78 protein-coding genes and 1 tRNA gene are annotated in these 85,318 nt (G+C 41.7%); 27 read left to right on the plus strand and 52 right to left on the minus strand.

Annotation, left to right across the window (positions count from 1 at the left end; all coding sequences use genetic code 11):
• Nucleotides 1-278 precede the first annotated feature (278 nt).
• Nucleotides 279-1,082: an inositol-1-monophosphatase gene (suhB, locus tag CWB80_RS02745; RefSeq protein WP_054552496.1), complete on the plus strand. Its 804-nt coding sequence runs from the start codon at nucleotides 279-281 to the stop codon at nucleotides 1,080-1,082.
• A gap of 33 nt (nucleotides 1,083-1,115) precedes the next feature.
• On the opposite strand, the gene CWB80_RS02750 is transcribed toward suhB, so the two are convergent.
• The 5 genes from CWB80_RS02750 to CWB80_RS02770 form a co-directional block, all read right to left on the minus strand.
• Nucleotides 1,116-1,946: a substrate-binding periplasmic protein gene (locus CWB80_RS02750; protein WP_054552495.1), complete on the minus strand. Its 831-nt coding sequence runs from the start codon at nucleotides 1,944-1,946 to the stop codon at nucleotides 1,116-1,118.
• An 83-nt stretch (nucleotides 1,947-2,029) separates the two neighbouring features.
• On the minus strand, nucleotides 2,030-3,820 hold the full coding sequence (locus CWB80_RS02755) for a GGDEF domain-containing protein (RefSeq protein WP_054552494.1): 1,791 nt from the start codon (nucleotides 3,818-3,820) through the stop codon (nucleotides 2,030-2,032).
• A gap of 87 nt (nucleotides 3,821-3,907) precedes the next feature.
• Nucleotides 3,908-4,456, minus strand: coding sequence for a hypothetical protein (locus tag CWB80_RS02760; protein WP_138600203.1), 549 nt, complete (start codon nucleotides 4,454-4,456; stop codon nucleotides 3,908-3,910).
• A 99-nt stretch (nucleotides 4,457-4,555) separates the two neighbouring features.
• Entirely contained in the window at nucleotides 4,556-5,512 is a 957-nt protein-coding gene (locus tag CWB80_RS02765) for a sugar-binding transcriptional regulator (protein WP_138600201.1), read from the minus strand.
• Nucleotides 5,513-5,768: 256 nt separating this feature from the next.
• The gene (locus CWB80_RS02770) at nucleotides 5,769-7,118 is read right to left on the minus strand and encodes a carbohydrate porin (RefSeq protein ID WP_171041482.1); all 1,350 of its coding nucleotides are present in this window, start codon (nucleotides 7,116-7,118) and stop codon (nucleotides 5,769-5,771) included.
• 596 nt (nucleotides 7,119-7,714) lie between these two features.
• Here CWB80_RS02770 and CWB80_RS02775 point away from each other — a divergent pair.
• Both CWB80_RS02775 and CWB80_RS02780 read left to right on the plus strand, forming a co-directional pair.
• Nucleotides 7,715-9,427 carry a purine-cytosine permease family protein gene (locus tag CWB80_RS02775; RefSeq protein ID WP_138600197.1) on the plus strand — a complete coding sequence of 571 codons (1,713 nt, stop codon included), beginning with the start codon at nucleotides 7,715-7,717 and terminating at the stop codon, nucleotides 9,425-9,427.
• Nucleotides 9,428-9,444: 17 nt separating this feature from the next.
• Nucleotides 9,445-10,941: a mannitol dehydrogenase family protein gene (locus CWB80_RS02780; protein ID WP_138600195.1), complete on the plus strand. Its 1,497-nt coding sequence runs from the start codon at nucleotides 9,445-9,447 to the stop codon at nucleotides 10,939-10,941.
• 65 nt (nucleotides 10,942-11,006) lie between these two features.
• Here CWB80_RS02780 and secF read toward each other — a convergent pair whose 3' ends face one another.
• The 5 genes from secF to queA form a co-directional block, all read right to left on the minus strand.
• Complete coding sequence (secF, locus tag CWB80_RS02785; RefSeq protein WP_063528501.1) at nucleotides 11,007-11,954, minus strand: protein translocase subunit SecF; 948 nt, start codon at nucleotides 11,952-11,954, stop codon at nucleotides 11,007-11,009.
• Nucleotides 11,955-11,962: 8 nt separating this feature from the next.
• Nucleotides 11,963-13,822 (minus strand): protein translocase subunit SecD, encoded by a 1,860-nt coding sequence (secD, locus tag CWB80_RS02790; RefSeq protein WP_138600193.1) that lies wholly within the window; start codon nucleotides 13,820-13,822, stop codon nucleotides 11,963-11,965.
• A 22-nt stretch (nucleotides 13,823-13,844) separates the two neighbouring features.
• On the minus strand, nucleotides 13,845-14,183 hold the full coding sequence (gene yajC / locus CWB80_RS02795) for a preprotein translocase subunit YajC (RefSeq protein WP_036973302.1): 339 nt from the start codon (nucleotides 14,181-14,183) through the stop codon (nucleotides 13,845-13,847).
• Between the two features lie 29 nt (nucleotides 14,184-14,212).
• Nucleotides 14,213-15,340 (minus strand): tRNA guanosine(34) transglycosylase Tgt, encoded by a 1,128-nt coding sequence (gene tgt / locus CWB80_RS02800; RefSeq protein WP_058583935.1) that lies wholly within the window; start codon nucleotides 15,338-15,340, stop codon nucleotides 14,213-14,215.
• Between the two features lie 138 nt (nucleotides 15,341-15,478).
• On the minus strand, nucleotides 15,479-16,510 hold the full coding sequence (queA, locus tag CWB80_RS02805) for a tRNA preQ1(34) S-adenosylmethionine ribosyltransferase-isomerase QueA (protein ID WP_054552485.1): 1,032 nt from the start codon (nucleotides 16,508-16,510) through the stop codon (nucleotides 15,479-15,481).
• A 214-nt stretch (nucleotides 16,511-16,724) separates the two neighbouring features.
• Here queA and CWB80_RS02810 point away from each other — a divergent pair, with 214 nt between their 5' ends.
• Both CWB80_RS02810 and CWB80_RS02815 read left to right on the plus strand, forming a co-directional pair.
• Nucleotides 16,725-19,235 (plus strand): two-component system response regulator, encoded by a 2,511-nt coding sequence (locus CWB80_RS02810; protein ID WP_054552484.1) that lies wholly within the window; start codon nucleotides 16,725-16,727, stop codon nucleotides 19,233-19,235.
• Nucleotides 19,236-19,468: 233 nt separating this feature from the next.
• A complete protein-coding gene (locus CWB80_RS02815; RefSeq protein WP_054552483.1) occupies nucleotides 19,469-19,672 on the plus strand; it encodes a hypothetical protein in 204 nt (67 codons plus the stop codon).
• Between the two features lie 23 nt (nucleotides 19,673-19,695).
• Here CWB80_RS02815 and CWB80_RS02820 read toward each other — a convergent pair whose 3' ends face one another.
• The 10 genes from CWB80_RS02820 to CWB80_RS02865 form a co-directional block, all read right to left on the minus strand.
• Entirely contained in the window at nucleotides 19,696-20,604 is a 909-nt protein-coding gene (locus tag CWB80_RS02820) for a hypothetical protein (protein ID WP_138600191.1), read from the minus strand.
• A gap of 1 nt (nucleotide 20,605) precedes the next feature.
• Nucleotides 20,606-21,205 carry a hypothetical protein gene (locus CWB80_RS02825; RefSeq protein ID WP_138600189.1) on the minus strand — a complete coding sequence of 200 codons (600 nt, stop codon included), beginning with the start codon at nucleotides 21,203-21,205 and terminating at the stop codon, nucleotides 20,606-20,608.
• The gene (locus CWB80_RS02830; protein ID WP_138600187.1) at nucleotides 21,198-21,740 is read right to left on the minus strand and encodes an RNA polymerase sigma factor; all 543 of its coding nucleotides are present in this window, start codon (nucleotides 21,738-21,740) and stop codon (nucleotides 21,198-21,200) included. The genes CWB80_RS02825 and CWB80_RS02830 overlap by 8 nt, the downstream gene beginning before the upstream one ends.
• Before the next feature lie 120 nt (nucleotides 21,741-21,860).
• The gene (locus CWB80_RS02835; protein ID WP_054552479.1) at nucleotides 21,861-22,778 is read right to left on the minus strand and encodes a hydrogen peroxide-inducible genes activator; all 918 of its coding nucleotides are present in this window, start codon (nucleotides 22,776-22,778) and stop codon (nucleotides 21,861-21,863) included.
• A gap of 76 nt (nucleotides 22,779-22,854) precedes the next feature.
• Entirely contained in the window at nucleotides 22,855-24,123 is a 1,269-nt protein-coding gene (locus tag CWB80_RS02840; RefSeq protein ID WP_054552478.1) for an inorganic phosphate transporter, read from the minus strand.
• A gap of 43 nt (nucleotides 24,124-24,166) precedes the next feature.
• A complete protein-coding gene (locus tag CWB80_RS02845) occupies nucleotides 24,167-24,844 on the minus strand; it encodes a TIGR00153 family protein (protein WP_054552477.1) in 678 nt (225 codons plus the stop codon).
• Between the two features lie 150 nt (nucleotides 24,845-24,994).
• Nucleotides 24,995-25,696 (minus strand): phosphate signaling complex protein PhoU, encoded by a 702-nt coding sequence (phoU, locus tag CWB80_RS02850; RefSeq protein WP_054552476.1) that lies wholly within the window; start codon nucleotides 25,694-25,696, stop codon nucleotides 24,995-24,997.
• A gap of 47 nt (nucleotides 25,697-25,743) precedes the next feature.
• The gene (pstB, locus tag CWB80_RS02855; protein WP_054552475.1) at nucleotides 25,744-26,571 is read right to left on the minus strand and encodes a phosphate ABC transporter ATP-binding protein PstB; all 828 of its coding nucleotides are present in this window, start codon (nucleotides 26,569-26,571) and stop codon (nucleotides 25,744-25,746) included.
• A gap of 26 nt (nucleotides 26,572-26,597) precedes the next feature.
• Nucleotides 26,598-28,247 carry a phosphate ABC transporter permease PstA gene (gene pstA, locus CWB80_RS02860; protein WP_054552474.1) on the minus strand — a complete coding sequence of 550 codons (1,650 nt, stop codon included), beginning with the start codon at nucleotides 28,245-28,247 and terminating at the stop codon, nucleotides 26,598-26,600.
• 15 nt (nucleotides 28,248-28,262) lie between these two features.
• On the minus strand, nucleotides 28,263-30,497 hold the full coding sequence (locus CWB80_RS02865; RefSeq protein WP_138600186.1) for an ABC transporter permease subunit: 2,235 nt from the start codon (nucleotides 30,495-30,497) through the stop codon (nucleotides 28,263-28,265).
• Between the two features lie 348 nt (nucleotides 30,498-30,845).
• On the opposite strand from CWB80_RS02865, the gene CWB80_RS02870 reads away from it, so the two are divergent.
• From CWB80_RS02870 to ppx, 3 genes are all read left to right on the plus strand, one after another.
• Nucleotides 30,846-31,352 (plus strand): glycine cleavage system transcriptional repressor, encoded by a 507-nt coding sequence (locus CWB80_RS02870; RefSeq protein ID WP_054552472.1) that lies wholly within the window; start codon nucleotides 30,846-30,848, stop codon nucleotides 31,350-31,352.
• A gap of 120 nt (nucleotides 31,353-31,472) precedes the next feature.
• Nucleotides 31,473-33,554: a polyphosphate kinase 1 gene (ppk1, locus tag CWB80_RS02875; RefSeq protein ID WP_138600185.1), complete on the plus strand. Its 2,082-nt coding sequence runs from the start codon at nucleotides 31,473-31,475 to the stop codon at nucleotides 33,552-33,554.
• Nucleotides 33,547-35,034: an exopolyphosphatase gene (gene ppx, locus CWB80_RS02880; RefSeq protein ID WP_138600184.1), complete on the plus strand. Its 1,488-nt coding sequence runs from the start codon at nucleotides 33,547-33,549 to the stop codon at nucleotides 35,032-35,034. Before ppk1 ends, ppx begins: the two co-directional genes overlap by 8 nt.
• Nucleotides 35,035-35,063: 29 nt before the next feature.
• On the opposite strand, the gene CWB80_RS02885 is transcribed toward ppx, so the two are convergent.
• The 7 genes from CWB80_RS02885 to CWB80_RS02915 all read right to left on the minus strand — a co-directional run bounded on the left by CWB80_RS02885 (nucleotide 35,064) and on the right by CWB80_RS02915 (nucleotide 43,982).
• Nucleotides 35,064-35,519: a hypothetical protein gene (locus tag CWB80_RS02885; protein ID WP_054563522.1), complete on the minus strand. Its 456-nt coding sequence runs from the start codon at nucleotides 35,517-35,519 to the stop codon at nucleotides 35,064-35,066.
• A gap of 142 nt (nucleotides 35,520-35,661) precedes the next feature.
• Complete coding sequence (locus tag CWB80_RS02890) at nucleotides 35,662-38,766, minus strand: efflux RND transporter permease subunit (protein WP_138600183.1); 3,105 nt, start codon at nucleotides 38,764-38,766, stop codon at nucleotides 35,662-35,664.
• A complete protein-coding gene (locus CWB80_RS02895; protein WP_138600182.1) occupies nucleotides 38,763-40,220 on the minus strand; it encodes an efflux RND transporter periplasmic adaptor subunit in 1,458 nt (485 codons plus the stop codon). Before CWB80_RS02895 ends, CWB80_RS02890 begins: the two co-directional genes overlap by 4 nt.
• Nucleotides 40,213-41,535 (minus strand): TolC family protein, encoded by a 1,323-nt coding sequence (locus tag CWB80_RS02900; RefSeq protein ID WP_138600181.1) that lies wholly within the window; start codon nucleotides 41,533-41,535, stop codon nucleotides 40,213-40,215. The genes CWB80_RS02895 and CWB80_RS02900 overlap by 8 nt, the downstream gene beginning before the upstream one ends.
• A gap of 103 nt (nucleotides 41,536-41,638) precedes the next feature.
• Nucleotides 41,639-41,992, minus strand: a complete 354-nt coding sequence (locus CWB80_RS02905; RefSeq protein WP_138600180.1) for a hypothetical protein — start codon at nucleotides 41,990-41,992, stop codon at nucleotides 41,639-41,641.
• A gap of 43 nt (nucleotides 41,993-42,035) precedes the next feature.
• Nucleotides 42,036-42,650 carry a paraquat-inducible protein A gene (locus tag CWB80_RS02910; RefSeq protein ID WP_138600179.1) on the minus strand — a complete coding sequence of 205 codons (615 nt, stop codon included), beginning with the start codon at nucleotides 42,648-42,650 and terminating at the stop codon, nucleotides 42,036-42,038.
• Between the two features lie 54 nt (nucleotides 42,651-42,704).
• A complete protein-coding gene (locus CWB80_RS02915; RefSeq protein WP_228290600.1) occupies nucleotides 42,705-43,982 on the minus strand; it encodes an EAL and HDOD domain-containing protein in 1,278 nt (425 codons plus the stop codon).
• 104 nt (nucleotides 43,983-44,086) lie between these two features.
• Between CWB80_RS02915 and CWB80_RS02920 the strand changes: the two genes are divergently transcribed.
• The 3 genes from CWB80_RS02920 to CWB80_RS02930 all read left to right on the plus strand — a co-directional run bounded on the left by CWB80_RS02920 (nucleotide 44,087) and on the right by CWB80_RS02930 (nucleotide 46,464).
• Nucleotides 44,087-44,848 (plus strand): substrate-binding periplasmic protein, encoded by a 762-nt coding sequence (locus CWB80_RS02920; RefSeq protein WP_138600178.1) that lies wholly within the window; start codon nucleotides 44,087-44,089, stop codon nucleotides 44,846-44,848.
• An 83-nt stretch (nucleotides 44,849-44,931) separates the two neighbouring features.
• Complete coding sequence (locus CWB80_RS02925; protein ID WP_054552461.1) at nucleotides 44,932-45,498, plus strand: PhnA domain-containing protein; 567 nt, start codon at nucleotides 44,932-44,934, stop codon at nucleotides 45,496-45,498.
• Nucleotides 45,499-45,654: 156 nt separating this feature from the next.
• Nucleotides 45,655-46,464 carry an META domain-containing protein gene (locus CWB80_RS02930; RefSeq protein ID WP_138600177.1) on the plus strand — a complete coding sequence of 270 codons (810 nt, stop codon included), beginning with the start codon at nucleotides 45,655-45,657 and terminating at the stop codon, nucleotides 46,462-46,464.
• Between the two features lie 55 nt (nucleotides 46,465-46,519).
• On the opposite strand, the gene CWB80_RS02935 is transcribed toward CWB80_RS02930, so the two are convergent.
• A complete protein-coding gene (locus CWB80_RS02935) occupies nucleotides 46,520-47,359 on the minus strand; it encodes a 23S rRNA (adenine(2030)-N(6))-methyltransferase RlmJ (protein ID WP_138600205.1) in 840 nt (279 codons plus the stop codon).
• A 240-nt stretch (nucleotides 47,360-47,599) separates the two neighbouring features.
• On the opposite strand from CWB80_RS02935, the gene CWB80_RS02940 reads away from it, so the two are divergent.
• The 10 genes from CWB80_RS02940 (at nucleotide 47,600) to CWB80_RS02990 (ending at nucleotide 55,869) form a co-directional block, all read left to right on the plus strand.
• Nucleotides 47,600-47,830, plus strand: a complete 231-nt coding sequence (locus CWB80_RS02940) for a hypothetical protein (protein ID WP_054552458.1) — start codon at nucleotides 47,600-47,602, stop codon at nucleotides 47,828-47,830.
• Nucleotides 47,830-48,117, plus strand: a complete 288-nt coding sequence (locus tag CWB80_RS02945) for a cell division protein ZapA (protein WP_054552457.1) — start codon at nucleotides 47,830-47,832, stop codon at nucleotides 48,115-48,117. The genes CWB80_RS02940 and CWB80_RS02945 overlap by 1 nt, the downstream gene beginning before the upstream one ends.
• Nucleotides 48,118-48,185: 68 nt before the next feature.
• Complete coding sequence (locus CWB80_RS02950) at nucleotides 48,186-49,172, plus strand: MBL fold metallo-hydrolase (protein WP_138600176.1); 987 nt, start codon at nucleotides 48,186-48,188, stop codon at nucleotides 49,170-49,172.
• 28 nt (nucleotides 49,173-49,200) lie between these two features.
• On the plus strand, nucleotides 49,201-50,697 hold the full coding sequence (locus CWB80_RS02955) for a LysM peptidoglycan-binding domain-containing protein (RefSeq protein ID WP_138600175.1): 1,497 nt from the start codon (nucleotides 49,201-49,203) through the stop codon (nucleotides 50,695-50,697).
• Nucleotides 50,698-50,760: 63 nt separating this feature from the next.
• Nucleotides 50,761-51,249, plus strand: a complete 489-nt coding sequence (locus CWB80_RS02960; protein WP_054552455.1) for an FKBP-type peptidyl-prolyl cis-trans isomerase — start codon at nucleotides 50,761-50,763, stop codon at nucleotides 51,247-51,249.
• A gap of 9 nt (nucleotides 51,250-51,258) precedes the next feature.
• Complete coding sequence (locus tag CWB80_RS02965) at nucleotides 51,259-51,984, plus strand: SDR family NAD(P)-dependent oxidoreductase (RefSeq protein WP_138600174.1); 726 nt, start codon at nucleotides 51,259-51,261, stop codon at nucleotides 51,982-51,984.
• Nucleotides 51,981-52,823, plus strand: a complete 843-nt coding sequence (locus tag CWB80_RS02970) for an amidohydrolase family protein (protein WP_138600173.1) — start codon at nucleotides 51,981-51,983, stop codon at nucleotides 52,821-52,823. The genes CWB80_RS02965 and CWB80_RS02970 overlap by 4 nt, the downstream gene beginning before the upstream one ends.
• Before the next feature lie 435 nt (nucleotides 52,824-53,258).
• Nucleotides 53,259-53,672: a hypothetical protein gene (locus CWB80_RS02980; protein WP_138600172.1), complete on the plus strand. Its 414-nt coding sequence runs from the start codon at nucleotides 53,259-53,261 to the stop codon at nucleotides 53,670-53,672.
• A 265-nt stretch (nucleotides 53,673-53,937) separates the two neighbouring features.
• Nucleotides 53,938-55,485 (plus strand): S41 family peptidase, encoded by a 1,548-nt coding sequence (locus CWB80_RS02985; RefSeq protein ID WP_138600171.1) that lies wholly within the window; start codon nucleotides 53,938-53,940, stop codon nucleotides 55,483-55,485.
• A gap of 9 nt (nucleotides 55,486-55,494) precedes the next feature.
• Nucleotides 55,495-55,869, plus strand: a complete 375-nt coding sequence (locus tag CWB80_RS02990; protein WP_054552451.1) for a hypothetical protein — start codon at nucleotides 55,495-55,497, stop codon at nucleotides 55,867-55,869.
• A 66-nt stretch (nucleotides 55,870-55,935) separates the two neighbouring features.
• Here the strand turns inward: CWB80_RS02990 and CWB80_RS02995 are convergent, their stop codons facing one another.
• The 5 genes from CWB80_RS02995 to CWB80_RS23075 form a co-directional block, all read right to left on the minus strand.
• Nucleotides 55,936-57,111: a mandelate racemase/muconate lactonizing enzyme family protein gene (locus CWB80_RS02995; protein ID WP_054552450.1), complete on the minus strand. Its 1,176-nt coding sequence runs from the start codon at nucleotides 57,109-57,111 to the stop codon at nucleotides 55,936-55,938.
• 9 nt (nucleotides 57,112-57,120) lie between these two features.
• Complete coding sequence (locus CWB80_RS03000) at nucleotides 57,121-57,888, minus strand: class II aldolase/adducin family protein (protein ID WP_054552449.1); 768 nt, start codon at nucleotides 57,886-57,888, stop codon at nucleotides 57,121-57,123.
• 129 nt (nucleotides 57,889-58,017) lie between these two features.
• A complete protein-coding gene (locus tag CWB80_RS03005; protein ID WP_054552448.1) occupies nucleotides 58,018-58,341 on the minus strand; it encodes a c-type cytochrome in 324 nt (107 codons plus the stop codon).
• A gap of 103 nt (nucleotides 58,342-58,444) precedes the next feature.
• Nucleotides 58,445-58,984 carry a DUF2058 domain-containing protein gene (locus tag CWB80_RS03010; RefSeq protein ID WP_063701878.1) on the minus strand — a complete coding sequence of 180 codons (540 nt, stop codon included), beginning with the start codon at nucleotides 58,982-58,984 and terminating at the stop codon, nucleotides 58,445-58,447.
• A gap of 38 nt (nucleotides 58,985-59,022) precedes the next feature.
• Nucleotides 59,023-59,145, minus strand: a complete 123-nt coding sequence (locus CWB80_RS23075) for a hypothetical protein (protein ID WP_267237900.1) — start codon at nucleotides 59,143-59,145, stop codon at nucleotides 59,023-59,025.
• 71 nt (nucleotides 59,146-59,216) lie between these two features.
• On the opposite strand from CWB80_RS23075, the gene CWB80_RS03015 reads away from it, so the two are divergent.
• Nucleotides 59,217-60,353: an MFS transporter gene (locus tag CWB80_RS03015; RefSeq protein ID WP_138600170.1), complete on the plus strand. Its 1,137-nt coding sequence runs from the start codon at nucleotides 59,217-59,219 to the stop codon at nucleotides 60,351-60,353.
• On the opposite strand, the gene CWB80_RS03020 is transcribed toward CWB80_RS03015, so the two are convergent.
• Both CWB80_RS03020 and CWB80_RS03025 read right to left on the minus strand, forming a co-directional pair.
• Entirely contained in the window at nucleotides 60,320-60,820 is a 501-nt protein-coding gene (locus tag CWB80_RS03020) for a prolyl-tRNA synthetase associated domain-containing protein (RefSeq protein ID WP_054563499.1), read from the minus strand. The two genes, CWB80_RS03015 and CWB80_RS03020, sit on opposite strands and share 34 nt — an antisense overlap.
• The gene (locus tag CWB80_RS03025; protein ID WP_138600169.1) at nucleotides 60,821-61,207 is read right to left on the minus strand and encodes a putative periplasmic lipoprotein; all 387 of its coding nucleotides are present in this window, start codon (nucleotides 61,205-61,207) and stop codon (nucleotides 60,821-60,823) included.
• A 165-nt stretch (nucleotides 61,208-61,372) separates the two neighbouring features.
• Between CWB80_RS03025 and CWB80_RS03030 the strand changes: the two genes are divergently transcribed.
• Nucleotides 61,373-61,448, plus strand: a tRNA-Ala gene (locus CWB80_RS03030).
• A 158-nt stretch (nucleotides 61,449-61,606) separates the two neighbouring features.
• On the opposite strand, the gene CWB80_RS03035 is transcribed toward CWB80_RS03030, so the two are convergent.
• Together CWB80_RS03035 and proB are read right to left on the minus strand one after the other, a co-directional pair.
• Nucleotides 61,607-62,854, minus strand: a complete 1,248-nt coding sequence (locus CWB80_RS03035) for a glutamate-5-semialdehyde dehydrogenase (protein ID WP_138600168.1) — start codon at nucleotides 62,852-62,854, stop codon at nucleotides 61,607-61,609.
• The gene (gene proB / locus CWB80_RS03040) at nucleotides 62,851-63,957 is read right to left on the minus strand and encodes a glutamate 5-kinase (RefSeq protein ID WP_138600167.1); all 1,107 of its coding nucleotides are present in this window, start codon (nucleotides 63,955-63,957) and stop codon (nucleotides 62,851-62,853) included. Before proB ends, CWB80_RS03035 begins: the two co-directional genes overlap by 4 nt.
• A 917-nt stretch (nucleotides 63,958-64,874) precedes the next feature.
• On the opposite strand from proB, the gene CWB80_RS03045 reads away from it, so the two are divergent.
• Nucleotides 64,875-66,734, plus strand: a complete 1,860-nt coding sequence (locus CWB80_RS03045; RefSeq protein ID WP_138600166.1) for a cation:proton antiporter — start codon at nucleotides 64,875-64,877, stop codon at nucleotides 66,732-66,734.
• 48 nt (nucleotides 66,735-66,782) lie between these two features.
• Here the strand turns inward: CWB80_RS03045 and CWB80_RS03050 are convergent, their stop codons facing one another.
• The 15 genes from CWB80_RS03050 to cutA form a co-directional block, all read right to left on the minus strand.
• A complete protein-coding gene (locus CWB80_RS03050) occupies nucleotides 66,783-67,391 on the minus strand; it encodes a tetratricopeptide repeat protein (RefSeq protein WP_138600165.1) in 609 nt (202 codons plus the stop codon).
• A 111-nt stretch (nucleotides 67,392-67,502) separates the two neighbouring features.
• Nucleotides 67,503-68,816: an adenylosuccinate synthase gene (locus CWB80_RS03055; protein WP_054552439.1), complete on the minus strand. Its 1,314-nt coding sequence runs from the start codon at nucleotides 68,814-68,816 to the stop codon at nucleotides 67,503-67,505.
• Between the two features lie 225 nt (nucleotides 68,817-69,041).
• Nucleotides 69,042-69,920, minus strand: coding sequence for a protease modulator HflC (gene hflC / locus CWB80_RS03060; protein WP_054552438.1), 879 nt, complete (start codon nucleotides 69,918-69,920; stop codon nucleotides 69,042-69,044).
• A 5-nt stretch (nucleotides 69,921-69,925) separates the two neighbouring features.
• On the minus strand, nucleotides 69,926-71,092 hold the full coding sequence (gene hflK / locus CWB80_RS03065; RefSeq protein WP_054552437.1) for an FtsH protease activity modulator HflK: 1,167 nt from the start codon (nucleotides 71,090-71,092) through the stop codon (nucleotides 69,926-69,928).
• Nucleotides 71,093-71,183: 91 nt separating this feature from the next.
• Nucleotides 71,184-72,473, minus strand: a complete 1,290-nt coding sequence (gene hflX, locus CWB80_RS03070) for a ribosome rescue GTPase HflX (protein ID WP_054552436.1) — start codon at nucleotides 72,471-72,473, stop codon at nucleotides 71,184-71,186.
• A gap of 17 nt (nucleotides 72,474-72,490) precedes the next feature.
• Complete coding sequence (gene hfq, locus CWB80_RS03075) at nucleotides 72,491-72,754, minus strand: RNA chaperone Hfq (RefSeq protein WP_054552435.1); 264 nt, start codon at nucleotides 72,752-72,754, stop codon at nucleotides 72,491-72,493.
• Between the two features lie 80 nt (nucleotides 72,755-72,834).
• On the minus strand, nucleotides 72,835-73,752 hold the full coding sequence (gene miaA, locus CWB80_RS03080; protein WP_138600164.1) for a tRNA (adenosine(37)-N6)-dimethylallyltransferase MiaA: 918 nt from the start codon (nucleotides 73,750-73,752) through the stop codon (nucleotides 72,835-72,837).
• Nucleotides 73,753-73,767: 15 nt separating this feature from the next.
• Nucleotides 73,768-75,612, minus strand: coding sequence for a DNA mismatch repair endonuclease MutL (gene mutL, locus CWB80_RS03085; RefSeq protein WP_138600163.1), 1,845 nt, complete (start codon nucleotides 75,610-75,612; stop codon nucleotides 73,768-73,770).
• Between the two features lie 23 nt (nucleotides 75,613-75,635).
• A complete protein-coding gene (locus CWB80_RS03090) occupies nucleotides 75,636-76,943 on the minus strand; it encodes an N-acetylmuramoyl-L-alanine amidase (protein WP_235374215.1) in 1,308 nt (435 codons plus the stop codon).
• 69 nt (nucleotides 76,944-77,012) lie between these two features.
• On the minus strand, nucleotides 77,013-77,483 hold the full coding sequence (gene tsaE / locus CWB80_RS03095) for a tRNA (adenosine(37)-N6)-threonylcarbamoyltransferase complex ATPase subunit type 1 TsaE (protein ID WP_138600161.1): 471 nt from the start codon (nucleotides 77,481-77,483) through the stop codon (nucleotides 77,013-77,015).
• Between the two features lie 142 nt (nucleotides 77,484-77,625).
• Nucleotides 77,626-78,966 (minus strand): acetyl-CoA carboxylase biotin carboxylase subunit, encoded by a 1,341-nt coding sequence (gene accC / locus CWB80_RS03100; protein ID WP_054552430.1) that lies wholly within the window; start codon nucleotides 78,964-78,966, stop codon nucleotides 77,626-77,628.
• Between the two features lie 23 nt (nucleotides 78,967-78,989).
• Nucleotides 78,990-79,460 carry an acetyl-CoA carboxylase biotin carboxyl carrier protein gene (gene accB / locus CWB80_RS03105; RefSeq protein WP_138600160.1) on the minus strand — a complete coding sequence of 157 codons (471 nt, stop codon included), beginning with the start codon at nucleotides 79,458-79,460 and terminating at the stop codon, nucleotides 78,990-78,992.
• A 31-nt stretch (nucleotides 79,461-79,491) separates the two neighbouring features.
• Nucleotides 79,492-79,944 carry a type II 3-dehydroquinate dehydratase gene (gene aroQ / locus CWB80_RS03110; protein WP_138600159.1) on the minus strand — a complete coding sequence of 151 codons (453 nt, stop codon included), beginning with the start codon at nucleotides 79,942-79,944 and terminating at the stop codon, nucleotides 79,492-79,494.
• Nucleotides 79,945-80,272: 328 nt separating this feature from the next.
• Nucleotides 80,273-82,099: a protein-disulfide reductase DsbD gene (locus CWB80_RS03115; RefSeq protein WP_138600158.1), complete on the minus strand. Its 1,827-nt coding sequence runs from the start codon at nucleotides 82,097-82,099 to the stop codon at nucleotides 80,273-80,275.
• Entirely contained in the window at nucleotides 82,099-82,419 is a 321-nt protein-coding gene (gene cutA / locus CWB80_RS03120) for a divalent-cation tolerance protein CutA (RefSeq protein ID WP_054552426.1), read from the minus strand. Before cutA ends, CWB80_RS03115 begins: the two co-directional genes overlap by 1 nt.
• A 162-nt stretch (nucleotides 82,420-82,581) precedes the next feature.
• Between cutA and CWB80_RS03125 the strand changes: the two genes are divergently transcribed.
• The 3 genes from CWB80_RS03125 to groL all read left to right on the plus strand — a co-directional run bounded on the left by CWB80_RS03125 (nucleotide 82,582) and on the right by groL (nucleotide 85,187).
• The gene (locus tag CWB80_RS03125; protein WP_138600157.1) at nucleotides 82,582-83,058 is read left to right on the plus strand and encodes an FxsA family protein; all 477 of its coding nucleotides are present in this window, start codon (nucleotides 82,582-82,584) and stop codon (nucleotides 83,056-83,058) included.
• Between the two features lie 143 nt (nucleotides 83,059-83,201).
• On the plus strand, nucleotides 83,202-83,489 hold the full coding sequence (locus tag CWB80_RS03130; RefSeq protein WP_036973362.1) for a co-chaperone GroES: 288 nt from the start codon (nucleotides 83,202-83,204) through the stop codon (nucleotides 83,487-83,489).
• 51 nt (nucleotides 83,490-83,540) lie between these two features.
• Nucleotides 83,541-85,187 carry a chaperonin GroEL gene (groL, locus tag CWB80_RS03135; protein WP_054552424.1) on the plus strand — a complete coding sequence of 549 codons (1,647 nt, stop codon included), beginning with the start codon at nucleotides 83,541-83,543 and terminating at the stop codon, nucleotides 85,185-85,187.
• Nucleotides 85,188-85,318 lie beyond the last annotated feature (131 nt).

Raw genomic sequence — 85,318 nt, forward strand, 5'->3', positions numbered from 1 at the left:
ATGATTCTTATTCGAACACGCCCCCTTAATATTTCTATATCGAAAACTATAGATATTTAAACCCCGACGCTACTTTATCGGGGTCAGATCTGACGGCTGACGGCTGACGGCTGACGGCTGACCACTAACCCCTTCTTCTGAAATTAAATCAATAACAAAATCAGAATCGTACAAAAAACAACCTAATTTATTCGAGTTTATTGTTTACTTTACGCTAGAAATCGCTAGAATACGCCGGCTTAAATATATTCGTTCTTTTACAACCCAAAGGTAATGCTATGCATCCAATGTTAAACATTGCGGTTCGCGCTGCGCGTAACGCAGGCAAAATTTTACTTCGCGCAAGTGAAGACTTATCAAAAGTTGATGTACAACAAAAAGGCACTAACGACTTAGTGACTAACATCGACAAAGAAGCTGAAGCCGCAATTCGTGACACTATTTTAAAATCTTACCCAGATCACACTATCGTAGGTGAAGAGCTAGGTGAGCATAAAGGTAAAGATGCAGATTACCAATGGATTGTAGACCCACTTGATGGCACTACTAACTTCATCAAGGGTATCCCTCATTTCGCAGTATCTATTGCACTTAAAGTTAAAGGTCGTTTAGACCAAGCTGTTATCTATGACCCTATCCGTGGTGAATTATTCACTGCTTCTCGTGGTCAAGGCGCACAGCTTAACAGCAAGCGTTTACGCGTAACTAAAACTAACGAATTAGCTGGTTCTGTACTCGCAACTGGTTTCCCATTCAAACAAAAGCACCACTTAGACGCATACTCTGAAGCGTTTAAAGCACTTTTCGTGCACACTGCTGATATCCGCCGTGCAGGTTCTGCTGCATTAGATATGGCTTATGTTGCAGCGGGTCGTGTTGATGGTTTCTTTGAAATTGGCCTTAAGCCATGGGACACAGCAGCAGGCGAGCTTTTAGTTAAAGAAGCGGGCGGTATGGTTGTTGATTTCGCAGGTGGTATTAACTACAACCAAAGCGGCAACATCATTTGTGGTGCACCTAAGTTAACTCAAGCGATCATTCGTGAAATTCGCCCAGTGTTAACTGAGTCACTACTTCGCTAATAGCGGTTGTAATGTAAAAATGCAAAAAAGGAGCTAAGGCTCCTTTTTTTGTGGCTGAAAATAATCGTTGTCGAGTTTTATCTCTATGACTTCACCTTCTTTAAATGGCAACTTAGCTAAGTCTTCAGCAAAGTAACTGGCAAATAATTGCTCAAATTCGCCCGAGCTTTTCATCGTGTTGAGCCCTTTTAATAATACCTCAGCTAGTTCAGGCTTGTGGTTACTGACAAAAAAGTAAAATGCTGTTGGATAACTAATATAAAGGTTAGGCACTATAACCAGCTCGTCACTTTTGATTTGTTCAATTTCAGACATGACTTCAATAAACGAACGTGGAAAATAATCTACTCGCCCTCTAATCACTAAGTTAAACATCGCTTGATAATTTGCCAGTGGCCTGACTGTTAAGCCGTTTTGCGCAAGGATTTTTGTATCAGGCCAATCATGGCCTTGAATGGCACTAAACTGCGCTAAATCTTGTTTCGTTTTTACATCTTTAAAACGCGGTAGAAACGCTCGTTTAGTGAGTAATGCGCGTTTACCAATGTAGCCTTTAAACAGAGATACTTTGACTGCTATTGCAAGGTGTTCTCGCTCGGGGCTTGTCATACTCCAAAACACATCGGCCTGCTTTTCATCGAGCATCAGCAAAGTGCGCTGTTGATGAGGGTGAACCAGAACTTCGTTGATTTCTGCTTGATAATTACTGGCGCGTAAAGCCGCTGCCAGCAATTCATGAAGGTAATAATCGCGTTTATAAAGTGGGCGTTGTTCAATCGCTAAATTGACCACATTTTTAGCTTCTGTGGTAAGGCTGTATCCTAGGCTTAGCAATACTAGGATTGCACTACATAGTCGCTTCATTGTTATTTTGTTTATTGTGTTTTTTTTAAGCTACACCCAGTTAAACAGGGACACAAGTAAAATTAAGCAAACTTAAAATTTCTTCATGAGCGGGCAGATATCGCTTCATCTTTATGGCTGCTTAAACGTACCACTGCGGGGGCTGGCCGGCTACGTTTACATACAAACAAGTGGCTACTCTGATAACGTTTGGCCTCTTTTTTCGCATCAGTTGCCAGCGCTGCGACTTGGTGGCTGTTAATACATAGCTCTAAATCAGGCTTAACTAAACCGATTGATAATGTAAGCAGTGGCACAAACTGCTTTTTACCTTCTCGATTGCTTGCCCAATAACCCCCTTGCTCAATATGTTCTGGTGTGAAAAAGGCCCGAGACTGCAGCTCAAACTTACTAATAATGTTATGGCAAACTTGCTCTGCATCATTTTTATCAAACACCACCATAAAGTCATCACCGCCAATGTGCCCGACAAACCCTTTGCTAGTACTACAGGCCTCGACGATGACTTCAGCAAGTAATTTTATAACGCTGTCACCACTGGCATAACCGTACAGGTCATTGAATTGTTTGAAGTGGTTTAAATCAACGTATGCGAGTGAGAACGGATAGTTATTACGAAGTCTCAGCTCAATTGCTTCGTTAATCGCGACATTACCCGGCAGCATAGTCAGCGGGTTGGCATGTTGTGCATGGCGGATTTTTTCTTCGGTAATGTGTTTTAAGATATTACGCAATGGCGCCAAACCTAAGTATTCACCATTTCGAGTGATCACAATATGGCGTCGAATATCAAACTCAAACTCGGTAATTTGCTGACTCACCGTATCGAGTAACTCGTTTTCGTCAACGATTAACGGCTGTTTATCCATTAAAGAAGTAACTGGCTGCTTATCATAAAGTGCATGGCCATAGGGAGCAGCAAACACTTCAGTGAGTTGATCTCGGTGTAATAAACCAACAGGAATATTGTGCTCTAATACGGCAAGACTAGTTAGCGTTTTATCTTGCTCAAAGATACTGTGGGCATCTTTACAGCGGGTTGTTGCTTCTATGCTGGCGTGCTCGACCGCCAACCAACCAATCGCCATAGACTGCTCAAAAGTATTGCTATTATCTGATGACTCTAAGTGCTTTAAGCAGTGAATATTTATTTCGTAACTTGGCTGTAAGCTCGGCCTTTCAAGTAAAAAGCCTTGTGCATGTTGCACACCTAAGCTTTCGAGTAAACGAAGCTCCTCTGCCCGTTCTATGCCTTCTGCGATAACTTGCGTATTGGTGGCTTTTGCAAGCTCTATAATTGACTTTAAAAACTCTTTTTTAACCACACTCTGATCGCAGTGGTCGATAAAGTAGCGGTCTATTTTTACAAACTCAGGACATAACTCAGACCATTGCTTTAAGCCAGAATAGCCAGCCCCTAAGTCATCAATAGCAATCGAAAAACCTAACTCACGATAATGAGCAATGGTTTTTAACAATAAAAAACCATCATCGACTTTTTCTTGTTCTGTAACCTCAATAACGACCCGGTTAGTTGCAAGGCCAAAGTGTTCAACTAGGTGTAATGTTTCACCTTTAGGATGGCAAGGGTCGAGTAAGGTTTTAGGGCTTACATTTAAGAATAACTTGCCTTGTAAATTGAGTTTCACAAAGTTCTCAATTGCTCTACTGCGGCAAAGTAGCTCCAATTCAGAGATCTTATGGCAAGCAATTGCTGCGCTGAATAATGCACTCGGCATTTCTAATTCAGACCCTTTTGGGCCGCGGCTTAATGCCTCATAGCCCAAAATATGTTGATTAGAAATATCAAAGATAGGTTGAAACAAGGTCTCAATTGCACTGTTATCTAAGATCTGCTGTAGTTGTGCGTTCACCTTACACCTAGCGTTAGTAATACAAATAGGTGGGTAAATTATCAACCTTGTATGACAATTTTATGGCAAGGCTATGACGAGTGCAGATTACTCAATAGCGGTGATGAGCTCAAGTTGCTTAATGCGGGCAAAACTATCTGTCATTTTCAATTTAGCTTTTTGGTAATCACTCTGTGCTAAATCAGCTTGTTGCGCTAATTTATAAACTGCAAGTGGATTAAGTAATAACTGCTGTGCGTGATAACAGCTTGGCGCCGCAAACTCAGGTAGTTCTGGCTCTACATTAATTGTCATTTCATTCTGCAATGCATCTGCGTCATCACTTTGTTGTTGAAACTCTGTTGCGTCTGCCAGCGCATGCAAACTTGCCTCACACTCTGGCAATTGTGCTTTTAGGTTTAAAAACAAACCTGTTGATGAAGTAATTAACTTGAACGTCAGGTCTTGTAATTGCTGAGCAGCTGATTGGTTCTGTAGTGCCTCTACAACTTGCCAAGCTAAACCTTGGTAGCTGTCGAACTGCTGCTGAAGTGTTACCTCAGGTGTTTGCTGTACTTCTGTCTGTTTTGGCTCTGGCTTATCTTCACAAGCACTGAGCATTAAAAGTATAAACACGCTAAACATCAGGTGTTTCATAATGTCTCCGAGAGTATAGTTAGACTCGTTTTTAAAAATCATAAACAGCTGTAAAACTGTCACTTGTTACCAATTTAGTCAGTTTAGTCATACCAAGACTTACCTCAGCAACAGTGCTTCTGCTGTTAGTTCATTTGTAATGAGACTATTGATCATTCCTGATTCGATCGCTCCTGCAATGGCTGGCACTTTACTGTCACCCGCAGCAATCCCAATAACACGTTTATCATTGGATGGAGAAAGTACCGCACTCGTCACGCGATTATTTATTTCTGATTCGACGAGATGACCTTCACTATCGAAAATCCAGCTAATTACTTCACCTGTTGCACCAATAGCGTCAAGCGCAGCTAGTTCATGTCGAGTAATAAAGCCGTCTAAATGAAGAGGAGAATTTATTCCTAAATCTCCAACACCAACAAATGAAACATCCGCTTGTGATGCCAGTTGATGTACATTTTTAACATGCGTTAATTGCTGCCAACCTGCTTTATCAGCTTCAGATTCTGCTATAACTGGAACTGGCATAGGGAAATGTTGCGCACCAACCCTTTCTGCAACATGAATAGCTACTTCATAGCGACTTGCTGAGCCATCCTGAGCAATATTTCCAACTAAAGATACAATACGATGGTGTGGGCATTGCATAGTAGGTAGCTCTTCTGCGCATGCGCGCAACACTCTTCCAGTACCAAACGCAATGATTTTTGCATGGCGCTGCTTTAGTTGTCTTTCAATTTCTGCGGCACCCGCTTGAGCCAAGCCAATGGTAGAATTAATATCGTTACTCTCGCTAGGCACCACTTCACAACTAAGCAAACCGTATCGATTTTGTAGCGCATCAGCAAGCTCCATACAGCGTCGAATTGGATGTTCTAATCGTACTTTTATTAACCCTTGAGATACTGCTAAAGCAACAAGCCTTTGCGCAGATTGGCGAGACGTATTAAGTTGCTTAGCTATTTCATCTTGTGTTTTACCAGCAACATAGTAGAGCCAGCCAGCCCTCGCTGCTTCCTCTAATTTTTGATTATCATTGCTAGGAATTGAAGCCATTTTATACGCCTGTTTGAACAATAAATGAGGTAAATGATTAGAAAAATCAGCTATTCAGCGGCTATTCTATACATAATCTGTCATGAATAACAATTTTAGGGTTCACACTCTAAACTAACAAGACACCTTACTTAATTTTGTTAAATATTAGTGAGGTGCCTATGTATTTCACAAAGAGACAATAACCGCAAGCCCTTCTCAGCGGCACAACAAAAGTCGTGCACTCGCTGCCAAATAACGTCGGTTTAAGCTTTAACTAAAAATTTAAATTTAGCTGCAAACCTGCAATCAATGCATTCTCAGCATCATTATCACCATTAGGGTCGATGATATACTGAATACTAGGCATTAACTGTATTGCTGGGGTAACAACATAGTTATAATTTAACTCAATCGGGTACTCATGGTCTCTTACGATTACTTCATCATCTGAAAAATTCGCGTTATAAAAGCGCTGAGCATCATTAAGCTCATTACTCACACTGTTTCGGCCCACTGCAAAACCAATACGGTCGTGTGGTCTACTAACTAAAGGTGCATCAATATATCCGCCAAAAGCCAAAACTTCGCCTATAGCGCTGACACTTTGATCTGCGTGAATCATACTCGCAAAGATACGTAAGCCACCTCCAGAACTATTTCGAGTTAACTGTTGTTCAATATTAAAATAAAATGCATTATCAGTATCTTCTATAGCGACCATATCACTTGTCGTGCCAGCAGGGTAACCCGCATTATTGACTAATTTAGTTTTATCTAAACTGCTGCGGACAACGCCAAATCGATAATCTCCATCTAACCCATTCTTGTATTGGCGTTTATATTCCAACTCACCTACCAAGGTCGTGCCGTTAACCTCCCCTGATGTTGTTAATTTTAACCCTTGATTTAATGACATGGTTGCAGGGTTTGCATCATAACTGCCTAGTTTAAGAAGCAAATTATCAGTGACTTTGTATGTTAGTTGCACGCCTAGTGCACTAAGGGGGTCACCATACCAACTACTACTCAAATAATTGGATGAGCCACCACTGCAAAATGTTAGGTGCTGAAAGGCACAACTCATGGCAAAAAAATCAGCACTTGGGTAAATTCGACCCACTTTAATGCTAAGTTGATCTTCAAATAAATGCTGAGTTAGAGAGAATTGAGTTAAACGCGTTACATTGCCACGACCATAAATTTGTTGCGACTGCAGCAAAACTGGCAGGTTTGCTTTTTCATTAATAAGCTCGCCATTACGGTTGGTAAGCTCCACCTTAAATTCGGCACCCGACCAATTAAGCAATTTTTCTAAATTAAAGTAGCCACCGGCAAAAAACTGATCGGCATAAGCCGTTTCTGTACTTTCTCCCCCTTTTAAGTTGTGAGCTGTTTGACTGAAGTAGCCTAAGCGAACATCCACACCTTGCTCTGCTAGCTTATCTCTTGCCCCTAACCAACCGCCACTTAGATGGCTGTGAACATCAAAACTTTCATCTGCATAACCTGACTGAGAATACAGCAACATAATGGCTGCGATAGATTTAAGCCGAGCGACGTTTAAATAGCGTTCACTTTCCCCTTTCCATGTACGACAAAACTTTGGTTGTTGATTTGTGTTCATATGCGTGTTCTCCATTTTAATTTGCCCTAGCTGATCAACATCTTAGTATTCAACGCCCAGGAAAGAGCAAATGACATAAACATGAGCATATTCCTAATACAGAATATATTTGTCAACATCAAAAAATAGAGCTCAAATTCTAATTAAAAGAAATTAGAATCTGTGAAAGAGAAATTAAAATGGATAAAACTAATCCTCTTTCATATGAACACCATTTCAGGAAAAATTAAACACCCGCATAACCAACTAAAAAATAACAACTTTATCAAGATTGATTTGATGAAGCTTTAATTCCAGAACAAGAGCAATTACTTCGACTTATTAATGACAATCAGCCGATTAAATAGACTGATTCATTAACATTGACAAACAGCAATCAAAATAGGATTATGCCCACGTGCAACCCATTTGCCCAAACAGGAAGATTTACTTTATGTAAATACTCAATGACAACAATCATGGGCGTGTTGATTTTTGAAATTTTCTATTTATCTAATAAAAAGTTTTAGTGTTAAACAATGAACACATAAATAAAGATGCAGTTAAGCTATTTGCTTACAAATCAGCATGCCTAAAAAGTACTGGGATCGTTACTTATGAATACTAATCATAAAGACCTAAACCATATAGAAGAAGAGCAATTACCTATTGCAAAACATAAGCTCAAAGGATGGAGACATTTTTTAGGTTTATACGCAGGAGAGCATGTTGCTGCTACTGAATTTGTATTTGGCGCAACCTTTGTCGCACTTGGCGCAACCATGACGGATATTTTGCTTGGCTTGCTAATTGGTAATATTCTCGCCGTGCTAAGCTGGACACTAATCACCACCCCAATTGCTGTTGAAACACGCCTGAGTCTATATACTTACCTTCAAAAAATAGCAGGAAACTCAATGACCCGGTTATATAACTGGGCGAACGTCATAATCTTTACGGTTATTTCTGCTGCTATGATCACCGTTTCTGCAACGGCTGTTCGCTTTGCACTTGATATTCCCGCGCAATTAAATTGGTATCCAACAAACGCATGGTTTGTCATGGTCGTTCTTGCCGTAGGCATTATCGTTGTATTGGTTGCTATGTATGGTTTTAACGCTGTATCGCAATTCTCAGGTATTTGTGCTCCGTGGTTATTTGTTATGTTCATCAGCGGTCCATTAGTACTCATGCCTGAACTTGCCAATTCGGTCATTGGTGAAACCTCTGTCTCGAGTTGGGGAGACTTCATGCACATTGGCAGTGTCTCTGTATGGACTGGGTTAGATGCCAATGGTGAGCCAGGCATAGGACTATTAGAAGTCATTGGTTTCTCTTGGGCAGCAAACACCATCACTCACTTTGGTTTAATAGACATGGCTCTGCTGCGTTACGCGAAGAAAAAAAGCTATGGCTTATGCACATCAGCCGGTATGTTATTTGGTCACTATATCGCTTGGATCTCTGCAGGTATTATGGGTGCGGGTACAGCAGTTTTGGTGAAAAAGTCGATTACTGAGCTAGATCCTGGCGATGTTGCGTTCCATGCACTTGGGTTATCTGGGTTAGTTATTGTTATTGTAGCAGGTTGGACTACAGCAAATGCAAACTTATACCGAGCTGGTCTTGCTGCACAAGCTATATTTAGTAACCTTTCGCGTACCAGAACGACATTTTTAGTGGGCATTGTTACTGTTTTAATTGCTTGCTTTCCATTTGTATTTACTAAGCTACTGCCACTTCTTACATACGCAGGACTTTTAGTCGTACCTGTTGGCGCTATCGTTTTTGCTGAACATTTTTTATTTCCAAAGATAGGTCTAACTCGTTATTGGGTCACCTACAAAAAGCTTGAGCATAGCTCTGCGGCTGTTATTGCGTGGGCACTTGGCCTAGTGTTCGGATTTACACTAAACGCGATCAATATAATCCCATTCTACTACCTTTTCTTACCAACTTGGGTATTCAGTATTGTCGTATATATTTTATTAGCAAAACGCAATGGCGCTGCGCAGAAGTATCCTGAAGAAGAAGCAGAGCTAGCTAATTTTGATAAAAAAGTAGAAAGATTTCACGCCGAACAAGCAGCCAATGAGCCAGCATTTATTCTTGATCAGCGCCTGTTAACCAAAGTACTCACTGCGGTTGCTTGGTTAAGTCTAGGTGTTACTGTGGTGCTAGCAGCAAATGCCATGTTCAACTCACCAGATGTTGCTTCCTATGAACACAATAGAACGTTATTTTTCAATAGTGGATTCGCTTGTACCATCATTTACTTCGCGAGTGCGTATTGGGCTATGCAGCGTAAAAAACAATTTTCAGCCGTTTAACTGCTCGGGGGCAAAACATGAGCGCACTTTCTTTAAATAACTCAACACTGAGCTCTTTTCCTACATCTATATCAGTGCCGCGTTATAACCGACAATCACTAAAAGCTGGGATTGTCCATGTTGGTGTGGGCGGGTTTCACCGCTCTCATCAAGCTTTCTATACTGATAACTACATCAACCATACTGGCGATCTAAGTTGGGGCATTTGCGGTATAGGCTTACGCGAGGCTGATCGGGCTATAAAACAATCTTTAGAAGCACAAGATTATCTGTACTCACTATTGGTAAAGCACCCAAATGGCAAAACTGATACGCAAATAATTGGCTGTTTAACCGATTTTCTCTTAGCGCCAGATGATCCAGAAGCTGTTATAAATAAAATGGCCGCTGAGGAAACCCAGATTGTTTCATTAACAATAACCGAAGGGGGTTATAACTATGATCCATCAACCGGCGAGTTCGATTTTTCAAACCCCGATATACAACATGACTTAGCAAACCCAAACAAGCCAAAGCTGATTTTTGGCTACCTTGCTGCTGCTTTAGATCGCCGCAGAAAGAGTGGTCAAAAACCGTTTACAGTTCAGTCTTGTGATAATGTTCAACACAACGGTGATGTCATACGAAAAATGTTAGTTACTTACATTAGTTCATATGACTCAGAGCTTGCTGATTGGGTCGCAAATCAAGTTAGCTTCCCTAATGCAATGGTCGACCGTATTACGCCTGCAACCACAGATAAAGATATTGCTCTAGCAGAACAGCTGGGAGTGATTGATTCATGGCCTGTCACGTGTGAGCCTTTTCACCAATGGGTCATCGAGGATAAATTTTGTCAACAACGCCCAGCTTGGGAGAAAGTAGGTGCGCAAATAGTCAATGATGTAACGCCTTATGAAACCATGAAAATTCGCTTATTAAATGCAAGCCATACTGTTATGGGAATACTCGGATCTTTGCGTGGCTATCAAACCATAGAGCAAACAATTTCAGATCCCTTATTTGCTACAGTGGTAAGTAACTTCATGGATAACGAAGTAACACCGATTTTAGATGACGTACCTGGTATTGATCTAAGTGATTATAAGCGAACACTGATAGCTCGATTTGCAAACCCTAACATCAAGGATAGCCTTGCACGAATTTGTTCTCAAAGCGCAAGTAAAGTCTCCACCTTTTTAGTACCTACGATAGTAGAGAACCTTAAAATTGGTGGAAATACTGCGATTGCTAATTTAGTGATTGCAGCTTGGTGCTTATACAGCGACACGCATTCGTCTCAACAAGGTCAGCCTTTAGAGGTTATCGATGATATGGCTGAAACATTACAGCAGGCAGCTCATGCATCACGAATATCATCACTCGCTTTTCTCGAGCAACCGAGCATTTTCGGCTCAATTATTGAGAACGAATCATTTTGTAATGAGTATAAATATTACATCAGCAAACTTTATGCGGGAGTAGCGATAGAGCAGATTATGGAAGCGGTGCTAAGTAGTTATAAGGCCAAGTAGTATCAGGCAGAGTAAGTTTAAAAATAAAAAAACCGCCCTAGGGCGGTTTCTTTTTGTATCACTTATTAAGGCATAGGATCGAGATCCGCACCTTCTTTTTCAATTACTTCTGGAATTAAGTCTTCTTTACTTACACCCATTGCAATTGCTACAGCTGAAGCAACATAAACAGATGAATAAGTACCGATGAACACACCAAACAGTAATGCCGTTGCGAAACCGTGGATCGTTTGACCACCCCAGCCAAATAACGCAATCAATACTAGAATAGTGGTGATTGATGTTACTAGGGTACGGTTTAACGTTTGCGTTAATGAGATATCAATAATTTCAATCGTGTCATCAATACGTACTTTACGGAAGTTTTCACGGATACGGTCAGATACAACGATAGTATCGTTCAGTGAGTAACCTATTACCGCCAAAATCGCCGCAAGAATCGTTAAGTCAAACTCTAGGCCAAGTACTGAGAATAAGCCTAATGTGATGATAACGTCATGTAATAGTGCTGAAACCGCACCTACCGCAAAACGCCATTCAAAACGAAACGCAACGTAAATTAAGATACAGATAAGTGCAGTTAACATGGCAAGGCCACCCTGCTCTTTTAGATCTTCACCAACACTTGGGCCAACAAATTCGATACGACGCATTTCTACTGTCGACTCAACTTTTTGTAATGCCGTAATGATTTGGTTACCAATTACTTCTGCTTTTACGCCAGGACCTTGCGGAGCAAGACGCACTAAAATTTCTTTACTTGAGCCAAACAGTTGCACCGAAAAATCTTCAAAGCCACTTTCAGTGATTGCATCACGTACTTCTTTAAGATCAGGTGCTTGTGTAAAGCCTACCTCAACAGCGGTACCGCCAGTGAAGTCGAGACCAAAATTTAAGCCTTTAGTAAAAAACGACACGAAAGAAGCCAAAATCAACAAAGTTGATAATGTCATGGCAAACTTTCTTAACTTCATAAACGGGAGTGTTTTACCACCGAGTTTTAAAATTTGCATGCTGACTCCTAAATCGACAACTTATCAATACGTTTACCGCCAATGAATAAGTTGATTACCGCTCGGGTACCAACAATAGCTGTAAACATAGAGGTGATAATACCAATCGCTAGCGTTACCGCGAAACCAGCTATAGGACCAGTACCCACTGCAAATAGGATCACTGCTGCGATAAGCGTTGTGATGTTAGCATCTAAAATTGTGCTAAACGCGCTGTCGTAACCAAAGTGAACGGCCTGTTGTGGACTACGGCCATCAGCAAGTTCTTCACGAATACGCTCGAAGATAAGTACGTTGGCATCAACGGCCATACCGACGGTTAATACGATACCTGCAATACCCGGTAGCGTTAACGCTGCACCTGGAATAAGCGACATCACACCCACAATTAATACTAAGTTTGCGCCCAGTGCCAAATTTGCCACCATGCCGAAACCTTTGTAATAGAAAAGCATAAATACAAGAACAAACACAAAACCAAGCACAACCGCTGTCATACCTGCTTCAATGTTTTCTTGACCTAAGCTTGGACCTACTGTGCGCTCTTCAACGATTTGAATTGGCGCCACAAGTGCACCGGCACGAAGTAATAGGCTTAGGTTATGTGCTTCAGCTGGGTTATCGATACCAGTAATACGGAATGAACGGTCAAGACGCGCTTGAATCGTCGCTACGTTAATCACTTCTTCAACTTTAATTGGTGGAAGTGCTTTACCGTTTTCATCTGTTTTACCTGATGGCTTGTATTCGATAAATACCGTTGCCATGCGTTTACCGATAGCACGCTTAGTGAACGCATTCATTTTTGCGCCACCTTTGCTGTCTAGCGTAATGCTAACTTGTGGACGTTGATACTCATCCATACCTGATTGCGCGCCAGTGATATGGCTACCTTCAAGAATGATGCGTTGCTTAAGTACCACAGGGTAACCTTCACGCGCCATGATCATTTCTGTACCTGGCGGTAAACGGCCTTGCAGGGCTGCACTTGCATCTGCGTTTTCGTCAACTTCGCGGAATTCTAGAGTTGCTGTTGCACCCAGAATCTCTTTAGCACGCGCTGTATCTTGTACACCCGGAAGTTGCACGATGATACGCTCAGCACCTTGACGCTGTACGTTAGGCTCTGCAACACCGATTTGGTTAATACGGTTACGGATAATCGTTTCGTTTTGTTTGATAGCGTAGTCACGAATTTCTTTTAGCTTTTGCTCGCTCATGCTCACGTAAAAAGCATTGTCGCTGCTGCTATCATCAACGTATACGTTTAATGGGTAACGTGTTGATAAGAAACGCTCTGCTGCGCTTTTATCTTCTTCGTTACGCATTTCAACACGTAATCGCTCACTGTTCGCTACACGGCGAATAGTGCGATAACGTAGTTTTTCTTCACGTAAGTCACTTTTGAAATCTTGTTCCATTTGCTCAAGCTGAGTATCAACCGCCGTCGCCATGTCGATTTCCATAGTAAAGTGAACACCACCGCTTAAATCTAGGCCTAGTTTCATTGGGTTACCACCCAGTGACTTTAACCACTCTGGTTGAGCAGGTGCCATATTGATTGCCGAGATATAATCTTCACTAAGGGAATCACGCAGTAGATCTTGCGCTTTTAGTTGGTCTTCAACATTCTTAAAACGAACGAGGATTTGTCCATCTTCAAGTTTGCTTGATTTAACAGTAACGTTATGTTCTTTGAGAGTCGCATTTACTTTATCGAGTACGCTGAGGTCAGCATCAGTACCTTTAGTGCCCGATACTTGTATGGCCGGGTCTCGGCCATACAAGTTAGGAGAGGCATATAAAATACCAACGACTAACACTACAAGAACAAGTAAATACTTCCATAATGGAAACTTGTTTAACACGTGTGAGTCCTTATTTTTATTGTTATAGCGACTTCATAGTGCCTTTTGGCAATACTGCAGAAACAGCTGATTTTTGTACTGTTACTTCTGCTTGGTCGTTTAATGAAATCACGATGAAGTCTTTGTCATCAGCGATTTTAGCAATCTTACCTACTAAACCACCTTGCGTTAGTACTTCGTCGCCTTTCGCCATTGCGCTCATTAGGGCTTTATGCTCTTTTACACGCTTAGCTTGTGGACGGTAGATTAAGAAATAAAATACCAGACCGAAAATACCCAACATGATTAGCATTTCCATGCCACCACCCGCTGGTGCTGCACCTGCCGCACTTGCGTGGGCGTTTGAGATGAATAAACTCATTTCACTTCCTCTTTAATTTTTCTAAAAATTTAATCTGATGTATCTGCAAGCTCTGGCACTTCTTGGCCGCGGCGTGCATAAAAATCTGCAACAAATTCGTCTAGTTTGCCATTACTGATGGCATTACGTAAGCCTTCCATCACGCGTTGATAATAACGTAAGTTGTGAATCGTGTTTAGACGTGCGCCTAAGATTTCATTACATTTATCAAGATGATGCAAGTATGCACGTGAATAGTTTTTACACGTATGACAATCACACTCAGGATCCAATGGACCGGTGTCTGTTTTATGTACTGCATTACGAATTTTAACAATGCCGCCAGTTACGAATAAATGACCATTACGTGCGTTACGCGTAGGCATCACACAGTCAAACATATCGATACCACGGCGAACCGCTTCAACTAAGTCTTCTGGTTTACCAACGCCCATTAAGTAACGAGGCTTGTCTTCAGGCATTTTGTAAGCACAGTGGTCAAGAATGTTGATCATCTCGTTTTTCGGCTCACCAACCGATAAACCACCTAATGCATAACCATCAAAGCCGATTTCTTCTAGGCCTTTTTGCGATTGTGCACGAAGCTCAGGGTACATACCACCTTGGATAATACCAAACAGCGCAGCTGGGTTATCACCATGACCTTCTTTTGAGCGTTTAGCCCAACGAAGTGACAACTCCATAGAATCTTTCGCTTCTTTTTCAGTCGCAGGGTATGGCGTACATTCGTCAAAGATCATCACGATGTCAGAGCCTAGATCACGCTGAACTTGCATCGCTTTTTCTGGCGAAAGCATGATTTTTTCACCATTAACGGGTGAGCTGAACATCACGCCTTCTTCTGTGATTTTACGCATTGCGCCTAAGCTGAATACTTGGAAACCGCCTGAATCAGTTAGGATTGGACGATCCCAATTCATAAAGTCGTGTAAGTCACCGTGCTGCTTAATGATTTCTGTACCAGGACGCAGCATTAAGTGGAAAGTGTTACCTAGGCAAATTTGTGCACCAGTATCTTTCACTTCGTCAGGCGTCATACCTTTTACAGTACCGTAAGTACCTACCGGCATAAATGCTGGCGTTTCTACAACACCACGTTCAAAAATCAAGCGGCCGCGGCGCGCTTTACCGTCAGTGCGGTCTAATTCAAATTTCATATTATCCTCAGTGTCGGAAAAACAGTCCAACAAGCTATAATTTAACCGCTCGATTCTACCCTGTTTGCAGGTTTATTACTATTAATTGAGCTAAATTCGAAAATAAAAAGCCCAGTTCAAAAACTGGGCTTTTTAACGTTATTTGCGCGTTAAGAACATCGCATCACCATAACTAAAGAAGCGATACTTCTGCTCAATAGCCGTATGGTAAGCACCCATTATGTTCTCTTGGCCTGCAAAGGCACTGACTAACATGATTAACGTTGATTCAGGTAAATGGAAGTTTGTCACCATGGCATCAACCACATTGAACTGATAACCCGGATAAATAAAGATATCGGTATCGCCAAAGTAAGTATCTAGTTTGCCGCCGTGCACTTTAGCTGCTGACTCTAATGAGCGGACTGATGTAGTCCCTACAGCGATTACACGACCACCTTTTGCTTTCGTTTCGGCTACCGCTTTAACCACTTCATCTGGTACTTCGATGTACTCTGAGTGCATAACATGCTCATCAACTGAGTCAACGCGCACAGGCTGGAATGTACCAGCGCCCACGTGCAAGGTCACAAAGGCCATGTTAATGCCCTTGTCTTTTAAGGCTGCCATTAATTTATCATCAAAATGCAGGCCAGCTGTTGGCGCGGCTACGGCACCTGGCTTTTCACCATAAACAGTTTGATAACGCTCACGATCTGACTCATTATCAGGGCGGTCAATATAAGGTGGTAATGGCATATGACCGATGTCGTTTAGGATATCGAGTACATTTTCGTCTTTGGCAAATTCAAGCTCAAAAAGCTCGCCATGACGCGCAACCATGGTTGCTTCTGCTTTACCTTCTAGAATGATTTTTGAGCCTGGTTTTGGCGATTTACTAGCTCGTACATGCGCAAGCACACGGTGTTCGTCAAGTACACGCTCTACTAACACCTCAAGCTTACCGCCTGATTCTTTTTGCCCAAACATGCGAGCAGGGATCACTTTGGTGTTATTAAAAACTAATAAGTCATTTTCATTAACGAGCGATAAAATATCACTAAATACTTTATGCTCAACTTGCCCTGATGGGCCATCAAGCGTCAGTAAACGACTGCTAGTTCGATCTGCTTTCGGAAAACGAGCAATTAATTCATCAGGAAGGTCAAAGCTAAAATCAGCTACGCGCATAGAGCATATCTCTCATTAATAAAAACGCGCCAAGTTTACTCTGATACGCCTACTACCTCAAGCAAAGCCCTAGACCAAGTGAATGGCCGTTTACAGGTTTACACACTTAAGTGCTTATTAACCGCTTTTAGGTAAAGTTTGCTTGTAGATTAGGCAAAATGTCATTATTCTAGCCTATTCAATAAACATGGGTTAGGTAAGAGGTAGTAGCGCCATGGCAAAGCAGTTGAAACTGCTAATTTTAAACGCAAGCGTTGCTGAGCGTGAAACAATTAAGACCACATTAAACAAACTTAATGTCTTCACGTTTATCGAAGCCAGTGACTCTCAAGATGCGCTAAAAATTCTTAAAAGCCACCCAGTGGATATTATCATTACCGGTCTTGAGGTTGGTAAGATTGATGGTTGGCGTTTTTCGCGCATGATCCGTTCAGGGTTATTAAAAACACCAAAAAACACACCTATTTTACTTACTCCACCAATTTATTGTGAACGTATAGCCGAAACCACGGCTCGCAGCTATGGCATTGATGCCGTATTGCCATTTGAACGCCAAGATATGCTGCCGCAAATGTTAGCCAACGTGTTATCAACCCATCTTGAAAAAAGTAGCCGCCTCAATTTATTGCTACTTGAAACCGATAGTCGCAAAGCAAAAGATATTAGCGAGCAGCTTAAACTCAGTTTTGCTATTACTCACACCACGTCTACAAAAGCGACGCTAGCTACTTTTTTACAACAAAAATTTGCCATTGTATTGATTGACGCCACCGAGTCTCATTCTGATACCGCAGCTGGGTTAATTAGCGAAATATTACAACACAACCCAAAACAAGCGATTGTAACCATCATTGATAACAATGATGCAGATTACGCGGAGCAGTTGTTACTTTCTGGCGTTACTGATTTTATTCGCGCCCCTTACGATCACTCGTTATTAAGCAAAGTGTGTGACCACGCTGCTCGTCGTGAAGATTTCATGGTGAGCTACGCAGAGTTTGCACAAAAAGTAGAACAACTAAGCCAAAGTCAAAGCCGTTATAAAGAGCTGTTTTCTGCCCACCAACGTATTTTATTACACCTAAATACGGTGGTACTTGAGTTTAACCAAGAGGGTAATATTCGCTTTATTAACCCAGCTTGGGAGCATTTAACGGGCTATGGCATTAAATCTAGTTTAGCAAAGTCACTAACAGACTTTTGCTTACCTGAGTGCAAAACAAAGCTACAAGATACCATTCAGCGTATTTTGCTTGGTGGTGAGCAACAGCAACAGGTAGAGATCCAGCTAAAACATAAAAATGGTAATGCCATTTGGGTTGAATGTCGCTTACAACTAATAAAAAATAGCCAAAACTCAGCGACTATTACCGCCACTATCGATAACATTCATGAGCGTAAACAGGCAGAGCTGCAACTTCGTCATTTAGCCTTGCACGATACGCTCACAGAGCTGCATAACCGTTATTACTTTGACCAACAATTACAACGTATTTGTAAGGCCAAGTACACCAGTAACGATACCGAGCATGCGCTGATTTATATCGACTTAGATCACTTTAAAATCATCAACGACAGTAAAGGTCACCAACAAGGCGACATCGTTCTAAAAGAAGTTGCTCAGTTATTTACAGCGAATATCAGTGATGAGCACTTAGTGTGTCGCATCGGTGGTGATGAATTCGCCGTGATCTTAAAAAATACGAACCTACTCGATGCACACTTGGTTGCAGAAAGCATTTGCATGGCGATTGAAAAACACCGTTTTCATTCAGAAGGCCAAGAGTACTCAATTAGCTGTTCAATTGGTTTAACACAAATCACTGAGCAAAATAACGATCCAAGTGAATGCTTAAAACAAGCTGATATCGCTCTTTATGTAGCAAAAAGCTTAGGACGTAACCTCGTTCATTGCTACTCTAAAGAAGACTCCAGCCACAATAGCTTACAAGCGGGTTTAGAGTGGGGGCACAGTATTCGTCAGGCATTACAGCACGATGCTATCGAGCTTCACTATCAGCCTATTTGGGACTTTAAGCGCGGCCATGTTGCCTATTTTGAAGCGCTATTACGCTTAAAATTAAACGATGAAATTGTTTACCCAAATCAATTTATCCCAGCTCTTGAACTTCTAAATGATACATTTTTAATGGATCAATGTGTTATTCGTAATGCAATTAAGAGTGTTGCCGAGTACCCGGAGCTCAATCAAATAGCAATTAACTTATCAGCACAGTCGTTTTTAGATGAACGCTTACTGCCTCATATAGAGTCGAGCTTAAAAGAATATGCTGTTGAACCAACACGTATCATTTTTGAGATCACAGAGTCTGCGAGTATTAATAACCTCGTTGCAACCCGTGCCATGATCGAGCGTTTGAACGGCTTAGGGTGTCACTTCTCAATTGATGACTTTGGTACAGGCTTTAGTACCTTCAACTACCTTAAACAATTACCGGCTCAACATGTAAAAATTGATGGTTCATTTGTTCGCGACATGCTGAACGACCCAATCGATTTAGCGCTGGTAAAAGCAATTAATGATATTAGCCGTTCCCTTGATAAACGCTCTGTTGCTGAATATGTTGAAAATCAAGAGATATTTTTAGCGCTAAAAGATATCGGCGTAGATTATGGGCAAGGTTACTTCATTGCTCGCCCGATGCCTGTTGAAAAAATAACGGCTGAACTTAAAAAAATATCTGAAAATAATCTGTTTAACTAACAATTATCTAGCCTATTTAGAGCAAAGCTTGATACATTTTTAAACATTTTTTCTAAGAAATTTTGCTTCCATACTGACAATACTCATCTATACTTAAATCCACAGCAAGGTTAAATGTCGTGTTTTTATGGTGATTATCTATAATAAACATGACATTACTTATTATATTAAACATACTAAGCATAACTTAACATCGTTAAGTCCATGTATTGGCGGTATAATGGAGAAAAGTGATGACACAACTAATCGTTTTGTTGCTGATTGTAAATCTAGGGATAGCGTATCAATGTTACCGTAATGCGAGCTTAAAAGGGTATCCGGTAAAAACCTTTACAGGGTTAGGTTTAGTACCTTACTTTAACTTAGTCGTGTGGGTTTACTTGTTGTTTTTACCCGACTTAAAACCATTTTCAATGAATGAAAAGCAGCCTCTTTAGGCTGCTTTTTTAGTTGGGAGAATTTAAAAACTATAAGTTGATGCTTTTTCGAGTAATTGCGCAGCTTTTATTTCGCCAACCACACACTTTTTAATGTCTGACTTTTTAAACACTTTTACTTGTTCAGTTTTACCTTCGCTAACACCACGGATGATAAAGCTCACATGTTCATCGTTAGGCAGGCTTCTTAAACCGCTACCATAATCACATAGAGTCAGAGATAAGCTTTTATCTACTTGCTGTGCTAGGGCTGCTAGCTGTTGCTTTTGCTCTTTTACGCGGGCTTGTTTTTTCTCAGCTAACTCTTTGCGCATTTGCTGCTGCTTTTGTGATAACTTTAGCTGTTGCTTTTCAAGCTCTTTAATCGATGCTTGTAATGCTTGTTTACGTTTTTCGAGCTCTTGCTCTTTGGCATCTTTATCGTGGCGACGATCAAATTCAAGGTCGCGCTTTTCACGTTCGAGATCACGAATTTCACGGCTTACATCGCGCTCTTGCTCAGCCACTTCACGTACTCGCTCTGCACTTTCGCGCATCACTTCCATAGCTTGTTGGTAGGCTTCTTGCGTTTTCACTACCACCGCATCGCTGATCACTTGCACATGCTCGCCTAGTACTTCTATTTCAGTGAGTTCTTCAAAATCAATATCAGGCATTGGTGGCAACGGCGCATCGGGCACAGAGGCAAACACTGTAGACCAGCGTGAACTGCCTCGTACATCAAAGCTAAACACCACGCCTTGATGCTGCAAATAACTCGAAGAGACATTCCTTACCTTGTTATCAGTATCTTGTTTTAACGCCGCTGAGAGAATCTTTTCCATAATCCCGACTTCACGCTGAATTTTATCCAATTCATCATTTGCTTGTGCTTGCACACTTACTGCTGCGCAAAGCAATAATGCAGCCGTAGTTGATTTGTATTTTGACATCTTAATACTCCAAATTGTTGGCAACGGTTGGCAATGGTCCGCCTTCCACTTGCTCTGCTAAATCATTTAACTGCATACGTAAGTACGCTTGGTCTTGGGCACGCTGTGTTTTGATATAAGCCAGCACGCTGGCAATATCTTCTTGGCGCTCTACTCGCCCGGTTTTAATCGCTTCTTTGGCCAGTTGGTACATCTGCTGTTGCTGCACTTCGTTTTGCGCAGTAATGATATTTTGTAACTGATCAATTTGCTTTTGTTGTGACTCTAATAAATTGGTTTGCTTGGCCACTTGCTCTAGTAACTGCTGATTTCCTTGCTGTGGATTACTAACAAAAACCCACGCGCAAAATACTATTGACGCAGCCACTGCCCACACCCCAGCACCAAAAAACAGACTTTGTTTTTGCACTTTGGGCATCGTAGATTCTCGATCCCAATTTGGTACGGGTACCGTTTCATAATGTTGACTTTGTTGTTGCCACTGCATTGCATTGTTCATCATTGATGCATACTCAGCATTGGCTTGTAGCAACGCAATTTGCTCTTCAGTGAGGCTTTCGCCCTCTAACCATGCGGTAAATAATGAATCTAAATTAGCCATCTACGGCCTCCAAATGCACTTTTAACTTACCAAGCGCACTGTATAGTCTTGATTTAGCTGTATTGGTCGAAATACCCAATTGCTCAGCGATTTCTTCAAATGTACAGTGCTGAAAAAACTTTAACTCCACCACCAAGCGTTGCTCCCAGGGTAAATTGTTCATCATTGCTTTGAGTTCATGATGCTGCTCAGATTGCAGTTGATTCGTTTCTAACTCACTATGCTCGCAGCTTTCTTCAGGTATACTATCTAAACCTTGATGCAACTTACGACGACGATAATATTCAACAGTGCGCCTATGCACAATTTGATAGAGCCAAGTATTGAAACTCGATTCACCACGAAAGCTCGGTAAGCTTTTATAAACAGAAATAAACACTTCTTGCATTAAATCCATTGCATCATCAGGGTGACTTAACATCCTTAGGCAATAGTTATATACCTGTGTTTCGTGCTGCTTGACTAATTTCAACCACGCCCGTTTATTACCCTGTTGCGCTTTAGCAATTAGTGTTTCAAGTGATTGAAAAAACAAACTAGCCTCGTCATCTGATCTGCCTTTAATGGTTTTGTTATTATGTTAGTCGAGGGAAAGAAAAAAATAGTTTGCTTAAATAATAAAAAACCCCAAATATTTTTATTTGGGGTTTTTTGTTCATTGACCGTCTAAGCTACATTGCTTATTGAGAAACAGCTCTAGCTGCTGGCTAAATAGCCTAAAGTCTCTGATCCGACCCGTGGTTTTACGCCACACGATACCAATATCTCGGTATGCATCATTTTGCGATGGTGTTGCGACCATCTCTTTTTTATCTAAAATGCCTGCATTGATAGCCATTTGTGGTAAAAAAGTAACACCAAGCTGGTGTTCAACCATACTTAATAGCGTATGTAAGCTTGCCGCTTCAAATGGGTTAATACAACTTGAGCGATTCAAATGGCAAGCACTTAGTGCATGGCCAGTCATGCAGTGCTCACGTTCTAGTAAGAACACACTCGCATCCGGTAAAAGATTAAAATCTTCCACACCATCTGCGGGAGTATAATCTTTATGATGCACTAGGCTGAAGTGGTCTTTAGCAAGTACTTGTGTATGAAACTTTTCAGTGTCATACGGTAAAGCCAGCAATGCCATATCAATTTGCCCATGTTCAAGTTTGTCGAGCAGTTTGTCACTGGTGTCTTCAACTAGCACTAGCTCTAACTCGGTAAAGGTCTGTTTGCAGAAATGATATAAAGGTGCAGCAATAAAGCTGGCAATCGTCGGGATCACACCAAGCGTGAGAGTGCCACTCAAAGGCGTTAAAAAACTCTTTGTCAGCTCTTTAAGGCTAAGGGTGTCGTCAATAATCTTACGTGCTTTTTCGACAACCTCTTCACCAATTGCGGTAAACATTAGGCTGCGGTTTTCACGCTCTATAAGTTGGCAACCTAAGGTTTCTTCTAAGTTTTGAATTGCACTACTTAAGGTTGATTGACCGATAAAACAGGCGCTTGCTGCGCGGCCAAAGTGTTGATGTTGGTGGACTGCTAATAAATACTGTAGTTGTTTAATACTTGGTAAGTTATTCATTCTCTACCTGCAAATAAAAAGACCCCAATACCTAAGGCATTGAGATCTTTTCAAGCTAAAAGTCTTTTAGTACTTTTTATACCCCGAAGGCAGTTCTCAGTACATAGAAAATAACAATAGCAAGGGCTGCGCCAACTGGCAATGTAATTACCCAAGAAACTACAATGTTTCTTACAACACCCATGTTAAGAGCCGCAATACCGCGTGCCATACCAACACCTAGTACCGCACCTACAAGTGTTTGCGTAGTAGAAATAGGTAAACCAGTACCTGATGCGATAACAACTGTTGAAGCAGCAGCAAGTTCAGCAGCAAAACCACGGCTTGGTGTTAAGTGTGTGATACCTTCACCGATTGTTTTAATTACTTTCTTACCTAAAATAGCAAGACCAGCAACGATACCTAAACCACCTAGTGGTAAAATCCACCATGCAATAGCCGCTTTCTTAGCGATTTCACCGTTGTGCTCAACAATGTTTACAACAGCAGCTAGTGGACCAATCGCGTTAGCAACGTCGTTTGAACCGTGTGCGAATGCCATACAACATGCTGTTAGTACCATAAGTACTGCGAACACTTTCTCAACGTTGTTGAACTGCATTTTCTTATCAGCTTTAGGATCGATTTTAAGGCGAGCAATCGCAATCTTACCGATGATAGCAACTACAACAGCAATCGCTATAGAAAGCGCATAACCTTCAACAGCACCTAAGTTAATACCGATATGCTTCAAGCCTTTCTTGATTGTTACAAGTGACATGATGAAGCCCGCTAGACCCATATAGATAGGCACGTAACGCTTAGCATTTTTAAGTGGTGCATCAGTGTCAAAAATTAGCTTTTGCGCACTCATGAAAATCAAATAAGCAATAAAACCAGAGATAGCAGGGGTAACAATCCAGCTACCTACGATACCCATTACCTTGTTCCATTGGATTGCTTCACTACCTACTGCAACCAATGCGAAACCAATGATGGCACCAATGATTGAGTGAGTCGTAGATACTGGCCAGCCTAAGAAAGAGGCAATTAATAACCAGCTACCTGCAGCGAATAATGCGGCAATCATACCGAGTATCATTAACTCAGGTATGTCCATAAATGGCGTGGCATCGATAATCCCTTTACGGATTGTAGATGTAACCTCACCACCGGCAAGGTATGCGCCAGCGAATTCAAACACCATCGCGATGATGATTGCTTGTTTAATTGTAAGTGCTTTTGAGCCTACTGATGTACCCATGGCATTGGCAACGTCATTTGCACCAATACCATAAGCCATAAAGAAACCGACTGCGGCGGCAGTTAAAACCAATAACGTGCCGTAATTTGCAATGATATCCATTGTGTGAACCTTTAATTTTTTTCGTGTTTGAACTGATTTTTAATTAACGAGCTAACATCAGCTCAAGACGAGAACCTACGCGCTCTGCAATATCTGCAAGCTCGCCCACCCACTCAATGATCTTGTATAAGAACATCACGTCGACTGGGTTAAGTTCATTTTCGATGGCGCGCAATTGACGGCGAATTTTGATCTGCATGTCATCCGTGTCTTGTTCAATAGCGTCCAATTCAACGAGCATTTTTTCAACTAAAGTCACTTCGCGACCTTTGAAGCCCGTTTCAAGCAGCTCATCTAGCTCATTGATTGCTTTTGACGCTTGTTTAGTCGCATCAACACAACGAGTTACATAAGCAAGGAAATCTGTTTGGATTTCGGTAGGTATGATCATCTCACGACCAACTACACGACCTGCGATATCTTTTGCTTTGTTAGCAATTTTGTCTTGTTGAGTAACAAGCTCTAGCAAATCGGTACGCTCAACTGGCATAAATAAGCCACGAGGTAGTTGAAGGCGGATGTTACGTTTCATTTCATCAGCTTCACGCTCTAAATTACGAATGTTTAAACGGATTTCTTCCGCTTCTTGCCATTCTTCTTTAAACACGTGATTAAAGAAAGGGATCAATGCTTTACTTGCTTGATGTACTTTCTTAATGTGATCTTCCATAGGCTTAATAGGTGATTTAGCAAAAACCCCTAAAAATGCATTTGTAGGCATAACTGACCCTTTATAAATTAGTATGCTTTGGCAGCTGCGAATTTTACAGCATTGTGTTCGATTGTGAACGCTTTTTCTGCCTTACATCAGCAATAAAACACAAAGCGGCCCTAGGGCCGCTCGATTTAATAATGAAAAGTAGCGGCTTAATTACAGCGACTTTTCTATATCTGCTTGAGATGTATGACGAATATCTTTACCGTTAACAAAATAGATGATGTATTCAGCAATATTCTGGCAACGGTCGCCAATACGCTCTAATGAACGTACTGACCACACTAAATCCATAATTTTCGGGATTGAGCGTGGATCTTCCATCATATATGTCATGATTTGACGAGTAATTGCTTCGTATTCACGGTCAACTTTGGCGTCTTCTTTATGTACTTCAAACGCACATTGCACATCCATACGTGCAAATGCATCGAGTACATCATGAAGCATTTTCGATACTTGGCGACCCATGTTTTCAATGTTTACCAGTAAGTCTTGCTGATCTTTAGTGAATGAGTCTAGTGCGACTTTAGCAATACGCTCAGCTTCATCGCCAATACGCTCTAAGTCGGCAATTGTTTTTGCAATGGCAATGACAAGACGTAAGTCACTCGCTGCCGGCTGACGACGAGCAATAATGCGTGTACATTCTTCGTCGATGTTCACTTCCATTGCATTTACTTTATAGTCGTTTTCACGAACTTTCTGTGCAAGATCGGCATCACCATTGCTAACAGCATCCAGTGCACTGTTTAGTTGTTGTTCAACTAAACCACCCATGTTTAATACATGGTTACGCACATTTTCAAGCTCTTCATTAAAGCGGCCCGAAATGTGTTTATTGATATTATGTTCCATTGTCTACCTCTATAAATTTCGTTTACGGTACCAAGTAACTTTATTAACTAACCGTAACGGCCTGTAATGTAGTCTTCTGTTTTCTTCTTGCTTGGTGTTGTAAATAACGTATTGGTATCTGAATACTCAATCAACTCACCCATGTACATAAACGCAGTTTGGTCTGATACACGAGCAGCCTGTTGCATGTTGTGAGTAACGATTACCACGGTAAACTTATTCTTTAAGTCGTTAATTAGCTCTTCGATAACTAAAGTAGAAATTGGATCTAGTGCCGATGTAGGCTCATCCAGAAGTAGTACTTCAGGCTCGATAGCAATTGAGCGAGCAATTACAAGACGCTGTTGCTGACCACCCGATAGGCCAAATGCACTATCGTGTAAACGGTCTTTAACTTCATCCCATAACGCCGCGCCACGTAAAGATTGTTCAACCACTTCGTCTAGTTTACGCTTTTCTTTAATACCTTGTAAGCGTAGGCCATAAACGACATTTTCGTAGATTGATTTTGGAAATGGATTAGGGCGTTGGAATACCATCCCAACATTTCGTCTTAATGCAGCAACATCTACATTCTTATCATAGATATTGTGACCATGTAGTAAGATCTCACCATCAATACGACAGCTATCAACAAGGTCGTTCATACGGTTTATACAACGTAAAAGTGTTGATTTACCACAACCCGATGGACCGATAAATGCTGTTACCTGACCTTTTGGGATGTTCATATTTACGCCGCTAAGCGCTTGTTTATCACCGTAGTATAGATCTAAGTTTTTAATCTCTAACGCTGTTTGCTCTGCAGTTAGGTTATCTAAATCTAGCTTTGCCGCGCTTTTCGCTTGGTTTACTTGTGGTGCAACTGTAATCATCTCTGTCTACCTATAAAAATTCTGTATTAATGCTCAAGAGCTCTAAACTTTTCGCGTAAGTGGTTACGAATACCAATCGCGGTGATATTCAGGGCGATAATTACTGATACCAGTAAGAATGCCGTGGCATATACCAGCGGACGAGCCGCTTCTACGTTAGGGCTTTGGAAACCAACATCGTAAATATGGAAACCTAAGTGCATAAATTTTCTATCTAAATGTATGTATGGGAAGTTACCGTCAAGAGGCAGTGTTGGTGCCATCTTAACAACACCAACAAGCATGAGTGGTGCTACTTCACCGGCTGCACGTGCAACCGCTAGGATTAAACCTGTCATAATCGCAGGGCTTGCCATCGGAATGATGATGCGCCATAGCGTTTCTGCTTTTGTTGCGCCAAGTGCTAATGAACCATGACGAACCGTACTTGGTATACGTGATAAACCTTCTTCTGTCGAAACAATAACAACAGGCAGCGTTAAAATTGCGAGCGTTAATGCAGACCAAATCACACCTGGCGTACCAAATACTGGGCTTGGCGACGACTCAGGGTAGAATAATTGGTCAATGCTGCCACCGAGCATGTATACAAAGAAACCTAGACCAAATACACCGTATACAATCGAAGGTACACCCGCAAGGTTGATTACCGCGATACGGATCATCTTAGTCACGGCATTTTTTGCTGCGTATTCATGCAAGTAAATCGCTGCAACCACACCAAATGGCGTCACAATCACTGCCATTAGTAATACCATGAATACAGTACCGAAAATTGCCGGGAATACACCACCTTCAGTGTTTGCTTCACGTGGGTCATCCGCTACAAACTTACCAAGTTGTACAAAATAGTGACCAAGCTTAGCAAAGAAGCCCATGTCATTAGGGAACCACACATCAAGAACTTGATACAGAGGTAAAGTAACCACTTCACCGCGCATGTCTCTCACAGTTACTTGGTCACGCTTTGCTTCTTTACGAAGAGCAAACAACTGCTTTTCTAACACTGTGTATTCAGCACGTAACTCAGCACGAGTTTGTGCAAGCTCAGCAACTCGCTCATCGGTTAGTTCGTTATCAAGCTGGTATGCTTTTTCTTTTAAGCGTAAACGCTCAAGTTCATAGTTAATATGACCAATATCACCATTTTGTAAGTCTAACGCTTGGTCATTTAGGTCAACAGCACGCTCTACAAGATCATAAAGCACATCGATTTTGTTATCTGTGATAACTTCACCGTCTTTAATAACCTGCTCAACATAACCGTAAAAGTTACCGTTTTTGCTACGTTCGAATACTGCAAGCTCTGCTGGCGCAGTACGCGATGTAATGTCTGTCTCTAGTACCCAACGGAAATCGAGATCAACATACTCACGGTTACCGGTTTTGATCAGTAAGCGCTCTAGCTGCTCTTTGTCGTAATGAGATAAATCAACGCCCGTCGCCTCAATACGTGATTTTGCAACTAGTTCACGGTCATAAATTTCACCGATCACTGTTTGTTTTGCAACAGAGCCTTGCAGCTCAAATTGCACTACTTCTGATGGCCAGAAAAAGCTTAAACCTTTCCAAGCAATCATGGCTAGTAAGCCAAGAACCGAGATTAAACTGATGCTTACCGCACCGCCGGTCATCCAAATCCAAGGAGAACCAGACTTAAACCACTGCTTTACCATGTCGTGTCTCTCCACCTACATTGAACTATATTTTTCACGCAGTTGCTGACGAACAAACTCAGCCACTGTGTTGAAAACGAATGTGAATATGAATAATACAAATGCTGCTAAGAATAGGATGCGATAATGCGAGCTACCTACCTCAGACTCTGGCATTTCTACCGCGATATTCGCTGCAAGTGTTCTCATACCCTGGAAGATACTCCAGTCCATAATAGGTGTATTACCTGTTGCCATTAGTACAATCATTGTTTCACCGACCGCACGACCTAGGCCCATCATTACTGCTGAGAAGATACCCGGGCTTGCTGTTAGTAGTACTACGCGAACCAATGTTTGCCATTGCGTTGCACCAAGTGCTAATGAACCGTTTGATAAGTGCTTAGGAACACTGAATACCGCATCTTCAGCAATTGAGAAGATAGTTGGGATAACAGCAAAGCCCATCGCAATACCAACAACTAGTGAGTTACGTTGGTCGAATGTCATACCTAATTCATTGGTTAGGTACTGACGCACATTACCGTCAAACATCCAAAGCTCAATTGAGTTACTCATCGCAAACGATAACCAGCCAATAAAGATAACCACTGGGATAAGTAAAATTGAATGCGAACCTTCAGGAATACGGTGACGAATTGACGCCGGTAGTTTGTTCCAGCCGAATGCAGTTAATAAGATACCAATTGGCAGCAACACCAATAATCCGACAATCGCTGGTAAATGTTCTTCAATTAATGGTGCTAACCAAAGACCTGCTAAGAAACCTAAGATTACCGTTGGTAATGCTTCCATAATTTCTACAGTCGGCTTAACCACTTTACGTAATTCACTCGACATAAAGTACGCCGTGTAAATTGCCGCTGAAAGCGCAATGGGTACCGCAAATAACATTGCGTACATTGCAGCTTTAATCGTACCGAATGAAATTGGCACTAACGAGAACTTAGATTCAAAGTCATCACTCGCAGACGTTGACTGCCAGATATAACCCGGCTCTGGATAGCCTTCGTACCACACTTCTTGCCATAATGCAGACCAGGTTACTTCTGGGTGCTCGTTATGGATTTCAATCACTTTTAACGCGTCATCAGCAAGAATCAGTGCCGCATTTGAACGTGGTGAAATAGCAAAGTTTTGAATTGGACCATCACTTACTTTACCTTGCCATAGTTTTGCATCACTGGTTGTGTAATAAATACCAAGCTCACCGTTAGCACCCGCTGTGAAGAAGGTACGACGATAGAACTCAGTAAAAATATTTAGTTTCGATTGCTTGCTGGTTTCAAATGCACGAATCTTTTGGAACTCACGGCCATTTTCAGTGTTTACTTCAAACCACTGTGATACTTCGCCATTATCGTTAGCAAGCATCAGTGAGTTTGCACCCGCTAATAGCTGAGTTGAAACTAGGTTCGCGTTTTCTTCGTTAGCTGCAAGCAGTTGGATTTGCTCAACTTCAGAAGGGTAACGGGTATCATATACGTAAATTTGATTTGCTGAACGCACGAATGTACGTGTTGTATCAGGTGAAATTAATAGCTCATCAACACGACCTTCGATATCAAGCTCAGTACGCTCAACAACCCACTCTACTTCGCCGGTGAACATGTTTTCTTCACCCACAAAGCTGCTAAATAAAACGCGCTTGTCAGCGGTTAAAGCAACAACAGCTGTTTTATCTTCGTAGTGGCTAAATGCAAATTTAGTGATTGCCGCACCTTGATCGTCAACCTCAAGCGCCATATCACCCAACGGGTAATCTAAACGCGGTGTTAATTGGCGTTGGTTGTTCGGGAATGTCACTAAGAATTTTGGCGCAACCACAACAACAGAGCCATTCTCTAGGCCGTATGCGTATTGCCCCTGAAACGGTGCAGAGCTTGCAAAGCTGCTTACATCGCTTGGTAATTCTGTATTAAGAGTGGTGATCTTTTTACCAAATTGCTCTTTTTCAACATTGTAAAAGTCCACATTACCTTTTTCACCGAGTAAAAAGGCAACTTCTGTTTGCTCTTCAATGCCAAGGCCAACAACTTCTGACGCATTTTGTAGTTTTACACTATTACGTGTTTCTACTTTTGCTGATTCAAAAATAGGTTGAACAACATAAAGAAGGTAAAAGAATATGAGTAGCAGTGCTACAAGCACCATTACGCCACCCGCGGAAATACCCCACTTGGCAAACCTGTCTTTAAATAGACGGCTTCTATCCGTATGAAAGGTAGGTTTATTCGGATTGGAAGTCATCAAAACACCCTTAAAACTTAACGTTGCGCGAATTATATTTCACCAAGATGACAGTAATGTTACAAACGTCATAATTCAGTGTAATAAAGCGAGTATTTCAGGGACGTATTTTAAAGTTAAAGAATGACCAAAATAAGTCATTGTGGAGCACTTTTATTACAGTACCACAATCAAGCTAACAAATTGTTATAACTAATTTTTTATAACTACAGTGAAAAAATTGGACAAACATTAAAACAGCATCAATACTCAATGAGACTTATTTTTTTCAACAATAAGAATCATTTTTAACCAACGCCTCCTCCCTTTTATTGCATTTTTCTGAGGCTTTTTTATAGAGATTTAAGTATGAAGCAGTTAGTAATTACTATTTTAGGGCCAGACAAACCCGGCCTAGTTGAAGATATTTCTGCCACAATTTTAAACCATCATGGTAACTGGCTGACAAGTAATTTGAGCCACCTTGCAGGTCATTTTGCCGGAATTATCGAAGCCGCAGTACCTGAAGAGCATTTGCAAGAATTACAAGATGCTCTTCACAGCTTACCTTATCTTGAAGTTCGAATTGAACGTGGAACTGATACCTTGCCTGATGTTCCGTCTGAGGAAATTAACTTCGTGATTACTGGTAACGACAGACCAGGCATTGTACAAGAGCTAGCCAGCGTTATTCGTCACAAAGGGGCGAATATCACTCACCTAAATTCAAAACAACAAAGTGCACCTAACTGGGGCGTGCCAATTTTTAGTGCTGTTGCGACCGTTGCTTTGCCAATAGGCATGAACAAAGACGAAGTGATCAACGCACTTGAGTCTATTACCACAGATCTAATTGTTGATATTGAGGATGCTTAAACCAAGTACCACTTCTACAACTAAAGTTAGATTAAGCGTGTCACAAAACTGACACGCTTGTCATACTTGTGTCATCTGCATCCTCTACATTCTAACTAGCTATAAACGTTGGAAAACCAGATGAACGCATCACATTCTTCTTCTCAAGCCGTTAATTACTTTGCCAAAGAGCTAAGTTGGCTGTCTTTTAATGAACGCGTGCTGCAAGAAGCCAAAGACAAATCGAACCCGATTATTGAGCGCATGCGCTTTTTAGGTATTTACTCAAACAACATGGATGAGTTTTTCCGTGTTCGTGTTGCCGATGTAAAACGCCGCATATTACTTAATAAAATTCCTGATGCGAACTTTGAAGAAGACGAAATATTACTTCATCAGATCCAAAGTAAAGTGCTCCAACTTGGTAAAAAGTTTAACCAAATTCATAAAGATATTTTAAATGACTTAAACGAGCACAATATTCATGTTGAACAACCAGAAGAGTTGTCTGAATTTCATTTGAGTTGGCTGAAAAAATTCTTCCACGACAATGTGCTACAACACATATTGCCGATTTTACTCTCTGAAAAGAAAGACTACTCAGATCAAATCAACGACACCATGACCTATTTATTTGTCGAGATGACCAATCAAAAAAGTCATTATGCCATGATGGAAGTACCCACTGACCGCGTATCTCGCTTTGTTATTTTGCCACCAGAGAAAACACGCCGTCACAAAACCATAGTGATGCTTGATGACATCATCGCCTACTTTATTCGCGATGTGTTTAGCAGCTTTTTTAGCTTTGATGATATTCAATGCTACGCCATCAAACTCACCCGTGATGCCGAGTACAATTTGGATGATGAGCTAGAAGAAGGCTTGCTTGATAAAATGTCAAAGGGTCTTAAGCAACGTATTTCTGCTGAGCCTGTACGCCTTGTTTATGACGAGAGCATGCCAGCTGAAATGCTTAAAGTGATGAAAAAGCGCCTTAATATTAGTCAACATGATGCATTGATCCCCGGCGGTCGTTACCGTAACTTCCGCGATTTTATTGCGTTTCCGAATGTTGGCCGTCAGTATTTAGAAAACAAACCACTGCCTGCATTACAAAGCACAGCTTTTAACAATCACTCGAGTGTGTTTGATGCCATCTCTGAGCAAGATGTTTTACTGTATTACCCTTATCACACCTTTAACCATTTACTTGAGTTTGTACGCCAAGCCGCTTTTGACCCTGATGTTACCCAAATTAAGGTCAATATTTATCGCGTTGCGAGTCAATCTCGTCTTATCTCTACACTTATTAATGCAGCAAAAAATGGCAAACATGTCACCGTAATGGTTGAGCTGAAAGCGCGCTTTGATGAACAAAACAATATTGAATGGGCAAAAACTCTGAGTAATGCCGGTATTAAAGTAATCTTTGGTATTCCTGCATTGAAAGTGCACAGCAAGTTATGCGTTATTCATCGTAAAGAAAAGAACAACATCGTGAAATATGCCCATATAGGCACGGGTAACTTCCATGAGAAAACTGCCAAAATTTATACTGACTTTAGTTTATTTACCAGACATGAAGGTATTAGCGAAGAGTGCGATAGCGTTTTTAGATTCATCGAAAGTAGCTATAAACCATTTCAGTTTGATCACTTGATGCTATCACCAGTCAACGCACGACAAACTATTATGTCGCTAATTGATGCTGAAATAACCAATGTAGAGCATGGTAAGGCTGGCAAAATTACGCTAAAAATAAACAATCTTGTTGATAAAGAGCTGGTTGATCACCTCTATTTTGCCGCAAGACGCGGCGTGAAAATTCGCATTATTGTGCGTGGCATGTGTTCGTTAGTGCCCTCTGCCGTGAACGATAACATTCGTATTATTAGTATTGTTGACCGCTTTTTAGAGCACCCTCGGGTGATGGTGTTTCATAATAATGGCGAAGAAAAAGTGTATATTTCATCAGCGGATTGGATGACCCGAAATCTTGATCACCGTGTTGAAGTCGCCACACCGATTTATGATGAAAAATTAAAACAGCTTATTATTGATATTCTTGAGCTACAGTTTAAAGATAGATCAAAAGCGCGCATAATCGATAGCGAACAAAAAAACAGCTATGTGCGCCGTGGCAATCGTAAAAAAATTCGCTCGCAAATTGCCATTTATGACCACCTTAAGAAATGGGAAAGTAACTATAATAATGAATGATTATCCCTCAATTGCTGCCGTTGATTTAGGCTCAAACAGTTTTCATTTAGTGGTGGCAAGAGAGGTCGATGGCTCTTTGCAAATCTTACACAAAGAAAAGCAGCGCGTTTATTTAGCTGATGGTTTAGATGATAAAAATCACTTAAGCCAAGAAGCTATAGAGCGCGCGCTGGCGATTCTTAAGCAGTTTGCTACTACCTTACAGGACTTTCCCCTTGAGAATGTCAAAGTGGCGGCAACTTACACATTACGCCGCGCGAAAAATATTCATTCGTTCTTAACGCAAGCAAGTAAGGTGTTTCCTTACCCGATTGAAGTTATATCAGGGCAAGAAGAAGCACGTTTAATTTACCAAGGTGTTGCCCATTATATTCATCACGATGAAAACCGCTTAGTTATTGATATCGGTGGCGGCAGTACTGAACTCATCATTGGTAAACACTTTAAGCACAAGTTACTTGCTAGTCGCAACATGGGCTGTGTTAGCTATACCAAGCAGTATTTTGCAGATGGACAAATCACTGCTAAGCGCTTTGCCAAAGCAGAAGTTCGCGCAGAACAAGAACTCGAAGTAATTTTTGCTAATTACTTATCGGCTGGCTGGCAATCTGTGGTGGGAACATCAGGCACAATTAAATCTATCCTTGCCATGATCAATGCCAATGATGCAGAGCAAGAGCTAATTACTTTAGAGCGGCTATTAGAACTAAAAACCCAGTTTATTGCAGCTAAACAAATACAAGCGCTGCAAATTGAAGGTCTTACGCCTGAGCGGCAAGTGAGTATTTGTGGTGGTTTAGCCATTTTAATCGCGGTATTTAGGCTGTTTAAAATCGAAGCGATGCAGTACAGCGACTTTTCACTGCGTGAAGGCCTGCTTCATGAAATGCAGCAAAAGCTCGCCCATAAGGATATTCGCACAAATACCATAGAGAATTTATCTGAACGTAACGCCATAGATAAAGAGCATGCTAATCGTGTCTCGACAACTGCAAAGTGGCTGTTTGAACAAGTAAGAGAGACATGGCATCTGACCGACTCAGATTACATAAATTTATTGGATTGGGCTGCGCAGCTGCATGAAATTGGCTTAGGGGTTAATTCATCAGGGATACATAAGCACAGCGCGTATATCGTGGCGAATAGCCAATTACCTGGCTTTACGCAGCAACAACAAACCTTGCTTAGTTGCATGATCCGTTTTTATCGGAAAAAGATCCGCTTAGAAGAGTTTCCTACACTGCATACCATGCAGCATTATGAAATATTGCAACTTATTGTGATTTTGCGCTTAGCGGTACTACTGAATCAAAAGCGTATTACCGATCAAGGTTTTAAACTTGAGGTAACAGCCAAGCAAAATAGTATGTTCTTAAAGTTTCACAATAAGTGGCTTAAAGAACATACCTTGCTTTTAGCTGACTTACAGCAAGAGCAAAAATACCTTAAAAAAGTCGGCTTCTTACTCGATTTTCATTAAGCTGATTAATAGATTAATAGATTAATCGATTACATATCCATATGACGGTTTGAGCTTTGCATCATTTGCTTAAGGCCTTGATGTTCAAGCTCAAGTAAACGTTCGAGCTTTTCTTTGCTTTGCTCTGTATCAGCTCGCGATACCAAGTACTCGTATAAGTCGATGACTTTTTGGTGTTGCGTGGTTAAGTAAACCTGAATCGCCTTTTCATCAATTTGCTGATCTGTGCTGATATCGTTAAAAGTAATTAGCTCTGGGTTTTCAGCAAAATACTCATAGCAATAGGTATCAAGCGTGTTTATTTCTGTAATGGCTTTAAAGCCAACGAGATCTTCTGCTAGTTTCTTCTCATATTGCAGGTAATAATCCACCAGCATTTGATTATGCTCGTCCAGTAAGTCTTTAACACTGTGGAAATTGGCTGCCATTTGAGTATGAAATAACACGGTCCAATCATAAACTTGTTGTATTGTTTTAACTTGCATGTGCATTCCTTATTAAAATCAATTTAATATGACTTTGCATAAATCACACCAGCAATAAACAAACCAATTATCAATAAGTTAAAAATAAAATGTGTAACTTGCAGCCAGTAAAAGCGTACAAGTTACACACTGACTGTAAAATTTATAGGTGGCGTTTACGCCATATAAAGTAAAGCGCAGGTAGCACAAGTAGTGTTAAAACTATGGCACTGAGCATCCCACCGACCATAGGCGCGGCTATTCTGCTCATCACCTCACTGCCCGTTCCAGTGCCATAAAGCACTGGCAGTAACCCTATGATAATAGTGGCAACTGTCATCATCACTGGTCTAACCCGAAGGCCTGCACCATTGATGATTGCTTGGCGCAGCTCTGTAACCGTAAACTGTGCTGATTGCGCTTTGGTATCTTGATAAGCTTGGTTGAGATAAACCAGCATGATCACGCCAATTTCCACAGCAACCCCAGCTAAGGCAATAAAACCAACCCCAACAGCAACCGAGAAGTTAAAGCCTTCAAGGTACATCAGCCAAATACCGCCTATCATAGCAAGCGGTAAGGTCAGCATGATCATTGCCACCTCAATAAAGCTTCTAAAATTGAGGTATAACAGCACCACAATAATTGCCAAGGTAAGTGGCAATACATAACTGAGTTTAGCTTTTGCGCGCTCCATGTATTCATATTGCCCCGCCCACGTAATTGAGTAACCAGCAGGTAGCTCGAGTTGCTCATGCAGCGCTTGTTGCGCACGCTCAACATAACTGCCGATATCACTGCCTTCAATGTCGATTAAGCTCCAGCCATTAATACGTGCATTTTCACTTTTAATACCCGGCGGGCCATCTTCGATAAAGACATGGGCAACATCAGCCAATGCGATACGCTGTCCGTTTGGTGTCACTATCGGTAACAACTTAAGCTCTTCTGGCGAGTCGCGATAATCTTGCGGGTAGCGCAAGTTAACTGGGTAACGCTCTTGCCCTTCAACCGTTTCGGTCACATTCATACCACCGATAGCGGTGGCAACTACCTGTTGCACATCAGCAATGTTCAAACCGTACCGTGCTGCTTTTTCACGGTTGATATCAACTTTGATGTAGCGACCACCGGCAACGCGCTCTGAGTACACCGACGCTGTGCCTGGTAAATCTTTTAAGATGACTTCTATTTGCTCACCGATTTTTTGAATTTCACTTAGCTTTGGCCCTGCAACTTTGATCCCCACAGGCGTTTTTATACCAGTCGCCAGCATGTCGATTCGGGTTTTGATTGGCATCACCCACGCATTGGTGAGCCCAGGGAACTTAACCAGATTATCGAGCTCTTTCTTCAGTTTCTCGGTTGTCATGCCCTCGCGCCACTGTGACTTTGGCTTTAACTGAATAAAGGTTTCGATCATGGTGAGCGGCGCAGGATCTGTGGCAGTGTCTGCACGACCTACCTTACCAAATACCGACTCAACTTCTGGCACACTGGCAATTAGCTTATCGGTCTGTTGTAAGATTTCACGGGCCTTACCAATTGAAATGCCTGGGTAAGTAGTAGGCATATACATTAAGTCGCCCTCATCAAGGGGAGGAATAAACTCACTGCCAATTTTATTAACCGGATAAAAGCCGATAGCAGCCAACACCAAGGCCAGTACTAATGTTGTTTTCGGCGCTTTTAACACCGCACTTAATAAAGGTTTATAGGCTGCCACCAATAAGCGGTTTACAGGGTTTTTCTGCTCAGAAATAACCCTACCGCGAATGAAGTAGCCCATTAATACCGGCACCAGTGTAATCGCTAAACCCGCCGAAGCTGCCATCGCATAGGTTTTTGTATAAGCCAGTGGCGAGAACATGCGTCCTTCTTGTGCTTCAAGAATAAACACGGGCATAAAGCTGACTGTAATTATCAATAAACTAAAGAATAACGCAGGCCCGACTTCTGCGGCTGAGTCCATCACCACTTGCCAGCGATTCTCGTCGGTCAGTGGGGTTTTCTCCATATGCTTGTGCATATTTTCTATCATCACGATAGCACCATCGGTCATTGCACCAATAGCAATCGCTATCCCGCCAAGCGACATGATATTGGCGTTTATACCTTGCCAATACATCACCACAAAAGCCGTTAAAATGCCCATTGGCAACGTGATAATGGCTACGATCGATGAACGTATATGGAATAAAAACACCACACATACTAAGGCCACGACAATTAATTCTTCAATTAACTTTGAGCTTAAGTTATCAAGCGCTTGGGTAATAAGGTTTGAGCGGTCGTACACAGGGATGATTTCAACCCCCTCAGGCAGACCTTTTTTGAGCGACTCTAGCTTTTGTTTTACTAGTTTGATGGTTGCTTCGGCGTTTTCTCCAAAACGCATCACCACTACACCACCTGTTACTTCGCCCTCGCCGTTAAGCTCGGCAATACCACGGCGCATTTGCGGCCCAAGTTTTATATCGGCCACATCACGTAATTGCAGTGGCGTGCCATTGGAGTTAGTACCCAGCGGAATGGCCTCTAAATCGGCGACACTTTTAATATAACCTGTGCTCGATACCATGTATTCGGCTTCAGCCATTTCGACCACTGAGGCACCGCGCTCTTGGTTACCTTGCTTAATTGCTGTTTGAATTAAACTTAGCGGAATACCATAAGCACGCAATTTATCGGGGTCGACATTAACCTGATACTGCTTAACCATACCGCCAACAGACGCTACTTCTGATACGCCCGGCACCGTTTGCAGCTCAAACTTTAAAAACCAATCTTGCAAGCTTCGTAGCTGGCTAATATCGTGCTTACCAGTTTTATCCACCAGCGCATACAAGTAAATCCAGCCTACCCCTGTTGCATCAGGGCCAAGTTCAGGCCTCGCTGAATCCGGTAAGCGAGCACTTACTTGACTCAAATATTCTTGCACCCGACTACGGGCCCAGTAAAGGTCGGTGTCTTCGTTGAAAATAACGTATACATAAGAGTCACCAAAAAACGAAAAACCCCTTACCGTTTCAGCACCCGGCACCGACAACATGGCTGTAGTGATAGGAAACGTTACTTGGTCTTGCACCACTTGTGGCGCTTGTCCTGGGTAAGATGTTTTTACAATAACCTGTATATCAGATAAGTCAGGCAAGGCATCAACTGGGGTATTCTTTAAAGAAAACATCCCAAAACCTGCCAACATTAAAGACAGCAGTAATACAAAGAAGCGATTACCGACTGACCAACGGATCACGGCAGCTATCATTGCATTTCTCCTTGCATAGGGTGGCTCATGGTCATGATGTCAAAAATCACAAACTCACCGTCCACCAATTTAAAGGTAAAATGCACTTCATCATCGCTTTGTAAACTAGACATATCGATGCGCGGCGAAAAGTGAAACTCCATAGTTGCAGCCCCGCGCCCCCACTTAGGGATGGCTTCGCGACTAATCACGGCAGTACGGGCTTCGCGATCAATGCTGTTGATCACGCCATTCACCATTGCGCTCTCGCTATCTGGTTCTTGCATACGCATAAAGTCAGAACTCTTACTTGATTCGGAATCTATTAAGAACTGCGCTGAAACCACAACGATATCGTCTTTCAATAAGCCTGATAAAATTTCGACATCATGATTATCACTACGGCCTAGCGTCACAGCCACTGACTTAAAGCGCCCTTCACCTAAATCAATCACGACACGGTCTTGGCTACCGGTGCGGATCACCGCTTCTTTGGCTATCACTAATTGCGGCTCAGTTGGCTTAGTAGTAATGCTCACTTCAGCAAACATATTCGGTTTGAGTAAGCCATCTTGGTTAGCAAAGCGTAAACGCACGCGCAGGGTACGGTTTTTCTCATCAAGGGTTGGATAAATATAATCGACATTGCCTTGCCAGCGTTTGCCCGGTAAGTAGTCTAAGCTCATCGTCACTGGCAAGCCTTTATGAATAAGCCCTGCTTGGCGCTCAAAAACTTCAGCCTCAACCCAAACCTCTTCTAGGTGAGCAATACTCATCATGGTTGTGCCTGGTTTCACAAAGAAACCTTCGCGGATATTTAGCTCATCCAATACGCCACTTTGCTTGGCATAAAAGGTAATGTTCTGTCTGACCTTTTGGCTTTGCTCTAATCGCACAATAAAATCGTCAGAAACATTCAGTGAGGCTAAGCGTGCTTTTGCCGCACGTATAAGCACTGCATTGTTACGTTTAAGGGCAAGCAGTAGCTCTTCTTGCGCATTTACTAGCTGGGGAGAATACAAGGTATAAAGTGGCTCGCCTTGCTTAACTTGGTCACCCGCGGCTTTTACATATAAGGTTTCTATCCAACCTTCGACACGAGGGTGAATATGCACGAGTTGGTCTTGGTCGTATTGCACATAACCAACCGTATCAACCGTCGTTTGTAATGATTTAAACCGTACGGGCGCTGTTCTTACCCCTAAATTATTAACGACCGCCGGTGAAACTCTCACAGTTCCCGGGCTGTCTTCAGCGCTACTTTGCTCTTCATAAACGGGCACTAATTCCATACCCATTGGTGATAACCCCGGTTCATCACGGCGGTAATTACTGTCCATGGGCGCCACCCAATATAGCGGCTTTTTCTCAGCGCTTGGAATAGCTCCATGATCTGGCTCAGCTAGTTTATTTACAGCTGTTGCCAATGCCGCGCCTACCGCCAAGGCGATAACTAATTTCACTGTGTTATTCATTGCTAGCTCCTTGGCTTTGTGCTGCATTTATTTGGTTATCTTTTGCTGCTGCGTAATAATTAAGGCGAGCGAGGGTTATTTGTTTATCAATTTCGATATTCAACGCATCAATTTTTGCGTTAAGTTCGCTAATGCGAGCACGCATCACTTCTGAAAAGTCACCATCATCATTGGTGTAAGCATTTAACGTCGCCTCCGCTTGCTCTGCCATTTGCGGTAATAGCTGCTGTTGATACAGTGCTTTGCGCTGAGCAAGTCGGCTTAGTTGGCTAAGCTCTTTAAAATACTGACCTTGCAGTTTCTGTAGAGTAATAAGCTTGTTGGTTTTTACCGCCTCGGCATTAGCTATTGCGGCATTAACTTGTTGATCTTGACGGTTATCAGTAAACAGCGGTAAATCAATACTCACCCCTATAGAGAATAAGTCAGCGCGAGAGTCACCCATCGGGGTATCATCACGATAGCCATAGCCTAGGTTCATACCAAATTGCGGCTTATACGCCTCTTTAGCCACTTGCACTTGGGTGTTTTTGGCACGCATAGCATGATCAATAGCGATAATTGCCGGGTGGCTCATCAGCACTTCAGTCACCCCCGATGATGCAAGCTCTTGATAAGCCATGACTGCGGCCACCTTGGTGTTTTCATCGCTCACTGCACCGTTTAGCATTTCAATAGGTAGCCATTGTGCTAGTCGCTTTTTGGCACTATCAAACTGTTGCTCTAACATCACCAGCTTATCTTCAAGCCGAGTCAGCTCTAGCTGGGCGCGAATAATATCCTGCTGGCGAGTCGCACCAAGTGTATTGGCATAGCTTGCTTCTGTAATATCAATAAGTTGATTAAATAAGGCTTTATCTTGGTTGATCAGTTGAATGCTTTTTTGTGCGCGATAGGCATTTAGCCATGCTTCGCTAACAATAGCTTTAACCTGTGCTTGGCGGTCTGCTCTAAGCCAAGGGTATTGCTCAGCCGATTGTTTTAAAGCTTGTTGCTGTAAGGCAAGACTATCACCTCGGCTAAATTGTTGTGACAAGCCCACTTTGAATTGCGTCATACCCTCTTGGTCAAAGGCAAAGCCATCGGTTGGTAAGTTCATGAGTCCAACGGTTAACACTGGATCCGGCAAGGTACCTGCCGCAATGCTTTGCGCTTCTATCGCCTGTTGCTGGTATTTATTTGCCTGTAACCAAGGCTCGTGAGTCAATGCATAATCAATCACCTGATTGAGTGCCAACGGCTCTGCTTTCACTAAACTTGAGGTTATCAATACTGCGCCTAGAGAAAGCGCCTTAATCAATTTGCTGTGAATCATCACATGCTCCAAAAATCTTAAAAACGGTTAAAAATAATAGATTTTGGGTGCAGAATGAGGTGTATTTCAGCGTTTTACTGAATTTTAGACAGACCTATCCTGCTTAAGCAGTAATAGGTGGACGATATAAAGAACTGACGTGAAAACTAAGCTGGCTGGCGCCTAACATGGTGACTTTTTCTGATTGCTTTATTGATTTAACAACTAAATCATTTAACGGCAGGAGTGAGTGAGCTGTACAGGCATTGAACGGACACGCACAATCGCTGTTATCCAATACGTCTTCATGGCAACAATCCATATCACTCATGTCGCTGTCAGCATTCATATTAGCATGATGATCCATTTGCATGCTGGCATGTGGCATATCACATACCATAGCAACAGACGCAACTGACTGACCCACAAAAGTGAGCAGCATCATAGCTATCAGTAAGTAGCTTGAAAGTCGCGTCATCATCATACCTTAAAAATTAAGTGCCCAAATTGTAGCCCGAAATTTACGAACTCGACAAGGGTTTATCTATTTTTATGCTACTGCTGGCAGCAATAGCAAACAAGCAATAACCTGTAAAATACCAAAATCCATCACCCAATTCAGCATGCATTTTTATCAACTCGCCCATTTGCCCATCGGCATTACCTGCTAAATAAGACACGATCAATGCAATCACAAACACATCGACCATGCTCCATTTACTTAGGCCTTGTATGAGTTGACCGAGCAAATACTTAAACCTATTCACTGGTAAGAAACAATAAAGCAATTGCATCAGGAGTTTTAAGGTGGGAATGACAATCGAGAACACTGCTACAAGCGCGGCAACAAGGTAGTTTTTGTTATTAGCAAGCTCATTCACGGTGCCCCAAATGCTGCGTGTTTTTTTGTAGGCATCGATTTCTCCTTCAAGCTTATCAAGCCCCAGCATGCTTGATGCCATCATTAACACGCTACGGGTATTGCGATCGCCTTCATCGGCAATCATTTCAATACCTGTTTTGGCAAGCTTAGATTTATCAATTTTTCCTTCAAGGGTGAGCACTGGCTGGGTTACACCGGGAATAAGTAACACTAAGGCAATTAAAATAGCCAGTATAGGAAAAACAACACGCATTAGTTACAAACCTTTTTAATACTCAGAGTCTGCATCATAACGAACTCTGCGCTCCTAGTCTGTAACCGATGATAAGCTTGCGAATACTTCATCTGCGTATGCGCGGGCATCATACATAGCTTGAAAAACCACATCCATTTTTGAGGCTGGGCGGATCATCTTGAGTAGTTCAAGGGCTGTGTGCCACTGCTCTTCTTCCATTGCTTTAGCAAGTTGTAAGCTCGCCCCTTGCATGCCATTAAAGTTTAACAGTGCACTCGAAAGCTCACTACCCAATGAAAACTCTTTGGCAATGATATTAAGCTCCATATCTAAAATAGCGTCTAAAACAGAGAGTAAGCCGACTAAATAGCCTTGTTCAGCTAGGTCTTTACCGCCGGGTTCAAGCATCAAAGCAATAAATTTAGCTCTTGTTAAACCAAGTTTAGTTAGCTCTTGCGGTTTGTCATTGCCTAATTCGCTTAGCGCTAATACCCGCACAAATTGTCTAATCGCATCTTCACCAAGGTAAATAACCGCTTGTGAAATCGAACGAATTGTTTGCCGGCTATTACTTATACGCGCATTAACTAATTTTAAAATGCGTGCAGTAAGGCCAATATCTTTAGCAACACGTTGTTGAATTGCATCAAAATTTAAATCTGTTTGCGCAGTACAGTTAAGTAATTCAAGCACAGCAATTTTTGATGGTTCAACATTACCAAAACTCAAAAGCTCCGGCTTAGCAAAAAAGTAGCCCTGAAACAGGTCGCAACCTGCTGCTTTTAGTTGTTGAAAGTCTTCATAATTTTCAATGCGTTCCACTATGATAGTGGTTTCTGGGAAGCTGCGTTTAAGCTTTTTGATCATCATGTTGGTTTTGATAATCGGCTGCGTAACTTCAAGCTTAATAAAATCCATCAAAGGCAAAATATCTTGCCATTTCTCTGTGCCATCATAATCATCAAGCGCGAACAAATAGCCTTCTTGTTTTAATTGTTTAACGCGGTTCACTACTTTTGGAATGCTAGTAGCCCGCTCCACTATTTCGATAACCGCACTGCGTGGCTGCAACAGCTTAGGAAAGTCATCCAAAATAGCGTCAGTCGATAGATTGATAAACGCAGGTTGAAAACCTGTTAGCTTCTCGAGTCCCATCAACATTAACGCGTTAAAAAACAGCCGCCCCGTTGCTTGGCCATCACTCGTTCCTACCGGAAAGACATTATCGCTCGATTCTCTATACAATAATTCGTAAGCATATAAACTTCTATCAGCATTAAATATTGGCTGCCGGGCTATATACTGAGTCATGCTCTGACTTTTATTACCTTCCATACTTAATTCTGACATTCAACTTCTCACTAAAATGTGGCTAACTCCACATTACTATTGTTATAAGTATAGTGAAAGATGTTTGCCTTGCTAAAAAACAAAAACCCAACCAAACTAGGTACATGAAAACGAATTCAATCAGACCATTGCGCTTCTCTAACTCGATTTTCTTACTGTTACTTTTTCTTACTCAAGCAGTTTTGGCTGAGCAGCAGCCTGTACTGAAATATAATGTAACCGGCTCTGGGAACTACTATCCTTATTATATTGATGACAAAAGCAATCCAGGGATCCTCCCCGAACTGATCAAGCAAGTTATGCAGCTTGCTGATGTTCAAGTAAAGCATGTCGAGCTTCCTGCAAAACGAACCGTCAAATACCTTCACCAAGGGAATATTGATTTTGATGTCATAAGCCCCGAGTGGCTGAGCCAGACAGAAAAACAAAACCGAAAATTTAGTTACTCAGACACCCTGTTTGCAGTTGAGGAGTATCTCGTGAGTTTAAAAAGCTCGGTGGCTCAATGGCAGCAACTCAACAGTATTCGTAATCAACCCGTAGGGACTGTTTTAGGCTATTACTATTATGACGATAACCGCTTTAAACGGGTTGATTTTCACTCTGAACAACAACTCATTCAGGCACTAAAAATACACCGAATTGAGGTCGTCATAATAGATAAACTGCCAGCATTATATTGGGCTGAGCAATTTGATGCTGATATCAGTTTTGGCGCATTACACTCGCTAGGCAACCTAAAAATTCGCCTGCGCAGTGAACATCAATCATTGTTACCAAAAATAAATGCAGCAATCAAAGAACTTAAAAATTCTGGCAGCTTAGATGCCATAATCAATAAATACACAAAAACTATACCCCTATAATAACTAGGGATATTCCGCTTCAGTCCCTCTTTTGCTATAATGCGCGCTGTTTTTCTTACCTTGTAAACTTAAAAGAGCCTCCTATGAGCATTGAACAAGCCCTAATCGAACGCAGTAATAACCAATGTGAACTTTGTGCCGCTACAGATAACCTATCTGTATACGAAGTGCCGCCTGTTACAGAGGCTCATTCTGATAAATGCATTTATGTCTGCCAAACTTGTAAAGATCAAATCGAAAACAATGCTGATTTAACTGCAAACCATTGGCACTGTTTGAATGACAGTATGTGGAGTCAAACTCCAGCGGTACAAGTTGTCGCTTACCGCATGCTGAAACGCTTAGCTACTGATAACGGCTGGGCACAAGATGCACTCGATATGATTTATCTTGAAGAAGACACATTAAAATGGGCGCAAACAGCGCTAGCTGAAGATGACGACATTAAACACATCGACAGTAATGGTGTTGTGCTGCAGGCGGGTGATACAGTGACACTTATTAAAGATCTTGATGTGAAAGGCAGCAGCCTTGTTGCTAAGCGTGGCACAGCAGTAAGAAACATTGGCTTAACGAGCAACCCAGAACACATTGAAGGCCGTGTTGATGGTCAACGTATTGTTATTCTTACCAAATACGTGAAAAAATAACGTTTATTCTTATGCGCTTTATGTTCTTAAAGCGATTCGTTATTACGAAAATGGGCTTAGTGCCCATTTTTTGTTAATTAAGCTATGATTAAGACAGCGAACTTTATGCTAGGCAATTAAATATGATGCATAACCCTAAACGCAAGGAAAATAATCATGGCTTCGGATACCTTTTCATCTTTCAAACGCGCTTCTCTATGCAGTTTAATGATCTTAGGGAGCAGCTTGGTTTTAACAGGCTGTGGTGAAGACTCTAGTGCACCACAAGCTGAGCAATCATCAATGAAAACCCTGAATACTCAAATCACCTATTTAGATCGTAGTATGCTACCTCCGGGTTCAGTATTAAAAGTACAGCTCGCTGATGTTTCTAAAATGGATGTCAAGGCTGAAGTAATTAGCGAACAAGAAATCCAATTAGATGGTGCACCACCATATGATGTAGCACTTGAATATGACGAAAGCAAAATTGCTGACCGTCACCGCTACAGTGTAAGTGCACGCATTGAGAATCAAGGTAAATTACTTTACATCAGCACTACTCACAATAATCCATTTGCCGAAGATGCCGCTGGCGATCTGTACAAGGTAACGGTGACTAAAGTATCAGCGAAAAAGCCAGACGTGACTTTGACCAATACCTATTGGAAAGCAGTTACCATCAGCGGTGAGGCTATCACCGTTGAAAATAAAGAACCTTTCGTACAGTTTAAAGACGATGGTTCAACCAATGGTCACTTAGGTTGTAATAACTTCTCAGGTAGTTACGAGGTTAATGAGCAGGCGCTCACATTCAAGCCATTAGCAAGCACCAAAAAAATGTGTGTATCACAAATGGATATTGAAGCGGCCATGTCGGCAGCACTTGCAGCCACGGCTAAGTACTCAATCAATGGTGAGCAGTTAACCTTGTTAGATGATAGTGATGAGCCACTTGCGACCTTCGCAGCGACTTATATGAATTAACAACAGTTAAATTAACAACGCCCAGCAATTGCTGGGCGTTTTTGTATTGAAGAAATTACTCTTCAACTAATTGTTCACTGCGATAAAAACCACTGCTATCGCTTAGTATGGAAACAAGTTCTGGTAATACAGCATCCATCGTTTGCTTTAATTTCCATGGCGGGTTGATCACTATCATACCCGATGCAGTCATACCATGAACGTCGGTATCGGCCTCTGTTGCAAGCTCGAAAAGCTGAATGTTACGCATACCCGATGCGATTAAACCCGCCTCCATTCTGTCAATTCGTTCACGGTCTACAACCGGATACCAAATCATGTACGTCCCCGTAGCAAAGCGTTTATGCGCCTTAACAAGAGTATTAACGACCGTATCGTAATCGTTTTTTATTTCGTAAGGAGGGTCAATAAGCACGCAAGCTCGACGTGATGCTGGTGGTAATAAACCAATTAAGCCTTGAAAGCCGTTTTCACCACGTACGCGAATAGAACGCTTACCTTTCATGTTGTCTTGCAGTAACTGTAAGTCACGTGGATGCAACTCAAAGAACCAACCGTTATCTTGGCGACGTAAAAAGTGCTCTGCAATTTTTGGCGAACCTGGGTAAAAATCTAAATTACCATTTGAATTAAATGATTTAATCAGCTCAATATACTCATTAAGTGCATCATGCTCACTGTTGTGCCGCCAAAGCTTAGCAATCCCATCTAAATACTCTTGTGTTTTTTGTGCATCACTGCCTGCAAGTTCAAAAAAGCCAGCACCTGAGTGGGTGTCCACATAATCAAGTGGTTTGTCTTTAATTGTTTGGTATTTAAGAACTTCAGCTAGAACAAGATGTTTTAGAACATCAGCAGGGTTACCTGCATGAAAAGAGTGTCGATAACTAAGCATATTTATAAGTCGCCAAATGCAAAACTGCATTAAAAATGAATAGCCATATTGTACATGATAAACAGAAAATGATCCTAGCATCTGGCGCTTTGGTGAATCATAAATGAATAAAAAAGCCGCTACGCTGAATTACACCTTAATAATAAATAAAAATCCTCTAAAACGGCCGTAAATGCTGGCATATCAAGACACTTTCCTTTACATTTGCATGACAATAATCACAGTTTTATGAGCGCATCTATGAATAACGAAACTCTTTCCCAACTCGAACAACTGATCGACAAATTAATCCTTCGCAACAGCGAACTTGAAAGTGAAGTTAAAAGCTTACAAGAACAAACCGCTAAGCTTTTAGATGAGAACGAAACTCTGCAACTAGAAGTACTCGAAAACGAAGAGAAACAAAAAGATACAAGCAGCACATTGACTGGCCTGCTTGAGAAATTACAAAGCGTTCAACAGGCTAGCTAATGAGCAGCCCACAAAGTCAGCGGGTCACCGTAGAGCTACTAGGTAAAGAACATGAGTTTTCTTGCCCTCCAGGGCAAGAGCATGCCCTAGTTGCTGCTGCACAAAATTTGAATGACTTAGTGGAGCAAATGAAACAACGCTCATCGGTTCGCAATGACCAAAAAGCGTTGCTGATGGCAGCATTACATCTAAGTCATGAATTGCTTGAAGTAAAATCGCAACAAGCAGAACAAGAGCAACAACATGACAGCTTAATAGATAAGCTCAGCCAGCACCTTAGTATTTAGAAAAAAGCGCATCTGGCGCTTTTTTTGTTTACAATCAACAGCACTGACACCTATTCGAGCGAAACACCATGCGATTTTGTGCTTTTTTAATCTGTCTTTTCGTAAGTTATAGCGCCAAAGCAAGCGTTAGCTGGCATAGCATCACTCCCGAAATCCAATTTCTACAACAACAAAATAAGCTGCGTTTTTACGATTCGAATCAAGTGCTGATAGAGGGTAAAGAATGTGCCTTAATGTTTGATGCCAGTGGTAACTTTGCCGAAGTAGAAAAGCTCACAGAGCTGCTAAAAAAACGCTTAAAAACACCATTATGTTATTTAGTGGCGAGTCATTATCATGATGATCATCTACTAGGCTTGGCCGTTCTACAGGCTGAGTTCCCTGAAGCTAAGCTCATCGTACATCAGCAAGTAGCGACTGAGTTTGTTGCAATGCAGCAAGCATTGACTGATAAATTAGATGGTTATGAAAAAAGCATTGAACTGAGCTATCAACGCCTTGCCAATCAACCTAAAGATCAGCAAGCAGTTTGGCGCGACAAACTAGAACTTGCTAAAAAACGCTTATTTCGCTGGCGAGAGCTCACCCTGAACCCACCAGCTATTAACATTACTGAATCAACACAGCTAGACCTTGGTAACTACCCCATCGTTATTACACCCTACCAAGCGCATACTAAGGGTGATCTGACCCTTAGTGCCGATCAAGGTCGCGTGCTATTGGGTGGCGATATAGTCGACAGCTTACCCTACCCAGGACATGGCTCGTTTTCTAGCTGGATAAGTGCGCTGCAAGATATTCAAAAAAATACCACACTGACAACTATTTTACCGGGTCACGGTAAGCCACTGACACCTGCTGAACTTGCACTCCCTTTAAGGTTTTTAAAAACCATTCAAGAGATGACAAACTCCTCACCAGATAAGCCCGTTAGTGAATTAATTCCGCTTTTTCCTACTGAGATAAAACAGCAATACCAGCTAGATGAAGTGGGTGAAAGAGCGTTTTCTATGTTTTTAGAAGCTGGACTTAAACAAAGCAAATTGTCAAAATAGGGCTAAAATAGTAAAAGGATTTTATTATATGGCTCAAGTAAGTTTGAAATATTTACTTTTGCTGAGCTTGTTTATTGGCTTACAAGGATGCCAACTAACTCAGCAAGAAACAGAACAGCAACGGGCAAGGCCGGAGATTTTTAGCCATTACGAGCCCGATTTAACAACCCAACAAGCACCTAGTGAGTTTGTCGATTCAACAGCTGTTGAACCTCGCCCTATTGCTGCGCCCATAGCAGTCAATAATATTCCACTAGCAAAGCCTCGCGCGAAAGATCTATGGCAGCATATCGCCAACAATTTAACGCTGGTATTTCAAACCAATAAACATACATCTGCACGAGTAAAATGGTATTTAAAACAACCCAATTACCTAATTAAAGTGAATAAACGTGCTGCACCCTATTTGTACCATATCGTCACACGCATCGAACAACAAAAGCTACCGATGGAATTGGCCTTATTACCCTTTGTTGAAAGTGATTTTAGACCAACAATACGATCATCAGAGCAAGCGGTAGGTGTTTGGCAGCTAGTCGGCGCGACAGCTTATCATTTTGGTGTGCAAAGCGACCAATGGTATGACGGCCGCCAAGACATACTTGCTTCAACCGATGCCGCATTAGCTTATTTAAGTTACTTACATAAACGCTTTAATGGTGATTGGCTGCATGCCCTTGCCGCCTATAACAGTGGTGAAGGACGCGTTAAAAAAGCGATCGAAAAAAATAAAAAGCTTGGCAAGAAAACTGATTATTGGTCGTTATCGTTACCAAAAGAAACCGCTGAATATATTCCTAAACTTTTGGCGCTTAGCTATTTACTAAAGCACCCAGAAAAAGGTTTAAAACGCCCGAAATTAGCGAATAAAGCACTTACCACAGAGTTTGATGTAGGCCAACAATTTGATTTTTCAGTGATCGCTAATTTATCTGGCATCGGCCATAATCAGCTCCATAAATTAAATCCAGGGTATTTAAAAAACCAAAGTTCCCCGAATGGCCCACATACTTTACTTCTGCCAATAGAGCGCCGTACGCTGTTACAAAGCAAACTGTTTCGCAACAATTTTGCTGGAGAATACACAGTACAAAAAGACGATACCCTCTACAGTATTTCAAGGCGTTTTAAAATGTCTGTAAAAGATCTAAAAACTCTCAACGATAAAACAACAAATTTGATTAAGGTAGGTGAACAATTGCGCTTATCACAACCACAAACCATGCCGGAATCATTATTGGTTGATTACAATATCAGTCCCTACCTTGAGCAACATGAAGAAGTCATTTCTACAATCGCTATCGACTATCAGGTTAAACCTGGAGACTCAATTTGGAGTATTAGTCAACTTTATGATGTACCGCATAAAGATATTGCAACGTGGAATAAGCTCAGCGCTACCAGCATTTTAAAACCCGGTACTATTTTAACATTGCACTTACCACAAGCTAAGCCAACTGAGCCACAAGTGCCAGCAAGTGAAACCATGCTGTCAGGGATTGAAAGCTCATTGAAAAAGCCTTGATTGCTCAGCACTTGTGGTTAGCGTAAAATCAGCGCCTATATTTAAATTCTAAAGAGAAATAACATGCAGATCAGTAAAGACGCAGCAGTTGAGTTTCACTACACACTTAGTGAAGCAGGCGAGCAAATCGAATCAAGTAAAGATGGCGAGCCACTTTCATATATCCATGGTACTGAAGGCATGCTTCCTGGTCTTGAGAAAGCCCTTGAAGGTAAAGCGGCTGGCGATAATTTTAGCGTAACACTTGAGCCTAGCGAATCTTACGGCGAGCGCGTTGATAACCTAATTCAACGTATTCCACTTAAGCACTTACAAGGCAACACAAAAGTGTGGAAGCCAGGTATGACTGCTATCGTTCATTCAAATCAAGGTCGTCACCAAGTAACTATCGTTAAAGTAGGTCGTTTCAATGCAGATTGTGACTTAAACCATCCATTTGCAGGTAAAACGCTGACATTTGACGTTGAAGTAATTAATGTTCGCCAAGCGACAGCTGAAGAATTATCTCACGGCCACGTGCACGGTGAAGGCGGTTGTGGCCACAGCCACTAAGGGTAAATAATGACAAACGTTGCAATTGTCACCGGTGGCAGTAAAGGTATTGGCAAAGCGATAGTCGAGCGTTTAGAGCGTGAAGCCTACACAGTTTATAACTTAGATATTACCCCATCAGAGGGCAATTATCGCCACTGTGATGTCAGTGATACTCAGCAAGTGAAGTCGGCTATCGCCGATATTGTTGCAGAAGAGGGTCGTGTCGATGCTTTAATTTCTAATGCGGGTCGTCATTTAAGTGCCAACATTGAAAATACCGACGAAGCAACGTTTGATGCCCTATTTGCGCTCAATGTGAAAGGTGCCTATGCCGCAATTCAAGCTGTATTACCTAGCATGAAAAGTCAGCAAGGCGGCTGTATCGTATTGGTTGCCTCTGATCAGGCAATTATCGGCAAACCAAACTCGTTTGCTTATAACCTGACCAAGCATGCACTGGCTTCAATGGCAAAAACGACAGCGCTGGATTATGCCGCGTTTAACATTCGTGCTAACGCTGTGTGCCCAGGTACAATAGAAACACCACTGTTTCATAATGCGATTGATGCCTACTGTCAGCGCAGTGGTGCAGATAAAGCAGAGATTGTTGCTGAAGAAGCCGCGCTGCAGCCGTTAGGCCGTTTAGGGCAACCCGAAGAAATTGCTGCTTTGGTTAATTTTTTAATAAGCCCAGAAGCGAGCTTTATTACTGGCAGCTTACAAAGTATTGATGGTGGATACACCACGCAATGAGCGACAAAATTATTGACCCTCATGTGCACTTTTTTAACCTCACTGAGGGTCAATACACTTGGCTACAAGGTAGTAATCCCCCCGCTTGGCCAAATCTAGATAAAATTAAAAAGCAAATTGTCGCTTCTGAACTTAAAGCTGCTTGTCCATTTCAACTAGAAGCCTTGGTGCATATTGAAGCTGGCTTTGATAATCAAGCACCAATTAATGAGCTCAATTGGCTTGCAACGCATTTAGACGACATTCCGTATCGCGCAATCAGCTACAGCCCGATTGACGCATCTCCCAAGCAATTTGAAGCGTCACTCAATAAGTTAGAACATCCATCTTTAGTTGGTATTCGCGATATAACAGAAGGTGATGAAGCTAGGCGCTTATTAACTCCCCACTGCCTAGATAATCTAGCTTTTATCGCAGCCGAAAACTTACACTTTGAAGCACAGTTTGAAATTGAAAACATACAGGTAACTGAGCAGCTTATTAAGTATTGCACAGCACTACCATCACTACGTGTGGTGATTAATCATTTAGGCTTTATTAGTGATGAGCAAAGATGGCTTGAAGCAATCATTAAACTCAGCCGCTGCGATAATATCGCGATAAAGTTCTCAGGGTTGGAGTTCACACAAATTGCCACAAACAAACACCTATGGCTGGTTAATAATTTAATTAAGTACTTTGGTGAGCATCGCGTTATGTTTGCCAGTAACTTTCCTGTATGCCAAATAAATACCAGTTACGAAAACTGCTGGCAACACTATCACTCACTGTGCTCACTGCCGAGTTTATGGCATCAACTTAGCTATAAAAACGCCAAACAGTTTTATAAATATAAATAATTTTATAGGTCAATGGCTAAGAAAAACATTAGGCTTTGCTGAAAGCTTGAAAATATACTTCCTCAAGTTATAATCAACCAAAATGGAAACAATATATGGATATAACTATTATGAAGTGCCCCTCTCTAAATAACTTAGAATTCTCCGAAACAAGTAAGCTAGCCATTAAAGAAATTAGATGAGTCAAAGTACTTTCTGATTACTTAGCAACGGTAGCTGTATTTGGTACTTTTGCAAACATTTTCGCAGGAAATGGCCCAATAAAGTCTCACTACAACCTTACTCAAACTGACTTTGATTCGTTTTTAAATGGTGTAAAGCAAATACCACAAATAGGAAACTCTGTTATTCAACGTGAAGCTTTTAAAGCAATGATGAAGTCAAGCAATAATAAAGAACGTTTGTTTTGGAGAGCATTTTTAAAAGGTTGTAAGAATGATTAATATGAGATTATTAAGTTTACTATTCTTATTTAGCTTACTGCATAGTAAAGCTATCTCTGCAGAAAATTTACTAGCTGTCAAACTAAAAACTGATTACACAAATGCTATTAATGACTTTCAAAATAAATCTAAACTTTGTGAAGAAGGGAACGAAGGCTTAGATAAAAATCATTTCCCCAAAGATATGCTTACCAATAAAGATGATCTAAGCATAGTTATTAATTATTTTTATTTTAAGTCTCTTTATAATTGCGTTAAAGAAGAGTTGGTAAACTACTCAATTCAAACAACAAAAGTATTAGCAAAAAATAGCAATGATGAAATTTTAAAGATAAATTATTTAATCATGAATATTCCGCTCTCTTTAGATGAGGCAAGAATTGAATTTAACAAGTTACCCAACTGAACGATTGAAAAAGTAAATAAAATAAATCGACTAGAAAAACCATTTGATATGCTTGAAACTATTGATAATTTAAACCTCTAACAACTAGGTTAAAGCCTGAACCCTGTATAAATTTATAGGGTTCAATAACACATTTTCTTTGAACACTACCACTCACAGCCGAGTTTATGGCATCAACTTAGCTATAAAAACGCCTACGAAATCTATCTAATTGCTTAAAAACTAGCTATATTCAAATAAGTTAATTTATCTGGAACTCTGTTTTATGTTTAATGCTTTAAAAAAACCTATGGCAAGTAGTGCCTTTATTTGCTCACTGATTTTAGTTGGTTGCGGTGGTTCCGGCAGTTCAGATTCAGACGTAATTGCTAGTGAAGACATCACTTGGACTCAAGGTGTATTTGAGCCATCAAGCAAATTTGATCAACAATGCCAAGCACTCAATGAGAAGCATTGGTTACGAGCTTGGAGTCATGAAACTTATCTGTGGTATGACGAAATAGTTGATCGAGACCCCGCACTAACTGAAGGAGTATTAAATTATTTCGCTTTATTAAAAACTGAAAACACTACAGATTCAGGTGCTAAAAAAGATAATTTCCACAGTAGTTTACCCACAGCTGAATGGCAAGCTCAAAGCCAATCAGGGCAATCTTTTGGTTATGGTTTCAAACTTAGATTGATAAGTGCGGGCGCCCCCCGCCAAGGCATTATTTCCTATACTGAGCCAAACTCTCCTGCATCAAACTTGAATCTTGGCCGAGGATTAGAAGTAATCGAAGTGGATGGTGTCGACTTTGTAAATGCAACGACCCAAGCAGAGGTTGATGTATTGAATGCAGGCCTATTTCCATCTGAGTCCGGCAAAGTTACTTCATTTGTATTTCGAGATATAAATACCAGTGAAATTCGTGAAGTGAGCATGACTGCACAAACTATTACTGGCCAAGCAGTTAGTAACGTTAAAACATTTGCGGATGGTGAAGTGGGTTATTTCCAGTTTAATCGCCATAATGCAGTTGCAGAAAAACCTCTGTACGACGCATTTAACAGCTTAGCAGCAAGTAATGTTAAAGATTTAATTATTGATATGCGTTACAACCCAGGCGGATTCCTTCAAATGGCAAGTCAGGTTGCTTATATGGTGGCAGGCGAGAGTAATACCAGTGGCAAAATATTTGAACAGACTATTTTTAATGATCAACACCCAACTTTTAACCCTATTACTGGGGAGCGCTTAGAGCCTGTTCAGTTTACTAATGAGTTTTTAGGTTTTGCAGACAATCCTGCGATTTCGCCTGGTACTTCGTTACCTTCTCTAAATTTAGAGCGAGTCTTCGTGCTTACAACAGACAGCACCTGCTCAGCAAGTGAAGCTGTGATCAATGGCCTTAGGGGCGCTAATATAGAAGTAATTCAAATAGGCGAAACAACTTGCGGTAAACCCTATGGTTTTTATCCAACTGATAATTGCGATACCACATACTTCAGTATTCAATTTACTGGCGTCAATAATAAAGGGTTTGGTGAGTATGCTGATGGTTTTTCACCACAAAACAGCAACGATAGTGAATTTCAACCTGTAAAAATCCCAGGCTGTGCAATTGCTGATGATTTCACTCACCAACTAGGCGATGAAAATGAAGCAATGCTCAGTGCTGCACTTAGCTATCGAGAGAATGGACGCTGTCCAGTAGCTACTTCAACAGTCAGTGAGCAAGGCTTTGCACCTGCTACTTATAACGATACGCCGCAAGTACGTGATATACGAACTTCAACCTTGCTTCAACAAAGTAAAATATTGAAGCAATAGGAGCGAATCATGAGAGTTCAATTAGCTAGCTTATTAATGCTTTTGACCTTACTAGGCTGTAGTGCTCAAAGCCAAGAGCCTACACCTAAATTGCAACATGCACGGCTTACTGAGCCGCAAAGTGAACTAATAGCGCAAGGCATCGCAAGGTTGATGCACAGCAAGCCAATTGCTGTTGCTGATGATGCTTTTATGAATACCAGTGTGCTTGTCACTGACAGTATGAATGTAATGGATGGGCAAGGTAACCTTATAATGGGCAAGCAACTGTCAATGCCAGAACGCTTTGAGCTACTTATTAAAAACCAAATATGCTTTGTGCGCCATTTAGATAGTAAAGCGACCGAGCCTCTTCCTTTGGTAAAATGCAAACCAGTTGATTAATTCAAAGCTAAAAAGTAGATATAAAAGAAGCCCTTGCGGGCTTTTTTTATAATATGTTGGTGAATATTACTTAATCTCAACACGTTGAGATCGCATTACGACTTCATCATTTAATTCAATACCGATACCTGGCTCTTCTGATACTTGGAAGAAACCATTTTTAGGTTGTGGATCTTGAATACACAATTCACGGTTCCATTTCTTAATCGCGTAGGTGTGATGTTCGTGAATTAAGAAGTTAGGAATCGCAGTTTCTAAGTGTAACGAAGCTGCAGTTGCTACTGGGCCGCCACACACGTGAGCTTGAATACGCACATCAAAGATATCAGCATAATCACACACTTTCTTAGTTTCAGTGAAACCACCACACAAGCCTAAGTCTGGCTGTAGCACATCAATACTTTGATCTTCTAAGTATGGACGCACCCCCCAGCGGTTATACAAACGTTCACCACCTGCAATTGGCACCGCTACTTTGTCAGCAACTTTTGCGTGTAATGAATGATTTAAGTAATTCACAGGCTCTTCGTAATACATACAATCGAACTCTTCAGCAATTTCACCAATTTGAATTGCTGATGTTGCGCCTGGTAAACTGTGACACTCAAAAATAATGTCAACTTCGTCACCGACTGCTTCACGAATAGCCTGCATACGCGCACGATATAATTTCATTTCTGCACGAGAAATAATGTTAGTGCGATCGTAATAAGTATTGCCGTTTTTATCGTACTGGATTGGGTCAACTTTTACCGCGTCATAACCTTCAGCCATCGCCTTAAGCGCTGCTTCTGCGTATTCCTCTGGGTGAACAAGCGCTTTAAATTCGCTGTCCCAGTCAAATTGTAGTTGTGATGCATAAGTACGTAGCTTATCGTTAACTTTACCACCTAATAGTTGGTAAACAGGCAAGCCTAATGCTTTACCTTTAATATCCCAAAGTGCAGTATCAATGGCGCTCATTGCTGCATACACAACAGGACCACCACCTAAACCCCAAAAGCTTTCGCGTAGCATTCGTGACCACAGTTTTTCTGTTTGAAATGGGTCATGACCAATTAAAAAGGCATCAGCCATTTCTTTGATCATTGCCGCAGCTGCACTATGACCTAAATCATAAGCCAGACCCGCTTCACCCACACCGCTAATACCTTCATCGGTGTGAATACGCACAAAAACAGGTGTCCAAGCAGGTCTGTCTGGACAATGGATATCAAACACTTCGACGCGATTAACTTTCATGGTTTTTCCTTACTGAGCAAAACTAGGATCAAGACGATAAGCTTTACGCAACATGGCTGGCCAAGCCAACTGGCCACCGGTGCTGCCGCTATGCACGACATTCGCTTGATTATAAATATTATCGATAATAGGTTGTGGTACCGGGATTGCCGTTTGACCACTGGCTTGAATAGCCAATTGAATTTCACAGGCGCGCTGCAAATCATAAAAGCGCATAAAGGCATCCCCCACCGTTGGGCCAACAGTTAAGCCACCGTGATTAACCAATAACATGTGATTAGTGGTGCCTAAATCATCTTGTAGACGCTTTTTCTCATCACTGTTTACCGCTAACCCTTCGTAGCCATGATAAGACAATGATGGCAATGAGAACATTGAGTATTGGCTAAGTGGCAATAGGCCTTTTTCTTGCGTTGCAACGGCAATGGTTTCTTTTGTGTGTAAATGAATAACACAGTGAGCGTCATCACGAACTTCATGAATAGCGCTGTGAATAGTGAAACCAGCCGGATTAATTTTAAATGGCGTGTCATCAAGAATATTGCCAGCTAAATCCACCTTCACAAGGTTTGATGCCGTCACTTCATCAAAACTAAGACCAAATGCATTAACTAAATAGTGATCTGTGCCCGGTAAACGTGCCGATAGGTGGGTATAAATTAAATCCCCCCATCTAAAGTGCTCAACTAAACGGTAACATGCTGCTAAATCAACACGAAGCTGCCATTCTTGTTCAGATACTTTATTTTTTAAATCGAGTTTTGGTAAGTCAAACATGGAAAACCTTGTATATGTGACACTGCACAAATAGATGTATAGAAGTCTAAATTACTATTAATAGATGATCAATAGGTGATACAAAAAGGCCACATCAGTTGATGTGGCCTTTTCACGCTAAAATGGTGTTTATTTTACTTGTGATAAGTAATCAGCAATTGCAGCCATTTCTTCTTCAGATACGTTTGCAACCATTGCTTTCATCGCAGCAGCCATACCGTTGCTACGCGCACCTGACTTAATGTCTTTCATTTGTGCTAGTAAGTACTCTTTATTTTGACCATTTAATTTAGGGTACTGAGGCATGATAGGCGCTTTACCTTCTGCACCGTGGCAAGTTTGGCAAAGCTTAGCTGTGTATAGTGTTGCACCATCCGCAGCCATAGTGTTGAAAGATAGGCTTGCAGCCATTGCAATGCCAGCCCCACATAAAATTTTCGTGATCTTGCTCATATCTATTTTCTCTTTTTTGACGGGTTATTAAACATTTTCTTTAGTGTAGACCATGATTTAACAATATTGCACCCGAAAATTGTAACGGCAATAGAAACAGTCACTACCAAATTAAATCATCAGGTACTTCAAAATCAGCATACGGATCATCTTCATCCTTTTGCTTATCTTCAGGCTCAACATGGAACACTATGTAGTCTTCGCTGACTTCAGCGACTTTTCGTGCTGGTTCGTCTTCCAGTACAAAAAATTGGCCTTCTAAAACACAAATTGCTAAGCGGCCACCAGCTAGGGCCTTTTGTGTTTTTTCATTTACTTCGAGCTCTTTCACTTTATTTTGATAAGTGAAGTTAAATGTGCGATCACCACGGATTTCATCTTGGTTGTGATGCTCTAAAATCTGTTTAACGCGCGCTACTTGCTCACGTTGCTTTTGCTCTTCTAAACGCGCTTTATTAAGCTCGTCGGCTTTTTTCTGCTGCTCAAGCTTAGTTTGTTCAATATGTTTTTGCAGATCGCTAGGATTACTCGTGGCACCTTTCTTTTTCTTCTTTTGCTGTTTGCGCTTTTCTGTTTTGGCTACTTTAGCTTTATGTGCCGTAGTAAGACCAGCCTTAAGTAATTGATCTTGTAATGAACCCATGACGAAATTCCAATTTATTAATGCGTATTAGGGTTATTTTAATCAGCTCTGCCAACAAATAACAGTACTGAGCCCACTTGATTCACAGCAATCGAGTATATTGATGTGAGATTAACACGCGATGAAATCATGACATATTGATTTAACGCAAGATTTATCATTTTAGTCGCCTTTGAACTTGTAAAAAAACCTGTACCCGATAAGCTAGGGCTTTTCCTCTTGGGAGCTAAAAATGCAGCTGCGACATTTGTTACTTTGCTCTGTGTTTATTTTCTTTGTTTTATACGCCCCACAACCCTTACTTGGATTATTTGCCAGTCATTTTTCTGTATCGCCAGCCACTGCTGGTAGCTTAATGACCGCAACTATGTTGCCACTAGCCATTGCTCCTTTAGTGTATGGCTTGTTTTTAGCTAAGCGAAACCCACTCACAATTTTAAAGATTGCCATGTTTGTGTTAGCAATCAGCTGTATCGCTTTTACTTTAGCACCAAGCTTTGAGTTGCTATTACTGGTTCGCTTTATTCAAGGGATCACCCTACCCGCAGCGCTCACTGCCATGACCAGTTATATTGGTGTGACTTTTCAGGCTGACCAATTACAACGTAACATGACGCTTTACATTGGCAGCACCATTGTTGGTGGCTACTTCGGACGTATGCTCGCCGCCTTGTTTACTGACTTTTTGAGCTGGCAAAGTTTTTATTATGTGATTGCGATTGGGTTAGTACTATTTGCACTCGCCATTCCTAAATCAGGTAAAGGCGCGAGTATTCATGCTGCAAAGTCGCCGCTGTTGTATCTAAAGCAATTAAAAAATCCGTTGGTATTAAAGCTCTACGGAGCGGTGTTTTGTATGTTCTTTTGTTTTGCGGCACTGTTAAATTATTTACCTTTCATTCTGCAAGACAGTTTTGCTATCACTAACACCCGAGACATCGGACTGGTTTACAGCGGCTACTTGTTAGGCGCGCTGGCTTCCATAGCCACACCTTGGCTGTTACGAAAGTCATCAACACCTTGGCGTTTATTAACCTGGGTTTTTGTATTCTATAGCCTGACGATGGTGCTATTGATGAGCCAACAGTTATTACTTTTTGTTATTGCTTTTACTGGCTTTTGCGGTGCAATGTTTGTTATCCACTCAAGTGCCGCTCCACTGGTAAATAAAATCAGCAGCGCACCTGCAAGTGTCACCAATGGCGGTTATGTCTCGTTTTATTATAGCGGTGGCGCATTAGGTTCATTATTGCCAGGGCTGGTATATCAGCAACACGGCCAAGTTGCCTTTATGACCGTGCTACTTTTAGTCTGCTTAGTGGGTTTAAGCTTAGTTTATTTGGCTGGTAGAAATACGATACGTGGTTGATGCCCGGTACTTTCAAAAAATAGCTCTAAGTCATCTTTTTTCATCAGCCAAGTGGCAGTATTTTCAAAAGGGTGACAATGAAAAAGCTCGTTAAACCAAATTTCTTGGTCTAGCCAAAGAGTGACATTATTTTGCTTATCGTTTAACAGTGCCAACATAGAAACACAGCCCGGTGGCACTTTAAGATATCGCGCTAATCGCTCATCAGATGCAAACCCTAAACGCGATAACCCCTGCTGCTGAGCAATGGCTTTTAAGTCGAGTTGTTTGTCGTGAGCGGTGATCACTAAAAAGTGGCGCTTACCTTCGTTATCTCGTAAAAACAGGTTTTTTAAACGTGTGCCCGGTCTATCGAGCATAAACTTATCGGCATCTAAGCTGCCGTGTAATGGTGGATGCTCAATCACATCATAATTAATATCTAATTGAGCTAGCGTAGCAGCTAACTTGCTTTTATCTGCATACATTTACAAACAACGTCCTCGTAATTGCACACTTAAATCACGCCATAATACTTCGTCAATAACGTGTCTATCGTCGCAGTATTGTCGTTCTTTAAGCTCTTCATTTAATAATTCAACCGCTTGGTCTTCGAGCATAAGTTTTAAGTTGCTCGACTCTTCAAATACTTCTTGCTCGGCAAAATCTTTAAACTGCCTGCGTGTCATTGGCTTATCAAGATTAATCGGGCGTCTGCCCTGTGCTTTAACTGACACCACATAGGCAAAGATTTTATTGCCTTGCTCATCATTTTTTTCGTAAAACTGCTTATTATTGATTTCAAAAGGAGGCGCTTCTTGTTGGCTTGCGCAACCGGAAAGTAAAACAACCAAAAGCCATGCTATTTTTTTCATTATTGGATAAGCCTTGAACAGTGAATGCGCTTTAGTCTACCAAAAATAAAACAACAGAGTAAAAAATCGAACATTTTAAAAAAAATACTTGACCACAAATGCAAAAATATTTAAAGTTCACCACGCTTGAGACGCAAGACTTAAGCATCCTGTATTTAGGAATGTGGGGCTATAGCTCAGCTGGGAGAGCGCCTGCCTTGCACGCAGGAGGTCAGCAGTTCGATCCTGCTTAGCTCCACCACTTTCCTACCTCTCTTTAGGCAATCTGCCAAATACTTAATAAAAACCAATAAATTCTAAATTAAAGCGACTTTATTAGTCTTTCTGCCGTCTTCGTTTTATTTTAAACACAAAAAAACCGAGCAAAGCCCGGCTTTTTAAGCAATTACTTTTTAGTGATTATTCACGAATCTGGCCTTCGCCATTAACTAAGTATTTTTCAGTTGTAAGTGACTCTAGACCCATTGGGCCATAAGCATGTAGCTTAGTTGTCGCAATACCAATCTCAGCACCTAAACCTAACTGTGAACCATCAGAAAAACGCGATGACGCATTAACCATTACCACAGATGCATCCACACTGCGTTGGAATAACTCAGCTGCAGCTTGGTCTTTAGTACAAATCACTTCAGTGTGGTTTGAACCAAATTTAGCAATATGATCAATGGCACCAGCAAAGTCAGGTACAACCTTGATTGCGATTTCTAAATCTAAGTACTCTTCACCAAACTCGTCGTCAGCAAGTACTGTTGCATTATCAAAGTACTCGGCAGCTTTCGCATCTGCATTTACTGTTACGCCTTCTTGACGAAGAACAACTGCACACAGGTTTAAAAACTCATCAGCAATATCTTGGTGAACCACTAAGCCTTCTAGAGCATTACACACACCAGTACGTTGAGTTTTACCATTTAATAGTAAGTTGATTGCTACATTCAAATCAGCGTCTTTATCAACATAAAGGTGACATACACCTTTAAAATGCTGAATCACTGGAATGGTACTGTTTTCTGTTACAAAATTAATTAAACCTTCACCACCACGCGGAATGATTAAATCAATTGTGTCACGCTGTTGCATCAGCTCCATGAGTAGACCACGGTCTGGATCTGGGATCACTGAAATCAACGCAGCAGGTAAACCATGCTTTTCAAGTACTTTGTGCATTACACTTGCGATTGCTTGCGAACTACGAAGTGCTTCTTTACCACCACGTAAAATAACACCATTACCCGATTTAAAGCATAACGCACCGGCATCAGCCGTCACATTTGGACGTGCTTCATAAATCATACACACAACACCAAGTGGTACGCGCATCTTGCTGATCTTAATACCGTTTGGACGCTCTGAAATTTCACGTAATTGGCCTACAGGATCATCAAGGCTAACAATTACTTCAATGCCTTCAGCCATTGCTTCAATACGCTCATCGTTTAGCGTTAAACGGTCAATCATAGACGCAGCAAGGTTATTATCACGTGCTGCCGCTAAATCGCTTTCGTTCTCTTTGATGATAAACGCTTTGCTTTCGCGTAACGCCTCTGCCATCTCAGTTAACACTTGATTCTTAGTAGCAGTATCAAGTAAAGCTAACTGGGTTGCAGCTTTTGCAGCTTGACTCGAAATATCCGTAATTAAACTCATGACTTCTCCAATAATGCGATATCTTTCTCTGAAACAACTGGGCCGATTGAATCTTGCATTTTTTCGCTAAATTCACTTTGCTCGTTGTCAGCAATAAAATTCAATAAACAGCTACTGTAGTTCGCTGTTGCTTTTGCTAGACGCGTACCATCATCACTACGAACTAAAATGGTATCGCCTACGCCAAATTCTCCGTGTACTGCAACGATTTCATCGCTACGAATACAACCGTCTTCATCTTTTAATGATTCATCGAATGAACCTTCAACGACAACCTCACCCTGCTCGTTAGCTGTGTGAGTCATCCAATGCACTGCTTCTTGCATCGGTTTCTCATATGGTTTGAAGATAGTACCTGGGTTATCACCCGCAAGCAGTCGGTTAAATGTCTCTTCTTTAAAACCATTTAAAATAAAGGTTGTAATACCATGTGAAGTGGCTTTTTCAGCCGCTTCGATTTTCGTTTTCATACCACCTGTACCAACGGCACTGGTTGCACAACCGGCCATGGCGTAAATTGATTCATCGATGCTATCAATTTCTGGTAATAGCACTGCATCTTCATGTAAATTCGGATTTTTGTCATAAAGACCATCAACATCCGAAAAAATCATCAATGCATCTGCGTCCGCCGCTGCGGCTACCATTGCCGACAAGTTATCATTGTCGCCAACTTTTAAATCATCAGTTGTTACCGTGTCATTCTCATTAATGATAGGTAATACACCATGCTCCAGTAAGGTGAAAACAGTTTCACGAATACTGGTATAACGCTCACGGTCACGTAAGTCACCATGAGTTAATAAAATCTGTGCCGATGGGAAATCAAAGAAACGATCCCACATCGCCATCATTTCTGTCTGACCGGCAGCAGCCATTGCTTTTTTCATCGTCACTGAACGCTTTTCTTGTTCAGGGAATAAATGCGAACCAGCAGCTACCGAACCCGATGATACTAAAATAACTTCGATACCTTGCGCTCGACAGCGAACGATGAACTGTGCAATGGTTAGTAAATAACGTGAGCGACACCCGTCTTGTTCGGGTGCGATTAATGCGCTACCTACTTTTAGTACTATACGTCGCCAATTTAACTTTTGCATAACTGTTCAACTTTCCATTTTACTATCTGTTCAGTGCCAATTTGCCACTGATTAAAAGACTCGCGTTTAGCTTTACTAAACGCACTGACTATTATCACTTTGCCAAACAACTTATCTATGCACACGACTACGCCACGCAAGTACTGCGATTAGATATAGCACAACTTTTATTCAGTCAGTAGACCAAACGGTTATAAACCATAAGTTGATAAAAAGAGATAAGTGTTGTTTATGTATCGCTGTAAAAGCTGTGTGAGGCTTTTATTAATAACAACATACATAGAGCCTATACAATCTGGTACACCAACAGATAGGGTGTAGATTGTATGACCGAGATTTAGCTGCCACGATGGGAACTAAACATTGACCAGATAATGAACTTATATTCTATTCAACACGTAATAAATACACACTGAAAACGGGAAAGCTCATTTCTATTTAATTAGAAAACAAAGTGTATAAAACACTAAAATTGTTACAAGCAATTGATTATTTAGAGGTAAAGCTCTAGAAAACTGTAGCAACACCGATAAACATTTAGATATCAAATTGTTTGAACACGAAATATAATACGGGAAATTAGGGGTAAAGATCAAGGGCGAAAAGTAATAACAGCTTTTATACTTGCCATAAATAGGAAAAATAAATACTTTTTAACAATAACTTAGATCACCATATGTTAGCCCTAATGATTTTTTCTCTGCAAACCTGACTTTTGTTTTAGATATAACCCCAAAAAGTAGTAATAACGACTAAAATCGTATTTGAAGCATCAAGTTTGCTTGTGTCTATAGTGATGAGTAAGCTTTAATAAGCAGGCAATTTTATTTCAAAGGTCTAATTGAAGATTGCATTACATCATAAATAATGTGATTCGACCTTTTTTGAACAGTAGTAACAAAAGGATAATTTATTCTATGTCAGCAATTTATATAGCAGGGATCGCATTGTGCTCAGTATTAGCACAGTGGGTCGCATGGGCGTTTCGCGTACCCGCTATTTTATTTTTACTACTAACAGGTTTAGTTTTAGGGCCATTTAGTGGCGTACTAGAACCTGACGCTCTACTGGGTGATTTACTCTTCCCTGTAGTTTCTTTAAGTGTGGCGGTGATCTTATTTGAGGGTTCACTAACCTTACACTTCAGAGAGTTAAAAGGGATTGGTAAGGTAGTTCGTAACCTCTGCTCTATAGGAATGCTCACGACTTGTTTAGTAATCAGCTTCAGCGCTTATTGGATTTTAGAGCTGAACTGGCGAGTTGCTGCAGTACTTGGAGCGGTGCTTGTTGTAACTGGACCTACAGTTATTGCGCCGCTGTTAAACTCTATGAGACCTACTCAAGATATTGACCGCATCTTGCGTTGGGAAGGTATTGTTATAGACCCTATAGGTGCATTATTCGCAGTACTAGTATTTGAAGCTGTCATGCTTGTAGGTCAAGGCGAAGTACTGAGTCATACCATTATCGCGCTCTTTAAAACCCTGGGAGTTGGTTTAACCATTGGTGTCGTTGCCGGTTGGCTTACCACATTGCTGATACGCCGAGAATGGCTACCATTTGAGTTACACAAGTTTGGCATTTTAGCCTTAGTACTGATTAGCTTTACGGTTTCGAACCACCTAAGCCATGAATCTGGCCTCCTCGCTGTTACCGTGTTTGGTATTTGGCTTGCTAACCAAGATGATCTCGAAATTGACTCTGTGCTTGAATTTAAAGAAGACCTTTCGATGATCTTAATTTCATCACTGTTCATCTTACTTGCAGCCCGACTACAGCTATCAGATTTAATGATGTTACATAGCGATGTGTTTATTTTCTTAGCCATCGTGCTTTTTGTGGCTCGCCCAGCCTGTATTGCAATATCGACCTTTAAAACTGATTTACCACTTAAGTCTCGCTTAGTTCTGTCGTGGATTGCACCACGGGGTATCGTTGCCGCTGCGGTGGGCTCTGTATTTGCTCTAAGTATGGTCGAAGCTGGCATTGCCGATGCTGAAAAAATAGTGCCACTTATATTTACTGTAATTATTATTACTGTAGTACTGCAAAGCCTTACAGCAACACCGTTAGCAAAGTTATTAAAAGTACGCCAGCCTGCGCCAAATACTATTTTAATTATTGGCGCAAACCATGTAGCCCGTGCTATTGCTTGCGGCTTAAAAGATCAAAATATTCCGGTGCACTTATCTGATCCTGCATGGGAAAACTGTAAAATGGCACGCATGGATGGCTTACCTTGTTACTATGGTAATCCGCAGTCAGAGCATGCGGAGCGGTATTTACCATTAACAACAATTCGTAGCGTACTCGCGCTTTCACCGAACCGCCATCACAATGCATTAGGCGTACAATACTTCTCGCATTTGTTCGACGAAAAGAATGTATTTTCTTTGCGCTCTTCGACTAACCATGCAAAAGCGAATAAAGACAGTGCGACCTTCTTGTCACGACAAATTCTGTTTGGCGACAATGGCGCTTATGCCCGTTTAAGCAGCTTAATTGCCAAAGGCGGCAAAGTTAGTGCGACGCGTATTTCTGAAGAGTTTAGTTGGGATCAATATAAAGAAGTTAATAGCGAAGCAATCCCATTATTTATTTTAAATGGTGAAAAAAGCGATGATGACGATACGCCTATTAAAATTCGCCCGTTCACTACAAATATGGAAAAACCTCCACAAGTAGGTGAACGTATTGTGGCACTTCAACCACCTAAACTATCGGTGCTAAAAGACCCGAACAACGGCAAACCGAAAGAAAATAAAGAAGAGAAATAACAGTAAGGCCAGCATTAGCTGGCCTTTTTTATATGTATTTGTATTTGCCTACATAGGTAAACGGGCGCGTGCAACGACGCTGTCTGGCATTTTTTCGGCAAGCTTAGCGAGTAAATTTTCGACTTTCTTGTGAGTTGCTTTATCGGCAACCATTGAATGAAATAACCAACGGTAGGCGTCTTCATAATCGCGCGGGCTGCCATAACCTTGATTAAATAGATTAACCAAACGCATTTGTGCCTTTAGGTTACCTTGAGCTGATGCTTCTCGTAAATAGGTCACCGCCATTGCTTTATCTTGCTGCACTAACTGGCCAACATCATAGTAGCGACCAAGCTGCTCTAAAGCCGCGCCTAGCCCTTGCTGAGCGGCCTGACGCATGTAATAAACCCCTAACTCTACATTACGGTCTACACACACCGCATAAGCTAGCATATCGCCATACAAGAACTGATACGATGGCAGTGCCATTTTATTGGCTCGCGCTTCGATATCTTGCACTAACTGGCAATCATCTGCCTTGACACGTGCAAGGTGTGTATTTTTATTGATCAAGCCTATTAACTCGCTCTCTGTGTAAAGAGGCACAGCTGTGATAGGCTCTTCAGCCATACTCAGGCTTGAGAAGAGTAATGTTAAAGGCAATAAAACACGCATCAAAATCACTTAAATAAAGTCAGTCTTAGCAAATAATATACAAATATTATACCAAGTGAATTTTAGGCACAAAAAAAGCTGCCGAAGCAGCTTTTTCAGTCACTATGACGATTATGCAAATGGGCTGCGTAATACCATAGTTTCTACACGGTCTGGACCAGTAGAGATGATATCAACTGGAACACCAGTGATTTCTTCAATACGTTTGATGTAATCAAGTGCCGCTTGCGGTAATTGATCAACTGACGTAGCACCTACTGTGTTTTCTGACCAGCCTGGCATCTCTTCGTATACTGGTGTTACTTTCTCGTAACCTTCAGCTGCTAATGGTGTAACGTTCGTTACTGTGCCATCTTCTAACTGGTAACCAGTACAGATTTTTAATGTTTCTAAACCGTCTAAAACGTCTAGTTTAGTTAAACAGAAACCTGAGATGCTGTTGATTTGCACTGCACGGCGCATTGCCACTGCGTCTAACCAACCTGTACGGCGTAAACGACCTGTCGTCGCACCGAACTCATGACCTTTATCACCTAAGTGCTTACCAACTGGATCTTGCTTATCAAGACCGTCGTAAAGCTCTGTAGGGAATGGACCAGAACCTACACGTGTAGTGTAAGCTTTGATAATACCTAACACGTAATCAAGGTGTAATGGACCAAAACCAGCACCAGTCGCTACACCACCAGCTGTTGTGTTTGATGATGTTACGTACGGGTAAGTACCGTGGTCGATATCAAGTAATGTACCTTGCGCACCTTCAAATAAGATGTTGTCGCCCGCTAAACGCGTTTGGTCAAGAAGCTCAGTAACATCAACAACCATTGCTTTTAAGATATCTGCGATAGCCATTGCATCGTCAAATGTCTTTTGGAAGTCAACTGGTTCAGCTTTGTAGTAATGCTCTAAAGTGAAGTTATGGTATTCCAATACTTCTTTAAGCTTGCTAGCAAACTGTTCAGGATTGAATAAGTCACCTACACGTAAACCACGACGTGCTACTTTATCTTCATAAGCTGGACCGATACCACGACCTGTAGTGCCAATTGGCTTATCGCCACGTGCTTTTTCACGGGCTAAATCTAATGCAATGTGGAAAGGTAAAATTAATGGACATGCTTCGCTGATTAATAAGCGCTCACGTACTGGTACGCCACGCTCTTCTAGCATGCCAATTTCTTTCATTAATGCTTCTGGTGATAAAACAACACCATTACCGATCACACACTTAACATTGTCACGTAATACACCCGATGGAATAAGGTGTAAAACCGTCTTTTCACCGTTGATTACCAGAGTATGGCCTGCGTTATGACCACCTTGATAACGAACTACTAAAGATGCTTTGTCTGTAAGGAGGTCAACTACCTTACCCTTACCTTCGTCACCCCATTGGGTGCCTAGTACAACAACGTTTTTACCCATTGCAAATTCACTTAGAAAAAATTAGGACGAGATTTTATCAGAAAACGAGGTGAAAGATCACCCCGTTTAGCTTATTTTTTCTGCGCCTGAATTTTTATCTTCTCAATTACTTAAACAACTACATGCAGAACAGAGGTTTATAAAATTGTTAAGAATAAAAATTAATCACTTACAGAGACAAAAAAGCCCCACAAATTGCGGGGCTTTTGATCATACGAGTATTACTTACTGTACTTTTGTACCTTTCATATAATTAAAGAAGTCGCTATCAGGTGAAATTACCATCACGTCTTGTTTATCTTTAAAGGTATTTTTGTATGCTTCTAGGCTGCGCATAAAACCAAAGAATTCAGCGTCTTTGTTATATGCATTAGCATAGATAGCAGCAGCATCAGCATCACCTTGACCACGTACTGTACGAGCATTACGTTCAGCATCTGCCAGCATTACGGTTACACGGCGGTCTACTTCTGCGCGAATTGTCTCAGCTTTTTCTTGACCTTCTGAACGGTGCTCTTTAGCTACTGCAGTACGCTCAGCACGCATACGCTGGAAGATTGAGCTACTCACTTCTTGTGGTAAGTTAATTTGCTTAACACGCACATCAAGCACTTCAATACCTAGCTCTTGCGCACTTTCAGACGCTTGAACTAACGCTTCTTCCATCAATTCACTACGCTCGCCAGAGACAATCTCTTTGATTGTACGAGAACCGAAATTAGTACGAAGTCCATTGTTCACCTTTTGCTTAAGCAGTGTTTCAGCATATTGCTTATCACCACGGGCACGTAGGTAAAATGCACTAAAGTCATTAATACGCCACTTCACATAAGAATCAACGATTAAGTCTTTTTTCTCACTAGTAACAAAGCGGTCAGCTTCACCATCTAGCGTTTGAATTCGTGCATCTAAGCGACGTACTTGGCTAAAGAAAGGCACTTTTAAGTGTAAACCTGGGCCATATACTACAGCGTTATCGTCACTGTCTTTTTCAACTTTGCTGAATAATAAGACAATTGCTTTTTCGCCTTCTTGTACAACAAAAATCGCAGAAAAAGACAGCACAACTGCAAGGGCAAGTATTACTAAACTAAAATTTTTCATCTTACTTATCTCCCCTCATTAAAACGGTCAGTTGCGAAACGATCATTACTTGAATTAACCGTGCTGTTACGTGATGGATTTAACTTATTGCGAAGATCTTGAATATCACTTGAGCTTGGTAGCGCAACACGCGTTGCTGTACCTTGCTTTTCCATGATTTTATCAAGCGGTAGATACATCATATTATTACCGCCCTCTACATCAACTAACACTTTAGAGCTGTTACCTAGCACTTCTTCCATCGCATCGATATATAAGCGCTTACGGGTTACTTCTTTCGCAGCTTGGTACTCAGGTAACAGTTTTTCAAAACGTGCTACTTCACCTTGCGCTTCTAAAGTAATACGCTCACGGTACGCTTCTGCTTCTTGTGTCATACGCGTAACTTGACCACGGGCACGAGGCTCAATTTCACGAGCGTAAGCTTCAGCTTCACGGATAAAGCGTTCTTCATCTTCTTGTGCAGCAATAGCATCATCAAACGCGTCTTTTACTTCACCCGGCGGACGTGAATCTTTAAAGTTCACATCGCTTACGATAATACCCAAGTTGTAAGGCTCAATGATTTTGTTTAGTTCATCCCACGTTTGTTGGCGCACTAACTCACGACCAGTTGTTAGCACTTGGTCCATTTTTACATGACCAATCACATAACGAAGAGCACTATCAAGCGCTTGTTTCAAGCTGCCATCTGCGTCGGTTACGCTAAACTTGTATAGGTGTGGATCGATAACACGGTATTGTACTTCAAACTCTACATTTACCACGTTCTCGTCTTCTGTCAGCATGAAACCTTTTGCAGATAACGAGCGAACCGCTTCAATATCTACAGGGATCACGCGTTCAATGAAGGTCATTTTCCAACGTAAGCCAGGTTCTGCAATGCGATTGTATTGTCCAAATTGTAAAACAATACCGCGCTCGGCTTCTTTTACCGTGTAAATACCACTTAATGCCCATACAATGACGGCAATAATAAGGATGAAAGAAATGCCTGCGCCACCAAGTCCGCCGCCGTTTTTACCTGGCTTATTACCACCAAATAAACCGCCAAACTTGTTGCCGAATTTACGCATTACCTCGTCTAAATCAGGTGGGCCTTGATCTTTTCCGCCTTTATTATTCCACGGATCTTTATCATTGCCATTATTACCCGGTTCATTCCAGGCCATAGCTATACTCCATTGTTATCTAAATGAATTAGGTTAAATCTATCAAATCTACAGCATTTCTCATACTAAAAAAGACAAATGCTGGCGATTTTTAATCAGTCACTACAAAAGAGTCGAGGTCTTGTCCCATCTCTTTTTTTAAGCGATTCCATTCTGCCATTGGCAAGCGTACCGATAATAACCAGTTTCCTTGCTCATCAAAACGTTCTTGATGAACTGCGTTTAAGTTGAATAATGCTGCACGAATACGACCATGTTGTGGTGGTAACTTTAGCTCATCAGCAAACATCTTCTTGGCAAGTAACTCATTAATTGCCTCACTTAGCAGTTCACAGCCAACACCAGTGCGCGCCGACAACCAGACTCGTACCGGTTGACCTTCGTCGTTTCTATCTATACGTGGCGCAACGTCATCTAGCGCATCAATTTTGTTATAAACCAATAATTGCGGCACTTCATCTGCTTCGATTTCTTTTAAAACAGACTGTACTTGCTCAATATTTTCTTTTCGACGAGGGTCTGCCACATCGATAACATGCAACTGTAAATCAGCTTCACGGGTTTCTGTTAAGGTCGCTTTAAATGCTGCAACAAGGTCATGAGGTAAGTGACGAATGAAACCTACCGTATCCGCTAAAATAATTGGACCTATATCGCCTATATCTAACTTGCGTAAGGTTGGATCTAGGGTAGCGAATAGCTGATCAGCAGCATACACATCTGAGTCTGTAATACGGTTAAATAACGTTGATTTACCCGCATTGGTATAACCTACTAGTGACACAGTTGGAATTTCATTTCGCGTACGCGCACGTCGCCCCTGCTCACGTTGAACAGCAACTTTATCTAAACGGGCACGAATATTTTTAATTCTTGCGCGCAGTAATCGTCTATCGGTTTCGAGCTGGGTTTCACCCGGACCACGTAACCCTATCCCGCCTTTTTGTCTTTCAAGGTGGGTCCAACCACGGATCAAGCGAGTAGAAATATGGCGTAACTGAGCTAACTCAACCTGAAGTTTACCTTCGTGAGTTCGCGCTCGCTGCGCAAAAATATCTAAGATCAAACTCGTACGATCAAGAACGCGGCACTGGCAAACGCGCTCTAAATTGCGTTCCTGTGACGGGCTAAGTTGATGGTTGAAAATAATGACATCTGCATTGTGGATTTTGACAGTTTCAGCGATTTCTTCTGCTTTTCCGGTCCCGACGAAAAGTTTCGGATGCGGTGCTTGACGACTGCCTTGCACAATCGCCAAACTACTAACACCAGCAGAAGATACCAACAACTCTAATTCGTGAAGATCTTCGCGATCTCCCTCTTTAGGTAAGTCGATATGAACTAAAACTGCCTGTTCGCCGGCTTCATAACGGTCAAACAAGCATTACGCTCCTAAGTTTAAAAATTTCCAGATTCTTGCTCTTCTGAATCATCACTTCCTTGAACGCCTTGGAAGTTAACAGAACGCGCTGGAACAACAGTTGAAATAGCGTGTTTATACACCATTTGATTTACGGTGTTTTCAAGTAAAATAACAAATTGGTCAAATGACTGGATTTTACCCTGCAATTTAATGCCATTAACCAAAAAGATTGATACTGGAATGCGCTCACGACGTAACGCATTTAAAAATGGGTCTTGTAACGACTGGCCTTTTGCCATGTTATTTTCCTTCGTTCTAGGTGTTATTATAATTAAGTAGCTGAACTAATTTAACAAAGCTAAAAAACTTTCAGCTACTACTAGCTTAGCGAACTTACTACACGTTGCAAGTTTTCTTCATCACCCGTGGTTAACCAAGTTACTTCAGGCCAACCTCTTAACCAAGTCAGTTGTCGCTTGGCTAACTGCCGTGTGGCTGCAATACCACGAAAGACCATTTCATCATAGTCAATATCGCCAGCAATGTAATCCCACATTTGTCTATAACCCACACAACGAATCGAAGGTAGGTCTGGGTGTAAATCCTTACGTTTATATAGGGATGAAACTTCATTTTCAAACCCCTGATCGAGCATTATTTTAAACCTTTTCTCAATTCGCTGATGTAATTCACTGCGATCATCAGGTGCAATGGCAAATTGATAGAAAGTATAAGGAAGCTCAGGCTGCTTTTGTTTTTGCAGCTCAGTCATTGTTTTACCTGTTATACGATACACTTCTAATGCACGATTAATTCTTTGCGAATCATTTTCGCTCATTTTTTTCGCTGCATCAGGATCGATTTTCACAAGTTCTTTATGCAAATGTGGCCAACCAAACTGCGCTGCTTCTTTTTCGAGTTCAGCACGTACTTCAGGTGATGCCTCTGGTAGCGGTGATAAGCCATCAATAAGCGACTTAAAATACATCATTGTACCGCCAACCAATACAGGTACTTTACCTTGCTGATGAAATAGATCAATCTTTTCAATTGCATCACGGCGAAAATCTGCCACTGAATAACTTTCTGCTGGGTCGATAATATCAATTAAGTGATGCGGCGCACGAGCAAGCTCTTCGGCATTTGGCTTTGCCGTGCCGATGTCCATATCTTTATAGACTAATGCTGAATCAACACTGATTATTTCTGTGTTTAAATGCTCACACAGCGAAATTGCTAAATCTGTTTTCCCTGCAGCGGTTGGTCCCATTAAAAAAATGACGGGTAAGTTATTCAAGCCTAAATACCTTGCTTAGTTTAAAAACTGAGATAGTTCTATTTTAACTGCTTTTTGACGTAAACGTTGCATAGTTTGTGGATTATTTTCTAACCGAGCTACTTGCTCCATAAAGGCTTGGCTTGCGTAATAACGTGTTGGTATTTGTTGAGTTAACCAAGCTAACCATTCATCGAGTGAACTTGGTGAGGCTTTACAGCCAGCAATAAGCCGCTCAATAGCATCACTTACATCAAGTAAATACACGCAAGGCGGAAGCTTTTTAACCATCACAAACTGTTTTTCTATTACTAAATCAAATCCAAGTAAGGTAAACCACGACTGCTGAGCATTTAACGCACTAATATCATCAGCACTTGCATTTACTCGCACAGGTAACAACAAGGCTTTGCCATCAAGGCTACCTGCTTGCTCTACGTGCGCTTGCCAGTCGAGTGCTAAAGCATGCTTAAAGTGCGCAGCAAAGAGTTGATTGTCTTCACTAAATACGCATTCGCCCTCGCGTACGTGGATGAGTTTGGCAAGCTTAGCTTGCTCAACAACCGGTGCTGTAACGCTTGGCTCTGGGCGTACTTGATCAAAATGCGCAGCATGTTGCTCACTGATCCCTTGATAAAAAGCATTGACATCTTGATGCGATGTTTTACTGCGGCCTTGGCTGTCGCTACTAAAGCCACCGCCAGAGCGCCCTGCTCCTGTTGCCCCTGAATAACTCGCTGAACGTGTCGGCTGTAATTCAGATTTAGGGTAATCATATTGCTCTGTTGGCGCTGATTGAGTAAAACTTGGCTGCATGCTGCTTGAGTGCGCCTCATCAAACGAAGCATGCTGAAAAGCAGTGTCATTATGCTCTGTAAAACCAGCTTCATGCTGAAGCGGTAACACCACTTGTTTTATTGCCTGTAGAATAAAGTCATGCACTAAACGGCCTTGATGAAAACGCACTTCATGTTTAGCTGGGTGCACATTTACATCGACCTGACGTGGGTCAATATCAATATAAATGACAAAACCTGGCAGCTCTTCAGAGCCTGCGACTTCTTCAAAGGCTTGGCGGATTGCATGCAAAATGAGTTTATCGCGCATCATGCGATTATTCACATAGGTATATTGCGTGCTATTCGTTGAGCCCACGGGCAATACCCAACCTCGTAACATCAAACCTGCTTCACCTGACTGAATATGCAGCCCCTGTTCACTAAATGCCTTACCCGCCACTTGTGCAACACGGCTTATCGCTTGCTCAGGGTTTGGTTTAGCACGGTATTGACGCACGACCTTGCCATTATGAGTCAGGGTGATAGAGACATCAAAACGACTCAGCGCAATACGCTTTATGAGCTCATCAATATGTGAAAACTCGGTTTTCTCGGTGCGAAGAAATTTACGGCGCGCAGGGGTATTAAAGAATAAGTCTTTCACCTCAATGGTGGTACCATCAGGGTGTGCGGTTGGCTTAATCTGCACCGCCATATCGCGACCTTCAGCAAACGCTTGCCATGCAGCCTCTTGCTGCTTTGGCTTTGAGCTTAAGGTTAAGCGAGAAACAGAACTAATTGATGCTAACGCTTCACCACGAAAACCCAGTGAGCAAATGTTCTCAAGATCATCGAGTGACTTAAGCTTACTCGTAGCATGGCGCGACAAGGCTAATGTTAGCTCATCTTTATTAATGCCAGAGCCATTATCGCGGATACGAATTAGCTTATGCCCACCACGCTCAATATCTATTTGAATGCGCGTTGCGCCAGCATCTAAACTGTTTTCTACCAGCTCTTTAACAACGGATGCTGGGCGTTCAACCACTTCACCCGCTGCAATTTGGTTAGCCAATCGCGCGGGTAGTATTTCTATACTCATAGTGTTCCTAACACGAAAATTGACTAGCTTTGAGGAATATCAAGCTCTTGACCAATAAATAAGGTATTCGATTTTAAGTTGTTGGCCGTTTTTAGCTTACTCACAGAGGTGTTGTATCTGCTTGCTAAAATACTTAACGATTCACCAGGGCGAACTTTGTGTTTAGTCGGAAACTGCGACTTTAACTTAGCAAATAGTGAATCATCTGGTGGATTCTTCATGTAGTAATTTTTAATCGAGGTGAAAATTGCTTTAGCTAAGCGCTCCTGATGCTGCGCCGTTTTTAGCATTCGCTCTTCACGCGGATTCGAAATAAACCCTGTTTCGACCAAAATAGACGGAATATCGGGTGATTTCAATACCGCAAGGCTCGCCGCTTGCGGGCGTTTTTTATGCATTTTAGCCACTTTTCGTAATTCGCTAACCACTTCTTCTGCGACACTAAAGCCTGTTTTCATCGAGTGATCCATCGACATATCTAGCAGTGCTTGTGCTAAATATTTTTCGCTTGCAGTATCTTTTAATACCCCAGCTGCACCACCTAAAAGCTCTGAGTGCTTTTCTTTATCCTCAATCCATTTACCAATTTCTGAATTTGCACGGCGTAGTGATAGCACCCACACTGAGGCACCGTTTGGTTGTGGACTAGTAAAGGCATCCGCATGAATCGACACAAAGAAATCAGCTTTTTTCTTACGAGCTATGCTGGTACGGGTGTTTAGATTTACAAAGTAATCACTGCGGCGCACCATACGCGAAATCATGCCTTTTTCAGCATCTATCATTCGCTCTAAGCGCTTTGCTATTTGTAGCGTAATGTCTTTTTCATAAGTGCCTGATGGACCAATTGAACCGGGGTCTTCACCACCATGACCTGCATCAATGGCAATAACAATATCGCGCTCTTGATTAAGTTCGCGTTTTTTCACACTGGTATTGGTCGAAACAACGGGCTCAGCCTTCGGTGTTTTATCAACAAGGTCAACCACTAAACGATGCTTGTAGGGATCGGTTGGTAGTAAAGCAAATACAACAGGTTTACTGGCACGGGCTAGCTCAAAGACAAAACGCACACTTTTGCTGTCTTTTGGTTTTGAGTAGCGCAGTTTGGAAACAATCTGATGCTTTTGAGGAATAGCTGGCAAGCTATCTAGTTTGTCGGTATTTTTTAAATCAATGACTAAACGAGCTGGGTTTTTCAGCATGAAATAGCTGAAATCAGGCTTATCGTTTAAATCAAAGACCACTCGAGTGCTGTCAGGTGAGGGCCACACTCGTACGCTATTAATGGTATTTTGTGCAAGCGCAATCTGGCTAACAACCAATAACATCAAAGTAGTTAATAGTTTAAACGTACAACGACCCATTTTTACTAATACACCTTTATTTTTATATGTTTATTATTGCGCGCTCGTAAGTTGCTGAACAATAGCCTTACCACGCTCGGTTGAGCTATTAATTGTAATAGCACGCGCCTCGCCTTCATAGCGTAGGGTGATATCAAGATCTGGTGTTGGAATAAATTCGCCGCCTTTTTCAGGCCATTCCACAACACAAATGGCCTGTGGTGAAAAATAGTCACGAATTCCCATATATTCAAGTTCTTCAGGATCACCTAAGCGATATAAATCAAAGTGATAGACATCAGCTTTGGCTAATTGGTAAGGCTCAACCAGTGTATAAGTTGGACTCTTAACCTTACCTTGATGACCGAAACCTTGCACGATACCACGGGTTAATGTCGTTTTACCGGCACCTAAATCACCATGTAAGTAGATGACTGCTCCTTGCTCCATTAAGGTTGCAAGTTGCTTACCCATATTAACCGTTGCTGCTTCATCAGCGAGTGGAAAACCAACACTGTCGGTCATTATTACCTCATGAAAAACTAAAAACACATTACTTTGTTAATCATACCAGAATAATTTTGTAAGGCGAGAATCACTCTTATGACTAATTTGACAAAAAAAAGCCGGCAAAGTTGCCGGCTTTTTAGCTTAAACAGAATTTTGTTTACAGACCTAGTTTCTTCTCAAGGTAGTGGATGTTTGTACCACCGTTTTGGAAGTTCTCATCTGCCAAGATTTTCTTGTGCAGTGGTGTGTTGGTCTTGATGCCATCGATCACTAATTCGTTTAACGCATTGCGTGAACGAGCAATAGCTACATCACGGTTTTCACCGTAACAGATCAGCTTACCAATCATTGAATCGTAATGAGGTGGTACTGTGTAATCTGCGTAGATATGGCTGTCCCAACGAATACCTAAACCGCCAGCAGGGTGGAATCGCGTGATTTTACCTGGTGATGGAATAAAAGTGTCTGGGTCTTCCGCATTAATACGGCACTCAATTGCATGACCACGAATAACCACATCTTCTTGTGTGAATGATAGTGGCTGACCAGCTGCAATTTTTAGCTGCTCTTTGATTAAGTCAACGCCAGTGACCATTTCTGTTACTGGGTGCTCAACCTGAATACGGGTATTCATTTCGATGAAATAGAACTCGCCGTTTTCGTATAAGAATTCGAACGTACCTGCACCGCGATAACCGATTTCGATACATGCACGAGTACAACGGTCACCGATAAACTTACGCATTTCAGCTGTGATACCTGGCGCTGGCGCTTCTTCAACAACTTTTTGGTGACGACGTTGCATTGAACAATCACGCTCACCTAAGTGAACGGCATTGCCTTGACCGTCTGCCAGTACTTGAACTTCGATGTGACGTGGGTTTTCAAGGAATTTTTCCATGTAAACCATGCCATTACCGAAGAACTGCTTAGCTTCTTGCTGAGTAAGAGCGATTGAATCAATCAGTTCTTTTTCGCTGCGAACAACACGCATACCACGACCACCGCCGCCGCCTGCTGCTTTAATGATTACAGGGTAACCAATGCGCTTAGCGATTTGAATGTTGCGCTCACTGTCTGCCGTTAATGGGCCATCAGAACCTGGTACACAAGGTACACCGGCTTTACGCATCGCTTCGATTGCAGAAACTTTGTCACCCATTAAACGAATCGTGTCGCCTTTAGGACCGATAAATACAAAGCCGCTTTGCTCAACTTGATCAGCAAAGTCTGCATTTTCAGAAAGGAAACCATAACCTGGGTGGATAGCAACTGCGTCTGTTACTTCTGCCGCTGCAATAATGCGCGGAATATCTAAGTAACTTTCAGTGGCTGCTGGTTTACCAATACAAATTGTTTCGTCTGCCAGTAACACGTGCTTAAGATCACGGTCTGCCGTTGAATGCACAGCAACAGTTTTGATCCCAAGCTCTTTGCAGGCGCGCAGTACGCGAAGTGCAATTTCACCTCGGTTTGCAATGACTACTTTATCTAACATAGAGTTGGCCTTTTGTTGCGCTATTATTCAATGATGAATAAAGGTTGATCGAATTCTACTGGCTCGCCATTTTCAACTAAGATAGCTTTTACTGTGCCTGCTTTATCAGATTCGATTTGGTTCATCATCTTCATTGCTTCAACGATACACAACGTATCGCCAACATTTACTTTAGAACCTACTTCTACGTATGGTGCTGCTTCTGGAGAAGCCGCTGAGTAGAATGAACCAACCATAGGAGATTTAACTTGATGGCCAGTCGGTGCAGCTGGAGCAGCCGCTTCTGCTGCTGGTGCCTCTGCTACTGGAGCTGGAGCTTGAGCCGCTGCTGGTGCAGGTGCTGCAAACTGCTGTGGTGCATACTGCATTGCAGGTGCTGCAGACATGTTGTTACGATTGATGCGTACTGACTCTTCACCTTCAGTGATTTCTAATTCAGCAATACCAGATTCTTCTACTAGTTCGATAAGTTTTTTGATCTTGCGAATATCCATTGAACGACCCGCCTGTTAGTTATTTAAAAAATTAATGTGTGTTTTGCAACCGGCTAACAGCAGCTTCAAGTGCCACCTTATAACCCATTGCTCCTAATCCAATAATGACGCCTTGTGCCACATCCGAAAAATACGAATGATGACGGAATGCTTCTCGAGCATGCACATTACTTAAATGCACCTCGTAAAAGGGAATGTTTACACTGAGTAATGCATCCCGTAAGGCTACGCTTGTATGCGTAAATGCAGCAGGATTGATAATTATTGCATCAACCATTTGCCATGCATCGTGAATGCGTTCTATTAATGCAGCTTCACTGTTACTTTGGAAATGCGTTAAATCAACATTGAGACCGGCAGCAACCAAGCTAAGTTCAGCTATAATCTCATCAAGAGATTGAGTACCGTACTTTTCTGGTTCACGCTTGCCAAGCATGTTTAAATTTGGCCCATTTAGAACTAAAAGTTTGAATTTTGCAGCCATAATACGCGATATATCCTATAAGTAAGCAGTTTAACCATATTCATCATAAACCCACGCTTAACCTAAGCGTGCTGATGTAAAATAGCAACTATTTCTCACGTTAACCACCTATTATAGATATTTCGACGTAAATAGCAGCAAAATACTGGTCTAATCACTCCCCATTCGTGGCAAAGTCAAGCATAGCAAGGCACACAACAGGGTCATTCCAGCTGTTTTCCTGCTGATAAATTGAGCTTCACTGAATGAATTTGCTATTTTTCATGATGCAGATACAAAAACGCCACTCAGATGAGTGGCGTTTTGCTATTTTCTTGCACGTTTGCGTTTATTTAGCGGTATTTCGTACTTTTGCTAAATGTTCTGCAAAGTCTTTGGCATTTAAAAAGCCTGTTACACGCTGCTCTAAAAGCTCATTACCTTGGCTATCAAAGAACAAAATGCTCGGCAACCCAAATACCGTGTATTCTTCCATTAGCTCTATGGTCTTTGCATCGCTTTCAGTTAAATCGATTTGAATTAATTCAAAGTGAGCAAATTGCTCTTGCACTTTAGCATCAGGAAACGTGTAGTGCTCAAACTCTTTACAGGCAACACACCAGTCGGCATATAAGTCGACCATCACTAAGCGCCCCTCGCTACTTGCCTGTGCAATTTCTTCTTTTAATTCACTTAGATTAGCAACTTGTCTAAAACCATGTGTTTGTACAGCAGCTTCAGCAACTACCGCTTTACTAGGCCAAAAATAATTTTTCGTTAAACTTGCCCCAGTTACAACCAATAAGGTTGCTGCAAACCACAATGCTGTTTTTAGCTTGCCTTGTGATTGGCCACTTTGCCAATGGTGTAAATAAAGCGCTGTAGCAAGTGCTAATAAACCCGCCATTAACCAAATGATTTCAATATCAACAATACGCTCTAACAGAATAAGCGGCACGACCAGCATGATGAAACCAAATAGGGTTTTCACTTGCTCCATCCAACCACCTGCTTTTGGTAGTAATTTACCGCCAGAAGTCCCCAATAATAATAACGGTAAGCCCATGCCTAAACTGAGCACATAAAGTGTTAAACCACCGACGAGGTAGTCACCACTTTGCGCCACATAAAGTAAAGCAGCAGACAATGGCGCTGTTGTACACGGTGAAGCAATCAAGCCAGACAATACACCCATCATAAATACGCCAACATAGTTGCCGCCTTTCTGCTGGTTACTAACCTGAGTGAGCTTATTCATCATGCCGCTAGGTAATTTGATTTCGTACCAGCCAAACATCGACATTGCCAATAATACAAATAAGATACTAAAGCTAATTAGTACAGTAGGATGCTGTAAATACCCTTGTACTTGCCCACCTAATGATGCAACCACTAAGCCCAGCGCTGCGTAAGTAACGGCCATACCTTGTACATATACAAACGACAGCGAGAACGCTTTTTTAGTCGACAAATTCTGCTGACCCGCAATAAGGCTCGACAAAATCGGAAACATTGGAAATACGCAAGGCGTAAAAGCCAGACCAATACCCACTAAAAAGAAGATTACTAGGTTCGTTAGTAAACCTTGCGATGCCAATTTATCAGTATACGACTGCTCACCTGCTGGTTTTGATGCTTCTTGAGAGGGCGCTGATGATGCTTCATTTGTATCAGCTGCTTGTGTTAATGCCGCTAATGCGTTCCCCGCATCTGCAGTCTGTGATACTTGCTCACCTGCAATCACAGATAAAGGAATGGTTCTAACTTCTGGCGGATAACATAACCCTGCTTCGGCGCAGCCTTGAAAACGCACTTTAACAACTGCACCTTCTGTGACGTTGCTGAGCTTAGAAACCACACTTAACGAATCAAAGAATACCTCGGTCTTACCAAAAAATTCATCTTCAATAATCACGCCCTTGCCAAGATCAGGAACTTCAATATCAGCGCCTTTGGCAATAATTTCGACTTTCTTTTTGTAAAGGTAATAATCAGGCGCAATATCCCAGCCAATAAATAAGGTTTTGCCTTGCTGGTCAAAATCGAAAACAAACGCCTGATCAACCGGGAGAAATGTTTGCTCCGCAGGTTGTAGTAGATTTCCAAGTAAATTGTTATTACTTGCACTTGCTGGCATAAGCCACAATGCACAAAGTAATAAAAGGAACGATCGCATTAATTAAGTACCTCATCCATCCAATTAAAATAGGCTAAATTGCCCGTAGCCACATCAACGACCTGAATTTCAGGCACCTCATAACTATGCAATTTCTTGATAGTTTGGATCACCTCATTCATTTTTTCTGACTTAGTTTTGATCAGTAACTTACTCTCAATAGCTTGAGTTACCTCGCCTTCCCACATGTAAATAGATTCAATAGTAGGCAAAATGTTCACACAAGCAGCTAGCTTTTCTTTAACTAGATGTTGTGCCAACTGACGGGCTTCAGCCTCATTTGCACAAGTCGTAAAAATAAGTCGAAAATGCGTAGTCATAAGGAACCTTTATTTGATTACGTGAGTCGCACCATAGTAGCCGATAGTAACTATAATGTGTAGCGAGCAAGGTGATCCTAGGTTCCGTCTTGAAAAATGACCTGCTCACCCCAATTTATATTTCACTGACTCGAAAGAGAATGACATTTTTTAGAGAGCGTTATGTTTAGATTTTTGTTTTTGTTATTTATTTTAGTGCCGATTGTGGAGATCGCGTTACTCATCCAAGTGAGTGAAGTGATCGGCGGCTTTGCCACCATAGCGCTTGTAATTGTGACCGCGATTGTCGGTGCGAAATTAGTGAAGCAGCAAGGTATGGGCGCGATTCAAAACGTGCAATTACAAATGGCACAAGGGCAAATGCCTGCAAAAGAATTATTTACTGGATTATGTGTGATTATCGCCGGTGTTTTATTAATGACACCAGGCATCATGACTGACTTTTTTGGCTTTTTACTACTTACGCCAGCAATCCGCAACAAACTGGCTGCAAGCCTTGCTAGTCAAGCGACTGTGCGTATGAGTTCACAGGCAAATCAAGGCTCTACACACTTCCAATATCATAGTAAAACAACCACTCATGAAGAGCCAAACCATCAACCTACAACTATTGATGGTGAATTTGAGCGAAAAGATTAAAATTTTTTAATTTTTTTACTTGGATTTTTTTAAGCCACCCCCATTAATGAATGCAATGAAACGCAACGGGTGGCTTAGCAACCCCCTGCAATAACACAAGATTTTTTCTGTACTGTTCAGAAACTGTTAGGAGAACTAAATAAATGAACATTCGTCCTTTACATGATCGCGTCATCGTTAAGCGTCTAGAAGAAGAAACTAAGTCTGCTGGCGGTATTGTATTAACTGGCTCTGCAGCTGAAAAATCAACTCGCGGAGAAGTTATCGCTGTTGGTAATGGCCGTGTTTTAGACAACGGTGAAGTAAGAGCATTAGAAGTTAAAGCCGGTGACACTGTGCTGTTCGGCTCTTATGTTGAAAAAGCTGAAAAGATCGAAGGTCAAGAGTACCTGATCATGCGTGAAGATAACATTCTAGGCATTGTAGGCTAATCCTACTTTTCGTTTAGCAACCCGTTTACAGAATTTAAGAGGAATTTAATCATGGCAGCAAAAGAAGTACTTTTTGCAGGTGACGCACGTGGCAAAATGCTAACTGGCGTAAACATTTTAGCAAACGCAGTAAAAGTAACTTTAGGTCCTAAAGGCCGTAACGTTGTATTAGACAAGTCATTCGGCGCTCCAGTGATCACTAAAGATGGTGTATCTGTAGCTAAAGAGATCGAGCTTGAAGACAAGTTCGAAAACATGGGCGCACAGATGGTTAAAGAAGTAGCGTCTAAAGCGAATGACGCTGCAGGTGACGGTACAACAACTGCAACAGTATTAGCGCAAGCTATCGTAAACGAAGGCTTAAAAGCAGTTGCAGCGGGTATGAACCCAATGGACCTTAAGCGTGGTATCGACAAAGCAGTTACTGCAGCAGTTGAAGAGCTTAAAGCACTGTCTGTTCCATGTGCAGACACTAAAGCAATTGCACAAGTAGGTACTATTTCTGCTAACTCTGATAAAGAAATCGGTGACATCATTGCAGAAGCAATGGAAAAAGTAGGCCGTGATTCAGGCGTTATCACTGTTGAAGAAGGTCAGTCGTTAGAAAACGAACTAGACGTAGTTGAAGGTATGCAGTTTGACCGCGGTTACCTTTCTCCATACTTCATCAACAACGCTGAAAAAGGCGCTGTAGAGCTAGACAACCCATTCATTCTACTTGTAGACAAAAAAGTATCTAACATCCGTGAGCTACTACCTACATTAGAAGCAGTAGCTAAAGCTAGCAAGCCACTACTTATCATTGCTGAAGACCTTGAAGGTGAAGCACTTGCAACACTTGTTGTAAACAACATGCGCGGTATCGTTAAAGTATCTGCGGTTAAAGCACCTGGTTTTGGCGACCGTCGTAAAGCAATGCTACAAGACATCGCAGTATTAACAGGTGGTACTGTTATTTCTGAAGAAATCGGTTTAGAGCTAGAGAAAGCGACAATCGAAGACCTAGGTACAGCGAAGCGCGTTGTGATCACTAAAGATGATACAACAATCATCGACGGTGCAGGCGAAGAAGACGGCATCAATGGTCGTGTTGCACAAATCAAAGCACAAATCGAAGAAGCGACGTCTGACTACGATAAAGAGAAACTACAAGAGCGTATGGCTAAACTAGCTGGCGGTGTTGCAGTAATCAAAGTTGGCGCAGCAACTGAAATCGAAATGAAAGAGAAGAAAGACCGCGTTGAAGATGCACTTCACGCAACTCGCGCAGCGGTTGAAGAAGGTGTTGTACCAGGTGGTGGTGTTGCACTAGTTCGCGTAGCAAGCAAACTTGTTGAACTTGCTGGCGACAACGAAGACCAAAGCCACGGTATCAAAGTTGCACTACGTGCGATGGAAGCACCACTTCGTCAAATCGTAACTAACGCAGGTGACGAAGCATCTGTTGTTGTTAACTCAGTAAAAGGCGGTGAAGGTAACTACGGTTACAACGCAGCATCAGGCGAGTACAACGACATGATCGAAATGGGTATCTTAGACCCAACTAAAGTAACGCGTTCTGCACTACAGTACGCAGCTTCAATCGCGGGTCTTATGATCACAACTGAAGCAATGGTTGCTGAAATCCCGAAAGATGAGCCAGCTGCTCCAGATATGGGCGGCATGGGCGGCATGGGTGGTATGGGCGGCATGATGTAATCATCCCCAAGCACCTCGCTTAAAAAACCCAGCTTCGGCTGGGTTTTCTTTTAGCTATCAGTTTTAAGCTGTCAGCTATCACAGAAACTGACGGCTGACGGCTGACGGCTGACGGCTGACGGCTGCCGGCT

This window comes from Pseudoalteromonas sp. S1650 (assembly GCF_005887195.1).
In the GTDB taxonomy this organism is placed as follows: domain Bacteria; phylum Pseudomonadota; class Gammaproteobacteria; order Enterobacterales; family Alteromonadaceae; genus Pseudoalteromonas; species Pseudoalteromonas simplex.

Bases quoted from the DNA above. Each gene is read 5' to 3' on its own strand.
- suhB (WP_054552496.1), top strand. From the start codon at position 279: ATGCATCCAATGTTAAACATTGCGGTTCGCGCTGCGCGTAACGCAGGC.
- CWB80_RS02750 (WP_054552495.1), bottom strand. From the start codon at position 1,946: ATGAAGCGACTATGTAGTGCAATCCTAGTATTGCTAAGCCTAGGATAC.
- CWB80_RS02760 (WP_138600203.1), bottom strand. From the start codon at position 4,456: ATGAAACACCTGATGTTTAGCGTGTTTATACTTTTAATGCTCAGTGCT.
- CWB80_RS02765 (WP_138600201.1), bottom strand. From the start codon at position 5,512: ATGGCTTCAATTCCTAGCAATGATAATCAAAAATTAGAGGAAGCAGCG.
- CWB80_RS02770 (WP_171041482.1), bottom strand. From the start codon at position 7,118: ATGAACACAAATCAACAACCAAAGTTTTGTCGTACATGGAAAGGGGAA.
- CWB80_RS02775 (WP_138600197.1), top strand. From the start codon at position 7,715: ATGAATACTAATCATAAAGACCTAAACCATATAGAAGAAGAGCAATTA.
- CWB80_RS02780 (WP_138600195.1), top strand. From the start codon at position 9,445: ATGAGCGCACTTTCTTTAAATAACTCAACACTGAGCTCTTTTCCTACA.
- secF (WP_063528501.1), bottom strand. From the start codon at position 11,954: ATGCAAATTTTAAAACTCGGTGGTAAAACACTCCCGTTTATGAAGTTA.
- yajC (WP_036973302.1), bottom strand. From the start codon at position 14,183: ATGAGTTTATTCATCTCAAACGCCCACGCAAGTGCGGCAGGTGCAGCA.
- tgt (WP_058583935.1), bottom strand. From the start codon at position 15,340: ATGAAATTTGAATTAGACCGCACTGACGGTAAAGCGCGCCGCGGCCGC.
- queA (WP_054552485.1), bottom strand. From the start codon at position 16,510: ATGCGCGTAGCTGATTTTAGCTTTGACCTTCCTGATGAATTAATTGCT.
- CWB80_RS02810 (WP_054552484.1), top strand. From the start codon at position 16,725: ATGGCAAAGCAGTTGAAACTGCTAATTTTAAACGCAAGCGTTGCTGAG.
- CWB80_RS02815 (WP_054552483.1), top strand. From the start codon at position 19,469: ATGACACAACTAATCGTTTTGTTGCTGATTGTAAATCTAGGGATAGCG.
- CWB80_RS02820 (WP_138600191.1), bottom strand. From the start codon at position 20,604: ATGTCAAAATACAAATCAACTACGGCTGCATTATTGCTTTGCGCAGCA.
- CWB80_RS02825 (WP_138600189.1), bottom strand. From the start codon at position 21,205: ATGGCTAATTTAGATTCATTATTTACCGCATGGTTAGAGGGCGAAAGC.
- CWB80_RS02835 (WP_054552479.1), bottom strand. From the start codon at position 22,778: ATGAATAACTTACCAAGTATTAAACAACTACAGTATTTATTAGCAGTC.
- CWB80_RS02840 (WP_054552478.1), bottom strand. From the start codon at position 24,123: ATGGATATCATTGCAAATTACGGCACGTTATTGGTTTTAACTGCCGCC.
- CWB80_RS02845 (WP_054552477.1), bottom strand. From the start codon at position 24,844: ATGCCTACAAATGCATTTTTAGGGGTTTTTGCTAAATCACCTATTAAG.
- phoU (WP_054552476.1), bottom strand. From the start codon at position 25,696: ATGGAACATAATATCAATAAACACATTTCGGGCCGCTTTAATGAAGAG.
- pstB (WP_054552475.1), bottom strand. From the start codon at position 26,571: ATGATTACAGTTGCACCACAAGTAAACCAAGCGAAAAGCGCGGCAAAG.
- pstA (WP_054552474.1), bottom strand. From the start codon at position 28,247: ATGGTAAAGCAGTGGTTTAAGTCTGGTTCTCCTTGGATTTGGATGACC.
- CWB80_RS02865 (WP_138600186.1), bottom strand. From the start codon at position 30,497: ATGACTTCCAATCCGAATAAACCTACCTTTCATACGGATAGAAGCCGT.
- CWB80_RS02870 (WP_054552472.1), top strand. From the start codon at position 30,846: ATGAAGCAGTTAGTAATTACTATTTTAGGGCCAGACAAACCCGGCCTA.
- ppk1 (WP_138600185.1), top strand. From the start codon at position 31,473: ATGAACGCATCACATTCTTCTTCTCAAGCCGTTAATTACTTTGCCAAA.
- ppx (WP_138600184.1), top strand. From the start codon at position 33,547: ATGAATGATTATCCCTCAATTGCTGCCGTTGATTTAGGCTCAAACAGT.
- CWB80_RS02885 (WP_054563522.1), bottom strand. From the start codon at position 35,519: ATGCAAGTTAAAACAATACAACAAGTTTATGATTGGACCGTGTTATTT.
- CWB80_RS02890 (WP_138600183.1), bottom strand. From the start codon at position 38,766: ATGATAGCTGCCGTGATCCGTTGGTCAGTCGGTAATCGCTTCTTTGTA.
- CWB80_RS02895 (WP_138600182.1), bottom strand. From the start codon at position 40,220: ATGAATAACACAGTGAAATTAGTTATCGCCTTGGCGGTAGGCGCGGCA.
- CWB80_RS02900 (WP_138600181.1), bottom strand. From the start codon at position 41,535: ATGATTCACAGCAAATTGATTAAGGCGCTTTCTCTAGGCGCAGTATTG.
- CWB80_RS02905 (WP_138600180.1), bottom strand. From the start codon at position 41,992: ATGACGCGACTTTCAAGCTACTTACTGATAGCTATGATGCTGCTCACT.
- CWB80_RS02910 (WP_138600179.1), bottom strand. From the start codon at position 42,650: ATGCGTGTTGTTTTTCCTATACTGGCTATTTTAATTGCCTTAGTGTTA.
- CWB80_RS02915 (WP_228290600.1), bottom strand. From the start codon at position 43,982: ATGTCAGAATTAAGTATGGAAGGTAATAAAAGTCAGAGCATGACTCAG.
- CWB80_RS02920 (WP_138600178.1), top strand. From the start codon at position 44,087: ATGAAAACGAATTCAATCAGACCATTGCGCTTCTCTAACTCGATTTTC.
- CWB80_RS02925 (WP_054552461.1), top strand. From the start codon at position 44,932: ATGAGCATTGAACAAGCCCTAATCGAACGCAGTAATAACCAATGTGAA.
- CWB80_RS02930 (WP_138600177.1), top strand. From the start codon at position 45,655: ATGGCTTCGGATACCTTTTCATCTTTCAAACGCGCTTCTCTATGCAGT.
- CWB80_RS02935 (WP_138600205.1), bottom strand. From the start codon at position 47,359: ATGCTTAGTTATCGACACTCTTTTCATGCAGGTAACCCTGCTGATGTT.
- CWB80_RS02940 (WP_054552458.1), top strand. From the start codon at position 47,600: ATGAATAACGAAACTCTTTCCCAACTCGAACAACTGATCGACAAATTA.
- CWB80_RS02945 (WP_054552457.1), top strand. From the start codon at position 47,830: ATGAGCAGCCCACAAAGTCAGCGGGTCACCGTAGAGCTACTAGGTAAA.
- CWB80_RS02950 (WP_138600176.1), top strand. From the start codon at position 48,186: ATGCGATTTTGTGCTTTTTTAATCTGTCTTTTCGTAAGTTATAGCGCC.
- CWB80_RS02955 (WP_138600175.1), top strand. From the start codon at position 49,201: ATGGCTCAAGTAAGTTTGAAATATTTACTTTTGCTGAGCTTGTTTATT.
- CWB80_RS02960 (WP_054552455.1), top strand. From the start codon at position 50,761: ATGCAGATCAGTAAAGACGCAGCAGTTGAGTTTCACTACACACTTAGT.
- CWB80_RS02965 (WP_138600174.1), top strand. From the start codon at position 51,259: ATGACAAACGTTGCAATTGTCACCGGTGGCAGTAAAGGTATTGGCAAA.
- CWB80_RS02970 (WP_138600173.1), top strand. From the start codon at position 51,981: ATGAGCGACAAAATTATTGACCCTCATGTGCACTTTTTTAACCTCACT.
- CWB80_RS02980 (WP_138600172.1), top strand. From the start codon at position 53,259: ATGATTAATATGAGATTATTAAGTTTACTATTCTTATTTAGCTTACTG.
- CWB80_RS02985 (WP_138600171.1), top strand. From the start codon at position 53,938: ATGTTTAATGCTTTAAAAAAACCTATGGCAAGTAGTGCCTTTATTTGC.
- CWB80_RS02990 (WP_054552451.1), top strand. From the start codon at position 55,495: ATGAGAGTTCAATTAGCTAGCTTATTAATGCTTTTGACCTTACTAGGC.
- CWB80_RS02995 (WP_054552450.1), bottom strand. From the start codon at position 57,111: ATGAAAGTTAATCGCGTCGAAGTGTTTGATATCCATTGTCCAGACAGA.
- CWB80_RS03000 (WP_054552449.1), bottom strand. From the start codon at position 57,888: ATGTTTGACTTACCAAAACTCGATTTAAAAAATAAAGTATCTGAACAA.
- CWB80_RS03005 (WP_054552448.1), bottom strand. From the start codon at position 58,341: ATGAGCAAGATCACGAAAATTTTATGTGGGGCTGGCATTGCAATGGCT.
- CWB80_RS03010 (WP_063701878.1), bottom strand. From the start codon at position 58,984: ATGGGTTCATTACAAGATCAATTACTTAAGGCTGGTCTTACTACGGCA.
- CWB80_RS23075 (WP_267237900.1), bottom strand. From the start codon at position 59,145: ATGATAAATCTTGCGTTAAATCAATATGTCATGATTTCATCGCGTGTT.
- CWB80_RS03015 (WP_138600170.1), top strand. From the start codon at position 59,217: ATGCAGCTGCGACATTTGTTACTTTGCTCTGTGTTTATTTTCTTTGTT.
- CWB80_RS03020 (WP_054563499.1), bottom strand. From the start codon at position 60,820: ATGTATGCAGATAAAAGCAAGTTAGCTGCTACGCTAGCTCAATTAGAT.
- CWB80_RS03025 (WP_138600169.1), bottom strand. From the start codon at position 61,207: ATGAAAAAAATAGCATGGCTTTTGGTTGTTTTACTTTCCGGTTGCGCA.
- CWB80_RS03035 (WP_138600168.1), bottom strand. From the start codon at position 62,854: ATGAGTTTAATTACGGATATTTCGAGTCAAGCTGCAAAAGCTGCAACC.
- proB (WP_138600167.1), bottom strand. From the start codon at position 63,957: ATGCAAAAGTTAAATTGGCGACGTATAGTACTAAAAGTAGGTAGCGCA.
- CWB80_RS03045 (WP_138600166.1), top strand. From the start codon at position 64,875: ATGTCAGCAATTTATATAGCAGGGATCGCATTGTGCTCAGTATTAGCA.
- CWB80_RS03050 (WP_138600165.1), bottom strand. From the start codon at position 67,391: ATGCGTGTTTTATTGCCTTTAACATTACTCTTCTCAAGCCTGAGTATG.
- CWB80_RS03055 (WP_054552439.1), bottom strand. From the start codon at position 68,816: ATGGGTAAAAACGTTGTTGTACTAGGCACCCAATGGGGTGACGAAGGT.
- hflC (WP_054552438.1), bottom strand. From the start codon at position 69,920: ATGAAAAATTTTAGTTTAGTAATACTTGCCCTTGCAGTTGTGCTGTCT.
- hflK (WP_054552437.1), bottom strand. From the start codon at position 71,092: ATGGCCTGGAATGAACCGGGTAATAATGGCAATGATAAAGATCCGTGG.
- hfq (WP_054552435.1), bottom strand. From the start codon at position 72,754: ATGGCAAAAGGCCAGTCGTTACAAGACCCATTTTTAAATGCGTTACGT.
- mutL (WP_138600163.1), bottom strand. From the start codon at position 75,612: ATGAGTATAGAAATACTACCCGCGCGATTGGCTAACCAAATTGCAGCG.
- CWB80_RS03090 (WP_235374215.1), bottom strand. From the start codon at position 76,943: ATGTTATTGGTTGTTAGCCAGATTGCGCTTGCACAAAATACCATTAAT.
- tsaE (WP_138600161.1), bottom strand. From the start codon at position 77,483: ATGACCGACAGTGTTGGTTTTCCACTCGCTGATGAAGCAGCAACGGTT.
- accC (WP_054552430.1), bottom strand. From the start codon at position 78,966: ATGTTAGATAAAGTAGTCATTGCAAACCGAGGTGAAATTGCACTTCGC.
- accB (WP_138600160.1), bottom strand. From the start codon at position 79,460: ATGGATATTCGCAAGATCAAAAAACTTATCGAACTAGTAGAAGAATCT.
- aroQ (WP_138600159.1), bottom strand. From the start codon at position 79,944: ATGGCTGCAAAATTCAAACTTTTAGTTCTAAATGGGCCAAATTTAAAC.
- CWB80_RS03115 (WP_138600158.1), bottom strand. From the start codon at position 82,099: ATGCGATCGTTCCTTTTATTACTTTGTGCATTGTGGCTTATGCCAGCA.
- cutA (WP_054552426.1), bottom strand. From the start codon at position 82,419: ATGACTACGCATTTTCGACTTATTTTTACGACTTGTGCAAATGAGGCT.
- CWB80_RS03125 (WP_138600157.1), top strand. From the start codon at position 82,582: ATGTTTAGATTTTTGTTTTTGTTATTTATTTTAGTGCCGATTGTGGAG.
- CWB80_RS03130 (WP_036973362.1), top strand. From the start codon at position 83,202: ATGAACATTCGTCCTTTACATGATCGCGTCATCGTTAAGCGTCTAGAA.
- groL (WP_054552424.1), top strand. From the start codon at position 83,541: ATGGCAGCAAAAGAAGTACTTTTTGCAGGTGACGCACGTGGCAAAATG.